This is a genomic window from Arthrobacter sp. Z1-15, assembly GCF_054792395.1.
Window position 1 is genome coordinate 2,982,343 of sequence record NZ_CP096454.1, and the last position, 112,790, is coordinate 3,095,132.

Annotated in this window: 116 protein-coding genes (2 of these 116 only partly in view); 26 read left to right on the forward strand and 90 right to left on the reverse strand. The window is 65.3% G+C overall.

What is annotated here, in order from left to right:
- The 4 genes from M1D40_RS13590 to M1D40_RS13605 all read left to right on the forward strand — a co-directional run.
- Positions 1-288 carry the final stretch of an amino acid ABC transporter ATP-binding protein gene (locus M1D40_RS13590; RefSeq protein ID WP_341393477.1) on the forward strand. The gene continues 504 nt to the left of window position 1, outside the view, so the window shows 288 of its 792 coding nt (coding positions 505-792); the start codon falls outside the window, past its left edge; its stop codon occupies positions 286-288.
- 102 nt (positions 289-390) lie between these two features.
- On the forward strand, positions 391-1,242 hold the full coding sequence (locus M1D40_RS13595) for a glutamate ABC transporter substrate-binding protein (RefSeq protein ID WP_461169165.1): 852 nt from the start codon (positions 391-393) through the stop codon (positions 1,240-1,242).
- Positions 1,243-1,346: 104 nt separating this feature from the next.
- Complete coding sequence (locus M1D40_RS13600) at positions 1,347-2,021, forward strand: amino acid ABC transporter permease (protein WP_461169166.1); 675 nt, start codon at positions 1,347-1,349, stop codon at positions 2,019-2,021.
- Positions 2,018-2,893 (forward strand): amino acid ABC transporter permease, encoded by an 876-nt coding sequence (locus tag M1D40_RS13605; protein WP_341393474.1) that lies wholly within the window; start codon positions 2,018-2,020, stop codon positions 2,891-2,893. The genes M1D40_RS13600 and M1D40_RS13605 overlap by 4 nt, the downstream gene beginning before the upstream one ends.
- 81 nt (positions 2,894-2,974) lie before the next feature.
- On the opposite strand, the gene dapE is transcribed toward M1D40_RS13605, so the two are convergent.
- Positions 2,975-4,066: a succinyl-diaminopimelate desuccinylase gene (gene dapE, locus M1D40_RS13610; protein WP_461169167.1), complete on the reverse strand. Its 1,092-nt coding sequence runs from the start codon at positions 4,064-4,066 to the stop codon at positions 2,975-2,977.
- 87 nt (positions 4,067-4,153) lie between these two features.
- On the opposite strand from dapE, the gene dapD reads away from it, so the two are divergent.
- From dapD to galE, 3 genes are read left to right on the forward strand one after another with little or no spacing between them, the layout of a single operon-like run.
- Positions 4,154-5,134, forward strand: coding sequence for a 2,3,4,5-tetrahydropyridine-2,6-dicarboxylate N-succinyltransferase (gene dapD / locus M1D40_RS13615; RefSeq protein WP_341393472.1), 981 nt, complete (start codon positions 4,154-4,156; stop codon positions 5,132-5,134).
- A gap of 18 nt (positions 5,135-5,152) precedes the next feature.
- Positions 5,153-6,028: a hypothetical protein gene (locus M1D40_RS13620; protein WP_461169168.1), complete on the forward strand. Its 876-nt coding sequence runs from the start codon at positions 5,153-5,155 to the stop codon at positions 6,026-6,028.
- Positions 6,029-6,063: 35 nt separating this feature from the next.
- On the forward strand, positions 6,064-7,080 hold the full coding sequence (gene galE, locus M1D40_RS13625; RefSeq protein ID WP_341393470.1) for a UDP-glucose 4-epimerase GalE: 1,017 nt from the start codon (positions 6,064-6,066) through the stop codon (positions 7,078-7,080).
- 91 nt (positions 7,081-7,171) lie between these two features.
- On the opposite strand, the gene M1D40_RS13630 is transcribed toward galE, so the two are convergent.
- From M1D40_RS13630 to fdxA, 3 genes are all read right to left on the reverse strand, one after another.
- Positions 7,172-8,464 (reverse strand): citrate synthase, encoded by a 1,293-nt coding sequence (locus tag M1D40_RS13630; protein WP_341393469.1) that lies wholly within the window; start codon positions 8,462-8,464, stop codon positions 7,172-7,174.
- A 218-nt stretch (positions 8,465-8,682) separates the two neighbouring features.
- On the reverse strand, positions 8,683-9,837 hold the full coding sequence (gene dapC, locus M1D40_RS13635; RefSeq protein WP_461169169.1) for a succinyldiaminopimelate transaminase: 1,155 nt from the start codon (positions 9,835-9,837) through the stop codon (positions 8,683-8,685).
- Entirely contained in the window at positions 9,834-10,160 is a 327-nt protein-coding gene (fdxA, locus tag M1D40_RS13640) for a ferredoxin (protein WP_229964965.1), read from the reverse strand. The genes dapC and fdxA overlap by 4 nt, the downstream gene beginning before the upstream one ends.
- Positions 10,161-10,282: 122 nt before the next feature.
- Between fdxA and M1D40_RS13645 the strand changes: the two genes are divergently transcribed.
- On the forward strand, positions 10,283-10,516 hold the full coding sequence (locus tag M1D40_RS13645; protein ID WP_461169170.1) for a putative acetyltransferase: 234 nt from the start codon (positions 10,283-10,285) through the stop codon (positions 10,514-10,516).
- Positions 10,517-10,735: 219 nt separating this feature from the next.
- Here M1D40_RS13645 and M1D40_RS13650 read toward each other — a convergent pair whose 3' ends face one another.
- From M1D40_RS13650 to M1D40_RS13680, 7 genes are all read right to left on the reverse strand, one after another.
- Complete coding sequence (locus tag M1D40_RS13650) at positions 10,736-11,161, reverse strand: hypothetical protein (protein WP_461169171.1); 426 nt, start codon at positions 11,159-11,161, stop codon at positions 10,736-10,738.
- A gap of 64 nt (positions 11,162-11,225) precedes the next feature.
- Positions 11,226-13,148, reverse strand: coding sequence for a translational GTPase TypA (gene typA / locus M1D40_RS13655; protein WP_341393465.1), 1,923 nt, complete (start codon positions 13,146-13,148; stop codon positions 11,226-11,228).
- Positions 13,149-13,473: 325 nt separating this feature from the next.
- Positions 13,474-15,192: an ABC transporter ATP-binding protein gene (locus M1D40_RS13660; protein WP_461169172.1), complete on the reverse strand. Its 1,719-nt coding sequence runs from the start codon at positions 15,190-15,192 to the stop codon at positions 13,474-13,476.
- A gap of 14 nt (positions 15,193-15,206) precedes the next feature.
- Positions 15,207-16,178: an ABC transporter permease gene (locus M1D40_RS13665; protein ID WP_461171064.1), complete on the reverse strand. Its 972-nt coding sequence runs from the start codon at positions 16,176-16,178 to the stop codon at positions 15,207-15,209.
- A gap of 13 nt (positions 16,179-16,191) precedes the next feature.
- Positions 16,192-17,118, reverse strand: coding sequence for an ABC transporter permease (locus M1D40_RS13670; protein ID WP_341393463.1), 927 nt, complete (start codon positions 17,116-17,118; stop codon positions 16,192-16,194).
- 131 nt (positions 17,119-17,249) lie between these two features.
- Positions 17,250-18,893, reverse strand: coding sequence for a peptide ABC transporter substrate-binding protein (locus M1D40_RS13675; protein WP_341393462.1), 1,644 nt, complete (start codon positions 18,891-18,893; stop codon positions 17,250-17,252).
- Between the two features lie 304 nt (positions 18,894-19,197).
- A complete protein-coding gene (locus tag M1D40_RS13680; protein ID WP_461169173.1) occupies positions 19,198-21,006 on the reverse strand; it encodes an ABC transporter family substrate-binding protein in 1,809 nt (602 codons plus the stop codon).
- A 183-nt stretch (positions 21,007-21,189) separates the two neighbouring features.
- Between M1D40_RS13680 and M1D40_RS13685 the strand changes: the two genes are divergently transcribed.
- Positions 21,190-21,801: an NAD(P)-dependent oxidoreductase gene (locus tag M1D40_RS13685; RefSeq protein ID WP_461169174.1), complete on the forward strand. Its 612-nt coding sequence runs from the start codon at positions 21,190-21,192 to the stop codon at positions 21,799-21,801.
- A gap of 81 nt (positions 21,802-21,882) precedes the next feature.
- Positions 21,883-22,047 carry a hypothetical protein gene (locus M1D40_RS13690; RefSeq protein ID WP_341393459.1) on the forward strand — a complete coding sequence of 55 codons (165 nt, stop codon included), beginning with the start codon at positions 21,883-21,885 and terminating at the stop codon, positions 22,045-22,047.
- A gap of 48 nt (positions 22,048-22,095) precedes the next feature.
- Here M1D40_RS13690 and M1D40_RS13695 read toward each other — a convergent pair whose 3' ends face one another.
- Positions 22,096-23,109 carry a hypothetical protein gene (locus M1D40_RS13695; RefSeq protein ID WP_461169175.1) on the reverse strand — a complete coding sequence of 338 codons (1,014 nt, stop codon included), beginning with the start codon at positions 23,107-23,109 and terminating at the stop codon, positions 22,096-22,098.
- Positions 23,110-23,201: 92 nt separating this feature from the next.
- On the opposite strand from M1D40_RS13695, the gene M1D40_RS13700 reads away from it, so the two are divergent.
- A complete protein-coding gene (locus M1D40_RS13700) occupies positions 23,202-23,768 on the forward strand; it encodes a TetR/AcrR family transcriptional regulator (RefSeq protein ID WP_461169176.1) in 567 nt (188 codons plus the stop codon).
- Positions 23,769-23,828: 60 nt separating this feature from the next.
- Here M1D40_RS13700 and M1D40_RS13705 read toward each other — a convergent pair whose 3' ends face one another.
- Positions 23,829-24,386, reverse strand: coding sequence for a dihydrofolate reductase family protein (locus tag M1D40_RS13705; protein WP_461169177.1), 558 nt, complete (start codon positions 24,384-24,386; stop codon positions 23,829-23,831).
- 701 nt (positions 24,387-25,087) lie between these two features.
- On the opposite strand from M1D40_RS13705, the gene M1D40_RS13710 reads away from it, so the two are divergent.
- The gene (locus tag M1D40_RS13710; protein WP_461169178.1) at positions 25,088-25,633 is read left to right on the forward strand and encodes a hypothetical protein; all 546 of its coding nucleotides are present in this window, start codon (positions 25,088-25,090) and stop codon (positions 25,631-25,633) included.
- Between the two features lie 177 nt (positions 25,634-25,810).
- Here M1D40_RS13710 and ychF read toward each other — a convergent pair whose 3' ends face one another.
- The 3 genes from ychF to M1D40_RS13725 form a co-directional block, all read right to left on the reverse strand.
- Positions 25,811-26,896, reverse strand: a complete 1,086-nt coding sequence (ychF, locus tag M1D40_RS13715; RefSeq protein ID WP_341393449.1) for a redox-regulated ATPase YchF — start codon at positions 26,894-26,896, stop codon at positions 25,811-25,813.
- A 26-nt stretch (positions 26,897-26,922) separates the two neighbouring features.
- Positions 26,923-28,002, reverse strand: coding sequence for a 4-hydroxy-3-methylbut-2-enyl diphosphate reductase (locus tag M1D40_RS13720; protein WP_341393448.1), 1,080 nt, complete (start codon positions 28,000-28,002; stop codon positions 26,923-26,925).
- Positions 28,003-28,114: 112 nt separating this feature from the next.
- A complete protein-coding gene (locus M1D40_RS13725) occupies positions 28,115-28,939 on the reverse strand; it encodes a hypothetical protein (RefSeq protein ID WP_461169179.1) in 825 nt (274 codons plus the stop codon).
- Positions 28,940-29,057: 118 nt separating this feature from the next.
- On the opposite strand from M1D40_RS13725, the gene xseA reads away from it, so the two are divergent.
- Together xseA and M1D40_RS13735 are read left to right on the forward strand one after the other, a co-directional pair.
- Positions 29,058-30,371, forward strand: coding sequence for an exodeoxyribonuclease VII large subunit (gene xseA, locus M1D40_RS13730; protein WP_461169180.1), 1,314 nt, complete (start codon positions 29,058-29,060; stop codon positions 30,369-30,371).
- A gap of 47 nt (positions 30,372-30,418) precedes the next feature.
- The gene (locus M1D40_RS13735) at positions 30,419-30,658 is read left to right on the forward strand and encodes an exodeoxyribonuclease VII small subunit (RefSeq protein ID WP_152219660.1); all 240 of its coding nucleotides are present in this window, start codon (positions 30,419-30,421) and stop codon (positions 30,656-30,658) included.
- A gap of 16 nt (positions 30,659-30,674) precedes the next feature.
- On the opposite strand, the gene M1D40_RS13740 is transcribed toward M1D40_RS13735, so the two are convergent.
- The 8 genes from M1D40_RS13740 to M1D40_RS13775 all read right to left on the reverse strand — a co-directional run bounded on the left by M1D40_RS13740 (position 30,675) and on the right by M1D40_RS13775 (position 38,440).
- Entirely contained in the window at positions 30,675-31,892 is a 1,218-nt protein-coding gene (locus M1D40_RS13740; RefSeq protein ID WP_341393445.1) for a pyridoxal phosphate-dependent aminotransferase, read from the reverse strand.
- A gap of 79 nt (positions 31,893-31,971) precedes the next feature.
- Complete coding sequence (locus M1D40_RS13745) at positions 31,972-32,946, reverse strand: ABC transporter substrate-binding protein (RefSeq protein ID WP_461169181.1); 975 nt, start codon at positions 32,944-32,946, stop codon at positions 31,972-31,974.
- On the reverse strand, positions 32,943-33,689 hold the full coding sequence (locus tag M1D40_RS13750; protein WP_341393740.1) for an ABC transporter permease: 747 nt from the start codon (positions 33,687-33,689) through the stop codon (positions 32,943-32,945). Before M1D40_RS13750 ends, M1D40_RS13745 begins: the two co-directional genes overlap by 4 nt.
- Before the next feature lie 48 nt (positions 33,690-33,737).
- Entirely contained in the window at positions 33,738-34,520 is a 783-nt protein-coding gene (locus M1D40_RS13755; RefSeq protein WP_461169182.1) for an ABC transporter permease, read from the reverse strand.
- A 1-nt stretch (position 34,521) separates the two neighbouring features.
- Positions 34,522-35,625, reverse strand: coding sequence for an ABC transporter ATP-binding protein (locus tag M1D40_RS13760; protein ID WP_461171065.1), 1,104 nt, complete (start codon positions 35,623-35,625; stop codon positions 34,522-34,524).
- Between the two features lie 138 nt (positions 35,626-35,763).
- Positions 35,764-36,213, reverse strand: a complete 450-nt coding sequence (locus M1D40_RS13765) for an NUDIX hydrolase (protein ID WP_461169183.1) — start codon at positions 36,211-36,213, stop codon at positions 35,764-35,766.
- Positions 36,206-37,132, reverse strand: coding sequence for an N-acetylglucosamine kinase (locus M1D40_RS13770; RefSeq protein WP_461169184.1), 927 nt, complete (start codon positions 37,130-37,132; stop codon positions 36,206-36,208). The genes M1D40_RS13765 and M1D40_RS13770 overlap by 8 nt, the downstream gene beginning before the upstream one ends.
- 63 nt (positions 37,133-37,195) lie before the next feature.
- Positions 37,196-38,440, reverse strand: a complete 1,245-nt coding sequence (locus M1D40_RS13775) for an MFS transporter (protein WP_461169185.1) — start codon at positions 38,438-38,440, stop codon at positions 37,196-37,198.
- A gap of 205 nt (positions 38,441-38,645) precedes the next feature.
- Between M1D40_RS13775 and M1D40_RS13780 the strand changes: the two genes are divergently transcribed.
- A complete protein-coding gene (locus M1D40_RS13780; RefSeq protein ID WP_341393440.1) occupies positions 38,646-39,119 on the forward strand; it encodes an Lrp/AsnC family transcriptional regulator in 474 nt (157 codons plus the stop codon).
- Positions 39,120-39,129: 10 nt separating this feature from the next.
- Here M1D40_RS13780 and M1D40_RS13785 read toward each other — a convergent pair whose 3' ends face one another.
- The 4 genes from M1D40_RS13785 to galU form a co-directional block, all read right to left on the reverse strand.
- Positions 39,130-40,389, reverse strand: a complete 1,260-nt coding sequence (locus tag M1D40_RS13785) for a phosphotransferase (RefSeq protein ID WP_461169186.1) — start codon at positions 40,387-40,389, stop codon at positions 39,130-39,132.
- Positions 40,390-40,401: 12 nt separating this feature from the next.
- Positions 40,402-41,445, reverse strand: coding sequence for a hypothetical protein (locus M1D40_RS13790; RefSeq protein ID WP_461169187.1), 1,044 nt, complete (start codon positions 41,443-41,445; stop codon positions 40,402-40,404).
- Positions 41,446-41,543: 98 nt separating this feature from the next.
- The gene (locus M1D40_RS13795) at positions 41,544-42,161 is read right to left on the reverse strand and encodes a GNAT family N-acetyltransferase (protein ID WP_461169188.1); all 618 of its coding nucleotides are present in this window, start codon (positions 42,159-42,161) and stop codon (positions 41,544-41,546) included.
- Between the two features lie 6 nt (positions 42,162-42,167).
- A complete protein-coding gene (gene galU, locus M1D40_RS13800; protein WP_341393436.1) occupies positions 42,168-43,073 on the reverse strand; it encodes a UTP--glucose-1-phosphate uridylyltransferase GalU in 906 nt (301 codons plus the stop codon).
- 102 nt (positions 43,074-43,175) lie between these two features.
- Between galU and M1D40_RS13805 the strand changes: the two genes are divergently transcribed.
- From M1D40_RS13805 to cpaB, 3 genes are all read left to right on the forward strand, one after another.
- A complete protein-coding gene (locus M1D40_RS13805) occupies positions 43,176-43,817 on the forward strand; it encodes a 5-formyltetrahydrofolate cyclo-ligase (RefSeq protein WP_461169189.1) in 642 nt (213 codons plus the stop codon).
- Positions 43,818-43,913: 96 nt separating this feature from the next.
- Positions 43,914-44,225, forward strand: a complete 312-nt coding sequence (locus M1D40_RS13810) for an FmdB family zinc ribbon protein (protein WP_461169190.1) — start codon at positions 43,914-43,916, stop codon at positions 44,223-44,225.
- Between the two features lie 100 nt (positions 44,226-44,325).
- On the forward strand, positions 44,326-45,003 hold the full coding sequence (gene cpaB, locus M1D40_RS13815; RefSeq protein ID WP_341393433.1) for a Flp pilus assembly protein CpaB: 678 nt from the start codon (positions 44,326-44,328) through the stop codon (positions 45,001-45,003).
- Between the two features lie 11 nt (positions 45,004-45,014).
- Here the strand turns inward: cpaB and M1D40_RS13820 are convergent, their stop codons facing one another.
- The 12 genes from M1D40_RS13820 to groES all read right to left on the reverse strand — a co-directional run bounded on the left by M1D40_RS13820 (position 45,015) and on the right by groES (position 61,768).
- Complete coding sequence (locus tag M1D40_RS13820; protein ID WP_461169191.1) at positions 45,015-45,251, reverse strand: hypothetical protein; 237 nt, start codon at positions 45,249-45,251, stop codon at positions 45,015-45,017.
- On the reverse strand, positions 45,248-49,186 hold the full coding sequence (locus tag M1D40_RS13825; protein WP_461169192.1) for a DUF4011 domain-containing protein: 3,939 nt from the start codon (positions 49,184-49,186) through the stop codon (positions 45,248-45,250). Before M1D40_RS13825 ends, M1D40_RS13820 begins: the two co-directional genes overlap by 4 nt.
- A gap of 135 nt (positions 49,187-49,321) precedes the next feature.
- Entirely contained in the window at positions 49,322-50,911 is a 1,590-nt protein-coding gene (guaA, locus tag M1D40_RS13830) for a glutamine-hydrolyzing GMP synthase (protein WP_341393430.1), read from the reverse strand.
- 71 nt (positions 50,912-50,982) lie between these two features.
- Complete coding sequence (locus M1D40_RS13835) at positions 50,983-51,420, reverse strand: DUF3817 domain-containing protein (RefSeq protein ID WP_341393738.1); 438 nt, start codon at positions 51,418-51,420, stop codon at positions 50,983-50,985.
- 86 nt (positions 51,421-51,506) lie between these two features.
- The gene (locus M1D40_RS13840) at positions 51,507-52,334 is read right to left on the reverse strand and encodes an SURF1 family protein (RefSeq protein WP_461169193.1); all 828 of its coding nucleotides are present in this window, start codon (positions 52,332-52,334) and stop codon (positions 51,507-51,509) included.
- 69 nt (positions 52,335-52,403) lie between these two features.
- Positions 52,404-52,844: a PTS sugar transporter subunit IIA gene (locus M1D40_RS13845; protein ID WP_341393737.1), complete on the reverse strand. Its 441-nt coding sequence runs from the start codon at positions 52,842-52,844 to the stop codon at positions 52,404-52,406.
- A 55-nt stretch (positions 52,845-52,899) separates the two neighbouring features.
- On the reverse strand, positions 52,900-54,624 hold the full coding sequence (locus tag M1D40_RS13850) for a glycerol-3-phosphate dehydrogenase/oxidase (RefSeq protein ID WP_461169194.1): 1,725 nt from the start codon (positions 54,622-54,624) through the stop codon (positions 52,900-52,902).
- 69 nt (positions 54,625-54,693) lie between these two features.
- Positions 54,694-55,833, reverse strand: coding sequence for a GuaB3 family IMP dehydrogenase-related protein (locus M1D40_RS13855; protein WP_341393427.1), 1,140 nt, complete (start codon positions 55,831-55,833; stop codon positions 54,694-54,696).
- A gap of 109 nt (positions 55,834-55,942) precedes the next feature.
- Positions 55,943-57,463 carry an IMP dehydrogenase gene (gene guaB / locus M1D40_RS13860; RefSeq protein WP_341393426.1) on the reverse strand — a complete coding sequence of 507 codons (1,521 nt, stop codon included), beginning with the start codon at positions 57,461-57,463 and terminating at the stop codon, positions 55,943-55,945.
- A 96-nt stretch (positions 57,464-57,559) separates the two neighbouring features.
- Positions 57,560-59,614, reverse strand: coding sequence for an acyltransferase family protein (locus M1D40_RS13865; protein WP_461169195.1), 2,055 nt, complete (start codon positions 59,612-59,614; stop codon positions 57,560-57,562).
- A 166-nt stretch (positions 59,615-59,780) separates the two neighbouring features.
- Positions 59,781-61,391, reverse strand: coding sequence for a chaperonin GroEL (gene groL / locus M1D40_RS13870; RefSeq protein WP_341393424.1), 1,611 nt, complete (start codon positions 61,389-61,391; stop codon positions 59,781-59,783).
- 80 nt (positions 61,392-61,471) lie between these two features.
- Entirely contained in the window at positions 61,472-61,768 is a 297-nt protein-coding gene (groES, locus tag M1D40_RS13875) for a co-chaperone GroES (RefSeq protein WP_152219702.1), read from the reverse strand.
- A gap of 356 nt (positions 61,769-62,124) precedes the next feature.
- Here groES and M1D40_RS13880 point away from each other — a divergent pair, with 356 nt between their 5' ends.
- The 4 genes from M1D40_RS13880 (at position 62,125) to M1D40_RS13895 (ending at position 66,041) form a co-directional block, all read left to right on the forward strand.
- On the forward strand, positions 62,125-63,075 hold the full coding sequence (locus M1D40_RS13880; protein ID WP_461169196.1) for a siderophore ABC transporter substrate-binding protein: 951 nt from the start codon (positions 62,125-62,127) through the stop codon (positions 63,073-63,075).
- Between the two features lie 65 nt (positions 63,076-63,140).
- Positions 63,141-64,205, forward strand: a complete 1,065-nt coding sequence (locus M1D40_RS13885) for an ABC transporter permease (protein ID WP_461169197.1) — start codon at positions 63,141-63,143, stop codon at positions 64,203-64,205.
- Entirely contained in the window at positions 64,198-65,286 is a 1,089-nt protein-coding gene (locus M1D40_RS13890; protein WP_341393421.1) for an iron chelate uptake ABC transporter family permease subunit, read from the forward strand. The genes M1D40_RS13885 and M1D40_RS13890 overlap by 8 nt, the downstream gene beginning before the upstream one ends.
- Positions 65,283-66,041: an iron ABC transporter ATP-binding protein gene (locus M1D40_RS13895; RefSeq protein ID WP_461169198.1), complete on the forward strand. Its 759-nt coding sequence runs from the start codon at positions 65,283-65,285 to the stop codon at positions 66,039-66,041. The genes M1D40_RS13890 and M1D40_RS13895 overlap by 4 nt, the downstream gene beginning before the upstream one ends.
- A 102-nt stretch (positions 66,042-66,143) precedes the next feature.
- Here the strand turns inward: M1D40_RS13895 and M1D40_RS13900 are convergent, their stop codons facing one another.
- Positions 66,144-66,743 carry a hypothetical protein gene (locus M1D40_RS13900; RefSeq protein WP_461169199.1) on the reverse strand — a complete coding sequence of 200 codons (600 nt, stop codon included), beginning with the start codon at positions 66,741-66,743 and terminating at the stop codon, positions 66,144-66,146.
- Positions 66,744-67,099: 356 nt separating this feature from the next.
- The gene (locus tag M1D40_RS13905; protein WP_461169200.1) at positions 67,100-68,248 is read right to left on the reverse strand and encodes a MalY/PatB family protein; all 1,149 of its coding nucleotides are present in this window, start codon (positions 68,246-68,248) and stop codon (positions 67,100-67,102) included.
- A 54-nt stretch (positions 68,249-68,302) separates the two neighbouring features.
- On the opposite strand from M1D40_RS13905, the gene M1D40_RS13910 reads away from it, so the two are divergent.
- Positions 68,303-69,523, forward strand: a complete 1,221-nt coding sequence (locus tag M1D40_RS13910; protein WP_461169201.1) for a THUMP-like domain-containing protein — start codon at positions 68,303-68,305, stop codon at positions 69,521-69,523.
- A 6-nt stretch (positions 69,524-69,529) separates the two neighbouring features.
- Here the strand turns inward: M1D40_RS13910 and M1D40_RS13915 are convergent, their stop codons facing one another.
- Positions 69,530-70,321, reverse strand: coding sequence for a shikimate 5-dehydrogenase (locus M1D40_RS13915; protein ID WP_461171066.1), 792 nt, complete (start codon positions 70,319-70,321; stop codon positions 69,530-69,532).
- Positions 70,322-70,494: 173 nt separating this feature from the next.
- Between M1D40_RS13915 and M1D40_RS13920 the strand changes: the two genes are divergently transcribed.
- The gene (locus M1D40_RS13920) at positions 70,495-71,643 is read left to right on the forward strand and encodes a glutamate--cysteine ligase (protein WP_341393415.1); all 1,149 of its coding nucleotides are present in this window, start codon (positions 70,495-70,497) and stop codon (positions 71,641-71,643) included.
- A 137-nt stretch (positions 71,644-71,780) separates the two neighbouring features.
- A complete protein-coding gene (locus M1D40_RS13925; RefSeq protein ID WP_461169202.1) occupies positions 71,781-73,229 on the forward strand; it encodes an HNH endonuclease in 1,449 nt (482 codons plus the stop codon).
- Here the strand turns inward: M1D40_RS13925 and tsaD are convergent.
- The 12 genes from tsaD to glmS all read right to left on the reverse strand — a co-directional run bounded on the left by tsaD (position 73,210) and on the right by glmS (position 88,580).
- A complete protein-coding gene (tsaD, locus tag M1D40_RS13930) occupies positions 73,210-74,277 on the reverse strand; it encodes a tRNA (adenosine(37)-N6)-threonylcarbamoyltransferase complex transferase subunit TsaD (RefSeq protein WP_341393414.1) in 1,068 nt (355 codons plus the stop codon). The genes M1D40_RS13925 and tsaD overlap by 20 nt on opposite strands.
- Positions 74,274-74,744 carry a ribosomal protein S18-alanine N-acetyltransferase gene (rimI, locus tag M1D40_RS13935; RefSeq protein WP_461169203.1) on the reverse strand — a complete coding sequence of 157 codons (471 nt, stop codon included), beginning with the start codon at positions 74,742-74,744 and terminating at the stop codon, positions 74,274-74,276. The genes tsaD and rimI overlap by 4 nt, the downstream gene beginning before the upstream one ends.
- Before the next feature lie 20 nt (positions 74,745-74,764).
- Complete coding sequence (tsaB, locus tag M1D40_RS13940) at positions 74,765-75,433, reverse strand: tRNA (adenosine(37)-N6)-threonylcarbamoyltransferase complex dimerization subunit type 1 TsaB (protein WP_461169204.1); 669 nt, start codon at positions 75,431-75,433, stop codon at positions 74,765-74,767.
- Positions 75,434-75,443: 10 nt separating this feature from the next.
- Entirely contained in the window at positions 75,444-76,040 is a 597-nt protein-coding gene (gene tsaE, locus M1D40_RS13945) for a tRNA (adenosine(37)-N6)-threonylcarbamoyltransferase complex ATPase subunit type 1 TsaE (protein ID WP_461169205.1), read from the reverse strand.
- Positions 76,037-77,212 (reverse strand): alanine racemase, encoded by a 1,176-nt coding sequence (alr, locus tag M1D40_RS13950; RefSeq protein ID WP_461169206.1) that lies wholly within the window; start codon positions 77,210-77,212, stop codon positions 76,037-76,039. Before alr ends, tsaE begins: the two co-directional genes overlap by 4 nt.
- A 90-nt stretch (positions 77,213-77,302) precedes the next feature.
- Positions 77,303-78,349 (reverse strand): L-glyceraldehyde 3-phosphate reductase, encoded by a 1,047-nt coding sequence (gene mgrA / locus M1D40_RS13955; RefSeq protein WP_341393409.1) that lies wholly within the window; start codon positions 78,347-78,349, stop codon positions 77,303-77,305.
- Between the two features lie 37 nt (positions 78,350-78,386).
- Positions 78,387-80,132: a malto-oligosyltrehalose trehalohydrolase gene (treZ, locus tag M1D40_RS13960; RefSeq protein WP_461169207.1), complete on the reverse strand. Its 1,746-nt coding sequence runs from the start codon at positions 80,130-80,132 to the stop codon at positions 78,387-78,389.
- A complete protein-coding gene (gene treY / locus M1D40_RS13965; protein WP_461169208.1) occupies positions 80,129-82,489 on the reverse strand; it encodes a malto-oligosyltrehalose synthase in 2,361 nt (786 codons plus the stop codon). The genes treZ and treY overlap by 4 nt, the downstream gene beginning before the upstream one ends.
- On the reverse strand, positions 82,486-84,675 hold the full coding sequence (gene glgX, locus M1D40_RS13970) for a glycogen debranching protein GlgX (RefSeq protein ID WP_341393406.1): 2,190 nt from the start codon (positions 84,673-84,675) through the stop codon (positions 82,486-82,488). Before glgX ends, treY begins: the two co-directional genes overlap by 4 nt.
- A 77-nt stretch (positions 84,676-84,752) precedes the next feature.
- Positions 84,753-86,321: an NAD(P)H-hydrate epimerase gene (locus tag M1D40_RS13975; RefSeq protein ID WP_461169209.1), complete on the reverse strand. Its 1,569-nt coding sequence runs from the start codon at positions 86,319-86,321 to the stop codon at positions 84,753-84,755.
- Between the two features lie 9 nt (positions 86,322-86,330).
- The gene (locus tag M1D40_RS13980) at positions 86,331-86,681 is read right to left on the reverse strand and encodes a holo-ACP synthase (protein ID WP_229964905.1); all 351 of its coding nucleotides are present in this window, start codon (positions 86,679-86,681) and stop codon (positions 86,331-86,333) included.
- A 3-nt stretch (positions 86,682-86,684) separates the two neighbouring features.
- The gene (glmS, locus tag M1D40_RS13985; protein ID WP_461169210.1) at positions 86,685-88,580 is read right to left on the reverse strand and encodes a glutamine--fructose-6-phosphate transaminase (isomerizing); all 1,896 of its coding nucleotides are present in this window, start codon (positions 88,578-88,580) and stop codon (positions 86,685-86,687) included.
- A 123-nt stretch (positions 88,581-88,703) separates the two neighbouring features.
- Between glmS and coaA the strand changes: the two genes are divergently transcribed.
- Positions 88,704-89,705: a type I pantothenate kinase gene (coaA, locus tag M1D40_RS13990; protein ID WP_341393402.1), complete on the forward strand. Its 1,002-nt coding sequence runs from the start codon at positions 88,704-88,706 to the stop codon at positions 89,703-89,705.
- 24 nt (positions 89,706-89,729) lie between these two features.
- On the opposite strand, the gene glmM is transcribed toward coaA, so the two are convergent.
- The 35 genes from glmM to M1D40_RS14165 all read right to left on the reverse strand — a co-directional run.
- A complete protein-coding gene (gene glmM, locus M1D40_RS13995; RefSeq protein ID WP_461169211.1) occupies positions 89,730-91,091 on the reverse strand; it encodes a phosphoglucosamine mutase in 1,362 nt (453 codons plus the stop codon).
- Between the two features lie 393 nt (positions 91,092-91,484).
- Entirely contained in the window at positions 91,485-91,982 is a 498-nt protein-coding gene (gene rpsI, locus M1D40_RS14000; protein WP_341393400.1) for a 30S ribosomal protein S9, read from the reverse strand.
- A 39-nt stretch (positions 91,983-92,021) separates the two neighbouring features.
- Entirely contained in the window at positions 92,022-92,465 is a 444-nt protein-coding gene (gene rplM / locus M1D40_RS14005; RefSeq protein ID WP_104052711.1) for a 50S ribosomal protein L13, read from the reverse strand.
- 242 nt (positions 92,466-92,707) lie between these two features.
- On the reverse strand, positions 92,708-93,649 hold the full coding sequence (locus M1D40_RS14010; RefSeq protein ID WP_461169212.1) for a tRNA pseudouridine synthase A: 942 nt from the start codon (positions 93,647-93,649) through the stop codon (positions 92,708-92,710).
- Positions 93,650-93,687: 38 nt separating this feature from the next.
- Positions 93,688-94,239: a 50S ribosomal protein L17 gene (gene rplQ / locus M1D40_RS14015; protein WP_461169213.1), complete on the reverse strand. Its 552-nt coding sequence runs from the start codon at positions 94,237-94,239 to the stop codon at positions 93,688-93,690.
- A gap of 65 nt (positions 94,240-94,304) precedes the next feature.
- Positions 94,305-95,315, reverse strand: coding sequence for a DNA-directed RNA polymerase subunit alpha (locus M1D40_RS14020; protein WP_104052714.1), 1,011 nt, complete (start codon positions 95,313-95,315; stop codon positions 94,305-94,307).
- A gap of 186 nt (positions 95,316-95,501) precedes the next feature.
- Complete coding sequence (gene rpsK, locus M1D40_RS14025) at positions 95,502-95,903, reverse strand: 30S ribosomal protein S11 (RefSeq protein WP_104052715.1); 402 nt, start codon at positions 95,901-95,903, stop codon at positions 95,502-95,504.
- Positions 95,904-95,969: 66 nt separating this feature from the next.
- Positions 95,970-96,347 carry a 30S ribosomal protein S13 gene (gene rpsM, locus M1D40_RS14030; RefSeq protein ID WP_104052716.1) on the reverse strand — a complete coding sequence of 126 codons (378 nt, stop codon included), beginning with the start codon at positions 96,345-96,347 and terminating at the stop codon, positions 95,970-95,972.
- Between the two features lie 157 nt (positions 96,348-96,504).
- The gene (gene rpmJ, locus M1D40_RS14035; RefSeq protein WP_012397712.1) at positions 96,505-96,618 is read right to left on the reverse strand and encodes a 50S ribosomal protein L36; all 114 of its coding nucleotides are present in this window, start codon (positions 96,616-96,618) and stop codon (positions 96,505-96,507) included.
- Between the two features lie 86 nt (positions 96,619-96,704).
- Complete coding sequence (infA, locus tag M1D40_RS14040; protein WP_055239372.1) at positions 96,705-96,926, reverse strand: translation initiation factor IF-1; 222 nt, start codon at positions 96,924-96,926, stop codon at positions 96,705-96,707.
- 221 nt (positions 96,927-97,147) lie between these two features.
- Positions 97,148-97,978 (reverse strand): type I methionyl aminopeptidase, encoded by an 831-nt coding sequence (gene map / locus M1D40_RS14045; RefSeq protein ID WP_341393397.1) that lies wholly within the window; start codon positions 97,976-97,978, stop codon positions 97,148-97,150.
- A 15-nt stretch (positions 97,979-97,993) separates the two neighbouring features.
- The gene (locus M1D40_RS14050) at positions 97,994-98,566 is read right to left on the reverse strand and encodes an adenylate kinase (RefSeq protein WP_341393396.1); all 573 of its coding nucleotides are present in this window, start codon (positions 98,564-98,566) and stop codon (positions 97,994-97,996) included.
- The gene (secY, locus tag M1D40_RS14055) at positions 98,563-99,873 is read right to left on the reverse strand and encodes a preprotein translocase subunit SecY (RefSeq protein WP_341393395.1); all 1,311 of its coding nucleotides are present in this window, start codon (positions 99,871-99,873) and stop codon (positions 98,563-98,565) included. Before secY ends, M1D40_RS14050 begins: the two co-directional genes overlap by 4 nt.
- Before the next feature lie 252 nt (positions 99,874-100,125).
- Complete coding sequence (gene rplO / locus M1D40_RS14060) at positions 100,126-100,590, reverse strand: 50S ribosomal protein L15 (protein ID WP_341393394.1); 465 nt, start codon at positions 100,588-100,590, stop codon at positions 100,126-100,128.
- 1 nt (position 100,591) lies between these two features.
- On the reverse strand, positions 100,592-100,804 hold the full coding sequence (gene rpmD / locus M1D40_RS14065; protein ID WP_104052721.1) for a 50S ribosomal protein L30: 213 nt from the start codon (positions 100,802-100,804) through the stop codon (positions 100,592-100,594).
- Positions 100,804-101,481, reverse strand: coding sequence for a 30S ribosomal protein S5 (gene rpsE, locus M1D40_RS14070; RefSeq protein ID WP_210228079.1), 678 nt, complete (start codon positions 101,479-101,481; stop codon positions 100,804-100,806). Before rpsE ends, rpmD begins: the two co-directional genes overlap by 1 nt.
- Positions 101,482-101,510: 29 nt before the next feature.
- Positions 101,511-101,894 (reverse strand): 50S ribosomal protein L18, encoded by a 384-nt coding sequence (gene rplR, locus M1D40_RS14075; RefSeq protein ID WP_104101589.1) that lies wholly within the window; start codon positions 101,892-101,894, stop codon positions 101,511-101,513.
- Positions 101,895-101,896: 2 nt separating this feature from the next.
- On the reverse strand, positions 101,897-102,433 hold the full coding sequence (gene rplF, locus M1D40_RS14080) for a 50S ribosomal protein L6 (RefSeq protein ID WP_341393393.1): 537 nt from the start codon (positions 102,431-102,433) through the stop codon (positions 101,897-101,899).
- A gap of 18 nt (positions 102,434-102,451) precedes the next feature.
- Positions 102,452-102,850 (reverse strand): 30S ribosomal protein S8, encoded by a 399-nt coding sequence (gene rpsH, locus M1D40_RS14085; protein ID WP_152219769.1) that lies wholly within the window; start codon positions 102,848-102,850, stop codon positions 102,452-102,454.
- Positions 102,851-102,940: 90 nt separating this feature from the next.
- Positions 102,941-103,510: a 50S ribosomal protein L5 gene (rplE, locus tag M1D40_RS14090; protein ID WP_152219770.1), complete on the reverse strand. Its 570-nt coding sequence runs from the start codon at positions 103,508-103,510 to the stop codon at positions 102,941-102,943.
- On the reverse strand, positions 103,510-103,869 hold the full coding sequence (rplX, locus tag M1D40_RS14095) for a 50S ribosomal protein L24 (RefSeq protein ID WP_210228071.1): 360 nt from the start codon (positions 103,867-103,869) through the stop codon (positions 103,510-103,512). Before rplX ends, rplE begins: the two co-directional genes overlap by 1 nt.
- Before the next feature lie 3 nt (positions 103,870-103,872).
- Complete coding sequence (gene rplN / locus M1D40_RS14100; protein ID WP_055239356.1) at positions 103,873-104,241, reverse strand: 50S ribosomal protein L14; 369 nt, start codon at positions 104,239-104,241, stop codon at positions 103,873-103,875.
- A gap of 356 nt (positions 104,242-104,597) precedes the next feature.
- Positions 104,598-104,903 carry a 30S ribosomal protein S17 gene (rpsQ, locus tag M1D40_RS14105; RefSeq protein WP_152219775.1) on the reverse strand — a complete coding sequence of 102 codons (306 nt, stop codon included), beginning with the start codon at positions 104,901-104,903 and terminating at the stop codon, positions 104,598-104,600.
- Positions 104,900-105,232, reverse strand: coding sequence for a 50S ribosomal protein L29 (gene rpmC / locus M1D40_RS14110; RefSeq protein ID WP_152219777.1), 333 nt, complete (start codon positions 105,230-105,232; stop codon positions 104,900-104,902). Before rpmC ends, rpsQ begins: the two co-directional genes overlap by 4 nt.
- A gap of 2 nt (positions 105,233-105,234) precedes the next feature.
- A complete protein-coding gene (rplP, locus tag M1D40_RS14115) occupies positions 105,235-105,651 on the reverse strand; it encodes a 50S ribosomal protein L16 (RefSeq protein ID WP_104052731.1) in 417 nt (138 codons plus the stop codon).
- Positions 105,652-106,494: a 30S ribosomal protein S3 gene (gene rpsC, locus M1D40_RS14120; protein ID WP_341393392.1), complete on the reverse strand. Its 843-nt coding sequence runs from the start codon at positions 106,492-106,494 to the stop codon at positions 105,652-105,654.
- Positions 106,495-106,860: a 50S ribosomal protein L22 gene (rplV, locus tag M1D40_RS14125; RefSeq protein WP_341393391.1), complete on the reverse strand. Its 366-nt coding sequence runs from the start codon at positions 106,858-106,860 to the stop codon at positions 106,495-106,497.
- Positions 106,861-106,898: 38 nt separating this feature from the next.
- Positions 106,899-107,180, reverse strand: a complete 282-nt coding sequence (rpsS, locus tag M1D40_RS14130) for a 30S ribosomal protein S19 (protein ID WP_104052734.1) — start codon at positions 107,178-107,180, stop codon at positions 106,899-106,901.
- 12 nt (positions 107,181-107,192) lie between these two features.
- Positions 107,193-108,032, reverse strand: a complete 840-nt coding sequence (gene rplB / locus M1D40_RS14135; protein WP_152219783.1) for a 50S ribosomal protein L2 — start codon at positions 108,030-108,032, stop codon at positions 107,193-107,195.
- Positions 108,033-108,063: 31 nt separating this feature from the next.
- On the reverse strand, positions 108,064-108,369 hold the full coding sequence (gene rplW, locus M1D40_RS14140) for a 50S ribosomal protein L23 (RefSeq protein ID WP_104052736.1): 306 nt from the start codon (positions 108,367-108,369) through the stop codon (positions 108,064-108,066).
- Positions 108,366-108,980, reverse strand: coding sequence for a 50S ribosomal protein L4 (gene rplD, locus M1D40_RS14145; RefSeq protein WP_210228061.1), 615 nt, complete (start codon positions 108,978-108,980; stop codon positions 108,366-108,368). Before rplD ends, rplW begins: the two co-directional genes overlap by 4 nt.
- A 4-nt stretch (positions 108,981-108,984) precedes the next feature.
- A complete protein-coding gene (rplC, locus tag M1D40_RS14150) occupies positions 108,985-109,641 on the reverse strand; it encodes a 50S ribosomal protein L3 (RefSeq protein WP_341393390.1) in 657 nt (218 codons plus the stop codon).
- A 17-nt stretch (positions 109,642-109,658) separates the two neighbouring features.
- Positions 109,659-109,967, reverse strand: a complete 309-nt coding sequence (gene rpsJ / locus M1D40_RS14155; RefSeq protein ID WP_003803825.1) for a 30S ribosomal protein S10 — start codon at positions 109,965-109,967, stop codon at positions 109,659-109,661.
- Positions 109,968-110,470: 503 nt separating this feature from the next.
- Positions 110,471-110,602, reverse strand: a complete 132-nt coding sequence (locus M1D40_RS14160) for a hypothetical protein (RefSeq protein ID WP_341393389.1) — start codon at positions 110,600-110,602, stop codon at positions 110,471-110,473.
- Between the two features lie 32 nt (positions 110,603-110,634).
- Positions 110,635-112,790 carry the 3' end of a hypothetical protein gene (locus M1D40_RS14165; RefSeq protein ID WP_461169214.1) on the reverse strand. 2,197 nt of this gene lie beyond the right edge of the window, so 2,156 of the gene's 4,353 nt are visible here — the last part of the coding sequence; the start codon falls outside the window, past its right edge; its stop codon occupies positions 110,635-110,637.

Genomic DNA, 112,790 nt, shown 5'->3' on the forward strand with positions numbered 1-112,790 from the left:
GCCCGGGCGCTGGCCATGAAACCCAAGGTCATGCTGTTCGACGAACCCACCTCGGCGCTGGACCCCGAGATGATCAACGAAGTCCTGGACACCATGGTCGGTCTGGCCAAGGAGGGCATGACCATGATCGTGGTAACCCACGAGATGGGATTTGCCCGCAAAGCCGCCGACCGCGTGGTGTTCATGGCCGACGGACAGATCGTCGAAGAGGCCACGCCGGAGGAATTCTTCACCAATCCCAAGAGCAGCCGGGCCAAGGACTTCCTGGGCAAGATCCTCGCCCACTAGCCGGGCCGGTCCGCACTTACCGATATACAGATTCACACGTTGGGGGCAACCCCTTGAAGCAAGGCCAACCCGTCCGGTTAGGCCGCTAAACAAGGAGAAATCATGCGCAAGACCCGCTACGCAGCAGTGGCATTCGCCGCTGCCGCAGCACTGACCATGTCCGCCTGCGGAGGCGACTCCGGCACCGAAGCCGGCAGCGGCGAGACCGGCTCCGGTTCCGGCGACACCATCAAAATCGGCATCAAGTTCGACCAGCCCGGCCTGGGCTTCATGGAAGGCAACGAGCCCACCGGCTTCGACGTCGACGTCGCCAAGTACGTGGCAGAGGACCTGGGCTACACCGGAGAGCAGATCGAGTGGGTGGAAACCCCCTCCGCACAGCGCGAAAACGTGCTGGAAAACGGCGAAGTGGACATGATCTTCGCTACCTACTCCATTACTGACGCCCGCAAGGAACGCGTGGGCTTCGCCGGACCGTACTTCATTGCCGGCCAGGACCTGCTGGTCAACGCCGACAACAGCGACATCAACGGCCCCGAGGACCTCAACGGCAAGACGCTGTGCTCGGTCACCGGTTCCACTTCCGCACAGAAGATCAAGGACACCCTCGCGTCCGACGTGAACCTGCTGGAGCAGGGCGGCTACGCCAACTGCGTCACCGCCATGCAGGGCGGCCAGGTTGACGCCGTCACCACCGACGACATCATCCTCGCCGGCCTCGCCTCCACCGATGCCAACTCCGGCAAGTTCAAGGTGGTCGGCAACCCGTTCACCGAAGAGCAGTACGGTGTGGGCATCTCCAAGGACAGCGACCAGTGTGAGGCCATCAACACGGCCATCCGCACCATGGTCGAAGACGGTTCCTGGGAAGAGGCCATCAAGGCCAACACCGAGGGTGCCGACTACACCTACAACGATGAGCTGAACCCGCCGGAGCCTGCAGCCTGCGCATAGGCACATCAACCGGCGGTGACCCGCCGGCGTAAACCTCGGTGCATGCGAAGGACATTGTTTCCTTCGCATGCACCGGTTTCTTTCTCTCACAGAAGAGGTACATCATGGGTGGTTTCTTCGCCCTCTTCGAGGATTACGACGTCGTCGCCGCGTTCTGGGTCAACATCCAGCTGGCGTTCTGGGCGGCCCTCGCATCGCTGGTGCTCGGCACCGTCCTCGCCGTCATGCGGATCTCGCCGATCGCCAGCCTGCGCTGGTTCGGCACTGCCTACGTCAATATCTTCCGCAACACCCCGCTGACCATCATCATGGTGTTCTCGGTGCTGGGCCTGTGGGGCCAGCTCCAGGTGAACTTGGTCAAGGACTTTGACCTCAACTTCTTCCTGCTGGCGGTCCTGTCCCTGAGCATCTATCACGCAGCCTTTGTCTGCGAGGCGATCAGGTCCGGCGTGAACACCGTTCCGCTCGGCCAGGCCGAGGCGGCCCGGTCCATCGGCCTGTCCTTCCTGCCCGCCGCCTGGCTGATCATTCTGCCGCAGGCCTTCCGGGGCGCCGTCGCACCGCTGGGCAACGTGCTGATCGCCCTGGTGAAAAACACCACCGTGGCTGCCGCTGCGAGTGTGGCCGAGGCCTCCGGCCTCATGAAAACCATGATTGAGTTCCGGCCGGACGTTATGACCCAGATCTTCCTGACCTTTGCCATTGGCTTTGTCGTCATCGTGATCCCCATCGGCCTGCTCACCACCTGGGCCTCGAAGAAACTGGCGGTGGCCCGATGAGCACCCAAGCTGTCCTGTTCGACGTTCCCGGGCCCCGGGCGAAGCGCCGGATCCTGGTCTTCAACATCCTCGGCGCACTCTTGGTCCTGGGCATCCTCGCGGTGGCCGTCAACGGGCTGGCCGAAAAGGACCAGTTCGAAGCCGCTAAGTGGACGCCGTTCCTGGAATGGAGCACCTGGCGCTTCACGCTGCTGCCCGGCCTGCTTGCAACCCTGAAGGCCGCCGGCGTCGCCGTCGTCACCTCCATCGCCTTTGGCCTGCTCTTCGGCTTCGGCCGGCTCTCCGGGCTGGCCCCGCTGCGCTGGGTATGCGACGTCGTGGTGGAGTTCTTCCGCGCCGTCCCGGTGCTGCTGATGATGATCTTCCTGTACCAGTTCTTCGCCAAGTCCACCCCGATGGAAGCATCCAGTGCTCCGTTCTGGGCGGTTGTGGTGGCGCTGACCCTCTACAACGGATCAGTGATCGCCGAACTGGTGCGCTCGGGCGTCTTCGGGCTGCCCAAGGGCCAGCGCGAAGCAGGGCTGGCCATCGGGCTGACTCCGGCCCAGTCGCTGCGCAGCATCGAGATTCCGCAGGCCCTCGTGGCTATGCTGCCGGCGCTGCTGGGCCAGTTTGTCGTGATCCTCAAGGACTCGGCACTGGGCTACATCATCGGCTACACCGACCTGCTGGCCAACGCCCAGCGCTTCGGTGCCGGAGCCGGCAACATGCTGCCGTCCCTGCTGGTGGCCGCAGCCATCTTCATTCTGATCAACATGCTGCTGACCTTCACCGCGCAGCGGCTCTCCCGCCTGCTCGGCGCACGCGCCGGCAAGCTGCTGCAGCGCGAGGATGCCATCGACCCTGAAGGCGTGGAAGCGCCGGTCAAGTAGCTTCTGCTCCAGCGGGCGAACCGTCCGCGGCAGCAAAAAGGGGAGGCCGGCCGGCCTCCCCTTTTTTGCTGCCGCCTTGAGCTAGCTGAGCCAGCTGCGCAGCGCCGCCAGGCAGGCCCGCACGGCGTCGGCGTGCACGTGCTCGTTGTCCGTGTGCGCCAGCAGGGCGTCCCCCGGCCCGAAGTTCACGGCGGGGATTCCCATCTCGCTGAAGCGGGCGACGTCGGTCCAGCCGTACTTGGGTTTGGGTTCGGCACCGACGGCGGCCACAAAGCTGGCTGCGGCCGGCCGGTCCAGGCCGGGCCGGGCGCCCGATGCCGCGTCAGTGCGGACCAGGTCGAACCCGGTGAGCAGGTTCCGCACATAGGCCTCTGCTTCTTCGATGCTCTTGTCCGGAGCAAACCGGTAGTTGATCTCCACGGTGGCTGCATCCGGGATGACGTTTCCCGCGGTTCCGCCCCAGATCTTGACCGCGTTCAGCGACTCCCGGTAGTCCAGGCCTTCCACCGCCACCGTGGCCGGCTCGTGGTCCCGCAGCCGGGTCAGGATCTCCGCCGCCGCATGGATGGCGTTCTCCCCCATCCAGGCCCGGGCGGAATGTGCGGCTTTGCCCGTGGTGGAGGCGTGGAAACGCATGGTGCCGTTGCAGCCGCCCTCCACGGTGCCGTTGGTCGGTTCCAGGAGGACAGCGAAGTCGGCGGCCAGCCAGTCCGGGTAGCTGCGCTGCAGCCGGCCCAGCCCGCTCAGCGAGGCTTCGACTTCCTCATGGTCGTAAAACACGTAGGTCACGTCCCGGTTCGGTGCCGTGAGTTCCGCGGCCAGTGCCAGCTGCACCGCCACGCCGCCCTTCATGTCGGTGGCTCCCCGCCCGTACAGCACGTCGCCGTCCCAGGACGACGGCACTGTTCCGCGGGAGCCTTCCACCGTCGGCAGCGGCACGGTGTCCAGATGTCCGGCCAGCAGGACCCGTTCCCCGCGCCCCAGGGACGTGCGCGCAATAATGGAGTCGCCGTCGCGCACCACCTCCAGGTGCGGAAGCTCACGAAGCACCGCCTCCACGGCGTCGGCCACGTTCTTTTCATTGCCGGAGACACTCTCAATGTCCATGAGGTCGGCGGTCAGCAGGGCAACGTCGCGGGTCAGGTCCAGGGTCCGGGATGGCGTGTCAGTCATGTCTCCACCCTACCGAGAGCGGCTGGACGGCCTTGCCGGGTTGTCCCGCACCGGCCGCCCGCATGAGCCGTCGGTAGACTGGAAGGCATGACTTCAAGCACCTCCTCCCCGACCGCCCGCATTGCCTCCGGCCTGGGCCTGGCCACCATCACCAGCGACGGCACCGTCCTGGATGTCTGGTACCCGCAGCCCGTGCTCGCAGCCCTTCCTTCCGCTGACGACGCCCCGGCCGATGCCCTCGAGGCCGAACTCTCAGCAGCAGCCGCCTCGATGACCGACGCCGAGCGCGGCACCCGCGGCGAAGTCCTGCGCACCGAGATCGATCTCGACGCGGCACCCGCCTCCACCGCCGACGCCTACCTGCGCCTGCACCTGCTCTCCGCCCGTCTGGCCGCCCCGAACACCCTGAACGTTGACGGAATCTTCGGGCAGCTGCCCAACGTGGTGTGGACCAACTTCGGCCCGTGCGCCGTCGAGGGCTTCGAGTCCGTCCGCCTGCGGCTGCGTGCCCGCGGCCCGGTGACCGTTTTCGGCGTGGACAAGTTCCCGCGCATGACGGATTATGTCGTCCCCTCCGGCGTCCGGATCGCCGACGCCGGCCGGGTCCGCCTGGGCGCACACCTGGCCGAGGGAACCACGGTCATGCATGAGGGCTTTGTGAACTTCAACGCCGGCACGCTGGGCGTTTCCATGGTGGAAGGCCGCATTTCCGCCGGCGTAGTGGTGGGCAACGGAACCGACGTGGGCGGCGGCGCCTCCATCATGGGCACCCTCTCCGGCGGCGGCCGCGAGAAGATCACCCTCGGCGAGCGTGTCCTTCTGGGCGCCAACTCCGGCGTGGGGATCAGCATCGGCAACGAATCAGTCGTGGAAGCCGGCCTCTACATCACCGCCGGCACCCGGGTTTCGGTGCTGGTTCCGGGCGAGGAACCGCAGATCGTCAAGGCGGTGGAACTCTCCGGAGTTCCCAACCTGCTGTTCCGCCGCAACTCGGTCACCGGCAGCGTGGAAGCTCTGGCCCGCAGCGGAGCATCCGTGGAGCTCAACGCCGCACTGCACGCCAACTAGGGCAGCAGCGCTCCGCCCATGCCTGCCACAGGTCCCGCCGCCCGGCGCAGCAGCGGATTCCTTCCGGTGCTGCTGCTGGTGGTGCTCTTCCTGGTCGCCGTCACCGTCTACGCCGTCTCGGCACTCCGTGAGCCGGGCAAAGAGACGGCCGCCCCGCCGTCGTGCACTGCGACGGCCGACGGCGCCGAGTATCACCTGACGCCGGCACGGGCGGAGACGGCAGCCCTCATCGCCGGTATTTCGGTGCGCCGGGGCATGCCGGCGCGGGCCGCTTCCATTGCGGTGGCGACCGCCATCCAGGAGTCCGGGCTGCGGAACCTCGATTACGGGGACGACGCCGGCCCGGACTCCCGCGGCTTATTCCAGCAGCGCCCGTCCCAGGGCTGGGGCAGCGAGGAACAGGTCATGGACCGGGTGTACGCGGCCAATGCCTTTTACGATGCTCTGGAAAAAGTCCCGAACTACGCGGACCTTCCCCTGACCGTGGCCGCCCAAACGGTCCAGCGCAGCGCCTTCCCCGATGCGTATGCGGACCACGAGGACGAGGCCAAGGCGTTTGCGTCCGCCCTGACCGGGCACTCCCCCGCCGCCATGACATGCACGCTCGATCCGCCGTCGGCCTCGGGCAGCCCGGAGGCTGTCCTGGCCGCGCTGACCGCGGTCTACGGCCCGGTGGAAGCCACGGTCGAGGGCTCGCGCATTACCGTGGCGGGGACCGGCAGCTACGGCTGGTCGGTGGCGGAGTGGGCCGTGGCCTCCGCCGACGCGCTTTCCCTTGATTCCGTGGCCTTTGACGAACGCCGGTGGACGCGGGCCACGGGGGCCTGGGACCCGGCGCCGGCGGCCGACGGCGCGGTGGTGCTGACAGTTTTCCGGGCAGCGGAGCAATCCTGATCCGGTGCCCGTGCCGCATCCACTAGTCTGAAGTCATGCGAATACTTGTTACCGGAGGCACGGGATACATCGGTTCCCACACCACGCTGGCCCTGCTGGAAGCAGGCCACGACGTCGTCGTGCTCGACAACCTGGCCAACTCAAGCGAAGAATCCCTGAACCGGGTCCAGGACCTGGCCGGGCGCCGCGCCGAATTCGTCCGCGCGGACCTGCTGGACGAGCCGGCCGTTGACGCTGTCTTCACCGACCATGCGATCGACGCCGTCATTCACTTTGCCGGTCTGAAGGCCGTCGGGGAATCCGTGGCCAAGCCGCTGTACTACTACCACAACAATGTGGGCGGCACCCTGAACCTGCTGCGCATGATGGACAAGCATGATGTCCGCACCCTCGTCTTCAGTTCCTCGGCCACCGTGTACGGAGCCTCCGAAGAGGTTCCCCTTACGGAAAAAACGCCGATGGACGCCGTGAACCCCTACGGCCGCACCAAGGAACAGATCGAAGACATCCTGGCCGATCTGGGCGCTGCCGACGAGCGCTGGAACATTGCGCTGCTGCGCTACTTCAACCCCGCCGGCGCCCACGAATCCGGCCGGATCGGCGAAGATCCCACCGGCGTGCCGAACAACCTGCTGCCGTTTGTGGCCCAGGTGGCCGTTGGCCGCCGCGAAAAGGTCATGGTCTTCGGCGACGACTACCCCACCCCCGACGGCACCGGCGTGCGCGACTACATCCATGTTGTGGACCTCGCTGCAGGGCACCTGGCCGCCCTGGAATACATCACCGCCAAGTCCGGCGTGCACCGCTGGAACCTCGGCACCGGCAACGGCTCCTCGGTGCTGCAGGTGCTGGCTGCCTTCTCCAGGGCCGCCGGCAAGGAGATCCCGTACGAAACCACCGACCGCCGGCCCGGCGACGCCGCCGTCAGCTACGCTGATCCGTCAGCAGCGCTGGCAGAGCTTGGCTGGTCCGCCACGCGGTCGCTGGACGCCATGTGTGAAGACCACTGGCGCTGGCAGAAGAACAACCCGCAGGGCTACGCCGGATCCTGACGCACCTGATCCTGACGGACGCGAAGAAGGCCCCCGGAATCCGATGGGATTCCGGGGGCCTTCCTTTTATGCCGTTGAGCTTGGCCTGGACCTAGCGGGCCGGGTAGTTCCGCTCCGGGGCGCCCGTGTAGAGCTGGCGCGGGCGGCCAATCTTCGTCTGCGGGTCCTGCATCATTTCGCGCCACTGGGCAATCCAGCCCGGCAGGCGTCCAATGGCGAAGAGGACGGTGAACATCTTTTCCGGGAAGCCCATGGCCTTGTAGATCAGGCCGGTGTAGAAGTCCACGTTCGGGTACAGCTTGCGCTCGATGAAGTAATCATCGGCGAGGGCCTTCTCTTCCAGGCGCATGGCGATGTCCAGCAGCTCGTCGTTGCCGCCGAGCTTTGCCAGGATGTCGTGGGCGGTGGCCTTGACGATCTTGGCGCGCGGATCGTAGTTCTTGTAGACGCGGTGCCCGAAGCCCATGAGCTTCACGCCGTCTTCCTTGTTCTTGACCTTCTCCATGAAGGTTTCCGGCGCCATGCCCGTGGACTTGATGTCCCGGAGCATGTTCAGCACGGCCTCGTTGGCCCCGCCGTGCAGCGGGCCGAAGAGGGCGCTGATGCCGGCGGACACGGAAGCGAACATGTTCGCGTTCGAGGAGCCGACCAGGCGCACCGTCGAGGTGGAGCAGTTCTGCTCGTGGTCTGCATGCAGGATCAGCAGCAGGTCCAGCGCCTTGACCAGGTCGGGATCAATTTCATACGGTTCCGCCGGGAAGCCGAAGCTCAGGCGCATGAAGTTCTCCACGAGGTTCATGGAGTTGTCCGGGTACAGCATGGGCTGGCCGATGGACTTCTTGTGCGCGTAAGCGGCGATCACCGGCAGCTTTGCCATCAGACGGACGGTGGAGAGCTCCACCTGCTCTTCATCAAACGGGTCCAGGGAATCCTGGTAGAACGTCGAGAGCGCGCTGACTGCGGAGGACAGCACCGGCATCGGGTGTGCGTCCCGGGGGAAACCGCCGAAGAAGCCCTTGAGGTCTTCATGCAGCAGCGTGTGGCGGCGGATCCGCTGGTCAAAGGCTTCCAGCTCCGTGGGGGTCGGGAGGTTTCCGTAGATCAGCAGATACGAAGTCTCCAGGAAGCTGGAGTGCTTGGCGAGCTGCTCAATCGGATAACCGCGGTACCGCAGGATGCCGGCGTCGCCGTCAATGTAAGTAATGGCGGACTTGGTAGCCGCGGTATTCATAAAGCCGGGGTCAAACGTGACGGTTCCGGTCTGCTTCAGCAGCTTGGAGACGTCAAAGCCGTCGTTGCCCTCCGCCGCTGCAACACGGGGGAGCTCGAGCCGGTCTTCGGTGTTTTCCCCATAGTGCAGCTGTGCACTGGGACGCTCAGTCATTAAGTCTCCTTCAGGAGTTTGAAGAAACCAGAGCTACGGGCGTCGCGTGGTGTGGGGGGCGCCCATAGTGTCAATTCCGCTAAATCTATTTACGCAAAACGCTACCCTTTGGGCGCCCTTTACGACTAATCGGCGGCCGGGTTGTTGTGGAAGCGAAACATGTCGCTCCTCCGCGTCCGGCGTTATAAGCACGGGCTCCCCCCGCAGGCCGTCCCCGCTTATCCGGCGGCGGCAGTCAGCCGCCGTGCCGCGGCCGCGACCCGTTCATCGGAGCCGGTGAGCGCAATTCGGACAAAGCCCGCACCTTCATTTCCGTAAATGACGCCGGGGCCGGAGACAATACCCAGCTTCGCCAGCCGTTCCACGGTCTGCCAGGTGTCCTCGCCGGCTGTGGCCCAGAGATAGAGCCCTGCCTCGGAGTGGTGGATGGTCAGCCCGAAGGCTTCCAGAGCGGGAACCAGCAGCTCCCGGCGCGCACGGTACTTCTCCTTCTGCGCCGCCACGTGGGCGTCGTCGGAGAGGGCGGCGATCATTGCGGCCTGCACCGGCGCCGGAACGATCATTCCGGCATGTTTGCGGCTGTTGACGAGGTTGGCGATGATCGCCCCGTCACCGGCGACAAACGCGGCACGGTAGCCGGCCATGTTGGACTGCTTGCTCAGCGAGTACACCGACAGCAGCAGGTCATTGCTGCCGCCGCTGACCACAGGGTCCAGGATGCTCGGCACGGGCCGGCCCCCGCGGTCGGGATCCCAGTCGCCCCATCCCAGTTCGGCATAGCATTCGTCCGAGGCGACCACGGCTCCGATTCTCCGCGCGGAGTCCACGAGGGAGCGCAGCGAGTCTGCGGAGCGCACAATGCCGGTCGGGTTTCCCGGGGAGTTGACCCAGACCAGCCGCACGCGGGCACGGACGTCGTCGTCAAGCTCTTCAAGACTGTCGGCGGCCACGGGGGTGGCGCCGGCCAGCAGGGCACCCATGTCATAGGTGGGGTAGGCAACGGTGGGGCGGACGACGACGTCGCCCTCCCCCAGCCCCAGCAGCAGCGGCAGCCACGCCACCAGTTCCTTGGAACCCACGCTGGGCATGATGTCCTCCGGATCCAGTCCCGGGACATTGCGGCGCCGGGCGTACCAGCCGCTGATGGCCTGCCGGAGAGCCGGAGTGCCGTGCGTGGTGGGATAGCCGGGCGCGTCAGCAGCCGCGCTCAGGGCCTCCCGGACAACGGCGGCCGTCGGGTCCACGGGAGTACCGATGGAGAGGTTGACGGCACCGTCCGGGTGCTCCGCAGCCAGCTTGGCGTAGGGAGCCATGGCTTCCCACGGATACTCCGGCAGGTCCAGCCCGAAGGTGCGCGAAGGGGCGGAACTCATGCCTCTTGGTTCTGCGGGGGAAGGACGGCGATGATCGGGTGGTCCTTGTGCGTATTGCCGATCTTTGCCGCACCGCCCGGTGAACCCAGGTCGTCAAAGAATTCAACGTTGGCCTTGTAGTACTCGGCCCATTCTTCGGGGGTGTCGTCCTCGTAGTAGATCGCTTCAACGGGGCAGACCGGTTCACAGGCACCGCAGTCGACGCACTCGTCGGGGTGAATGTAGAGGGAGCGTTCACCTTCATAGATGCAGTCCACCGGGCATTCCTCAATGCATGCCTTGTCTTTTACATCTACGCATGGCTGCGCAATTACGTACGTCACGATCCCTTGCCTTCCTGATCTGCGGACCGTCCCGGACGGGGAAAATCCACGAAGTGTTGGTTCCACGTTAGTAGCCTGATCCATTATCTCCCAGTCGGAGGTTGCCCGCGTACCATGTAACGGTGAACGTTCCCCCTCCAGCAGCCGTCCTCCGTGCCCTGCCCGCCGGTGCCCGCGTGGTGGTCCGCTACCGTCTCGGGGAGGGGTTCACCGACGTGCTGGGTTATCTGGTCGAGGCAGCGGACGAGGAGGTCACGGTTGCCGGCCGCCGCGGAAACGTCACGGTTCCCTACCACCTGGTGACGGCGGCCAAAGAAGTACCTCCGCCGCCGGCTCCGCGCGCGCCGCGGCGCTGAGGCCACCCGGCTCCGCTGACCGCGCCCCACGTCACCTGACTCCTGGAGTGCCGCCCGCTGCACTGGTTCCCACCCTTTGTGGCTGGTGGGGCTGGAGGGACACCTTCCGCCCCGGCAGTGCACAAAGGGTGGGAACGGGTGCGCAGCGGCTCTTTGGGGCCAAGAAAAAACCCCGCTGCCGGTAATCCGGAAGCGGGGTTTTGACCAGCGGTCGGCTTTTTAGGCCCGGCCCGCCAGGGGAGGCTCAGGCAACTGCCGGCCGGCAGCACGTTCTGCGTCTGTACGGCGGGCCTTGGCGAGCACCCACGAGGTCAGGAACAGCGCAATGATGGTCACCAGCGCCTGCCCGAACAGCCAGATGCGGCCGGCCAGGACGATGCCGGGCTGCACCTCGAGCACGGTTCCGGTGATGATCAGCGGGGTGTCCCAGAGATCGAGCGTGAACAGGCCCAGGATCACGTACGTGACAAGCCCGGCCGCCGCAGTCCACAGTGCCGAACGCGCCCATACTCCGGCGAACACGGCAACAGCGCAGCTGAGGACCAGCGCGCCGGCCGCACCCAGCGGTACGGCGGTGTCCCCCGCGTACAGAACCTGGGCATGAAGCCCGGTCCCCAGCACGGCGGCCAGCACTCCCCCCAGCACGGCCGCCGCCGGGCCCCGCCAAAGCGGGGCCCGGCGGACGGGGCTCAATGCTTCCGAAATGCTGTTAGCCCTTGGCGCGTGCGCGGGTTACCTTGGCACGCTCCGAAGCGTTCAGCACCAGCTTGCGGATGCGGATGGACTCCGGGGTTACTTCCACGCACTCGTCTTCGCGGGCGAATTCGAGGGACTCTTCCAGAGTCAGCTTGCGCGGCGGGGTCAGGTTCTCGAAGGTGTCCGAGGAAGCGGCACGCATGTTGGTGAGCTGCTTTTCCTTCGTGATGTTCACGTCCATGTCATCGGCGCGGGAGTTCTCGCCGACGATCATGCCCTCGTACACCTCGGAGGTGGGCTCCACGAAGAAGGAGCCGCGTTCCTGCAGCTTGATCATCGCGAACGGAGTGACGACGCCGGAGCGGTCAGCGATCAGCGAGCCGTTGGTGCGGTACTCGATCGGACCAACCCAGGGCTCGTAGCCCTCGGCGATGGAGGAGGAGATGCCGGCGCCGTGGGTTTCCGTGAGGAACTTGGTGCGGAAACCGATCAGGCCTCGGGCCGGAACGATGAATTCCATGCGGACCCAGCCGGTGCCGTGGTTGGCCATGTTGACCATGCGGCCCTTGCGGACAGCCATCAGCTGCGTCACGGCGCCGAGGTATTCCTCGGGTACGTCGATGGTCATGTGCTCCATCGGCTCGCACTTCTTGCCGTCGATCTGCTTGGTAACAACCTGAGGCTTGCCCACGGTCAGTTCGAAGCCTTCGCGGCGCATCTGCTCCACGAGGATGGCCAGCGCGAGCTCGCCGCGGCCCTGGACTTCCCAGGCATCCGGACGCTCGGTCGGCAGAACCTTCAGCGAAACGTTACCGATCAGTTCCTTGTCAAGGCGGTCCTTGACCTGGCGGGCGGTAACCTTCGCGCCCTTGACCCGGCCGGCCAGCGGCGAGGTGTTGATACCGATGGTCATGGAGATGGCCGGATCGTCGACCGTGATCAGCGGCAGCGGCATCGGGTTGTCGATGTCGGTGAGGGTTTCACCGATGGTGATGTCCTCGATACCGGCAACAGCAACGATTTCACCGGGGCCGGCGGAATCGGTCGGAACGCGATCCAGGGCCTTGGTGGCCAGCAGCTCGGTGATCTTGACGGACTTCAGGGTGCCGTCGGCACGTGCCCAGGCAACGGTCTGGCCCTTGTGCAGGGTGCCGTTGAAGATGCGCAGCAGGGCCAGGCGGCCCAGGAACGGCGAGGCGTCCAGGTTGGTCACGTGGGCCTGCAGGACGCCGTCCGGGTTGTAGGTCGGCGCCGGGATGTGCTCGATGATCGTCTGGAACAGCGGCTCCAGGTTGTCATTGGCCGGAGCGGAGCCGTCTGCCGGCTGCTCCAGTGAAGCTGCACCGACCCGAGCTGCTGCGTAAACGACCGGAACGTTCAGGACGAGGTCCAGATCGAGGTCCGGAACTTCGTCCGCGAGGTCGGAGGCCAGGCCCAGGAGCAGGTCCATGGCTTCGCTGACAACCTCGTCGATGCGGGAGTCGGGGCGGTCGGTCTTGTTGACCAGCAGGATGACGGGCAGCTTGGCGGCCAGCGCCTTGCGCAGCACGAAGCGGGTCTGCGGCAGCGGGCCCTCGGAAGCGTCAACGAGGAGGACAACGCCGTCAACCATGGACAGACCGCGCTCAACCTCGCCGCCGAAGTCGGCGTGGCCGGGGGTGTCGATGACGTTGATGGTGATCGTTTCGCCCTTGGCAGCCGGGCCGTTGTAGAACACCGTGGTGTTCTTGGCCAGGATGGTGATGCCCTTTTCGCGCTCCAGGTCACCGGAGTCCATCACGCGTTCTTCCACGTTTCCGTGGGCCGCAAACGAGTTCGTCTGCTTCAGCATGGCGTCGACGAGGGTCGTCTTACCGTGGTCAACGTGGGCCACAATCGCAACGTTGCGGAGATCGCTTCGTACTGCGGTATTTACAGCCGTGTTGGTTTCTGACATGCGTGAGGACTCAATTCATAGGAGATAAGTTCGAAGGTGGTGCACGGTAGCCCGGCTAGTATTCCCGGGTCAATCCGGCCGTTCTGTACGAATCCCGCTCTACACGTATGCTCCGTAAGAATGTACCGAAGGCGCCGCCGTCAGCGGGCACGCTACCATTCTAATCCGAAGATCATAAGTTCCCTAATGGACGAACTTGGGCCGCGGCAGGCAGGTGCTCCGGGACATCGCCGATGACCCGGCAAACCGGCGCCGGCACAGCGGAAGGCAGGCAGCCGCGCGGACTGCCTGCCTTCCGAAAGCACTGCTAACGGTAACCGGAACGCTACGCCACTTCCGGCGGAAGCATCAATCCGGCGCCGGGAATGGCTGCCAGCAGGGCCCGCGTGTAGTCCTGCTGCGGGTTCCCGAACACATCATCAGTGGTTCCGGTCTCCACGATCTTGCCCTTCTGCATCACGCAGACCCGGTCGGCGATCTGCCGCACCACCGCGAGGTCATGCGTAATGAAGAGGTAGCTCAGGCCCAGCTCAGACTGCAGGTCGGCCAGGAGGTTCAGGATCTGCGCCTGGACCAGGACATCCAGGGCCGAAACGGCCTCGTCGCAGATCACCACTTCCGGGTCCAGGGCAAGCGCCCGGGCAATGGCCACGCGCTGGCGCTGGCCGCCGGAGAGCTCGTTCGGGTAGCGCCGCATCATCGACGCCGGCAGGGAGACCTGCTCCAGCAGTGCGCGGACCTTTTTCTCCCGGCTCTTGGCATCGCCGATGCCGTGGACCCGCAGGGGCTCCTCGATCGTCCGGTAGATGTTGTACATCGGGTCCAGCGAGCCGTAGGGGTCCTGGAAGATGGGCTGGACACGGCGGCGGAAATCGAACATCTTCCGCCGGTTCAGCGTGGTGATGTCCACACCGTCGAACAGGATGTCGCCCTTGGTGGCTGTTTCCAGTCCCAGGACCATGCGGGCCACCGTGGACTTGCCGGAGCCCGATTCGCCCACGACGGCGGTGGTGGTGCCGCGCGGAATGGAGAAGGACACGTCGTCGACGGCGGTGAACTCCGTCGACTTGCCCAGGGCCCCGCGCAGGTTGAACACCTTGCTCAGGTGCTTGACCTCAATGACGTTGTCGGTGCGCGCGGTTTCGGGGCCGGAGGCGAGGACCTCGTCGTTTTCCACGCCGAGGGTCCTCGCTGTTTCGATCCGGCGCGAGGCCAGCGACGGCGCGGACTCCACGAGCTTGCGTGTATACGGATGCTGCGGGTTCCGCAGGATTTCCAGGGCAGGCCCGGACTCCACTACCTGGCCCTTGTACATCACCACTACCTTGTGCGCACGCTCGGCTGCGAGGCCGAGGTCGTGCGTAATCAGCAGGACGGCGGTGCCGAGTTCATCGGTCATCCGGTCCAGGTGGTCCAGGATCTGGCGCTGCACGGTCACGTCCAGGGCCGACGTCGGCTCGTCGGCGATGAGCAGGCGCGGCCGGCAGGACAGGCCGATGGCGATCAGGGCCCGCTGGCGCATCCCGCCGGAGAACTCGTGCGGGTACTGGTTGGCCCGCGCCGCGGCGTCCGGCAGTCCGGCCTCGGACAGGACCTGGGCAACGTCCTTGGCATCGTGCGGCAGGCCGTTCGCCCGCAGTGTTTCCTTGACCTGAAAACCGATCTTCCAGACCGGGTTCAGGTTGGACATCGGATCCTGGGGAACCATGCCGATGGAGGAGCCGCGCAGTTCAACAATGCGCTTTTCGCTGGCGTGGGTGATGTCTTCGCCGTCAAAGATGATGCTTCCGCCGGTGACTGCACCGTTTCCGGGCAGCAGGCCGATGGCGGCCAGGGCCGTCGTCGACTTGCCGGATCCGGACTCCCCCACGATCGCCACGGTTTCCCCGGGCATGATCGTCAGGTGTGCATTGCGCACCGCAGGGACGTCGCCGTTGTTGGTCTTGAAGGTAATGGCAAGGTCCCGGAGTTCGAGCAGCGGCTGCGGCTGTCCGTCCCGGGCCTGTGCCGAGGCAGCGGTGTCCGCCTTGGGGGTCGTGGACATGGTCACATCCTTAGTCATCGCTTGCGCGACTTCGGGTCGAGCGCATCCCGCAGGGCATCACCAAGCATGATGAAGGACAGCACGGTCAGCGACAGGGCAAGGCCGGGCCAGAAGATTGCCGTCGGATTGGTGCGCAGGGAAGGCTTCGCGGAGAAAATGTCGTTGCCCCAGGACATGACGTCCGGCGGCAGTCCAATGCCCAGGAAGGACAGCGTGGATTCCGCCACGATGAAGGTACCGAGCGAGATGGTGGCGATCACGATGACGGGTGCAACGGCATTGGGGATGACGTGCTTGATCAGTGCCGACATCCGGGAGACACCCAGGGAGCGTGCGGCCGTGACGAAATCCGCGTTTCGGACCTCAAGGACGGCGCCGCGGGTAATGCGGGCCACCTGCGGCCACCCAAACGCTACGAGGATCAGCACCATCGTCCAGACGTTGCGGTTCTCGCGGAAGAACGGAAGCTGGACGACGACGATCGCACCGAGGATCAGCGGCAGGGCAAAGAAGATGTCACCCAGGCGGGCCAGGATGGCATCGATCCAGCCGCCGAAGAAACCGGCCAGTGCGCCAATGATGCCGCCGATGAGGACGACGCCGAGGGTCGCCATCAGGCCGACCAGCAGTGAGGAGCGGGTGCCGTAGACCACGCGGGCCAGGATGTCGCATCCCTGCTGGGTGAAGCCAAGCGGGTGGCCCGGGGCGGGGCCGCCGTCGGAGTTGGCAAGCAGGCAGTTGTCGTTGGGCTGCTGGCTGGTGAACATGCCCGGGAACAGTGCCACCACAACCACGATCAGCAGAAGGAGGGCACTGATGATGAACAGCGGCTGCTTGCGCAGGCTGCGCCAGGCTTCGCTCCAGAGACTGCGGGGAGCACCGTCGCTGGTTGCACTGTCCACGGCGGCCACCGGCGTTTCGTCCAGATCCGCCACGAAGTGCTCAATGGGATAGGGGGAGACTTTTCCGCGGCTAGCGGGGGTCATGGTTTGGTCATTCTCAGGCATATCGAATCCTCGGGTCCAGCCACGCGTACAGCAGGTCTACCAACAGGTTGGCGAGGCAAAAAATCAGGATGAGCACGGTGACGATCGAGACGACAACCGGACCTTCACCGTTGAGCACGGCGCGGTACAGGGTGTTGCCGACGCCGTTGACGTTGAAGATTCCTTCGGTCACGATCGCGCCGCCCATCAGGGCGCCAAGATCCGCACCCAGGAAGGTGGCGACCGGAATCATGGAGTTCCGCAGAATGTGCACTGTCACGACGCGGGGGCGGCTGAGCCCCTTGGCCGTTGCAGTGCGCACATAGTCGGCGTTGGCGTTTTCAATAACGCTGGTGCGAGTCAGGCGCAGCACATAGGCGAAGGACACCAGGCCCAGCACAATCGCGGGCAGCAGCAGTTCGGTGAAGCCTGCGGCGCCGCTGACCGTTGGATTGGTCCAGGCGAGTTTGACGCCAAAGACGAACTGCATGAGGAAACCGAGCACGAAGATCGGGACGGAGATGACCACGAGGGAAACTACCAGGACCGTCGAGTCGAAGAACTTGCCCTTGCGCAGTCCGGCGAACAGGCCGAAGACAATGCCGAAGACGGCTTCGAAGACCAGGGCCATCACGGCCAGCTTGGCGGTGGTCGGGAAAACCTCACCAATGATGGTCGCGATTTCGCGGCCAGCGAAGTTGGTTCCGAGATCGAAGGTCAGCACACCCTTCAGATACAGCAGGTACTGCATAAAGAAGGGCTGGTCCAGGTTGTACTGGGCGCGCAGCGAGGCTTCGACGGCGGGCGTGCAGCCCTTTTCGCCGCAGATGGCGGCAGTGGCGTCGCCGGGAAGGCTGAAGACCAGGAAATACAGGAGCAGCGTTGCGCCGAGGAACACGGGGATTAACTGGAGGAAGCGCCTGAGGACATATCCGGTCATCAGATGTCTCCCTGCCGCGCGGGGCATGCCCGCTGAGGGGGGTTGGTGAAACTCATTCTAAAGAGCACCTTTACTTTGGAACGGCCCAAGGGCCCGGCTGCAACCGCAGCCGGGCCCTTGCGCTGTCGGAATTACTTGCCGGTGATGGCGTGGTACAGCGGCACGCCGTTCCAGCCGAATTCAACGTTGTCTACATTGGTGCTCCAGCCGCCCTGGGCGACCTGGTACCACAGCGGAATGGCGGGCAGGTCTTCCAGAAGCATTTCCTGTGCTTCGTTCATGACCTCGTTGCCTTCTTCGACGGAGGTTGCCGCGAGGCCCGTGCTGAGCAGTTCATCGAACTCGGGGTTCTCGTAACGTGCGTCGTTGGAGCCGGCTCCCGTGGCGTAGATCGGGCCGAGGAAGTTGTACAGCGACGGGTAATCCGCCTGCCAGCCCGAGCGGATGGCGCCGGTCAGGACGCCGTCGGTAGCCTCGGTGCGGGCTTCCTTGAAGGTGGCGTAGGGCTTGCCCGTGATCTCAATGCCGAGGTTGTTCTTGACATTGTTGACCACAGCTTCGACCCAGGTCTTGTGATCGCCCTTGTCCGCGTTGTACGCGATCGTCAGGGGTTCCGAAGCATCGTAGGGAGCAAGCTTCTCGGCTTCTTCCCACAGCTTCTTGGCCTCGTCCGGGTTGAACTCCAGGTTTTCGCTGCCCGGAAGATCGTCCTTGTATCCGTCCAGCACCGGAGCGGTGAAGTCCGCTGCCGGGGTCCGGCCGTTGTTGAAGATCACGCGGGTGATCTCTTCGCGGTCGATGGACATGGACAGGGCCTGGCGGCGGAGCTTGCCGGCTTCGCCGCTCCAGTTCTCGAGGTAATACGGGATGGCGAGGGTCTGGTTCCCGGCGTACGGGGACTCGATGGACCGCTCTTCGCCGAGGTCGTTCTTGAAGTTCTTCACGTCGGAGGTCGGGATGACCTTGAGGACGTCCAGGTTGTCTGAGATGAGGTCCTGGTAGGCCGTGGTGTCGTTCTGGTAGATCTTGAACGTCACGCCCGCGTTCTGGGCTTCCTGGGGGCCTTCGTAAGACTCGTTCGGAACCAGCTTGATCTGCTGGTTGTGCTCCCAGGCGCCTTCGCCGTCGAACTTGTACGGGCCGTTGCCCACGGGGTTTTCGCCGTAGGTAGCCGGATCTGCCAGTGCTTCCGCCAGCATCGGGTAGAAGGCGCTGTAACCCAGGCGCAGCTGCCAGTCGGACTCCGGCTGCTTCAGGGCGACAGTGAAGGTCGTGTCATCCACTACCTTCAGGCCGGACATGGTTTCCACGGTGGAGCCTTCGGCGCTGGCTTCGTCATAGCCCTGGATGCTTTCGAAGAAGTAGCTCGAGAGCTGCGCGTTCTTCGCAGCGGCACCGTAGTTCCAGGCATCCACGAAGGTCGCCGCGGTTACGGGCTCACCGTTGCTGAAGGTCTTTCCCTCCTTCAGGGTGATGGTGTAGTTCTGGGCGTCCTCGGTCTCAATCGACTCGGCCATTTCGTTCTGCGGCTTGCCGTCAGCGTCATAGCTGATCAGGCCGGCGAAGAGCAGATCCAGTACCGCGCCGCCGCCCACCTCGTTGGTGTTGGTGGGGATCAGCGGATTCTGGGGCTCTGCGTTGTCCGCAACAATGACACGACTCGTGTCGCCTTCGGCGCCCGCCTCGTTCGAGGTGTCGCCGCCGCCGCAGGCCGTCAGTGCCAGAAGGGCCACGGCTGCAACGCTGAGTAGTTTGGGAGTGCGTGTGAAACGCATTCCGCCTCCTTAGTTTCTGGATCCGAGCGCGTAGCGCCGGCAGTGAGGCTACCTAGTGAGCCCACTCACAAATTCAAAAGCAATTGCCTTTGGCCCATACCGTACTCACTCCGGGACGGCCCAAATGACAGACGCGCCCGTCCGGAGGCCCCCAAAGTGGACAAAACGGCTTATCAGAGGCGGAAATACATAGAAACACATGAAGATGTAACGATTCGATATACGCGCATCATATTACGACGCAATTATAGGTTTGCGGGGTGACTCATGTCATACTCGGCGCCCCCAGGCCCGCGGCTACCGGCTACCGCAGCACTCTCCATTCCCAGACGTTCCACCACAGGCCGGTGGAGTTCGGCATGTATTCCACGCCCTCAACGGTGTCCGCCGAGGCCTGCAGGCCGGGCAGCTGGTACAGCGGCAGCCCGTAGTGCGCTTCCCAGATCAGCCGGTCAATATCGGCCTGGAGTTCCTCCCGGCTCCGGGTGTCGGTTTCCGTCACCAGTTCAGCCATCAGCTCGTCCGCGTCCGGACTGGAAAAACCGTTGTAGTTGGAGGCGGCGCCGGTGGCAAAGATCTGCGGTACGCCTGCCACGCCCACGCCGCTGGCAGTCCAGCCGAAAATCACCGCGTCGTAGGTTCCGGTTCCCAGCCGGGCCGCCCACTCCCCCGCCGGCAGGCCGCCGTCGACCACGTCGAAGCCGGCCTCGGCTGCGGAGTCCCGGATCAGCCGGAAGGCTTCGGCACGGTAGGCGTTGTCACGGTCATACAGGACACGCACGGCCGGCGCCTCGCCGTCGAGCAGTGCCCGGGCGCCTTCCACGTCCACGGCGGCAAATTCTTCGGACCCGTTTTCGGCTGCGGATTCCTCGTACCCGGCCTGGTCGGTGAGGAAGATCTGGGAATCCAGGGGCTCCGCTCCCGGCTGCAGACGCTGCACGGTTGCGTCAACGATGGCCTGGCGCGGAACCGTCTTCAGGAAGGCTTCGCGTACGTCGTCGGACTCGAACACTCCGTCGAAGGTCAGGTCCAGGTGGTCATAGGCCAGTTGGTTGCCCCAGTGCAGGTTGACGTTGCCCAGGGCTTCCAAAGCCTCCAGGTCCGGAAGAGTGCCGCCGTCGGGCTGCGGGGAAACGATGTCCACCGTTCCGTCCTTCAGGGCTGCGGTCTGAGCTGCGGGGTCCTGCAGAAAGCGAACGCTAATTTCGTCCAGTTCCGGCTCAGCGCCCCAGGTGTAGTCCTCGTTCCGGACCAGGGTGAGGGAGACCCCGGGATCGATGGCGGAGACGATAAAGGGTCCGTTGGAGAGGTAGAGGGCGGGGTCCTCGGGAAGCGTCTGCGCGCTGAAGGCCGTGTTCCAGTAGTCGGCCACGGCCCGGAGTTCCGGGTTTACCGGTGCCGGGTTCAGGGGATCCCCGCCCGGAGTCTCCCGGATCAGCTCCGTCAGCTCCTTTTCGTCGGCCAGTCCGGCCCCCTGCGCCACGATGTGGGCCGGGACCGCTATTCCGCTGCTGTCGGACAGTGATCCGAAGGCTGTCTCCCAGTCGGCGTACGGCTGCGAATACGTGAAGGTGACGGACCGGTTGTCGTCGCCGATTTCGGGCAGCCCGGTCAGGCCCAGCGCTTCGGTGGAACCGGCGTAGTCGAAATAGCGGGTTCCGGAGATGGGGGTTCCGTCCGCGGCGAGGACTTCGTCGTCGAACCGTCCCGACGCCGCTGCCCAGGCCAGCATCATGTCATCGGCACTCACGGGTGCGCCGTCGGACCAGGCGACTCCCTCGTTGACCGTGTACTTGACTGTCAGCGGATCTTCGGAGACCTGCTCGTAGCTGCCGAACTGCTCCAGCGGGACAATCTCGAGGTTGTTGTCCACGTAGTTGAAGCCCGAGTGCGTGGCGTAGGCGAGCTTGCGGTTGATGTCGGTGTTCCCCGCTGCCGTCTGCGGATTGAAGGAATCAACGACGCCGGCCTCCGCGACGGAAATTTCGCCGCCCGGCACGGGCAGGGCGCCGGCCGACTCCTCGCTGCCCTCGTCGTTTGCGGTACAGGCACCCAGGGCCAGGACGGCTGCAGCGCAGGCAGCAGCCAGCTTGGTCAGGCGGTTCAAACGCATTTCTTGCTCCCCGGGACGATATGGCGTCGATCGCACACCTTGTGATAATTGCACACCGCGCGAATTTCGGGGCGCAACAGGTTTCGGTGCCATCCCGTGCCGGGGCGTCCGCGGACCGGCCCGGATCACCAGCCCGATAAGATGCTCGAAGGCAGGAACGCCCACAACGAAGCAGAGGATCACGTGAAGATCACCCTTATCGGCGGCTCGAGCGGCACCGGGGCCGAGCTGGCGTCCCTTGCCCTGGCAGCGGGGCATGACGTAACGGTTCTCTCGCGCAGCGGCCGCGCGCCCGCCGGTGCCCGCGCCGTCACCGGCAATGCGACTGATCCTGCAGCCGCCGCATCTGCAGTGGCCGGGGCGGACGCCGTCGTCGTTACCGTTGGCGGCGCCAAGGGGGTTGCCCGCCAGCGCACGGCAGTCACCCGGGCCGTCATGACCGCCATGCAGAAGGAAGGCGTGCGCCGGCTCGTGGTGCAGTCTTCCCTGGGGGCCGGAGACTCCGGCTCACAGCTGCCCGGCCCGCTGCGGGTGATCATGCGGGTGGTGCTTGCCAAGGCGCTGGCCGATCACAACGGCCAGGAGTCCGCCGTGAAAGCGTCCGGCTTGGACTGGACGATTGTCCGGCCGACCGGCCTCACGAACAAGGAACCGTCCGGCAACTGGAAGGCCCAGGAAACCGGGGACGATGGAACGCTGGGCGGATCAATTCCGCGCCGCGACCTTGCCTCCTGCCTGCTCGGGGTTCTCGCTGACGGTTCCACCATCGGCAAGGCGCTGGGGGTCAGCAGCTAGGCTGCGGGTACACGGCCGCCGTTCGTGGCAGACTCGTGGCTGACGAGTGCCGCACACCGCTAGCAGAGAAGAGTCGTTCCCTTGTCCCAGAAGCTCGTGAAGTTGATTCTGTTCCTCGTCTTTGCTGCTGGCCTGCTGGTGTCCGCGGGGCTTTATACGACGCTCATTTACACCAACTGCGAATCCGGCGGCGTCGCGGATTTGATCGGTGATTTTGGAGATTTCCACAGCCGCGAGGGATGCTGAGCCTCGCTGGGCCGGGTCAGCCCAACTGACGCACTCCAGGCCGTGTTCCTAGGCCGCAGCGAGTGCTGCCTCTTTCCTGGCCTTGGCGGCTGTGATGCGCGGGCCGCTAAACCACAGCACAGCCCCCGCCAGAACCCAGACTCCCAGCGTCAGAGCCGCAGCGCCTCCGCCGGCGCCGTCGAAATAGGCCACGGCGCGGACGAGGGTGCCGGCAGCGCCCGGCGGCAGGAGCTGGCCGATCATCGCAACGCCGCTTGGAAGCCACTGGGCGCTGGTGGCGATTCCGGCAAAGGGATTGCCTACAAACATCATGGACATAGCGGCGATAGTGAAGCCCTTCGCACCAAAACACTCATTGAGAGCGGCCAGCGGAAGCGCAAGCGCTGCAATGCCCAGGGCAACGCTGGCCGCAACCGGGACCAGCGGACCCTCAATGCTGCCGAACAGGTACTTCAGAACCACCGCGACGACGAACCCTCCTGCCACTGCAAAGCCGGTGAGCCCGGCAAAGATCCACCAGCGTTGTCCGGACAGCATGGAACGGAACGCCACGGCCGGCACAATGCCGCCGAACACCAGCGGAAAGGCCAGGCCTCCGATGCCGACACCCGTCGGGTCGTCATCAGGAAGCGGAACCACGTCCACGATCTCCGCCGTCTGCCCCTTACTGCCCGCCATTGTGGCGCCGACGTTGCTGACTGTTCCGGACACCGCCGTCGAGCCGGCACTTGCCACGTATACGTGCATGTCGTCCGGACCTGAGAAGTCGAAGCCGCCGACGATTTCCCGGTCCCGGATTCCCTGCTCCAAATCGTCGGGACCTTCATAGGCCCGGACGATGAAAGCCCCTGGTGACTGGGACTCCAGGGTTTCCGAGACCGATGCTGCATTCTCCTGTGTTCCGACTACGCCCAGGCCCAAGTCCCGCGGCCCGGAAAGGAGGGAGGGAGAGATGAAGAGCATGAGAAGTGCAAGCAGAATGACGGAGAGCCCGATGGTCAGGCCCGCCCAGATGGCTGCGTGCTTTCGATGGGAGCCGGATGCCGGCGCTTGAGTTGTCATGGATCCTTCAAACGTATGTGGAGGGATTTCCTCCGCTTCTACCGGATGATGTTCCTCCGGTTTAGACTGGGAGTCAACTTGAAGGAGCTGGGATGAGGGCTGACGCTGCACGGCGGAGAAAAACGATCATCGCCAATGCGAGGCACATATTTGCCCAGCGGGGCGGCGACGCTGCGCTCGAGACGGTGGCCGCAGCGAGCGGGGTGGGCATCGCAACCCTGTACCGCAATTTCCCCTCCCGCGATGATCTGGTCCGGGCCGTGGTCCAGGACACCGTCGAGGGCATCCAGGAGGCCGCACACGAGGCCCGTGCCGGGCTTGAAACGAACGCTGCGGCGTCGTGGGAGAAGCTTCTAGCGCAGCTGATGTCCATGGAACTGGGTGCGCTGACAGATGGCCTCGCGCTGCAGGCCGGTACCACCGGCGATTTGAGCGCCACTCCCCTGGCGGAGATTCAGCGCCCGGCCGTCGAAGCGCTGGATCAGGTGCTGGCTTCGCTGAGAACCAAGGGGGCGGTGCGGAGGACCCTCAGCGCGCTGGAGGTGATCGTTGCGGTTGCGACGATCACGCGGCCACAGATCCATGCCATTCGTGAAGCGGCGCCGGAGGTTCAGGCCCAGCTCGCGCAGGCCTACCTGCAGTGGAGCCGCTCTTCGTAGGGCTTCGAGGAACGAGGATTTTATCCCCCCGGCAGCTGCGCCGAACCTTCCCGGTGGGCCTCAGGCAGCCCGCCGGTAGTGCACAGAGATTGCACCGTTGCTGAGCGGAACCGCCGAGACCAGCTCGAGCCGGCGCGTGCTGTCGAGCAGCCCGTTGTAGAGGGTGGGACCGTGTCCCGTGATTCTGGGATGCACGAGGAACCTGTACTCGTCAATCAGGTCCATCCGGTCCAGCCCTGCCGCCAACTGACCGCTGCCGAGGAGCACGCCGTCCGGGGTTCGGTCCTTGAGATCCTGCACGGCAGTGCGCAGATCGCCTTCCATGCGGTGGCTGTTGTTCCACGGGAAGTCGCTGCGTGTCGCCGACACCACATACTTGGGTTTCGCTTCCAGCTGGAGCGCCCACTTGCGTATCGCCGCCGGCGCTTCAACGTCCCCGCGGGCAACCGCCGGCCAGGCGCTCTCCATCATCTCGTACGTGACGCGACCCCAAAGCATGGCACCGGCCTGGTCCAGGAGAGCGGTGAAGTATGCGTGCGTCTCGTCGTCGGCGATGCCCTCCCGGTGATCGATGCAACCGTCCAGGGTGACGTTGATGCTGAAAGTCAGGGAGCCCATGCGCTGATTCTCTGTGCGCCGGCCCCCATGCGCAATGGGCTGCGGCTGGGTCCCGGTCGTGCCTAGGCCAGCCGCTTAAGAAGCCCCTGACAGCTGCACATATGGAGCCGCTGACAAGGTCACGTGCATAGAGAGTGCTGCGCTCACGCTGTCGCGGTTTGGATCAGGACGAACTGGCTGCGGGTTGTCTTCGGGATTCTCGAGCGTCCCAACGGCGGATGGGAATAACTCCTCGTGGTGCACGCCTGTCCGGACTTTTTGCTACTGAGATTACTCCCCGGAATTTGGTCCCTCCAAGTCGTTTGATACGTGCAGCACAACGTGCTGTTGCGGAAGTCGTCTGACGGTGATCAGTGGTGGCGGCATCGAGGCACGCGACAAAGGGTGAGCTCAGGACATTAGAACGGCCCACCGGGGGGAATCTAAGATAGAGTCGGCGAATCATGAACCCGCGGTATGAACCATCAGCATCGCCAAATCATTCGCGCGTTTGGCTGACACATTGTTGGGACGAATGGAATAGGGATGGCTATTCGGCCAGCGATACCGACAGGAACGCAGCCGAACGTCCATACCTTCACTGGAATCTCGCCGTCGAACTTCTAACGCCCGGGGCCAGTGATATTCACCGGGGGACGGCCATTCAGAAGCTATGGAACGCCATAGAATCTCGGGTTCGAATGTTACACGGGGAGTATCACATGGCCGCCCTTAAGCAGGTTTTGGGATGGCCAAAAAATACTGACATGCTCGAAGTGCTGAATCGGCTTGGGCTGGCGCGACCACTCATTTTGCGCCAGTTGAAGGAAATTCGGAACTCTGTCGAGCATCAGGACCGCGGCGCTCCTTCGCAGGAGGACTCTCTCAGCTACATCGATAGTGTCTGGTACTTTTTGCGGTCGACCGATATCTTTGCGAGTCGGCGCATCCTTTCGTTCGAGAGATCCTCCGCTTCACTCGCTTCGAGCAACCCCGCTCGAACCCATTTCATCGAGTTCAATTTCGCGAAAGGCGACTGGACCCCGAGGGTTCGGGGTTGGTTTCCAAGTTCTGCTATTTCCACGCACCCTCAACGGGGTGCCCTCGAACTGGTACTTGATAAACCCGCGAAGCAGAGCGAGCTCGGTTCCGTGTACCTCACGGGGGTAACAGCTACGACCTCATCAGGCCTCACGGAGGTAATACGCGACTACTTCCTGATAGAACTGCCAGAAAATATGCATGGTCCGGCAGCGCGCTCTGAGTGATTAGCTGAGGCAGTTTCCAGCGCGCGTCGCTGTGTGTTATTCAGCGAGGCAGTCCACCTCAGCGCCTAGCCTGAAAGCTTCCGGCAACAGGTACAGCACGCCTTCCCACCGATAGGCAACGAAAAGGGCTGGTGCGGCAGTCATTCATCGCCGTACCAGCCCTTTATCGCAAAGCGTCTAGACGTTAAACCTAAACTCCACCACGTCGCCGTCGACCATGACGTAGTCCTTGCCTTCAATGCGGACCTTGCCGCGGGACTTGGCCTCAGCCATGGAACCGGCCTCGACCAGGTCGTCGAAAGACACAACCTCAGCCTTGATGAAGCCGCGCTGGAAGTCGGAGTGGATGACGCCGGCGGCCTGCGGGGCGGTGTCGCCCTTGCGGATGGTCCATGCACGGGTTTCCTTGGGACCGGCCGTCAGGTAGGTCTGCAGGCCCAGGGTGTGGAAGCCGACGCGGGCCAGCTTGTCCAGGCCGGACTCTTCCTGGCCGCTCATCTCGAGCATTTCGCGGGCTTCTTCTTCGTCCAGCTCCACCAGGTCGGCTTCAAGCTTGGCGTCGAGGAAGATGGCGTCGGCCGGCGCCACGAGTTCGCGCAGTTCCGCCTGGCGCTCCGGGTTGCCCAGCACGGCGTCGTCCACGTTGAACACGTAAATGAACGGCTTGGCGGTGAGCAGGCTCAGCTCCCGCAGGTGCTCCATGTCCAGCTTGTCCTTCTCCACGGAGGAGAAGATGGTGTCGCCGCGCTCCAGCACGGTCTGTGCCGCCTGCATGGCAGCCAGCTGCGCGGCGTCGCGCTTCTTGATCTTGACTTCCTTCTCCACCCGCGGAATCGCCTTTTCCAGCGTCTGCAGGTCGGCAAGGATCAGTTCGGTGTTGATGGTCTCCATGTCGGAGCGGGGATCCACCTTGCCGTCCACGTGGATGACATCGGGGTCATCGAACACGCGGATCACCTGGGCGATCGCCTCGGCTTCACGGATGTTCGCCAGGAACTGGTTGCCCAGGCCTTCGCCTTCGGACGCCCCCTTGACGATGCCGGCAATGTCCACGAAGGACACCGTGGCCGGCAGGATCCGCGCCGAGCCGTGGATTTCGGCCAGCTTGGCCAGCCGCGGATCGGGAAGCGAGACGACGCCGACGTTCGGTTCAATGGTGGCGAACGGATAGTTCGCCGCCAGAACGTTATTGCGGGTCAGCGCATTGAACAGGGTTGATTTGCCGACGTTGGGCAGGCCGACGATGCCAATAGTAAGAGCCACGGTAATCAATCATACCGGTGCCGGAGCTAGGCTCCGGCGCGCCGGCCTCCCAAACCGCGGGAGGTGTCCCCCATGGCCTTGAGCGTGGCGCGGATTTCCTTGGGCAGCGAGAACATGATGTCCTCCTGTGCCGTGACCACTTCCTCGACGTCGCCGTAGCCGTAATCGGCCAGCAGGTTCAGGACCTCCTGCACCAGGCTTTCCGGCACGGAAGCGCCGGAGGTCACGCCCACCGTGCTCACGCCCTCGAACCAGCGCTCGTCCACCTCGTTGGCGAAATCGACGCGGTAGGAGGCTTTGGCTCCGTATTCCAGGGCAACTTCCACCAGGCGGACGGAGTTCGAGGAGTTCGCCGAACCCACCACCAGGACCAGATCCGCTTCAGGCGCGATCTTCTTGATGGCCGTCTGGCGGTTGGAGGTGGCGTAGCAAATGTCATCGCTGGGCGGGTCCTGCAGGGTGGGGAAACGCTTGCGCAGCAGTTCCACGGTATGCATGGCCTCGTCAACGCTCAGCGTGGTCTGGGAGAGCCAGATGACCTTGTCCGGATCCCGGACGGTGACCTTGTCCACGTCTTCGGGACCGTTGACAATCTGGGTGTGCTCCGGCGCTTCGCCGTAGGTGCCTTCAACTTCCTCGTGCCCGGCGTGTCCGATCAGCAGGATGTCGAAGTCATCGCGGGCAAAGCGGACTGCTTCCTTATGGACCTTGGTGACCAGCGGGCAGGTGGCGTCGATGGTCTGCAGGTTCCGGTCCGCTGCTGACTGCACGACGGCGGGTGAAACACCGTGGGCGGAAAAGATCAGCAGCGATCCCTCGGGGACCTCGTCGGTTTCATCGACGAAGATGGCCCCTTTTTCCTCGAGTGTCTGGACGACGTGGAGGTTGTGCACAATCTGCTTGCGCACGTAGACGGGCGGCCCGTAGGCCTCCAGTGCCTTCTCCACGGCGATCACGGCACGGTCAACACCGGCGCAGTAACCGCGCGGTGCGGCTAGCAGGACGCGGCGGGGGCCGCTTACAGGGGCGGCTGCGGCCACTTCCTGGGGGCTGCGGCGCCGGCGGGGCACGGTGGGCATAGGCACGGATACGGCAGTGCTGGTCATGACTCCATGCTATCGGTTGCCCCGGCCTCCAATCGGCGGCAGGGTACGGCGTCCGCTATCGGCGCACTACGGCGTTGCCCTCCGCTTGCCCACCGCTGCAGTACCGCGCCGGCTATCGCCGTCGCCCGCGCAGTACTCCGCGCAGTGACCGTGCCAACAGTCCCAGGACCATGAGCACGGCTGCTCCCAGGAGGAAGGGAATTGTCCAGGCCTGCAGGCTGGCTGCGGCTTCGGTGGAAAAAGCCGCAGCGAACGTTTCGGAAACCGCGCTGCCGTAGGTCTGCCGTTCGGCGAGCGCCGGAAGACTGCCGGCACCGATCCACATCAGGCCTCCGGCGAGCAGGGCACCAAGGCCGAGCCAGGCCAGGGCCGCGGTCCGGCTCCGGGCAACCAGCAGGGACAGGACTGCGGCAGCTGCTGCGCCGAGCGCCAGGAACGGCCAGGCTTCGGCCGCAGACACCAGCAATTCCAGGTAGCGGCGCTGGTCCGCCCCGGCAAGCTGGACGGGTGAGGACTCGGGCGGCGCCACCTCTATTCCGGTTTCACTGCCCACACCGTTGATCACCAGCCCCACCAGGGGCGCCACGTCCAGCGTGACCCCGCCTTCGCCGTCGAACGTCTGGGCATGCGAGCGGCGGAGCGTCTCATCCCACGCCTGCGGGTATTCGGGCAGCGACTGCACCCCCTGCACTGCGCCGGTGATCAGCGGCGCCACGAACGGTTCGATGGCGGCGGGCACCTGAAGGCTGTCGGCAGCCTGCTGGCCGATTGCTTCGGAGAGGCTCTGCTGAAAAGCAGCGTCCGTTCCCAGCGGCTGCCCCAGTGAGGTAAAACCGTTGTCCGACACCACGTGTTCCGCCAACCAGGCCGAGCAGAAGGCGGCAACCGCCAGCAGGACGGCCGCCAGGCCCAGAATCGCCGATCCGAATGTTCGCATGGATATTTCCCCGTATCTCCGCCGAATGGTTCATCTGCCCTGACGCCCGGTGTTTCCTGAAGCGGACAGTCCGCGTTCAGGACACGCGTTGTGGGCGGCACCTGATAGACATTAACTTATGCAAGACCCCCTAGACCCAACCGGTCCCGATGAAACCGCTCCCACGAGCCTTCCGAAGACTGCTGCGGAAACAACTCCAGGGAATCCCTGGCCCCTGCAGCTGCTGTCAAAGAACCTCAAGACCTACATCGACCGTGCGCCGGCCACCTGGGTGGAGGGGCAGGTCATTGAGCTGAACAAGCGTGCCAACGCTTCCTACATCACGCTGCGCGACGTCGATGCGGAGATCTCCCTCTCCCTCACCGTCTGGAGCACGGTGATGAACCGCTTGGAGCTTCCTTTGGAGCGCGGTGCCCGGGTGGTGGCACAGGTCAAACCTGACTTTTGGGTCAAGACCGGGCGGCTGTCCATGCAGACCCGGGACATCCGCCCGGTCGGAATCGGTGACCTGCTGGCCCGGATCGAACGCCTGCGCCAGTCCCTGGCAGCCGAAGGGCTGTTCCGGGAGGACCGGAAACTCCCCCTGCCGCTGCTGCCCGGCCGCATCGGGCTGATCACCGGCCGCAATTCCGACGCCATGAAGGACGTGATGCGCAATGCCGCGCTGCGCTGGCCGGCAGTGGCTTTCGAAGTCCGGGAAGTGGCAGTGCAGGGCGTTAACGCCGTCGCCGAGGTCACCCGGGCGCTGGCGCAGCTGGACGCCATGCCCGAGGTGGACGTGATCGTGATCGCCCGCGGCGGCGGATCCCTGGAGGACCTGCTGCCGTTCAGCCATGAGGACCTGGTCCGGGCAGTCTCAGCGGCACAGACGCCCGTGGTCAGCGCCATCGGCCACGAAGCTGACCGGCCGCTGCTGGACGAGGTGGCGGACCTGCGCGCCTCCACCCCCACCGATGCCGCCAAGCGGATTGTGCCGGACGTGGGCGAGGAACTGCACCGGATAGCCGCCGCCCGGGCTCAGCTGAGGCGCATCGTGGAGTTGACCGTGGGCCGGGAAACGGAGCGGCTGAACCACATCCGGTCGCGCCCGGTGATGGCGGCGCCGCAGACCATGCTCGACGGGCGGGCCCAGGACGTCTCGCGCCTGCGCGAACGCGCCCTGTCCTGCATGGTCTCCGAAGTCCGGCGGGACACCGACCGCATTTCCCATCTCCGGGCCCAGGTTCGCGCGCTCTCGCCGCAAAACACGCTGGACCGCGGCTACGCCGTCGTTCAGCTTGCCGACGGAGCCGTGGTGCGGGAGGCGGCAGCGGTCCCGGAGGCGGCGCAGCTGCGCATCCGGGTGGCCGTCGGCGAACTCGCCGCCACTGCTAAAACCGCCGCTGAAGAAACCGCCACAGCAGAAACCGGCCCGGCAGAAGGCGCAGCATGACAGAAGCATCCCCCTCCCCCGAATCCGAACCGAAGGAAGTACCGGCAATGAACCCCGCAGCAAACGAAGCATCAGCAGTTCCGGCCGACATTGAGGCAATGAGCTATGAGCAGGCCCGCGACGAACTGGTCTCGGTGGTCGGCCGGCTGGAAACCGGCGGCGCCTCGCTGGAAGAATCCCTGGCTCTGTGGGAGCGCGGCGAGCAGCTGGCCACCCGCTGCGAATCATGGCTTGAGGGCGCGCGGCGGCGCCTCGACGCGGCCCGGGAACAGGCGCGCGCCGAGTAAGCCGTGACCGCGCCGGTTACTGCTTGTAGGTGCTGAGGAACTCCGCCAGCCGGATCATGGCGTCCTCAATGTCCTCCACGTTGGGCAGCGTGACCATCCGGAAGTGATCCGGGCGCACCCAGTTGAACGCCGTGCCGACGGAGATGAGGATCTTCTGCTGCTTGAGCAGGTCCAGGGCAAACAGCTCGTCGCTGGCAATCGGGTACACCTCCGGATCCAGCTTCGGGAACAGGTACAGCGCACCCATGGAGAGCTCGCAGCTCACCCCGGGAATGTCGTTGAGCATCTTGTGGGCCAGATCGCGCTGGGCCTTGAGCCGGCCGCCGGGCAGGATCAGGTCGTTGATGCTCTGGTAGCCGCCCAGCGCTGTCTGGATGGCGTGCTGCGCGGGAACATTGGCGCACAGGCGCATGTTGGCGAGCAGGTTGATGCCTTCGATGTAGTCGGCGGCCTCGTGCTTGGGCCCGGAAATGGCCATCCAGCCGCTGCGGTATCCGGCAATCCGGTAGGCCTTGGACAACCCGCTGAACGTCAGGCAGAGGACGTCCTCGCCGGTGATGGTGGCGGAGTTCACGTGGACGGCGTCGTCGTACAGGATCTTCTCGTAGATCTCGTCCGAGAAAATGATCAGGCCGTGTTTGCGGGCCAGGTCCACGATGGCCTTCACGATGTGTTCCGGATACACCGCCCCGGTGGGGTTGTTCGGGTTGATCAGCACAATGCCCTTGGTCCGGTCGGTGATCTTGGACTCGAGGTCCTCGACGTCCGGCCACCAGTGCTCGTCTTCGTCACACAGGTAATGCACCGCGGTGCCGCCCGCCAGTGAAACCGACGCTGTCCACAGCGGGTAATCCGGCGCAGGCACCAGGATTTCGTCGCCGTTGTTCAGCAGGGCCTGCAGCGAAAGCGTGATCAGCTCGCTGACCCCGTTGCCCAGGTACACGTCGTCGACGTCGATGTTCTGGATCCCGCGGCCCTGGTAGTACTGGACGACGGCGGTGCGGGCCGAGAAAATGCCGCGGGAGTCGCTGTACCCCTGGGCTTTGGGCAGATGGCGCATCATGTCCACAAGAATGGCTTCGGGCGCTTCGAATCCGAAGGGCGCGGGGTTGCCGATGTTCAGCTTCAGGATCCGTTGGCCGGCCGCTTCCATGCGCTGCGCGTGCTCCAGCAGCGGACCGCGGATGTCGTAGAGAACGTTGTGGAGCTTGTGCGACTGCTTGAATTCTGCCATTCAAACATGGTGCCACAGACGAAGGACCCCCTTCCTCATGTGAAGCGGAAAGGGGTCCTTCGTCACTTGGACGGCGGAGTTACTCGGCCTGGGCGAAGCCCTTTTCCTCCAGCCACATCCGGGCCGCTTCGCTGGGATCCAGTTTCTGGTCTCCGCTTACGGCCTGGTTCAGCTCGATCAGGTCCTCGGTGGTCAGCTGGGCCGAAACCCGGTTCAGCACCTCGGTGGCTTCGTCCGTCAGGGCCTCACCCGATGCCAGCGGGATGACCTGCTGGGCGGGCCAGTTCTGCTTGGGGTCTTCCAGGACCACCAGGTCGTTTTCCTCAATGGCGGGCGTGGTGGTGTAGATGTCGGCCACCTGCACCTCGTCCTTCAGCAGCGCGTCCACGGTGAGCGGACCTCCGCTGTCACCGATGGGGGTGAACTCTTTGAAAACGCAGCCGTACTTCTCCTCGAGGCCGGGCAGGCCCTGGGCGCGTTCGGCAAATTCAGCCGGTGCGGCGAGCGTGAGCTGGTCGCACACCTTGGCGAGGTCCTCGATGCTTTCCAGCTGGTACTTCTCGGCCGTGGCCTGGGTGACCACCATGGCGTCCTTGTTCTCGGCGTCGGAGGGTTCCAGGATGACCAGCCCCTCGGGCAGGGCCGCGGGCAGGGCGTCGTTGATCTCGCCGGCGTCCACCAGTTCGGTGTCCGGGTCCACTCCCACCAGCAGTGCCCCGGTGTATTCGGGAATGAGGTCGATGGAGCCGTCCTCCAGCGCCGGAAGGTAGATCTCCCGCGAGCCGATGTTGAGCTTGGTCTCGGCCTGGATTCCGGCGCCGTTGAGCGCTCCGGCATAGATCTCGGCCAGGGTGCTGGATTCGGGGAAGTCCGCCGAACCCACCACAATGGTCTCCGCGGCGCCGGCAGCGGCTGTTTCCGACGGTTCTTCCGAAGCCAGCGGATCGCCTCCTCCGCCGCCGCTGCAGCCGGCCAGCGCCAGGGCTAGGGTGAAGCCGCCGGCCAGAACCGTGAGGCCCTTCCGCCGGGAGTTCCGGCGCGTGTGCTGCATCATTGTTTTCCTCCTTGTGAGCCGGCGGCGGCAGATCCGCCGCCGGTCGGTATGGGTGCGTTGGGGGCGGCGGCAGCCGCCGGGGATGTTTGGCGGTCCTGAAGGCCGGGCGAAATCACCAGGCGTGCCGCCAGCGCCAGGACGCCGTCGACGGCGAGCGCCAGGACGGCGATGATGACCGCCCCGCCGAAGACCCGCCCGTAGTCCCCCAGGGCCAGCCCGTCGATGAGGTACCGTCCCAGACCGCCGAGGTTGATCACGGCAACCACGGCGGCCGTGGCGACGACCTGCAGGGTGGCGCCGCGCAGCCCGCCGAAGATGACCTTCATCCCGTTGGGGATTTCCACCCGCAGCAGGATCTGCAGCTCGGTCATGCCCATGCTGCGGGCGGAATCCACGATACTGCGGTCCACCGCGGCGATCCCGGAGTACGTGCCCGCCAGCAGCGGCGGGACGGCCAGCAGGACCAGCGACCAGATCGGCGGCATCAGCCCCAGTCCCGCGAGCAGGACAAAGAGGGTCAGCATGCCGAGGGTGGGCAGTGCGCGGAGCAAGCCCGAGACGGCGACGACGGCCACCTGGCCGCGGCCCGTGTGGCCGATGTACAGGCCCAGCGGGACGGCGATGGCCACCGCGATCAGCAGGGTCAGCCCGGTGTACTGCAGGTGTTCCAGGCTGCGCACCGGGATTCCGGCTGCTCCGGTCCAGTTCGCCGGGTCGGTGAGCCATTCCCAGCCCTGGCCCATGGCGTTGGTACTGGTGTAGTCCGTGCGGGGGATGGAGACGGGCATTGGTCAGGCCCCCTTCAGCGCGGCGTCGGGTGCCGCGGGCAGAGTGCTCCCGGCCGCCGGGCCGCCGGTGCCGGCACGGCCGCCGGTGCTTCCAATGCTTCCGCGGCCGGCCGGCTTTCCCTGCCCGGACCCGCCCGAATCAGCTCCGGAACGGCCCGCCCGCAGCCACGGCGTCAGGACCCGCTGCAGCAGCACAAACGCCAGGTCCATCAGGAAGGCCAGCACCAGGGTGGCGACGATGCCGACCACAATCTCGGTGACGAAATAGCGGCGCAGCCCGTCCCGGAAGAAGAAGCCCAGGTTCTCCACGCCGATCAGGGCGCCCACGCTGACCATGGAGATGTTGCTGACCGACACCACGCGCAGCCCGGCAATCAGCACCGGAACCGACAGCGGCAGGTCCACGGTGAGGAACCGGCGCAGCGGCTGGTAGCCCATGGCCACCGCGGCCTGCCGCACGCCGTCGTCAATGGAGTCGAAGGCGTCAACGGCCACGCGCAGCATCAGGGCGACGGCGTAGATGGTCAGCGCGATGATGATGTTGCTGATGTCCAGGATGCGGGTGCCCAGGATGGCCGGCAGCGTGACGAAGAGGGCCAGGGAGGGAATGGTGTACAGCAGCGAGCCGGTGGCCAGCACCGCACCGCGCAGCCGCCTGTTGCTCCGGATCAGGGCCGCGAGGGGCACGGCAATGACGACGCCGAGCACCAGCGGCACGATCGACTGGACCAGGTGGAGTCCGGTCAGCCGGAACACCTGGTCGGTGTGCGCAAGGAACCATTCCATGTCAGCTTCCGCTCCGCTGCAGCCTGGCCTGCTCAATCAGGGACAGCACCTCATCGGGCCGCACGGTGCCGATGACCCGCTGCTCGGCGTCGACTGCCACCCCGAGCCCGGCCGGCGAGGAGAGCGCGGCGTCGAGTGCCTTGCGCAGGTTTTCACCTTCGCGGTACAGCGACCCGCCGGGCACCAGCCGGTCCGCGGAAGTGACGGCAGCCCGGTCCAGTGCCGGAACCCAGCCCAGCGGCCGGCTCTCGTCATCCACTGCCAGCGCCCAGTTTCCGGTCACCGCCACTGAGGGATCCGCCAGCCGGTCCGGATCCAGCAGCTGGACCGGATGCAGCGGAACGTCCCCTCCGGCTTGGAAGGACAGGTGCCGGAAGCCGCGGTCCCGGCCCACGAATCCCGCCACGAAGTCATCCACCGGGGCCCGCAGGATCTCCTCGGGCGCCGCATACTGGGCCAGCCGCCCGCCCACCGCAAACACGGCCACCTTGTCGCCGAGGATGGTTGCTTCGTCAATATCGTGCGTAACGAAAACGATGGTCTTGGCCAGGTCCCGCTGCAGGCGCAGCAGTTCTTCCTGCAGCTCGGCGCGGACCACGGGGTCCACCGCGCTGAAGGGTTCATCCATGAGCAGCACCGGCGGGTCTGCCGCGAGCGCCCGCGCCACACCCACACGCTGCTGCTGGCCGCCGGAGAGCTGGGCCGGATAGCGTCCGCCCAGCGCCGAAGCGAGCCCGACGACGTCGAGCAGTTCCGCCGCGCGGAGCCGGGCGCTTGCCTTGGACTGCCCCAGGAGCCGGGGAACGGTGGCAACGTTGTCCAGCACCGTGCGGTGCGGCATGAGCCCGGCGGACTGCATGACGTACCCCATGGACCGCCTCAGCTCCGGTGCCTTGACGCCGCTGACGTCGGTGCCGTCAACGGTGATGGACCCGGAGGTGGGCTCGACCATGCGGTTGATCATCCGCAGCGACGTTGTTTTTCCGCAGCCGGACGGGCCGACAAAGACAGTGACTGAGCCGCGGCTGATATCCATGCTCAGGCCGTCCACGGCCGGGGCCGGGGAACCGGCGAAGGACTTGGTCACGCCGCGGAAACTGATCATCGGCTCGGCGGTCCGCTGGGCGGGGTCCGGCGGGGTCATGGGGGTGCCTTCCGTTGGAGTCATGGGGTGGGTCCTGCGGAGCTGGTGTCCTGCCGTGAGTTCAAACGGTAGGACACCAGCTGGTGTCAGTCCAGTTGTTCATTCGGTACGGGCGGCGTTCCGGATGGCCATCTTCAGCCCCACGTGCACCAGTGGTGCGGGGCCCAGGTCGGCCACCCTGTCCAGCGGCACCCAGGCCGCACGGTCCGTGCTGCCGCCGAGCTCGTGCGTCAGCACCCCCGAGGTGACCTTGGCGCGGTAGATAATCCGCAGAGCGTGCAGGAGCTTCGGGTTTTCGCCCGGGAAGCGGTGTTCAGGCGGAATGAAGATGCTGTCCACACCCAGAAGTTCCTCTGTTTCGACGGTGAAGCCGGTTTCCTCGCGGACTTCGCGCACGACGGCGGCCGGGGCGTCTTCATGCACTTCCAGCCCGCCTCCGGGCAGGGTCCAGCTGGAATAGCCGTGGTCGTTCCAGTGCGAGAGCAGGATGCTGCCGTCGCTGATGACCACGGCATACGCGCCGATCCGGACGTCAAACCCCTCAGCCACGGGGCACGTCCGTCGCCGCGAGGTAACCGGCACCGTACACCGGGTCCCGGCGCAGGAAGCGGATGTCTTCCAGGCCGGCGCGCTCCAGATCCTGTTTCAGCCGGTCCTGGAGCAGCGGCTGGTGCATGCCCAGGCCGCCGCCAACCACCACGGGACCCGGGATGCCGAGCCGGCGCGCGGTGTCCGAGGCAAGCCCGGCCAGGTGGCGGGAGGCTGCTGCGATGATTTCGCTGCCGGCGGTGCTGCCCTGCAGGGCGGCGTCAAACACGACGCCGGCTTTGGCCGCCCAGTAGCGGCGTCCGGCGGCGGGCGCATGAAACAGGGAGATCAGCTGGACGGGCTCCGTTACGGAGCATGCCCGCATCATGGCCAGGGCCAGCTCGTCCGGCTCCCTGCCGAGGTTGAAGTTGCGCAGGGTATGGCGCACCCCTTCCCGCGCCACCCAGTAACCGCTGCCCTCGTCACCCAGCAGATACCCCCAGCCCCCGCTGCGGGCTTCCCGGCCGTCGGGACCCAGCCCCCAGGCCACCGATCCGGTACCGGCGATCACGGCGATTCCGTGGGGGCTCTCGCCCGCGGCCAGGATCAGGCGCGTGTCATGGATGACGTCCACTGCCGCGCCCGGGACGAAGGGGGCGATCAGCGCGCGGAGGGCGGCGGCGTCGTCGTCGGTGTCAATGCCGCCGGAACCGGCGATCACCCGGGAAACCGGACCGGCGTCCAGCGCGGTGAAAATCTCGGCAAGGTTCGCCGCGGCCTCTTCGGCACTGACATTCTGCACGTTGGCGCTGCCGGCCACCGTTTCGGCAGCGGGAACACCGCCGCGCAGGAGCAGGCCGTGGGTCTTGGTGCCGCCGATATCGAGCCCGATGACGCTGCGGCCGGAGCCGGCGGTGGTCGTCTCGCGGGAAAGGTGCATTGAACCAGCCTACTTTCCGCGCGGGCCGCTGGGTACGTCAGGGGTCCCTCCGCGGAGCATCCGTCAGGCGCGCCGGCTCCGGAGGGAGCGGAACAGTGCATAAAGGCAGAGCGCGGCACAGCACAGCGCGATGGCGGCGGAGAACCAGGCAACAGCTGCAGGCAGGCCCCAGGCGGCACCTGCGGCGCCCAGCCCCAGTACCGGGATGGCGCTGCCCAGGTACGTGATCACGTACACCGTGCTGATGATCTGGGCGTGCTGCGCAGCTTCCACCTTTGCCGCGACGTCGTTGAAGACGGCGCGGAAGGCCATCCCCTGGCCGAAACCGGCGGCCAATGAAGCAGCGACCAGGAGAACAACGCTGCCCAGGGCACCCGCGGCCGGAATCAGGGCCACGCCGGTGCCCATCAGGGCAAGGCCGGCGGGAACCACCAGCCGGCCCCGGATCCCGGTGAGCTGGCTGACGGCAGAAGCCGCAAGTGCTAGCGCTGCCAGCAGGCCGACCACGGGGCGGGAAGACGTCCCGGCGATGCCGGCAAAGTAGGTCGGTGCCAGGGACAGGTAGAAGCCGAAGACGGCAAAGCTCAGGAAGCCGGTCACGGAGGCCATCCAGAACTGCGAGCGGGCCTGGTGCGAGACGGCGAGCCGGCGCGGCCGCAGCGCTGTCAGGGCCCGCCCAAGGGGCGGCGTGGCGATGGCGGGGCGCGCCTTGAGCAGGCACAGCGGCACCAGCAGCCCGGCGAGCACCACGGAGTGGATGAGGAACGGTGTCACGGTGGGCGCCGGCAGCAGGGACAGCAGGCCTCCGATAACGGGGCCGGCAGCCACACCGCCGGCGGAAACCATCAGAGTGAAGCGGGTGGCCCATTCGGGCCGGTGCGGCAGCAGCTCGCGCAGGGCAGCCGAACTGGCCCCGGTGGCCAGGGCCACGGATGCCCCCTGCAGCGCCCGCCCGGCTATGAGGGCCTCCATGCTGGTGGCGGTCCCGAACAGCACGCCGCCGAGGAGGCTGACGACGCCGGCCAGCACCAGGGCCGCCCGGCGGCCGATGAAGTCGGACCAGTGTCCCACCAGCAGCAGGCCCGCAACCAGGACCACGACGTACGCGGCGAAGGCCACGGTGACGCCGAAGTGGGTCAGCCCCAGGCGCACCCCGATCAGCGGATAAAGCGGAGTGGCGAGGTTTGCTCCCACCAGCAGGGTGGTCATGACCGCCAGGGTCAGCAGCAGGCGGGGCCGGCGGGCTGCGTCCCATTCGCGGCGTCCAACCGTGGCCGGCCGCATCCGCAGTTCGTTCAGGACTGTCACCGCGTGTGTATTACCCTTCTCAGTTCGCTGAGCCGCCGTTGCCGGACCCGCCGGAGCAGGGTCGCCGGCGCTGGGCGTCCTCATCGAGAATCTTGATTATTTCCCCTATAGGATGGGGCCTGCAGGGTCTTCTAGAGCACAAAACCTCCGAAAATTGACGGTTTCGTTCAATATTCTCCGTTTCCCCTGAGAGGAGATGCGCGCAATGGGCAATCTGGATGCCCTCGATCTGAGGCTGCTGCTGGAGCTGGTGCGGAATCCGCGGGCACAGATCGGTGATCTGAGCGAGACGCTGGGCATCGCCCGGAATACAACGCAGAGCCATCTGAAGCATCTGGACCGGGCCGGCCTCATCCGTCCCGGGGGGCGCGACGTTGATCTGGCGGGGCTGGGCTACGACGTCCTGGCCTTCGTCACCATCGAGGTGTCGCACCGGGAACTGGACACCGTGATTGCCGGGCTCCGCACCCTCCCCCAGATCCTGGAGGTCCATGAGATTTCCGGGCACGGCGATGTCTGGTGCCGGCTGGCCGCCACTGACACGCAGCACCTGCAGCAGGCCCTGCGCTCAGTACTCCGGATCAAGGGCGTGATCCGCACCGAAACGGTGCTGGCCCTGCACGAGCACATTCCGTACCGCAGCGAGCCGCTGCTTCAGAAGCTGGTGCCGCCCGCGTAGGGGCGCCTGTTCAGCTGGTGCTGCGGGAGAGTGCCAGCAGCTCTTCCGCGGCGGCCAGCGTGCGCTGCGCCGCGTCGGGGCCGCGGCCCGCGGCCCCGGCCACCAGGGTGAGCGCCACGCCGGCGGCACGGCTGTAGAGCGCCGCAGCGCCGGTGCTCCGGATGAAGACGCGCGCGCTGCGCTCGGCCGCGGCACCCAGCGCGGCGTTTTCCGGTGCCAGTGCCGCAAGAACGCGCAGGTGTCCCAGGAAACAGGCCAAATCATCCACCCGGTGTCCGGGCCCGAGCGCGTCAACGTCCAGCAGGCCGGTGATCTGCAGGCCGCCCCCGCCGGCGAGCAGATTACCGCCGTGGAAGTCACCGTGCGAGGGGACCAGCGGGCCCGGGTCGGTGGAGCGGACCATGCCTGCAACACCCTCCGCACAGCGGACGATCCGTTCCGCCCCCTCTGGCAGGGCTGTTGCGGCACCGGCGCCGTAGTCAAGAATGCGCTCCGACCAGGCCGCCCTGCGCGGCAGTGCCATGGCCGCGGCCGGCAGCTGGTCCAGGAGCCGGGTCAGGAGGGCCGGATCCCAGTCCGCGTTACCGGCCGTCCGCAGCTCCCGGTGCAGGGACTGTCCCGGCAGTGCTCCGAGCACCAGGACACCGGCCGCTGCCGGGCCGGCACCGGAGGCCGTTGCCAACAGCGGCGGAACCGGCAGCCCGGCATCAGCGGCCAGGCCCAGCCGCCGCCGCAGCCCGTCGGCCAGCCGGGGCTGGGGAACCTTCAGATAAGCGGAAGACCCTTCGTAGCCGGCGCGGACCACTGCGCGCCGCAGGGGCCGGTAGGCCACCAGTTTCAGCTCGGCGCGGGCTCCGGCGGTGTCTGCACCGAACACCCCGCGGGCCACGGCCCCGGCGTCCGTCGCCCAGGGCAGTCCGGTCAGGACCGGGTCGCGCGGATGCACCCAGAGCCGGACGGCGGTGCTCCCCGCTTCCGCGCGGACCACCGGACCGCCGGCCCCGCCAAGCTCTGCGGTGGTCGCTCCCACGTGAAGGCGCACCTGCTGCGCTTTCCCTGCCGAGCCGGAACGGGGAACGGCCTCAACCCGGTACAGGGCGCTGATACCGGCGCCGGGGCGGTGATGGGACCTCAGATGGACCCAGGAGACCGGCCTGAGACCCAGGGGCCGCACGGCAGCGGCAAGCGGCCCGGACATGCCGGGGCCTTCCAGCACTGCCTTGGAGGCGGCTTCGGCTGCGCCGCGCAGGCCGCCCGGACTGCGGTCCATCAAAAGGGGCTGCTAGGCGCGGCGGCGCTGCAGGACGTCGTCGAGGTTGATCTTGCCGGTGCTGGGAGTTGCAGTCCCGGTCGTGTCGGCGCTGTCGGCAGCCGGAGCACGCAGGGAGGTCCGGGCCGCCGGCTTGGGCGGCGCCGGCAGGACCAGGGGCTCCGGGGCGGGACGCTGGGCAACCGGGGCTTCAACGTAAACGGGTTTGGGAACCTCTACGGGCTCCCAGGGAGTAGTGGAGGTTTTCGGCGGCCCGGCCGGCGCCGTCTTGGCTGCTACTTCGAGGGCTGCAGTGCGCAGTTCCTCCGCTGTGGGCCTGCGGTCTGCCGCTCCGGGTGCGGTGGTGACGGAGGCCGCGGACGCGGTGTCAGGGGCGGCGGACGTTCCGGAACCGGCAGGGCTCTGGGCGTCAAAGAGCGCGGTCTCGCGGTAGTGCCGCACGGGCTCTCCGGCGCGGGCCTCAGGGGCACCGTCAACGGGGGCACCGTCGACGGGGGCGGCGGGGCGGGAGGCTGCGGGGCTGGAGGCTGCGAAAACGGGTGATGCCGGCCGGGCCGCGCTCATGGCTGCCCGGAAGGCTGCGTCAACTTTCCGCCTCCGGTCACGCACGGCCAGGGTGCGCAGCGACGCGGTTGCGGCGGCCGCTACTGCCAGGGCTGCCCCGGGGATCCACCAAGAGGCAGCGCCGAAGACTGCCAGCGGCAAGCCAATGACGACGGCGGCGAGGGCCAGCGCGCCCGCCAGCGCCAGGGCGGTGCGGCCGTAATGAATCCGGAACTCCGGGTGCCGGACGGGCTCCGGTGCGCCGGTTCGCGGCGCGGAGGTTCCGGTGGAGGCATCGGGCCGGGCGGTGGAGGCGTTGTACATAATGTTCCCCTGCTGGGACAGACCATCGGCGGAGATGGAAGAGCGGATGACTGTTGACGAGGAAGCTGGCGCACCGGCGGCCGGCACCGTGGCAAGACCCGGCCGGCGGAAAACGTAAGGAGCAACCCACAGCAGCCACAGACCGACAGTAACGGCCAGGATCAGGGAGCTGTTGAGAGGGAAGTCCACATCTACGACGTTATGAGCTAATGCACACGGGGGCGCGCATTACCGGCGGTGTGTCGGGGTTCAGCCCAAAAAAGGCACAAAAGTCGGCGCCTGCGCCCTCACCGTCGGGCCAGCCAGCGGTTCAGCAGCCCTTCGGGTACGTCCTCCGTGGTCAGCGCAAAGCTGCGGTGGTCCGTCCACCGGCCGCCGATATGCAGATAGCGCTCCCGCAGGCCCTCGTCCCTGAATCCCAGCTTCTCCACCACCCGCAGGCTGGCTGCGTTTTCCGGCCTGATGTTGATTTCCATGCGGTGCAGCCCCAGGACGCGGAAACAGTGGTCGGTGGCCATGGCCACCGCCGTCGGCGCTATTCCGCGGCCGGCCCGTGCTTCGTCCACCCAGTAGCCCAGCGTGGCCATGCGGGCCGATCCCCAGACGATGGTGGATACGGTGAGCTGTCCGGTAATCGCCGGCGGAGTGCGCAGCCCGCCGCGGCGTTCGGTAATGACAAACGGCAGTGCCGCGTCCTGGCGCGCCTGCTGGTTGAGGCTGCGCACCATGGCGGCGTAGGAGGGAAGCTCACCGCCGGGCAGCGGGTTGCTCGCCTCCCACGGGGCCATCCATGTGGCATTGCGCATGCGGAGGTCGGTCCATTCACGCCGGTCGCGGTAGCGGATGGGCCGCAGGCCCACATCACCGCATTCCAGCGTCACCGGCCAGATGTGTCCGACCCCCACACAGCATCAGCTTTCGAGCGTGCCGGTGAAGTCCTTGAGCCACTCGCGCAGGTCCGGGCCGAGGTCTTCGCGCTCGGAAGCCAGCGTCACGACGGCCTTCAGGTAGCTGAGCTTGTCACCGGTGTCATACCGGCGGCCGCGGAAGACGACGCCGTAGACTCCGGCGCCCTCCCCCTCTTCCTGTGCCGCCAGCGTCTGCAGCGCATCGGTCAGCTGAATTTCGCCGCCGCGGCCGGGGCCGGTTTCTTCCAGCACGCCGAACACGGCCGGGTGCAGCACATAGCGGCCGATCACGGCCAGGTTGGAGGGGGCCTCATCCACTGAGGGCTTTTCCACCAGCTTGTTGACGCGGACGTAGTCTTCGCCCTCGACCACGGAGATGTCGGCACAGCCGTAAGAACTGATCTGCTCGGGCTCCACCTCGATCAGGGCGATAACCGAGCCGCCGGTCTTCGCCTGGACCTCAACCATCTGCTTCAGCAGCTCATCCCGGGCATCAATGAGGTCATCACCGAGCAGTACGGCGAAGGGCTCGTTGCCCACGTGGAGCTTGGCACGCAGCACTGCGTGCCCCAGACCCTTGGGATCACCCTGGCGCAGGTAGTGGATTTCACCGAGTTCAGAGGCTGCGCGAACCATGGCCAGGCGCTCCAGGTCGCCCTTGTCTTCCAGCGTCTTTTCAATGAACGGAACGCGGTCGAAGTGGTCTTCCAGCGAACGCTTGTTGCGGCCGGTAATCATCAGGATGTCCGACATGCCCGAATTAACGGCTTCTTCCACCACATATTGGATGGCGGGCTTATCCACCACCGGCAGCATTTCCTTCGGCATGGCCTTGGTGGCAGGCAGGAAACGGGTACCGAGCCCGGCGGCGGGAATAACGGCTTTGGTTACGGTGGCGCGTGAAGTCATGTCCGTAAGAGTACATAAGCGCAGCCCGTTTGCACCAAATACCGCCCTTTTGCCGCTGCCCCTTAGAACAATTGCCGGCGGGCACTTTGCAACAATGGATGTATGACGGACTCAGCAGGCCCCGCAATGAAGGAACTGGTCCGGGAAGAATACCGCCGGCTGCGCCGCGAACTGTCCCCCGCCGCCGTGCTGGCAGCCGGCCCGTCCCTGGCACAGCACGCGCTGGCGGCTGTTCCTGCCCTGATTCCGCCCGGCAGCACAGTGGCAGCCTATTTGTCCGCGGGCCAAGAACCCGCCACCGCGCCTCTGCTGGAAGGCCTGCGGGAAAAGGGATACGACGTCGTTGTCCCCGTCTGTCAGCCGGACCGCCGGCTGCTGTGGTGCCGGTGGAGCCCGGGAGCACCGCTGGTGGCGGGTCTTTTCCCGTCCGTTCCGGAGCCCGCGGGTCCGCGGCTGTCCGCAGCGGATCTTCCCGGACTGAACCTCATCCTGGTGCCGGCGCTGGCCGTTGACCGGGCCGGGGTGCGGATGGGGAAGGGCGGCGGCTACTACGACCGGTTCCTGTCCGGGCTGCGGTTGTCCGGAAATCCCGCTCCGGCGGCGGGTGTCGTTTACGACCACGAATTTGCCCCGGCGGGCCGCTGGCAGGCCGATGTCTTCGACCAGCCGATGGACGCTGTCCTGACACCCTCGGGGTGGACGGACCTTCCCCGGCGCCCGGCGCATACGGCACCCGGTGTATAGTTAGCACTCAAGGCCACCGAGTGCCAGCTGCCGTTTTCCAACGGACCAGCGGGGCCAGGGACCTGACATCTTGGTTTTCAGGAGGAGTAAGTAACAGTGCCTACGTATGCCTATGCCTGCAAGGACTGCGGTTCCGCTTTCGACATCCAGCAGTCGTTCACCGACGACACGCTCACCGTGTGCCCGTCCTGCAGCGGATACCTGCGCAAGAAGTTCAACAGCGTAGGAGTGGTCTTTAAGGGATCAGGCTTCTACCGCACCGACTCCCGGGACGCTAAGAACAGCGTTCCGGCGGCGCCCGCCAAGTCCGAGGGCTCCTCCGGCAGCACCCCGGCAGCCAAGTCCGCTTCATCCTCGACATCGCAGTCCGCCGGTTCAGCGGCCGGCTCAGGGTCCTCCGCCGAATAGCTCCTCCCCACCGGCGGTGACAACCGCCCGGGACCGCTGGCTGTCCACCGGCTGCGCTGCGCTCCCTCCGCCGGGTGCTCCGGACGCCTAGCGTCGGACCGTGCTTCCTTTTTCAGCCCCGCATGCCGGCCCCGCCGCCGCTCTCTCCCTGCGGCTGCGGCGGTTTATCCTCCGCCGCCGGCGGCTAATCGCCGCCCTGTTGTGCTGCGCCGCCGCCGGAACAGCCGTCCAGGCGCTGCTGCCGCCGGACCCGGGAAAGGTCCTGCTGGTGGTTGCGGCAGCTGATCTCCCTGCCGGAGCACTGCTCACGAGCGGGGATCTGCGTACCGTCCCGCTGGCTGCCTCCGGCGTGCCGCCGGATTCCTTTTCGGATGCGGCCGAACTCGCCGGGCGGCGTCTGGCCACTCCCCTGCAGCAGGGCAGTCCGTTGATGCAGACGTCGCTGGTGGGCACCGGGCTGTTGACCGGAGCTCCGCCGGGCTCCGTTGCCGTTTCAGTCCGTCCCGCGGATCCTGCCCTGGTCCAGCTGATTTCGCCCGGCCAACTCGTGGACGTTGTTCTCGGGAGTTCCGAGAACGACGTTCAGGGAACAGGTGCCCCCGCCGTGCTCGCAGCCGACGCCCCGGTTCTGTGGACGGCGTCGGACGGCGCCGATTCCTGGCCCGGCTCCGGGGAAAGCGGTGCGGTTGTGGTGCTGGCAGCTGCTCCGGAGGAGGCGGCGGCGCTGGCTGCAGCCTCCGGGTCCGGCCGGATCCATCTGGTCCTCACCGGAGGCTGATGCCGCTTTTCTCAGTCCCAGTGCGGCGGGCGCTGTTCCAGCAGCCAGGAATCGCGGTCCTCAGGACCGTCACCCCAGACCCGCGGATCGTCGTCCGCGGCCCGCTCTTTCAGCACTGAGGGCTCCACCACCACGGAAGGCTCTGCCGCCGCTGAGCGCTCCCCCGCCGGCCCGGAGTCCGGTTTCTTGGCCGGATCCGGGGCCGTACTTCCGCTGCTGGCCCGCCGGTGCGGCTTCCGGGGGCTCACGGCCGCCGTGCCTCCGCACCGGGGGCCCCGGCGTCGGGAGCCTCCGTACCGGGAATCCGCGGATCCGTCTCTTTATCGCCGGAGACGGTTCCGCGTTCCCGGATGCGGCTGCTGCCGTGGGGAACCACGGGCTGGCTGCCGCGCCGCGCCATTGATCCCCGGACCGCCGCGGCGGAGCGGGCTGCCGTTTCCTCGCCGTCCTTAGGCGCCGGCAGATTCAGGTAACGTCCCACCAAATCGGCGCACGCGGACGGGTCGCTGAAGACTTCGATGGTCCACAGCGGCATGTACCGCCACCCCAGCCGTTCCAGAAGCTGCGGCCGCAGACGGCTGCGCTCCCGGACGCTCATGGTGCGGTACCGCTCGGTGCCGTCGGACTCGATGGCCATCGGCACAGTCGGATCGTTCTCGGCGCTGCTGCGGTCCACTGTGGCAACGATGTCGATCGCCCCCTGGTAGTGGTCCCAGACCTTCGCACCGCGGGCCCGCAGCCGGTTCACCAGGTCCGCCACCAGCGGGTCTTCGTCCATGATTCCGCCGGCAGTTCCGTCATGTCCTGCGGAACCGCCGAAGGTAATTCCCTCATCCATGCGCCGGACGGCACCGGAACCGGCGGCCGGGGACAGCTCGCGGCTGATCAGGTCGTAGAAGTCGAGGGCACCGTAGCCGAGCCTCGACTTGTCCAGGTCTTCCGGGCGGAAGCAGGTGAGGACATGAAGCTTGCTGCGTGCGCGGGTCATGGCGGTCAGGAACTTCCCCCGGCCGTCGGGGGCAGACAGGGAGCCGAAGGTGTGCAGTGCGCGCCCGTGCGGGGTGCGGCCGAAGCCGAGCGAGAAGATCACGCAGTCCCGGACCAGTCCGGCAGCGCGGTCCACGGGAACCACCCGGAAGGATTCCTTGCCCGGAGTGAAGAAGTCGGAGGCCCAGGGGAAGTTGGCCATCTGCACCCGAATGGCTTCAGCCACGCGCACGGCGTGCCGCGGGCTGGCCGTGACCACTGCGAGGGACTGGTGCGGCCGGCGGCGGATGTGCTCGAAGACCAGGTCGACTACCCGGTTGACCTCGGCGGCGACGCTTTCGACGCCCTCGTGGTCGGCACTGGGCATGCCCGTTCCGTCGGCAAGGTACTCCACAACCAGCGCCCGCTCGTCCGAGGACACATCGGTGCCGCGCGGCACCGTGGTGAGCCGGTCCTCGTAGAAGCTGCGGCTCAGCTGATGCAGCAGCTCGCGGTCGGTTCCGCGGTACACCGTGGACAGGGTCCGAGTCGGCAGGACCTGGGACAGGGCTTCGAAGGCGCTGACGAGGTCATGCTGCTCCCCCGCCGGCCGCACCGGCTCGACGCCGATGGTAAAGGGCCGGGGTCCGCCCAGCTGGCCGTCGCCGAAGGCAACAACCTGCGCGGCACGGGCCAGCGCCGGAACCGCGGACTGCAGGGAGGTGGACTCGGCGTCGAGCACAATGACGGTGTCGAAGCTGCGGTCACCGGGCAGGACCATGGGCAGAACCAGGGGGCTCGCAGCCCAGACCGGCAGCAGAGCGGAAACGAGTTCCTTCGGCTGGCTGCACAGTTCCTGCAGGTTCAGCGGTCCGTTCTTGATGGCGTCGCGCAGCGTCGCCGCGTCGGCGGCCGAAGCCTTGACTCCGCGCCGCCAGCGGTCTGCCAGGGCAAACCGCACCCGGGAACTGCCGGAGGCAATATGGGCGTTGTCGGCCAGCCGGTACTCGGCCTCCAGCCGGCGCAGGCTGTCGCCGTCACTCATCGCCAGGTAGTCGTCGCCGCTGATCATCGCTTCGAGGGCGGACTGCCACCAGGCCAGTTCCAGCTCGTAGCCCACCTGGCGGGGCTGGACTTCCCGGGCTTCCAAGTCATCCAGCAGCTCGCCCAGGCCCTGGCCGCGCATCTCGTCGAGGAGCAGGGTGCGCTCGGGCAGAGTCTCGAGGGTTTCCCGGTCTCCGGCCAGGGCATCGAGCTGTTTCTCCAGCTCATCCAGCGTCAGCTCGGCAAGGTTCGGCTTGGCCGGCGTGCCGTCGAGGATTGAGGTGAGGGTGTCCAGCTGTTCCTTGACCGTGATGTAGGACCGGTTGATGTCAGCCAGCCCCGTGGCCACCGAGGGGTGCCGCTGGGTGGTGGCGTAGCGTGCCCAGGTGGCGCGCTGCTGCTGAACCTCGACGAGCGAGGAGTGCAGATCCGAAATGTGCACGCCGGGCCGAATGTATTCCTTGGCCACCCGGCGGAGCCGGGAACGGGTCATGGAGCTCATATCCACGGCGCGCTCACGGCGCCAGGAGGAGGAAGCCGTGGCGGAAATCAGGTCGCTCACCGGGCGGTCGAAGATGTCCGGGGTGAACTTGTCGAGGCTCTCCCGCACGGCGACCAGCAGCTCCAGCTGCTCGCCCCACTGCGCAAAGGTCTCACCGAGGCGGATCTGGGAGTGCTCGGCAACGGCCTGGACCTTGGCCCGCAGCTCCGGCAGATCCCGGGCCAGGCTCTGGGTCAGTTCGTAGGCTTCTTCGGTTTCCTTGCGGTTGAGCAGTTTCGCGCCGAACCAGGGACTGGTGGTGGCGGCGCGGCTGAAACTGCCCAGTTCGGCTGCCCGGCGCAGCCGGCCGGTCAGCTCGGTGCGGTCGGTGATGCTGTCCAGGACGCTGCGCTTGAGCCGGACGGTGGTCGCCGGTGCGGGAGTCATGGAGGTCAGCTCGGCCAGGGACTGCATGGCCTGGTACGGCGAGCAGCCCCAGCGGCGGCGTACGTTGTGCAGCGACTTCACGTGGTCGCGCAGCTGGTGGCGGTTGGCCACGAGGACCTTGTGCAGGCTCTCGAGATCCGGGGCGGCTGCCTTCTCGTTCCGCACGATGGCGCGGACCAGCTGGTCCTTCAGCTGCTGTTCCGTGAGTCCGGCATTGAGCTGCAGCACGGCGGAGCCCAGGTGCAGGGCGTCCAGTTCGGAAACAAACTGGTTCAGGGTGCCGCGGCGCTCAGCTACCACCAGGACCGATTTGCCGGCGTGGACCAGTGCCGCGGCCGCATTGAGCGCGGTCTGCGTCTGCCCGGTGCCGGGCGGTGAAGAAACGACCAGGGACTGCCCGTCCAGGATCAGGTCCAGGACGTCCTGCTGCTCGCGGTCGGCGTCCAGCACCAGGAGCTCGTCGGCCGGCAGGCGGTCATCCAGCGAAGGAAGGCCCGGATCCTTGGCGGCGGGAGCAGCAGCGCTCTTGCCCCGGGCGGCGTCCATCAGGCCCCGAAGAATCGGATGGGCCGGGTCCAGCGCACTGTCTTCGGCAAGGTCGGACAGGTCGGCGAAGGTGGAGACAAGCAGCCGGTGTTCAATGTTGATGCCGCGGACGCCTTCAGTGACGGCCCGCAGTTTTTCCAGTACCGGGTGGGGATCAAAGCGTGCGGTCCCGTACGCCAGCCGGGCGAGGGACTCCACATCGATGTCCAGGCCCTGTTCATGCTGCAGGTGCCGGACGAAGGCGGGGTTCAGGGCGGCCTTGTCGGTCAGCTGAAGCTCGTAGTCGTCCTGTGAGGGATGCACGGTCAGCGACACCGGGGTCAGCAGGACCGGAGCGGTGAGCGATTCCGGGCGCACGGCGTCGTCGTCGGCGTAGCGCCAGGAGGCGGTCCCGGCAGCGAGGTAGCCGACGTCGATCCCGCGGTCGGTGCCCAGTTCATAGATCTTGGCGCGCAGGAGGCGCCCGGCCTTCATAGCTGCGCCGTACTGCTCCGAGTCACGCAGCAGCGTGGACAGCCGGGTCCGGCGTCCTGCGAGCAGCTGCGCGAGGCCGGAAGGATGCGCGTGGGTGAGGTCGATGCTGTTGGAGGCTGAAGGGGTGAAATGCAGCAGCGTGTCCGATCCGGCATGCTGTCCCAGTTGTCCCAGCCAGGGCAGCAGGAAGTCCGAGGCGTTGTCCCCGGGATTCTGCTCAGACACTGGTGCCCTCTTTTCTGCACTTCCGCGCGGCGTTCTTGACCAAATTGGCATACCTTCCAAACTATCGCTTCTTGCCCGGTTTGCCCGGCATAGCAACGCGGGGGACAGCCTGTTAGGCTGTCCCCCGCGATTAATCTACTCCCACTCGATGGTTCCCGGCGGCTTGGACGTGACGTCCAGGACCACTCGGTTGATTCCATCAACTTCGTTGGTGATGCGGTTGGAGATGCGTGCCAGCAGGTCATACGGCAGGCGCGACCAGTCAGCGGTCATTGCGTCCTCGCTGGAGACCGGGCGCAGCACAATCGGGTGCCCGTAGGTCCGCCCGTCACCCTGGACGCCGACACTGCGGACGTCGGCCAGCAGAACCACCGGCATCTGCCAGACGTCGTTGTCCAGGCCGGCTGCGGTGAGCTCGGCGCGGGCAATGGCGTCGGCGCGGCGCAGCAGGTCCAGGCGTTCCTGGTTGACTTCCCCGATGATGCGGATGCCCAGGCCGGGGCCGGGGAACGGCTGGCGTCCGACGATTTCCGCCGGCAGGCCAAGCTCGGCACCCACGGCACGGACTTCGTCCTTGAACAGGGCCCGCAGCGGCTCAACGAGCTCAAACTTCAGGTCCTCGGGAAGCCCGCCCACGTTGTGGTGGCTCTTGATGTTGGCTGCGCCTTCTCCGCCGCCGGACTCGACGACGTCCGGGTACAGGGTGCCCTGGACCAGGAAACGGATGGGTTCACCGGCGGCAGCCGCTTCGGCCATAATGGCGCGCTCGGCTTCTTCAAAGGCGCGGATGAACTCACGGCCAATGATCTTGCGCTTCGTTTCGGGATCGGTGACGCCGGCGAGGGCATCGAGGAAGCGCTTCTGCTCGTTGGCGACGTAGAGGTTGACGCCGGTGGAGGCCACGAAGTCGCGCTCCACCTGCTCTGCTTCGCCTTCACGCAGCAGTCCGTGGTCCACGAAGACGCAGGTCAGCTGGTCGCCGACGGCGCGCTGCACCAGGGCGGCTGCGACGGCGGAATCGACGCCGCCGGACAGCCCGCAAATGACGCGGGAGTTGCCCACCTGCTCGCGGATGCGCTCAACCTGTTCTTCCACGATGTTTCCGGTGGTCCAGCTGCGGTCCAGCCGCGCGCCCTTGAAGAGGAAGTTTTCCAGCACGGCCTGGCCGTGGGCGGAATGCTTGACCTCGGGGTGCCACTGAACGCCGTAGAGGCGCTTCTCTTCGTTGGCAATGGCGGCAACCGGAGCGCCGGCGGTGGTGGCCAGGACATCGAACCCGGGAGGGGCTTCCTGGACGCTGTCGCCGTGGCTCATCCAGGTGTTCTGGTGCTCGGGCGTGCCTTCGAGGATGGAGCGGGCGCCGCCCACCACGGTGGCGTCGGTGGAGCCGTACTCGCGCAGGCCGGTCTCGGCGACCTTGCCGCCGAGGGCGCTGGCCATCGCCTGGAAGCCGTAGCAAATGCCCAGGACCGGCACGCCGGCTTCAAACAGGCCTTCGCTGACGGCGGGCGCGCCTTCTGCGTAAACGCTGGAGGGGCCGCCGGAAAGAATGATGGCTGCCGGGTTCTTGGCCATGATCTGTTCGGTGGTCCAGGTGTGGGGAACCACTTCGGAATAAACATCTGCATCGCGCACCCGGCGGGCAATGAGCTGGGCGTATTGGGCGCCGAAGTCCACAACGAGGACAGGGCGCTCTTCAATGGGAGGGGTCGCGGAATTAGTCACGGTTCAAGGATAGTCGCCGGAACAACCGCGCCGCACATCGGTTCGCTGCATGAGCTGCCGCAGGCGATCCCTTAGTAGCGCTTTGCAGCTTCCGGATGGGCAGCCAGTTCCGCCAGGACCTGCTTGTGGGTGCGGCTTTCCACGATAAATGAGAGGAAGGGAACAACGCCGCCCAGGGCAATCAGGATGAACTTGGAGAAGGGCCAGCGCATCAGCTGCCACAGCCGGAAGTCAGCCAGCAGGTACACCACGTACAGCCAGCCGTGGGCGATGAGGACTCCGGTGAACAGGTTCAGCGGGCCAACGGTGATCTCTTCGATCTTCATGCCGTACTTCAGGATCATCTCGATGCACAGCAGCAGCAGGAACACACCGGTGACATAGGAGGACACCTTGTAGAACGTCAGGGCCGAGCGGATCTGGGCGTGGGTGCCGCCAAACCGGCGCTTCTTCCGGCGGGGCTTCTTCGTTGCCGCGGGTGCCGGGCCGTTCGCTGCTGAACCGTTCACCGCTGAATCGCTCACTGCCGGGTCGTTCACTGCCGGGTCGTTCACTGCTGGATCGTTCACTGCCGGGTCATTCACTGCCGGGTCATTCACTGCTGGACCTCACTGTTCGGGACCGGACGGCCGGACAGGCCGCCGTCGTCGTCATCGTCGTCGTCATCGTCGTCGTAGTACTCGTCGTCGTCGTCCTCAAGGGAACGGCGGTGGGCATCGGCGACCAGTCGCCACCACAGGAACACGGAGAACCCGGCGAAGACAACCCATTCGATGGCGTAGAAGATATTCATCCAGTTCACGGATGTTTCCTGCGGCTGGGCCTGCACGTCAACCACCTGCATGTTCCCGGCGTCGGCGGCTTCGCCGTTCACGGTGATCTCATCGGCGGTCACGAAGGCGGAATAGCCGGGGGTGTCCCAGACATTGATCAGCTCGGCACTGGCCAGGCTGGGCAGGATGCCGTCCTCTATGGGTTCCGGGATCGGCGCTTCCGGGGGCAGCAGGCGGCCCACGACGGAGGCTTCACCCTCGGGCGCGGGAACGGCATCGCCGGGCTCGGCCACCCACCCGCGGACCACGGGGATCACGGCGTCGTTGGGGGCTCCGTCAACGGTAAAGGCGGTGACGACCCAGTAGCCCTTGTCGCCGTCGTACAGCCGGTTGTCGATCAGCACGGTGTCGTCGGTGCGGAAGTATCCGGTCATCGACACCATCTGGTCGGCGGTTGTTCCGTAGAGTTCCACCCCGGGAGTGAAAATCTCGGTCAGCGGCCGCACCGTTTCGGTGCGGTCGGTCGACGGCGGAAGTTCGCTTTCCGCAGTGGAAAACTGCCACTGGCTCAGGAGAACAAAGACCGTGGAGATCGCAAGGGCAAGGAGCAGCGCGGCGATCCAGCGGAGTTGCAGGGCAGTTTTCAGCACGCCTTAACCGTACTTCGTACCCGTGTAGAAAACCCAATGCCTGCCTGTCCGGACGGGGCGGGGACGGAGTCAGTGGTCAAAGAAGACCAGCGAGGAATTAATCAGTTCGGCAATCACTTCTGCGTCGTTGGCGCGGCGGAGCGACTCCCGGAAGGCCGGCCGGAACAGCGAACGGGCCAGGGTGGCCAGGACCTCCAGGTGTTCCGAGAAGGCTCCGGCCGGCGTGGCAATGAGCAGGATCACTGTCGCCGGTCCGTCGGATGCTCCGAAGTCGATGCTGTATCCGTAGCGCGTAATGCCCACCGCGATCGAGGTTTGCGCAACGTACTCGCTGCGGGCATGGGGCATCCCGATTCCACCGGGCAGGCCGGTGGCCATCTGGTGTTCCCGGGCGTTGACCTGTTCCAGGAACGCTTCGAGGTTGCTGATCCGCCCGTGCCGGTACATCCGCTCCGCGAGCTGCGCGGCGGCGTCGCTGCGGTCGGCGGCTTCCATCTCGAGAATGACCATGCCGGGCTCCGTCAGCACGGCGCCCTTCTCGTTCAGGGAGAGTTCAGGTGCCACCTCAGGCGAGGGGCGCAATGTCGTGCGCCTTCAGCCGTGCGGCGTCCGCCGATACGTCGTCCGGCTGCTCCTGGCTGAGCCGTTCGGCCTCCACACGCGCCAGATAATGGGCTACTTCCTTTTCCACCCGGTCCAGGTCCCAGTTCAGGATCGGTGCCATCAGCTCGGCAGTCACGGGTGCGGCGGATACGCCGCGGTCCCAGGATTCGATGGAGATGCGGGTGCGCCGGGCCAGCACGTCCTCCACGTGGCGGGCGCCTTCCGCGGTGGTTGCGTAAACCACTTCCGCCTTCAGATAGTCGTCCGCTCCGGGCAGGGCCTCCCCCAGCTCCGGATCCCGGCGGATCAGCTCCAGCACTTCGGTGGCCAGTGAACCGTAGCGGTTCAGCAGGTGCTCCACCCGGGCAACGTGCACGCCGTACTCCTCGGCGGTGCGGTGCCTGCGGTTCCAGTCCGCCTTGTAACCCACCGCGCCCAGCAGCGGGATGGTGGAGGTGCAGCTTTCCGGCACCTTCTCGTCCAGGGCCCGGGCAGCCTCGTCCACGGCGTCCTTCGCCATCACGCGGTACGTGGTCCATTTGCCGCCGGCAACCACTACCAGTCCCGGCACCGGGTGGGCCACCACATGTTCGCGGGACAGCTTGGCCGTGGAGTCGTTTTCGCCGGCCAGCAGCGGACGCAGCCCGGCGTACACGCCTTCGACATCCTCGCGGGTCAGCGGGGTCTTGAGCACCTTGTTCACGTGGTCCAGGATGTAGTCGATGTCCGCCGACGTGGCGGCCGGATGTGCCTTGTCCAGGTTCCAGTCCGTGTCGGTGGTGCCGACGATCCAGTGCCGGCCCCAGGGAATGACGAACAGAACCGACTTTTCGGTGCGCAGGATCATGCCCACGGTGGACTGGATCCGGTCCCGGGGCACCACCAGGTGCACGCCCTTGGAGGCACGGACCTTCAACTGGCCGCGGTCGGTGACCATAGCCTGGGTCTCATCGGTCCAGACGCCGGTGGCGTTGACCACCTGGCGGGCAAAGACATCGAATTCCCGGCCGGATTCGGAATCCTTGACCCGGGCGCCAACCACGCGTTCGCCTTCGCGGAGGAAGTCCACCACCGCAACGCGGTTGGCAACGGCCGCACCGTAATGGGCGGCGGTGCGGGCCATGGTGGCCACGTACCGGGCGTCGTCCACCTGCGCGTCGTAATAGCGGATGGAGCCGATCATGGCGTCATCCTTGAGGCTGGGGGCTGCCCGCAGCGTCGCCTTCCGGCTGAGGTGCTTGTGCATGGGCACGCCGCGGGAGTTTCCGGAGGTCAGGCCCATGGTGTCGTAGAGCAGGATCCCGGCGCCCACGTAGGGGCGCTCGTAGAAGCGGTGCGTCAGCGGGTACAGGAACGGAACCGGCTTCACCAGGTGCGGGGCAATCCGCTGGATCAGCAGGCCGCGTTCCTTGAGGGCTTCGGCAACCAGTGCGAAGTCCAGCATTTCCAAGTAGCGCAGGCCGCCGTGGATCAGCTTGGAGGAACGGGAGGACGTGCCGGAGGCCCAGTCGCGGGCCTCCACCATGCCCACTTTCAACCCGCGGGTCACGGCATCCAGAGCAGCACCGGCACCCACTACCCCGCCGCCAACGATCAGGATGTCCAGTTCTTCGCCGGGTTCGGCCGTGGCCCGCAGGGCGGCCAGGGCTTCTTCACGGTACTGGGGACTGAGTGCGTCTTTGCTCATCGTCGACATTCCTCTCTGGATCCTGCCGGTGCTGCATTTCCTGCAGCCGCTCCCTGTAACTCTAAGTAACTACATGGAGGATAGGTAGGGCGATACCAGGACCTCAATGCGCTGGAATGCCTTCACATCCGAATAACCCGTAGTGGCCATGGCGCGGCGCAGGGCACCCATGAGGTTGGAGGTCCCGTTGGTGTGGTGCGAGGGGCCCCAGAGGACCTCCTGCAGCGGACCCACGGTGTCCAGCCGAACCCTGTCCCCGCGCGGCAGTTCGCTGTGGTGGGCTTCCTGGCCCCAGTGCCAGCCCTGGCCCGGGGCTTCCTCGGCGCGGGCGAGCGCGGAGCCGAGCATCACGGCGTCGGCTCCCATGGCAATGGCCTTGACGATGTCCCCGCTGGTGCCCATGCCGCCGTCGGCAATGACGTGCACGTAGCGGCCGCCCGATTCATCCATGTAGTCCCGGCGCGCTTCGGCAATGTCGGCGATGGCGGTGGCCATCGGTGCGTGGATGCCCAGTGCGCGGCGGGTGGTGGTGGTCGCTCCGCCGCCGAAACCAACCAGCACGCCGGCGGCGCCGGTGCGCATCAGGTGCAGCGCCGGGGTGTAGCCGGCTGCTCCGCCGACAATCACGGGCACGTCCAGTTCATAGATGAACTGCTTCAGGTTCAGCGGCTCGACCGTCTTGGAGACGTGCTCGGCCGAAACGGTGGTGCCGCGGATAACGAAGATGTCCACGCCGGCGGCCAGAACGGTCTTGTAGAACTCCTGGGTGCGCTGCGGGGTGAGGGAACCGGCCACGGTGACACCGGCTTCGCGGACCTCGGCCAGGCGGGAGGTGATGAGTTCGGCCTGAATCGGGGCCTCGTAGATTTCCTGCAGCCGGCGGGTGGCCGCAGGATTGAAGTTGTCTTCGCTCAGGACGGCAATTTCGTCCAGCAGCGGCTGCGGATCCTCGTAGCGGGTCCAGAGCCCCTCCAGGTTCAGCACGCCCAGGCCGCCCAGCCGGCCCATCGCGATGGCGGTGGCGGGAGACATGACCGAGTCCATCGGTGCGCCCATCACCGGCATTTCGAACTGGTAGGCATCTATCTGCCAGTTGATTGAAACGTCCTGCGGGTCCCGGGTACGCCGGGACGGCACAATCGCCACATCATCGAGGGAGTAGGCTCGGCGCCCACGCTTGCCACGGCCAATTTCAATCTCGTTACTCACACCCCTAGGTTATCCCAGCCACGCCCCGGTGCTTAAAGCGGCAGCGGCCGCCTCCCCTTCGGGCGGCGGCCGCTGCGCAGCGCGGTCTTGCGGGTCCGGTGCCGGAACCTTAGCGGCGGGTGCCGTAGTTCGGTGCTTCCGCCGTCATCATGATGTCGTGCGGGTGGGATTCCTTCAGCCCGGCCGGAGTAATCCGGACAAACTTGCCCTTGGCTTTCAGCTCGGGGATGGTGCGGGCTCCGGTGTAGAACATGGTCTGCCGCAGGCCGCCCACCAGCTGGTGCGCGACGGCGGACAGCGGGCCGCGGTACGGCACCTGGCCTTCGATGCCCTCGGGGATCAGTTTCTCGTCCGAGGGAACGTCGGCCTGGAAGTAGCGGTCCTTGGAGTAGGACGTGTTCTTGCCGCGGCTCTGCATGGCGCCCAGGGAGCCCATGCCCCGGTAGGACTTGAACTGCTTGCCGTTGACGAAGACCAGGTCCCCGGGGCTTTCGGCGGAACCGGCCAGGAGGCTGCCGAGCATCACGGTGTCGGCGCCGGCCACGATGGCCTTGCCGATATCGCCCGAGTACTGCAGTCCGCCGTCCGCGATCAGCGGGACGCCGGCCGGAATCGCAGCCTTGGAGGCCTCGTAAATAGCGGTAACCTGCGGAACGCCCACACCAGCCACTACGCGGGTGGTGCAGATGGAGCCGGGGCCCACGCCCACCTTGATGGCGTCGGCACCGGCGTCGATCAGTGCCTGCGCTCCCTCACGGGTTGCCGCCTGGCCGCCGATGATGTCCACGTGCGCGACGGCGGGGTCCTTCTTCAGGCGCGAGATCATGTCCAGCACTCCGGCGCTGTGGCCGTTGGCGGTGTCGACAACCAGAATGTCCACGCCGGCTTCGACAAGGGTCATGGCGCGCTCGTAGCCGTCGCCGAAGAAGCCGATGGCCGCACCGACGCGCAGCCGGCCCTCATCGTCCTTGGTGGCCAGCGGGTACTGCTCGGCCTTGTCGAAATCCTTGACCGTAATCAGGCCCTGCAGGCGGCCGTCAGCGTCAACCAGGGGAAGCTTTTCAATGCGGTGCTTGCCCAGGAGCTCCATGGTTTCCTCGGCGCTGATGCCCACGCGGCCGGTGATCAGCGGCATGCGGGTCATCACCTCGTTGACCAGCCGGCGGGGGTAGTCCGCACGCGGGATGAAGCGCGTGTCGCGGTTGGTGACGATGCCCAGCAGCTTGTTGTCCGCGTCGACGACCGGCAGGCCGGAGACACGGAAGTGGGCGCAGAGGTCGTCCAGTTCCTGGAGGGTGGCGTCCGGGGAGATAGTCACCGGGTTGGTGATCATGCCGGATTCGCTGCGCTTGACGCGGTCCACGTGCTCGGCCTGGTCGGGGATGGACAGGTTGCGGTGAATGACGCCAAGACCGCCCTGGCGGGCCATGGCGATGGCCATGCGGGATTCGGTGACCGTGTCCATGGCCGCGGAAAGCAGCGGGGTGTGCACGGTGATCCGCTTGGACAGGCGGGAAGACGTATCTGCCTCGGACGGGATGACGTCCGTCGGGCCGGGCAGCAGCAGGACGTCGTCGTAGGTCAGGCCGATGAAGCCGAACGGATCATGCTCTGGGGACTGCTGGCTCAAAACTACGCCTCTTTCGCGGGGGACCGGAGGGATGGAGGAGAACCGGGAAAGGACCGGTTGGCTTCCTTACATCCTAAAACGAAAGCCACCGCGTCCCTATTCCAAAAGCTGGCGCGTGGTATCGGTCACAGCGGTTCCCTCCCAACCCAGGGACAGCAGGATCCGCCGGGCAAGTTCGGGCGCGGTGGTCTCCAGGTACGTCCGCCCCAAGTGGTCATAGTCCATGTAGACAAACATGTTGCCGATAATCCCGGGGCACTCATCCGCAGTGCAGAGCTGGTCCGTCATGTCGACGGCATGGACTCCGGGCAGGCCGTCCAGTTCCGTCAGCGGTGACACGGGGGCCAGCAGCTGGCTGCGCGGCAGCGTGCACGCCTGCGTGGAGAGGTCATTGGCAGCCAGGCACTTCACCATGTCGAAGTCGAAACGGGGATTGTCGCGCATGGCCAGCACATGGGTTCCGGCAGCAGCGAAACCGGCGATGCCCGCTTCGTATCCGTCGGCGAGGACCTCGTCCGGGGAACTGGGCGCCGTCACTGAGGCGACGGTGAAGACGGCGTCAGGCCCGGTTTCCAGCACGTAGTTCCGGGACGCGGCGTTGAAGGCATTGCACTCGGGGGTGCGGCTTTCGGACTCGGCGCCGTAGCGGCAGCCCGGCTTCAGCAGTGCGATCAGGTGCCAGTTGTTGGCCCTGGCCACGGGGCCGAGGGCGGAAAGCCACTGCTGGGCGTGCGAGTCCCCCAGCACGACGACGGTCCGGGCCGCCCCCTCCCCCGTTCCGACGCGAAGGCAGCCGTCCAGCAGCGGATCCGCGGGCATGTACGTTTCTTCGCAGGCTCCGTCGGTGCGTGCCCATTCAGCACCCATCCCCGTGGAGGAAGGCTTGACCGCGGCCTCCCGGGAGCCGGCGAATTCGAAGCCCGGGCCCAGCGCCAGGGCACCGGGGTTGTCCACAACCGACTGCCGGTTGGCTGCCTGTTCCTGGCTGCGGACCGAGGCCTGCCAGCCGGTCAGCGGCGCCGCCACCAGCGCCAGGCTGGCGGCAACGACGACGGCGGTACGCCAGAGCCGGTTGTGGGGCCGGGCCCAGGCGGCCAAAGGTGTTTCCACCAGCCGGGTGGTCAACACCGCCAGGGCACATGACGCGGCAATGACCGCAGCCCCGTCCAGCAGCCCGGCGTTTTCCTTATCGGCGGCCACCAGCCAGAACACGAGGACCGGCCAGTGCCAGAGGTACAGCGCGTAGGAGGTGTTCCCCATGGCGACCAGCGGTTTGGCGGACAGGAAGCGGTCGGCTCCGGCGGCGCTGCCGGTGTCGCCGGCGATGATGATCAGGGCTGCAGCCAGGGTGGGCCACAGCGCCATGTACCCGGGGAACTGCTGTTGGACCTGCAGCACCAGGCCGCAGCTGAGCATCGCTGCCACACCGGCCCAGCCCATGACGATGCGCGGCACCCGGCCGAAGCGCAGGTACGGCAGAACCAGGGCAAGCAGTGAGCCCAGCGCGAATTCCCAGAGCCTGGTCCGGGTGTCGAAGTAGGCGTAGCCCTGGTTGGCGGCCGTCTGCCAGATGGAAAAAGCCAGCGAGCAGGCAAAGACAGTTCCGAAGACGCCCATCAGGACGTGCCGGTAGCGCAGCCCCAGCCGGCGGTCGGCGACTGCCGCTCCGGCGAAGATCAGCGGCCACAGGAGGAAAACCTGTCCCTGGACGGAAAGGGACCAGAAGTGCTGGAGGGCGCTGGCCGAGCTGTTGTCCCGTGCGTAGTAGTCCACGGAGCTGTTGGCCAGGGTCCAGTTCTGGACGTAAAAGAGCGATGACCAGGCCTGTGTGAAGACCGCGTTCCACTTGGGCAGGAGCCAGGCGGAGGCGGCGAGCACTGCGGCCAGCACGACGGCGGCCGCGGGCAGCAGTCCCTTGAACCGGCGCAGCCAGTAGCGGCCCAATTCCAGCGGCCGGCCGGACTCGACCGTGCGGACAAAAGAGCCGGTGAGGAGGAACGCCGAGATCAGGAGGAAAATGTCCACTCCCCCGGACACCCGGCCCAGCCACACGTGGTAAACCACCACGAGCACCACGGCCAGCGCGCGCAGGCCCTGCACTTCGGGCCGGTAGCGCCGGTCCTGTGCGGCCGGTGCCGCGTCTAGACTCACGATAAAAAACTTCCTCTGATCCGAAACAACCGGTGAAGTTTACCGTCCGGACCACCGCGTTCCCTGACCGTTTTGGGCGTAGTCCGGCTCTGCGCCCGGGCCGGAACAGACAAAAGCCCCGGTACGGCCGCGGAAATCCGCTGCTGTACCGGGGCTTTTACGGTGCCTAGTGCTGGTGACCGTGATCTTCGTCGTCGTCGGCCGGCTTCTCGACCACAAGAGCTTCTGTGGTGAGGACCAGCGCGGCGATGGACGCAGCGTTGCGCAGTGCTGAGCGCGTGACCTTGACGGGATCGATGATGCCCGCTTCGATCAGGTTTTCGTACTCGCCGGTTACGGCGTTGAAGCCGTTGTTGACCTCGAGGTCGGTGACCTTGGCGACAACAACCATGCCTTCGGCGCCGGCGTTCTCGGCGATCCAGCGAAGCGGCTGCGCCAGGGCTCGGCGGACCAGGCCCACGGCGGTGGCGGCGTCGCCTTCGAGCTTGGCAACCTCCGGGTCCGTGTCCAGGGCCTTGGCAGCGTGGACCAGTGCGGAACCGCCGCCGGCCACAATGCCCTCTTCCAGGGCTGCACGCGTCGAGGACACGGCGTCTTCGATGCGGTGCTTCTTTTCCTTCAGCTCCACCTCGGTGGCTGCGCCAACCTTGATGACGCCAATGCCGCCGGAAAGCTTGGCCAGGCGTTCCTGCAGCTTCTCGCGGTCCCAGTCGGAATCCGTGCGCTCAATCTCCGCGCGGATCTGGGCAACACGGTCTGCGACGTCGGCTTCGGAGCCCGACCCGTCAACAATGGTGGTGCTGTCCTTCGTCACGGTGATGCGGCGGGCGGAACCCAGCACCTCCAGTCCAACCTGGTCCAGCTTCAGGCCCAGGTCAGGCGAGACAACCTGCGCACCCGTGAGGGTGGCGATGTCCTGCATCATGGCCTTGCGGCGGTCGCCGAAGCCCGGAGCCTTGACGGCTACGACGTTCAGGGTGCCGCGGATCTTGTTGACCACCAGCGTGGACAGGGCTTCGCCCTCAATGTCCTCGGCGATGATGAACAGCGGCTTGGAGGCCTGCAGCGCCTTTTCCAGCAGCGGCAGGAACTCGGCAACCGAGGAAATCTTGCCGGAGTTGATCAGGATGAGCGCGTCTTCGAGGACGGCTTCCTGGCGCTCCGGATCAGTCACAAAGTACGGGGACAGGTAGCCCTTGTCGAACTGCATGCCTTCGGTGATGACCAGCTCGGTCTGCGTCGAGGAGGATTCCTCGATGGTGATGACGCCGTCCTTGCCGACGGTGTCAAAGGCCTTGGCCAGCAGTTCGCCGATCTCCATGCTCTGGGCGGAGATGGCAGCGACGTGCGCAACCTGGTTGCCTTCAACTTCCTTGGCGTTTTCCAGCAGCCGTGCGGCCACTGCCTCGACTGCGATCTCCATGCCGCGCTTGAGCTGGCCCGGAGCTGCGCCGGCAGCAACGTTGCGCAGGCCTTCCTTGACCAGTGCCTGCGCGAGGACTGTTGCGGTGGTGGTGCCGTCACCGGCAACATCGTTGGTCTTTGTGGCTACTTCCTTGGCCAGCTGTGCGCCAAGGTTCTCGTACGGGTCATCCAGCTCCACCTCGCGGGCGATGGTGACGCCGTCGTTGGTGATGGTGGGAGCGCCCCAGGTCTTGGCGAGCACTACGTTGCGGCCGCGCGGGCCGAGGGTCACCTTAACGGTGTTGGCCAGCTTGTCGACGCCGGCTTCCAGCGAGCGGCGGGCGGAGTCGTTGAACTCCAATTGCTTTGCCATGTGTGTGTCCTTTCCGACAGCTACATCTGCACCTGCATCAGAAAACCCCGGCCAGATTGGCCGGGGTTTTCCTTTTTCAACTACTTAACGACGATGGCCAGTACGTCGCGGGCGGACAGCACCAGGTATTCCTGGCCGCCGTGCTTGACTTCGGTTCCGCCGTACTTCGAGTAGATGACAACGTCACCCTCGGAAACGTCAACGGGAACGCGGTTGCCGTTGTCATCAACGCGGCCGGGGCCTACTGCGACAACTTCACCCTCCTGGGGCTTTTCCTTGGCGGTGTCCGGGATAACGAGGCCGGAAGCAGTGGTCTGCTCGGCTTCGAGGGGGCGGACAACAATACGATCCTCAAGGGGCTTAATCGAGACCGACACTCGGGCTCTCCTTTGCGTAGTTACTAACGGATGTGGACCGTCGGTGGGCGCTGGCCGTCGTCGCGGTGCCGGTTGGCGCTTCCCTCAGGAATTAGCACCCTCACTGGGAGAGTGCTAGCTCCGACTTTATGCAACGGTTAGCACTCGGTCAAGGCGAGTGCCAATACTGGCGTGCCGGGGGCCTCCGCCCGGAGCTTCATCTCGCGTCATCCGGTCCTTCAACTTGCCTTAGCCTTACCTAACCGATAGTTTTCAGGTGCGTTCTATTAGCAAACATTTCTGTGACCTATTGGTTTTTCTGCGTCCGCTTCAGGAGTATCCCGCCGGACCGGACCCAAGCAACTGGAGCTCCCCAAGTGAAAAGTATCGTGAAGTCCCGCCTTGTCGCCGGCACCGCCCTGGCTTCCCTCCTCGCGCTGAGCGCCTGCGGAGCGGAGACTGCCGCCACTGCGGATTCAGCCCCCGAACAGACCAACATCACGGTGGAGCATGCCCAGGGCAGCACCGAGGTCCCGGTTAACCCTGAAACCGTGTACACCTTCGACCTTGGCGCCCTCGACACCATGGACGCACTCGACATCGACGTCGACGGCGTACCTGCTGCCAATTTCCCCGAAAGCCTCTCCAAGTACGCCGGCGATGACTACGCCAAGATCGGCTCCATGAAGGAACCGGACTTCGAAGCCATCAGCGAGGGCGCCCCCGACCTGATCATCATCTCCGGCCGCGTAGCCGCCTCCTACGAGGAACTGAGCAAGATCGCCCCCACCATCGACCTGAGCGTTGACGCGGCCGATTCCATGGCGTCCTTCAAGGAAGTGACCGGCACCCTGGGCCGCATCTTCGACAAGGAAGACGCAGCCGACGAGAAGCTCGCCGCCATCGACAAGCGCATCGAAGAGACCAAGACCGCTGCCGCGGATGCCGGCACCGGGCTGATTGTCATGACGAGCGGCGGAGAAATGACCGCCTACGGCGCCGGCTCCCGCTTCGGCATCATCCACGACGTCCTCGGCGTCTCCCCGGTTGCGGAGATCAAAGCCGACGGCAAGCACGGCGAATCCATCACCGCCGAGTACATCGCGGACAAAAACCCCGACAACCTTTTCGTGATCGACCGCGACACCGCGGTTGGCGAGAGCGGCGAGGCAGCACTGGCCGTCATGGACAACGAGCTGGTCAACGGCACCAACGCCGCCAAGAATGACCGCATCACCGCCCTGGACGCTTCCAGCTGGTACCTCGTGGGCTACGGCCTGAGCAACGTGGACAGCATGGTGACCGAAGTCCAGAACGGCATTTCCTAACAACCCCTCGACGCCTTGGGTTCCGGCATCACCGCCGGAACCCAAGGCAAGACCGGATTTCTCCTATGAGCGCCACCGCCGCCCGTGTACCGGGCACCGCTTCCGCCCCCGATGCACCGCCGTCTCCCCGGGCCGCTGCCGTCGCTGCCCGACGACGGCGGTTTCCGCGTACCGCGGTCAGCCTGGTCCTGGGCGCAGCAGCGGTCCTGGCACTGGCCCTGGCTAGCATGTTCATCGGGGTCAGCGATGTTTCGCTGCCCCTGCTGCTGGCCGGAGATCCCGGGGCCTGGCAGGTCTTCTGGGTCAGCCGCGTTCCCCGCACCCTGAGCATCATCCTGGCCGGCATGGCCGTCAGCGTTGCCGGCCTGATCATGCAGCTGATGGCGCGCAACAAATTCGTGGAACCGGGCACCATCGGCACCGTGGAATCCGCCTCGCTGGGCATCCTGGTGGTCACCGTCCTGCTTCCGGGTGCCTCCATGATGATGAAGATGTCCACGGCCACGGTCTTCGCAGCCGCCGGAACAGCACTGTTCCTGCTGATCCTGCGCCGCCTGCCGCTGCGCAACACGCTCATTGTCCCCCTGGTGGGCATCATGCTCGGCGGCGTCATCTCCGCCGTCACCACCTTCTTTGCGTACCGCACCGATCTCCTGCAGACCCTGAACAGCTGGATGGTCGGAGATTTCTCCGGTGTCCTGCGGGGCCGCTATGAGCTCCTGTGGATTGTCGGCATCCTCACCGTCATCGGCTACCTCGCCGCAGACCGCTTCACGGTGGCCGGCATGGGATCAGACTTCACCACCAACCTGGGCCTGAACTACAACCGCGTGATGACCCTGGGGCTGGTCATCGTGTCCCTGATCAGCGCCGTCGTCGTGGTCAGCGTGGGATCCATTCCGTTCCTTGGACTGATCGTGCCGAATCTGGTGTCCCTGATGATCGGAGACAACGTCCGCAGGGCCGTGCCCTGGGTGGCCGTGTTCGGCGCCGGCTTTGTCCTGGCCTGCGACATCATCGGCCGCACCATCCGCTATCCGTACGAGATTCCGGTGGGCGTGATTGTCTCCGCCATCGGCAGCGTCCTCTTCCTCTACCTGCTCCTGCGAAAGCGTGCCTCCCGTGGCTAAGCCCGGCCCCATCCCTTCCGGCCCGGCCCCTTCCGGCTCCAGCCATTTCAACGCCGCCGAACCCGGCCTCGAAGCACCGGCCAGCCCGCTTCCGACGGCGCTCGTCTCGCACCGCCGGCGTCCGATCCGTTCGGTTCCGCCCAAGTTCTGGATCATCACGCTGGGAATTGCGGCTGCTGCCCTCGTGGCCGTCTTCATGACCATCGATCTGCGCGGGAACATCGAGTACATCCTGCCCCGCCGCGCCATCAAGGTGGCGTCAATGATCCTGGTGGCCTACGCCGTCGGCGTCTCCACGGTGCTGTTCCAGACCGTGACCTGCAACCGCATCCTCACCCCTTCGATCATGGGTTTTGACGCCCTGTACGTGCTCCTGCAGACCGTACTGGTCTTCGTGATCGGAGGGCAGGCCGTTCTCACCATGTCCGGACCGGCACTGTTCGTCATCGAACTCGTGCTGATGGTGGGCTTCTCGTTCCTGCTGTACCGGTGGCTGTTTACCGGCGGCGGCAAATCCCTGCACCTGATGCTGCTCGTGGGGATCATCTTCGGCACCATGTTCCGGGGATTCTCCTCCCTGCTTCAGCGCCTGATCGATCCCAGCGAGTTCATCATCCTGCAGGACCTCTTTTTTGCTTCCTTCAACAACGTTGACGGCGCCCTGCTGGGTTACTCCGCCGTCGCCGTTGCCGCCGTCAGCATCCTGGCCTGGCGGATGCGCAGCTCCTTCGACGTCCTGGCCCTGGGCCGGGACACCGCCGTCAACCTGGGCGTGGACCACAGGAAAGCCGTGACGGCCACGCTGATCATCTGCTCGGTCCTGGTTGCCGTATCCACCGCCCTTGTGGGGCCCGTGACGTTCTTTGGCCTGCTGGTGGCTTCGCTCGCCTACCAGCTGTGCTCGCATTTCCGGCACACCGCGGTGCTGCCCATCGCCGTCCTGCTCGGAATCATTGCCCTGGTGGGCGGCCAGCTGGTCCTGGAACGGATCTTCGCGTTCGACACCGCCCTGAGCATCGTCATTGAATTTGTCGGCGGCATCGTCTTCCTTATCCTGCTGCTGAGAGGCAACGTCAAATGATCTCCGTAACCGGCGTCTCCAAGTCCTATGCCCATCAACTCGTCGTCGACGGCGTCAGCGCCGACATCAAAGAGGGCGGCATCACCTCGATCATCGGGCCGAACGGGGCGGGGAAATCCACTCTGCTGTCGATCATTTCCCGGCTGCTGCGCATGGACGCCGGCACGGTCAGTGTGGACGGCCTGGACGTTAATGCCACGCCGGGCAAGGAGCTGGCCCGCAAAATGGCCATCCTGCGGCAGGACAACCAGCTGACGGTCCGCCTGACCGTGCGCGACCTGGTGGGCTTTGGCCGGTACCCCCACAACGGCGGCCGCCCCACCATCGAAGACAAGGCCTACATCGACGAGGCCATGGCCTACCTGGACCTCACCGCGCTGGCGGACCGCTTCGTGGACGAACTTTCGGGCGGCCAGCGCCAGCGGGCCTTCATCGCGATGGTGCTGGCCCAGGGCACCGATTACCTGCTGCTGGATGAGCCGCTGAACAACCTGGACATGAAGCACTCGGTGGAAATGATGCGGCTGCTGCGCCGGCTCACGGACGACTTCGGCAAGACCGTGGTGCTGGTCATCCACGACATCAACTTCGCCTCCTGCTACTCCGACGACATCATTGCCATGCGCGATGGACGGCTGATCCATCAGGGACCTCCGGTGCGGATCATGCAGCCTGAGGTACTCCGCGACATTTATGACATTGATATCCGCATCGAAGAGATCGACGGCAACCGGATCGGCGTCTATTTCGCCTGAGCAATAGGGCTGCCCCGGCACGTTCGCGTGCCGGGGCAGACCTATACCTCGTTGTTGCTGAGCTAGTTCGCGCTGCTGAGCTAGTTCGTGCTGCTGAACCGGCTACGGGGCCGGAGGAGGCGTTCCGGGGCCGTTGCCCTGTGGCGTCTGCTGCTGCATCTGCTGCTGCAGATTAATCTGAGCCTGCTGGTTGAGCAGGCTCTTCGTCTGCATGCCCATGGACTCCTCGTGGCGGACCCGTGCATGGTCGGCAAAAAGCCGCGCGTTGATCTCGTCCCGCATGTTTTCCAGCTTGGACTTTTCCAGGATCGAGACGCGGACCGTGCTGACTCCACCGCCGTGGTTCTTGATCTGCAGTGCGGCGCTCATGGCGTTGAGGATCATCGAAATTGCGATAATCAGCATAATGTAGCCGAGAATATTGTCGAGCAGATTCAGCCCTGCGATCAGGAAAATAAGCCCGAAAAGGGCACGGGCAACGGAGAATTTGACCTCCACTCCCACACTGGCCGTTCCGCTCAGCGGATATGCCTCATCTTTGTATCCCAGCGGGATTACCCCAAAGAGTGTATTCGGGCTTTTCGCCACCACTCTCGTATTCGTGACGGCGATTTCTGTTTTCAACCAAAACAGAATTACCGACGGACTGAACTTGGAGATGCTGACGCCCGTTTCTCCGGGCGCGAAGACAATTCCACTCATTTCGTTCCAACCTCTCTAACGGCAGGGAGGCAGGCAGGATCTTGCCGAAGCCCCCCAGCTTCGGATCATTCAAAGGATTCCAGGGCTGCCGTCAGCACAAGAGAGGTGCTGGCAGGAACACAGGCGGACTGCTAACTTTCGGCGTAATGATGAAGAATTTTCTGAAAATTGTGCTTTACAGGTGCAAAACCAATGAAATTCGTTGTCCACGACAGAACCAGTCGAGGGTAACGGTACACGATGTTTTCCCCCAAGCAACCGGTATTTTTCCGATTGTCCAGCAGCAATTATTAGTCAGTTCCCTGATTATTTTCCCGGGCGCTTGCCGGGATTGCCCGAATTGGACGCCCGCAAGGTCACAGGGCTGCTGCAGCTGCCAGCCGGTCCACAGCCTCAGCCAGGACGTCCGGGGAACAGGCGAAGTTCAACCGGGCAAAGCCGCTGCCCTGCCGGCCGAACCGCTGCCCCGGCTCCAGCGCCACCCGTGCCCGCTCCAGCGCCACCGCCGCAGGGTCCTCCCAGCCGAGTCCGCGGAAGTCGAGCCAGGCGAGGTACCCGGCCAGCGGCGGACGGTAAACAACAGCGGGCAGCCTGGCTGCGAGCAGCTCCCCCAGCAGGCTGCGGTTCGCTGCCAGTGACTCCAGGACGCCCCCGAGCCACGGTCCGCCGTCGTTATAGGCGGCCGCTGTTCCGTGCAGCCCCAGAATGGAGGTGCGGGCCGACACTTCCGCCGGCATGGAATCCAGCTGCAGTCTCGTGCGGTCGCTCTGGGCCACCATCACGGCGCACTTGGTGCCGGCAATATTCCAGGCTTTGCTGGCCGCGGTAACGCAGATGCCGTACTCCCGCGCGTTGTCGGAGACGGAAAGGTACGGCGTGAACGCAGCCGCTTCATAGGCCAGCGGGGCATGGATTTCGTCACTGATCACGGCCACGCCGTACTTCACGGACAGATCCGCGACTGCCCGCAGGGACTCAGCCGAATGGACCAGCCCCAGCGGGTTGTGCGGACTGCACAGCAGCAGGGCATCGGCGCCGCGGGCGAAGGCCCGTTCCAGTTGGGGCAGGTCCAGCTTCCACCCCGTCCCGGTGAGCAGCAGGGGCACTTCCACCACCGAGGCGTCGGCTTCAGGCGGCAGCTCAAAAAACGGCGGATAGACCGGCGGCGTGATCACCACGCTGCCGTCCACCGGGACGGTCTGCCGCAGGCATTCAACGATGCCCACGCTGACATCGGTGGTGGTCCGCACATCCGAGGCGGCCACGTCCCAGTCCCAGGTCCGGCCGGCGTATCCCGAAAATGCAGCCGCCACCGGTTCCGGGCCCGCGATGTAGCCCGTATCCGATGCCAGCACCCGGGCGATGATCGCCTGCTGGACCGGCTCGGCCAGCGGATAATCCATTTCGGCCACGAACAGCGGCAGGACATCCGCAGGATAGGTCTGCCATTTGTAGCTGGTCCGGGCGCGCAGTGCTGCCAGCGGCTCGGCGGCGATCTTCGTCATGCCGCCCAACCTACAGCTAACGTGCCCGGCGGCAGAAGAACTAGGCTGGTAGGCATGCCGGATACTTCCCTTGCCCATGTTCTGACGTCCGAAGGCTGGGAACTGCTGAACTCCCTCGGCCCGTATCTGGAGTCCGAGTCCTTCAAGCTCAACACCGACCTGCGCAAAGCCGGACACTCCCCCGAAGTTGTTGCTGCCGTCCTGACGCAGGCGAAGCTGCGCATGAAGGCCCGGGGAAAGTTCGGGCCCTTTGCCGATCACATGGTTTTCACCGCTCCGGGCCTGGAGCAGGCCACCCGCCTGAATGTTGCCGCGCTGCATGCCCGGCGGTTCGTCGAGGCAGGCCTGGAAAAGATCGCCGACCTTGGCTGCGGGATCGGAGCTGATTCCCTGGCGCTGGCCACGCTGGACCGGCAGGTCACCGCCGTCGAACTCGACGAAATCACCGCCGCGGCCGCCACCATCAATCTGATGCCCTGGCCCAATGCCAAGGTGGTTCAGGGAACCGCCGAAGACTTCGACCTCACCGGGTTCGACGGCGTGTGGCTGGATCCGGCGCGGCGGACAACCTCGACTTCCGGGGCGACCCGCATCTTTGATCCGGAGGCCTTCTCCCCGCCGCTGTCCTTCGTTGAGTCGCTTGCTGACGCGGGTCTGCCCGTGGGCGTGAAGATGGGTCCCGGAATACCGCACGAGGCGCTTCCGGAGAACTGCGAGGCGCAGTGGGTGTCAGTGGACGGCGACGTCACCGAGGCAACCCTGTGGTTCAACGCACTGCGCCGCGACGGCGTCCGCCGCGCCGCCCTGGTGATCGGCCCCAACGGCGCCGCCGAGCTGACCTCCGCCCTGGACTACGCCCCCGGCAGCGAGGACGTCGCCGTCGGCTCCGTGGACGCCTACCTGTATGAGCCCGACGGCGCGGTCATCCGCGCAGGTCTGGTGGCCGACGTCGCGCGTTCCCTCGGCGGCCACCTGCTGGATGAACACATTGCCTACATCGGCGCTCCCGAGCTGATGGAAACGCCGTTTGCGCGGGCCTACCGGGTACTGGAAGTCCGCCCGTACAACGTTAAGGCGCTCAAGGCCTGGGTGAAGGCCAATGGCATCGGGGTCCTGGACATCAAGAAGCGCGGTATGTCGGTGACTCCGGAGGAGCTGCGCAAGCAGCTGCTCACGGGCTCCGGAAAGGGCCCGAACAAGGCCACGCTCGTCCTGACCCGGCTCGGCGATGACCGGGTTGCCATTGTGGTGGAACCGGTGGCTCCGTCAGCGTAACCCCGCTCAGGCGCGGGAGAATTCGCTGGCGGCCCGGACCTGTTCCGGGGTCGGCCGGACCCCGGTGTACAGCACAAACTGCTCCTCCGCCTGGATGGCGATGACTTCGGCACCGGTGATCACGCTTTTGCCGGCGGCGCGGGCAGCGGTGACCAGCGGTGTTTCGGCGGGCAGGGCAACGACGTCGAACACCATGCGGGCTGCGGCCACGGCCGCATCATCGAAGGACCGGACCGCCTCATGTTCCCCGGCCATGCCCAGCGGCGTGACGTTGATGATGAGGTCCGCCCGGGCACCCGGGGCCGCTGCCAGCCAGTTGAAGTCGTATCGGTCCGCGAGGGCCCGGCCGGTTCCTTCATTGCGGGCAACGATGGTGACATCCGAGAATCCGGCGTCACTCAGGGCTGCGGCAACGGCCTTCGCCATGCCGCCGGAGCCCTGCAGCAGCACGGACCAGGTGGCCGGGACATGGTTATCGGCCAGGAGCCGGGCGATTGCGAGGTAGTCGGTGTTGTAGGCGGTGAGGACGCCGTCGTCGTTCACTATCGTGTTGACCGAGTCGATGGCCCGGGCCGAGGCATCCATCCGGTCCACCAGCGCTATGACGTCTTCCTTGTACGGCATGGACACGGCGCAGCCGCGGATCGGAAGCCCGCGCACGCCCGCTATTGCCTGGGCGAGGTCGGTCGGAGCAAAAGCCTTGTACACGTAGTTCAGGTCAAGCAGGTCATACAGATAGTTGTGGAAGCGCGTTCCGATATTGGACGGCCGCGCGGCAAGGGAGATGCACAGGGTCATGTCTTTATTCAGGATGGGCACGTTCCCATTATGTCGGTTGCCGGCCGGGGCGGCGAGGAAATGAAGGTGAACGGTTTGCCGCCCCTGCACAGCTAGGATTGAACCGGGTTCTCAAGCGCGATGATGCGGGTCGGGGTTCCTTTTGGACATTACGCATTTAAGCAGGAGACAGTTTGGAAATCGGTTTCGCCCAGTCAGCTCAGTCAACACTCGGCGTTGAATGGGAGCTGGCACTTGTCGATCGGACCACGGGAGAACTCGTGTCCGTGGCCGACGAAGTCCTGCGCGGCGTCAGCGCCGCCCACCCGGGCATCACCGAAGATGACGAGCACCCGCACATCAAGCAGGAGCTGCTCGAGAACACTGTCGAGCTGGTGACTGGCGTCTGCAATACCGTCGCCGAGGCCAAGGCGGATCTGACCCGCTCCCTGAACGCCTTGCGCAAGGTCACCGATCCCATGGGCGTAGAGCTGTTCTGCTCGGGTTCGCATCCGTTCAGCGCTCCGCGGTCCCAGCCGATCACCGACAAGGAACGCTATGCCAAGCTGATTGACCGCACGCAGTGGTGGGGCCAGCAGATGCTGATTTATGGAGTGCACGTCCACGTGGGCCTGGACTCCAGGGAAAAGGCGCTGCCGGTCCTGGACGGGCTGGTCAACTACTTCCCGCACTTCCAGGCACTGTCCGCCTCCTCCCCGTACTGGTCCGGCGAGGACACCGGCTATGCCTCTCAGCGGGCGCTGATGTTCCAGCAGCTGCCGACGGCGGGGCTGCCGTTCCAGTTCGGTTCCTGGGCGGAGTACGAGGCCTATGTCCAGGACATGTTCACGACCGGAGTGATCGATTCCATCAGCGAAATTCGCTGGGACATCCGGCCCGTTCCCAACCTGGGCACCGTGGAAATGCGCGTCTGCGACGGCATGGCCACCATTGAAGACGTCGGAGCCGTTGCAGCTTTGACCCAGTGCCTGGTGGAGGAGTTCTCCACCATCCTGGACAACGGCGGCACCATCCCCACCATGCCGCCGTGGCATGTGCAGGAGAATAAGTGGCGCGCTGCCCGCTACGGGCTGGATGCCATCATCATTCTGGACGCGGCCGGCAACGAGAAGCTGGTCACGGACCATCTCCTCGAGGATGTCCTGCCGCGGCTGGCACCGGTAGCGGAGAAACTGGGCTGCACTGCAGAGCTCGCCGACGTCCGCGCCATCATCGAGCGCGGAGCCGGATACCAGCGGCAGCGGCGCGTTGCAGCAGAAAACGGCGGCGACCTGCGGGCCGTCGTCCAGGACGGCATCCGCCAGCTTCGCGGCGAAGGGTAAGCAGCGGGCTCGAGTGAGCCTGGGGCTGGAGTGAGCCTGCGACTGCAAGCTGACCTGTTGCACCTGAGCCTAAACAGGTATTTCTCCGGTAACGCTTTTCGGTCTTTATGTGGTGTCTGTCACATAAAATAGAACACATGTACGAGCCCCGGAAGGACATTCAGGAGGATGCGAAGGCATCCGAACTTGTCCGCGCCGGCAGCCATGGGGAGCCCGCCGCAGCAGAAAGCGCGCTGCTTGCCGGGCTGATAGATCAGATCCGGGCGCTGGAGGAACTGAAAGCAGCAGCGTCCGCCGCCCAGGCCAGGGCAACGGCTCTCTTTGACGCAGTGACTCGGCAGGCGCAGGCAGCCGCGGGGCTCAAAGCAGACCAGCTCGGCAAGGGCGTCGGCGCCCAGATCGGGTTCGCCCGCCGCGAGTCACCCAACCGCGGGACCCGGATGCTGGGCCTGGCGCGAATCCTCACCGCGGAAATGCCCCATACGCTCCACGCCCTCACGATCGGGGTGATCAGTGAGTGGCGGGCCACGATCCTGGTCCGGGAAACCGCCTGCCTGTCCCTGGCCGACCGGCAGCGTGTTGATGAACTGATGGCCGGGAATCCGGGTGAGGTGGAGCAGCTCGGGGACCGGCAGCTGATCGCGAAGATCAAGACCCTCTCCTATTCAATGGACCCCCATGCAGTCGTGAAACGGGCTGCGCATGCGGTCTCGGAGCGGTTTGTGTCCTGCCGGCCGGCGCCGGACACCATGACGTGGGTGACGGCCCTGCTGCCGGTCGCCCAGGGAGTGGGCGTGTATGCGGCCCTGACGCGGGAAGCGGACAGGCTCCGGGCAACCGGGGATCCCCGGTCGAAGGGCCAGATCATGGCCGACACGTTCGTGGAACGCACCACCGGGCAGGCTCGGGCGGAGGATGTTCGGGTTGAGGTGCAGCTGATCATGACGGACCGGGCCCTGCTGTCCGGATCCGCGGAACCGGCTGTCCTGCCCGGCTACGGAGTGGTTCCGGCGCAGTTCGCCCGGGACCTGGTCCGGAACAGGGCCGGTGCGAATGACGCACCTCCGGACAAGACCGCCAGAACCTGGCTCCGGCGGCTCTACACCGCTCCCGGCAGCAACCAGCTGGTGGGCATGGACTCCAGGGCAAGACTGGTGCCCGAGGGCATGGCCCGGTTCATCGCCGCCCGGGACCAGACCTGCCGGATGCCGTGGTGCGGGGCACCGATCCGGCACTATGACCATGTCCGCCCCGTCCGTGACGGCGGGGCAACCAGTGCCGAGAACCTCCAGGGGCTCTGCGAGGCGTGCAACCAGGCCAAGGAAGCGCCCGGCTGGACCACGCGCACCGTCGACGCCCTCCCTGCCCGGACGGCCGAGACAGCCGTGACAGCCGTGACGTCCGCCGGCAGCGGCTCTAGAGAGAGGGCCGGCCACGGGAGGCACAACGTTGAAACGGTGACGCCCACCGGACACCGCTACACCTCGGCCGCTCCGGAGCCCCCGGGAGCCGGGACGCCGGGATTCCGGGATGCCGGGGCACCGCTAACAGATCCTCCGGGACGTGTTAGAGATGGATGCTGGTGACGGGCATGGACGGATCCGGAGCAAAATCGATGCCGGAAGGCTCGGCACCGGCCATCACCACCTGCGCACCAAGCGCTGCAACCATGGCCCCGTTGTCCGTGCAGAGAGATATGGGCGGCACCCGCAGTGAGATGCCTTTGGCCGCACAGCGCTGTGCTGTCAGCTCCCGGAGCCGGGAGTTGGCAGCCACTCCCCCGCCAAGCAGCAGGTTGGTGATGCCGTGTTCGGTGCAGGCCAGAACGGCCTTGGCTGTGATGACATCCACCACTGCTTCCTGGAAAGACGCAGCTATGTCGGCTACCGGGAGTTCTTCGCCTGCGGCCTCGTACTGCTCCACGCACCGGGCCACGGCAGTCTTGAGCCCGGAGAAGGACCAGTCGTAGCGGTGGGGCCCGGGTTCATCGGCACTGCCCATGTATTTGGACTGGGTCAGGCCGCGGGGAAACCGAATCGCCTTCGGGTTCCCTTCCCGGGCGAGCTTGTCGATGGCAGGACCTCCCGGGTAGCCCAGCCCGAGAATGCGGGCCACCTTGTCGTAGGCTTCACCGGCGGCGTCGTCAATGGTCGAACCCAGCAGCTGAACATCACCGGTCAGGGACTTCACCCGCAGGATCTCGGTGTGACCGCCGGACACAAGCAGCGCTCCCAGGTTCTCCGGCAGGTCGCCGCCGTCAAGCACGCCCACCCCCACATGCGCTACAAGGTGGTTGATTGCGTACAGCGGCTTGCCGGTGGCTACTGCGAGCGCCTTTGCAGCGCACACCCCAACCATCAGGGCGCCGGCCAGCCCCGGACCGGACGTCACGGCAATGGCGTCAACTTCGTCAAGCGTTACCCCGGCTTCATCCAGCGCCTGCCGCAGGGTGGGAACAAAGGCGTCCAGGTGCGCACGGGAGGCAATCTCGGGAATGACGCCGCCAAAGCGGACGTGTTCCTCCATGGAAGAAGACACGGTGTTGGTCAGCAGCTTGCCGCCGCGGACAATGCCGACGCCGGTTTCGTCACAGGAAGATTCGATGCCAAGCACCAGGGGGTCGGTGCGGTTCATTCAGTGTCCTTCGTTGTTGCTCGCGGAGACCCGTTCCAGGCGGAAAGGGGCAGCCGCATAATGAGTGCGTCGGCGCCGTCGCGGTAGTAGCGCCGCCGGACGTGGATCTGCTCGAACCCGAACCAGCGGTAGAGCCGCTGCGCGCGGGGGTTGTCGGCGCGCACTTCCAGCAGTACGTCGTCGGCGCCGCGCTGCTTGGCCTCGTCAATGAGGGTGGCCAGGAGTGCCGACCCGATGCCTGCACCTTCGGCCTCCGGCGCCACGGCGATGGTCTGCACATCGGCAATCGGCAGCACGCACATCAGCCCGGCATAGCCGAGGACACGTCCGCCGGAGCCCTCGGCAACGTAGTAGGAGCGGGTATCGGCCTGGTTCAGCTCGTCGTAGAACATTTGCAGCGGCCAGGCATCCACCGGGAACAGCGCCCGCTCGAGCTCGTCCACGGCGGCTATGTCGTCAAAGCTCATCGGCCGGATCACCGCGCCCGTCACAGTGCGCGCTTCCGGGGGCCGGGAACCTTGGCGTCGGATTCGCGCAGGTAGAGCGGAGTGGTATCCAGCAGCGGAAGCCCGCGGGTCAGGCGCACGACGGCGATGCGGCCCAGAGCGGACGCCGTAGGCTGTGTATCCGTAAACCCGGTGACGCCGTGCAGAACGTCGGGGTAGAGGCCTGCACCCGCACCGTAAACGGGCAGCGCCGGAACCTCTGCCGGGTGGCTGACAAACGGACCGGCCATGAGTTCCGCTGTTCCTCCGGTACTGCGGTAATGGGCCCAGTACACTTCCTTGCGCCGCGCGTCGGTGGCCACGGCAAACTCGTCAATACCCAGCCGCCACGCATCCAAAGCGGCATCCACGGCGATGGCGTCCAGGCTCATGACTCCGTGCACCGGCTTGTTCCAGGCGAACCCGAGGGTGCGGGCCGTGGCTATGCCGGAGCGCAGCCCGGTGAAGGGCCCCGGCCCCACACCCACCACAACGGCGTCCAGGTCGGCGGCGGCAACGCCGGCGGAGTCCATCAGGTTCTTGATGCCCGGAGCCAGCACTTCGGCGTGGGAACGGGTGTCTTCCGTGGCAAAGGCGGCCAGGATCTCCCCTTCCCCGGTCAACAGTGCCGCGCTGGCGATGGCGGAGGTGTCAATGGAGAGAATAAGCACGGTGCCTATTTTACGTCTCCTTTGGCCGGGCCCCATCCGCAGGCTCTTCGGGCCGCAGGTTCGTTCGTTCCCACCGCGGACCGTAGGCGGCCATCCGGATCACCCGCTCCTCATCCGGGTCATCGTCAAAATCGAAGGTGAGGTGGCCGGCATCACGGATTTGGGCGGCATCCGTCCCGGTCGGCCGGACCAGGGTGATCTCCAGCCGGCTTTCGGCGAGGTGCTCAACGAGCCCCCGGCCCCACTCCACCACGGTGACTGAGCTGTCCATCGTGTTTTCGAGGTCGATGTCGTCAATCTCGCCGCTGGAACCGAGCCGGTAGGCATCCACGTGCACCAGATCAGGCCCGTCCGAAAGGCTGGGATGGATGCGGACCAGCACGAAGGTGGGCGAAATGATGCCGGGACGGACTCCCAGCCCGCGCCCCAGGCCCTGGGTGAAGGTCGTTTTCCCGGCTCCCAGCTCGCCGGTCAGCAGGATCAGGTCACCGGCCGCCAGTTCACGGCCGATCCTTTCGGCCGCAGCCTGGGTATCTTCCGGGCCTGTCGTGCGGATCTCGTCCTCCCAGACCGGCAGGCTCGCGCCGTCGTTCTGCGGCGCGCTCATGATTCCGCTCCCTCGGCTGCCTCGGAGTCCGTGTATTTGCGCTCCACCCGCGAACTGATGCGGGTGATGACTTCATAGTTGATGCTGCCGCAGGCGTCCGCCCACTCATCCACGGAGGGCATTCCGATGCCGCCGAACAGCACCGCTTCCCGGCCCACCAGGTCCTTTCCGGTGCCCGCGATGCCGGTGGTTTTGAGATCAATGACCATCTGGTCCATCGCGATGCGGCCAACCACAGGGTAAACAGTTCCATCCACCCAGACGGGACCGCCGGTACCCACGCGGGGAACGCCGTCGGCGTAGCCCAGGGGTACCAGTGCCAGCGTGGTGGCCTCCGACGTGGAGTAGCGCAGCCCGTAGGACACACCCTGGCCGGCGGGGACCTCCTTGCAGTTGGCGACGGTGGTCTTGAGGGTCATGGCCGGGCGCAGGCCCAGTTCAGCCGGAGACTGCCCCGGGAACGGGGAAAGGCCGTAAAGTCCCAGTCCCACCCGCACCATGTCGAAGTGGGCGTCGGGGCGGGACAGCGCTGCCGGCGTATTGGCAATGTGCCTCACCTCGTGGTCCACTCCGGCGTCCTCGGCGACGGCGACGGCGGAGCGGAACCGTTCAAGCTGGTCATCGGTTTCGGTGCGGTCCGGTTCATCGGCTACGGAGAAGTGGGAGAAGATCCCGACGACGCGCAGGAGTCCTTCTTCCTGGTAGGCCAGGGCACGGCCGACGAAGGCTTCCCACTGGTCGGGCGGGCATCCGTTCCGGCCGAGGCCGGTGTCGATCTTCAGGTGCACGCGGGCCGGGATCTGGAGTTCCCGGGCGGCCGCCACGACGTTTTCCAGTTCCCAGCCTGACAGGCCAAGGTCGACGTTCGCTGCAACTGCCGCGCTGAAGGGGCTGTCCACGGTGTGCAGCCAGGCCAGGACCGGAGCGGAGATGCCGGCGCCGCGCAGGGCCAGTGCCTCGGAGATATGCGCGACGCCGAGCCAGGAGGCGCCGGCTTCCAAGGCAGTGCGTGCCACCTGCTCGGCACCGTGGCCGTAGGCATCGGCTTTGACGACTGCCATCACCCGGGCCGGGCTCACCAGCCGGACGAGGTGACGGACGTTGTGCCGCACGGCGGCCAAATCTATGAGTGCTTGGCGTTCGGCGGCGGGAGGAGCTTGTTGGTCATTCACACTGACCATTCTTTCACTCACGGGACTTGCCCGGTGATTCGCCCACCTGCTGCGGCCGCAACCGGAGGAAACCGGTTGCGGCCGGGTCCGTCAGGCCTTAAGCGCCGAAGCCCACAGGTTGATGTCGGAATCGACGGCAAAGGTGTCGATGGCTTCCAGTTCCTCGGAGCTGAACTCCAGGTTGGTTACCGCTGCCAGGCTGTCTTCGAGCTGCTTCACGCTCGACGCGCCCACCAGTGCCGACGTGATGGCTCCGCCCCCGGCCTGCGGGCGCAGCACCCAGGCGATGGCCATCTGCGCAAGGCTCTGGCCGCGGGACTGGGCCAGTTCGTTCAGTCCCCGCACCCGCCGGAGGTTGTCCTCGGACAGCTGGGACTGTTCCAGGGACTTTCCGGCTGCGGCCCGGGAGTCTTCCGGAATGCCGTTGAGATACTTGCTGGTGAGCAGGCCCTGGGCCAGCGGGGAGAAGGCAATCGAACCGGCTCCGGCCTCGTCCAGTGCAGCGAACAGGTTCGGATCCCCCTGCTCGACCCAGCGGTTCAGCATGGAATAGGAGGGCTGGTGGATCAGCAGCGGAGTGCCCATCTCACGCAGGATGCGGGCCGCCTCAAGCGTCTTTTCCGGCGAGTACGAGGAAATACCGGCGTAGAGGGCGCGGCCGGAACGTACGGCTGTGTCCAGGGCGCCCATGGTCTCTTCCAGCGGAGTCTCGGGATCGGGACGGTGGCTGTAGAAGATATCCACATAGTCCAGGCCCATGCGTTCCAGAGACTGGTCCAGGCTAGCCAGCAGGTACTTGCGGGATCCCCAGTTTCCGTAAGGACCGGGCCACATGTCGTAGCCGGCCTTGGAGGAGATGACGAGTTCGTCCCGGTAGGGCCGGAAATCGTCCTTGAAGTGGCGGCCAAAGTTGGTTTCCGCTGAGCCGTAGGGCGGGCCGTAGTTGTTCGCGAGGTCGAAGTGGGTGACGCCCAGGTCGAAGGCGCGGCGGAGGATGGCGCGCTGGGTCTCGAAATTCTTGTCGTCGCCGAAGTTGTGCCACAGGCCGAGCGACACGGCGGGCAGGTGCAGCCCGCTGCGGCCGACACGGCGGTAGGGCATGGAATCGTAGCGGTTGTCCGCGGCAATGTATGTCATGGGTTACATCTTGCCACTGCCGCGGACAACGCGCCGCCTATCCTGCTGCCAGGACGGCTGCCCCGTAAGCGGGCAGCTGGAGGGCATCGCCGTAGAGTTCGGCCGGGGCTGTTTCCAGCAGTACCTTGGAGCTGCCGTTGAAGGGAACCGGCACTTCCCGGGGCGCGTCGGCAAAGTTCAGTGCCACGGCGGTGTCCCCGCGGTGCAGGACAAGCCAGCGCCCCACCTCATCGAAGTCCACGTTCACGCTGCGCAGGTCCTGGTCGGTCAGATCGGGACGGTCCGCCCGCAGCTGCAGGAGCCTGCGGTACAGATCAAGCAGCTTGGCATGCCCGTCCTGATCCACCTCGGACCAGTCCAGCTTTGAGTTCGCGAACGTCGCGGGATCCTGCGGGTTGGGCACCGTCGCCGGATCCCAGCCCATCCGTTCAAACTCCCGCAGCCTGCCCTCCGCCGTCGCCTTGCCCAGCTCCGGTTCGGGGTGGGAAGTGAAGAACTGCCAAGGGGTGGAGGCCCCGAATTCCTCGCCCATGAAAATCATGGGCGTAAACGGCACGGTGAGGTTCAGTACGGCCCCCAGCGCCAAGCGGGGATAGTCCAGGGAAGCACTGAGCCGGTCCCCCGCCGCACGGTTCCCGATCTGGTCGTGGTTTTGGATGCAGGTCACCAGCTGGCGGGCTTCCACGACCTCCTTGTTGATCGGACGGCCGTGCGTGCGGCCCCGGAAGGAGGAGAAGGAACCGTCGTGGAAGAAACCGTCCTTCAGCACCTTGGCCAGGGCTGCCAGGGAATCGAAGTCCTCGTAGTAGCCGCCGTTTTCACCGGTGAGGTTCGTGTGTGCCGCGTGGTGGAAGTCATCGGACCACTGGCCGCTGAGACCGTAGCCGTTCAGCTCCCGAGGAGTTATCAGGCGCGGGTCATTGAGATCGGACTCCGCGACAAGGAACAGCGGCTTGCCCAGTTCCTGTGCGCAGTTCTCGGTTTCAACGGCCATTTCCTCCAGGATATGGACCGCCCGCTCGTCATGCAGCGCATGGACCGCGTCCAGCCGCAGTCCATCGACGTGGAAGTCGCGGAACCACATCAGGACGTTGTCCAGGATGTACCGGCGGACGACGTCGGACAGCGGGCCGTCCAGGTTCAGCGAGTCACCCCAGGTGTTGCCCTTTCCCTCGGAGAGGTAGGGACCAAACATGGGAAGGTAGTTTCCGCTGGGTCCGAGGTGGTTGTACACCACATCCTGGATGACTCCGAGCCCGGCCTGGTGCGCTGCGTCCACGAACCGCTGGTAGCCCTCCGGGCCCCCGTAGGTTTCCTGCACGGCGTACCACAGCACGCCGTCGTACCCCCAGTTGTGCGTTCCGTTGAACGCGTTCACCGGAAGCAGCTCCACGTAGCGGACGCCGAGGTCCACGAGGTAGTCCAGCTTGCCGATCGCGGCGTCAAACGTTCCCTCCGGCGTGAAGGTGCCGATGTGCAGCTCGTAGATCGCACCGCCGTCGAGGCCCGGGGACACCCAGTCCCCGTCGTGCCACTCATGGAGCCCTGGGTCGAAAGTGCGCGAGAGCGCATGGACGCCGTCGGGCTGCCGGCGGGAGCGGGGATCCGGTACCGGGGTATCGGCGTCGTCGATGAGGTAGCCGTAGTCGATGTCTCCGGGCAGCTCTGCGTGCTGGACGTGCCACCAGCCATTGTCCCCCCGGCTCATCGACAGCTTTCTGCCGTCGGCCAGGAGGGTCATGGTGTTGGCTTTGGGCGCCCACACATCGAAATCGGTCTTCATTCGCCGTCCTTCCGTACCAGCAGCACCGCCGGATAGATGCCAAACAGATCTGCAGCCGGCACGGTGCCGCTGCTTTCGTGGGTCCGCCCGGTCATCGCGTCCGAGTAGGTCCCCTGCGGCAGGACGACGGCGGTGTCCCGCCATCCGCCCGAGCGCTGGAGTCCCAGCGGCAGCCGCGTCACGAGAGTCACGGCGCCGCCGCGGTCAAAACCGAAAACGTGCTGCGCAGCGGGACCGGTTGCCGGGACCGGCAGGTAGTCCGTGAACAGCTCGGGACGGGACCGTTTGAGCCGCAGGGCGCGCGAAACCAGCAGCAGCTTGGCCGCCGCGTCCTCGTCAATCTTCGGAGCATCACCGGCGGGGGTGCTGCCGGTCTCCGTGAAGGACGCCAGCACCTCGCGGCGGCGGCTGAAATCCACGTCCCGGCGGTTGTCCGGGTCCACCAGGGAACGGTCCCAGAACTCGGTTCCCTGATAAACGTCCGGTACGCCGGGCATGGTCAGCTGCAGGAGCTTCGCCGAGAGGGAGTTCGAATATCCTGCGGCACGGATGCGCTCCACCAGGGAGGTCACCAGCGAGTTCACTGCCGGGTCATCGAAGGCCGCGTCAACCGCTGCATGCATCCGGGCCTCGAACTCGGCGTTCGGAGCGGTCCAGGTGGTGCTGGCAGATGCTTCCCGCGATGCTTTCTCCGCGTAGGCATGGGCCCGTTCCCGGCTCAGCGGCCAGGCTCCGACAATGGCCTGCCACAGCAGGTTCTCCATGGCCGGATCCCCCATCGGCGCCAGCGAGGAAAGCTGTGTGAAGGCCTCCCGCCACTCGTCCGGGATTTCCGAGAGGACGGAAATCCGGGCGCGGGTGTCTTCGCTGCGCTTGGTGTCGTGGGTGGTCAGGGCTGTCATGGCGGCAGGCTGCTCCTGCTGACGGCGGACAAGCCGGGTGTGAAGTTCAAACGGTTCCACGGCAAAGTGCGCCGGGTCCGCCCCAACTTCGTTCAGCGATGTCAGCCGGGAGTACCGGTAAAACGCGGTGTCTTCCACGCCCTTGGCCATCACCATGCCGGACGTCTGCTGGAACCTGGTGGCCAGCTCGCCCAGGCCGCCGCGGTCAACCCCGCCGGCGCTGCCGGCCTGCGCAGTGAGCAGAGGGTTCAGCAGCGGGTGCAGGGCATCAAGCGCGCCGGCCAGGTCCGGGCGCCGGACCTTCGCCGCGATCACGGCGTCGGCCAGGTATTCCGCTCCCTCCGGGAGGTAGCTGCGGTACACCGGGAAGCAGGCGAGCAGTTCGGCCAGGGCGTCCGCAGCGGTCTGCGCGTCCAGGCCGCTGTCGCCGGGAAGGAGCCGGACCAGCCGCTGCACTTCCGAATGGAGCAGCTGATCGGCGATGTTCCGCTTGGTGCCGTGGATCATGTGGCCAAACGGCTCCGTGGGCACCAGATCGGTGAGCGGCTTCATTCCGGCCGGATCGACGAAGAGCCGGTCGATGTCGGCGAGCGCGTCATACCCGGTGGTGCCTTCGGTTTCCCAGTCCGCGGGGAGCTTCTCCCCCGGTTCCAGGATTTTCTCCACCAGGATGTACGCGCCCCGGGTCAGTTCGCGCAGCCGGGCCAGGTACCCCTTGGGATCGGCCAGTCCGTCAGGATGGTCAATCCGCAGCCCGTCCACGAGCCCTTCATCGAACCAGCGCTTGATCTCAGCGTGTGATTCGTCGAAGACCCACGGCTCCTCAACGCGGAGGCCGGCGAGGGTATTGACGCCGAAAAAGCGCCGGTAGTTCAACTCGTTGTCAGCGCGCCGCCAGTTCACCAGCTCATAGTGCTGGCGGGCGTGGACGTCCTGCGCGGAGTCGCCGTCGCCGGCTGTGCCTTGGGCCACCGGGAAGCGGTGGTCGTAGTAGTGCAGCTCGCCCCCGGCCAGCTTCAGCTCGGCAAGCTCGTTGTCCCCGTCTCCCAGGACCGGCAGGCGGAGCTTGCCGTTGGCGGCGTCCCAGTCGATGTCGAACGCTTCGGCATACCGCGATTCCCGGCCCTGCGCCAGGACTGACCACCACCACGGATTGGAATGCGGCGTCGCGATGCCCATGTGGTTGGGCACAATGTCCACCAGCACTCCCATGCCGGCGGCGTGCGCGGCGTCGGAGAGGGCTTTGAGCCCCTCGGGGCCGCCGCGGGCCGGGTCCACGGTGGAGGGGTCGACGACGTCGTAGCCGTGGTCGGACCCCTCCTCCGCGGTGAGGATGGGTGAGAGATACACCCAGTCCACCCCCAGGTCCGCCAGGTACGGAACGAGGTCCGCGGCGTCAAAGAGGGTGAAGGACGGGCGGATCTGCAGCCGGTACGTGGAGCGGGGCGTCCTCATCCCCCAACCTCCGGGCTCTGGGCCTTGGACCCGGCCATAGCGGCGAGGGAAGCGGCCACTGAGTGGTCGTGCTCCTCTTCCTCCTCATGGGCGCGCAGCACCACCATGGACTTGGCAGCCACGGTGATCTGGCCGTCAGCGGGAATGGGCGCTGAGTCGGCGTACTCCCCGGCAGTATCGATGACCTCGTCCCACATCGGCGCGTATTCCTTCGACGGAATCGTCACCTTGACGGACTCGTCGTGGGCGTTGAAGTAGAGCAGGAAGTTCAGGTCGGTGATGCGCTGTCCGCGCGCGTCCTTGCCGGAAATGCCCTGGCCGTTCAGGAAAACGCCCAGCGAGCGGCTGACCGGTGTATCCCAGTCGTCCGGGGTCATCGGCGTGCCGTCCTCGGTCAGCCAGACGATGTCGGGCAGCGCCTCGCCCTCGCCCCGGCGCACCGGGCGGCCGTCAAAGAAACGGCGGCGGCGGAAGGTGGGGTGTTCGGCCCGCAGCGTGTTCACCGCTGCGGTGAATTCCATCAGCGGCGCATCCATGTGCTCCCAGTTGATCCAGCTGATTTCGGAGTCCTGGGCATAGGTGTTGTTGTTGCCCTGCTGGGTGCGGCCCAGTTCGTCGCCGTGGGCGATCATCGGCACGCCCTGCGAGAGCAGCAGGGTGGCCAGGAAGTTCCGCTGCTGCCGGGCGCGAAGCGAGAGCACCGTCGGGTCGTCCGTGGGGCCCTCCACTCCGCAGTTCCAGGAACGGTTGTGGGATTCGCCGTCGTTGTTGTCTTCGCCGTTGGCTTCGTTGTGCTTCTCGTTGTAGGACACCAGGTCATGCAGCGTGAAGCCGTCATGGGCGGTGACAAAGTTGATCGAGGCCACCGGCCGGCGGGCCGAGGACTCGTACAGGTCTGCCGATCCCGTGATGCGGGAGGCGAACTCGCCCAGGGTGGAGGGCTCTCCGCGCCAGAAGTCGCGCACCGTGTCGCGGTACTTGCCGTTCCATTCGGTCCACTGCGGCGGGAAATTGCCCACCTGGTAGCCGCCCGGGCCAATGTCCCAGGGCTCGGCGATCAGTTTGACCTGGGAGACTACGGGGTCCTGCTGCACCAGTTCGAAGAAGGTGGAGAGCCGGTCGACGTCGTAGAACTCGCGGGCCAGCGTGGAGGCGAGGTCAAACCGGAACCCGTCCACGTGCATTTCGGTGACCCAGTAGCGCAGCGAGTCCATCAGCAGCTGCAGCGAGTGCGGGTTTCCCACGTTCAGTGAGTTTCCGGTACCCGTGTAGTCCATGTAGTACCGCTTGTCGTCATCCATCAGCCGGTAGTAGGCCTGGTTGTCGATGCCGCGGAAGGAAAGCGTTGGGCCCAGGTGGTTGCCTTCGGCCGTGTGGTTGTAGACCACGTCGAGGATCACTTCGATCCCGGCCAGGTGCAGCGCGCGCACCATGGCTTTGAACTCCTGGACCTGCTGGCCCTCGTCACCGGTGGCGCTGTAGGTGTTCTGGGGCGCGAAGAAGCCAATGGTGTTGTAGCCCCAGTAGTTGGAAAGCCCCTTGTCCTGAAGCGTGGAGTCGTTGACGAACTGGTGCACCGGCATCAGCTCGATGGCGGTGATCCCCAGCTTTTGCAGGTGAGCAATCACGGCGGGGTGGGCAACGCCGGCGTAGGTGCCGCGCTGTTCCTCGGGGATTTCCGGGTGCAGCTGCGTCAGGCCCTTGACGTGGGCCTCGTAAATAACGGAGCGGTGGTAGGGAATCTTGGGCTTGCGGTCGCCGTCCCAGTCGAAGAAGGGGTTGATGACAACGCCCATCATCATGTGCGACGCGGAATCCTCGTCATTGCGCGAGTTCTCGTCGCCGAAGTTGTAGCCAAACAGCGACTGGTCCCAGTCGATTTCGCCGGCCACGGCCTTGGCATAGGGATCCAGCAGGAGCTTGTTCGGATTGCAGCGGTTGCCGTTCTCCGGATCGTACGGGCCGTCCACCCGGTACCCGTACTTCTGTCCGGGCTGGACGTGGGGCAGATAGCAGTGCCAGACGTAGCCGTCCACCTCGGTCAGGCGGACACACTCTTCGGCGCCGTCGTCGTCAAACAGGCACAGCGTGACCGAATCGGCCACCTCGCTGTACAGCGCAAAATTGGTGCCGTTTCCGTCGTAGGTCGCGCCCAGCGGATAGGCATCTCCCGGCCAAACTTCCATGTAGAGCTCCTGACTAGTCCAGATGACAACAAAGAATAGTATGTCTACTTACTTTCTACCGCAGACTGCGCCCAGCATTAAACGGCCCGTTTTACTACTTTTCCTTCCACACGCGCCCGCGGGCGTTCCGGCGCCGTTTCCGAGGGGGCATTAAGGCGTGCGACGACGGTGCGGACGGCGGCCGGCAGCGCGGAGGGTTCCACCGGCCCTGCAGCGGCGGCCAGGGTGCCGGCCCGGCCGTGAATGCTCGCGGCAGCGGCGGCCAGGGCCGCATAGTGTCCCGGCGGGGGCGCGGGATTCCCGTCCCTGCCGTACCGGTCCGTTGCGAGCAGCGACCCGAGGATGCCGGACAGCGTATCGCCGCTGCCGGCTGCGGCCAGCCACGGCGTTGCCTCCGCCTGGCTGAACGTTTCGCCGGTGGGCGCGGCGGTAATGGTCGCCCAGCCCTTGAGCAGGACGGTAGCTCCCGTCAATCCGGCGGCGCGGCGGGCATAGTGCAGCGGATCCGCCTCGACCTGCTCCCGGGTGGCGGTTTCGCCGAGCCGGTTCAGGAGGGCAGTCAGCTCGCCGGCGTGCGGAGTAAGGATTATCTGGGGCCCCAGGCCCGGCTGTGCGTAGCCCACGGCATCGGCGTCGACGACGGCGGGAAGCCCCGAAGCCATGGCGTCCAGGGCGCGCCGGCGCTGGTCTTCGTCCGGTCCGGCTCCCGGACCGGTGAGCCAGGCCTGCACGTGGGTGTCCGGAACGGCACCGGCCGCGCAGACCGCTTCGGGATGTGCGGCGTTGATCAGCCGGCAGACTGTCTCGGGGCCCAGATAGCGGACCATGCCGACGCCGGCGGCCAGCGCTGCCCCGGTGGCCAGGACGGCGGCACCGGGATAGGTGGCCGAACCGGCGGCGATGCCGAGCACGCCGCGGGTGTATTTGTGGTCCGTCTTCTCCGGAGCGGACAGCAGACCGGCTATATCTGCGGTTTCCAGCCGGCGCACGTCAGGAGGGGACGGAAACGGCAGGCCGATGTCCACGGATTCAATCCGCCCGGCGGACGCAGCCCCCGGACCGGCCAGCAGGCCGGTCTTGACGGCTCCGAAGGTGACGGTAAGGTCCGCCGCGAGATGGACGCCGCCTGCTTCCCCGGTGTCTGCGTCCACTCCGCTGGGCAGGTCGCAGGCAATGATCAGCGGTGAAGCCTCCGGCGGAAGCTGCTGCACCAGTGCTGCTGCGTCCCCCCGCAGCCCGCCCCTGCCGCCGGTTCCGAGAATGCCGTCAATCAGCAGGTCCGCTGCCGTGCAGGCAGCCGCGGCCGGGCCGAGCCCGGCGGACAGCTGCACCGTGCGGCCGCCCTGCCGCCGGAATTCGGCGAGGGCTTCGGGATGTGCCGCGGGCGCTGTCAGGACCGCTGTGATGCCCGCGCCGCGCCGTGCCAGCCGGGCGGCAGCGTACAGGGCGTCGCCGCCGTTGTTCCCGGCGCCGGCAAGTACCGTCACTCTGGACCCGTACAGGGAACCCCGGGCCGCCAGCAGTTCACGGACGCAGGCGGCGTACAGTCCGTACGCGGCCCGCTGCATCAGAGCAGGACCTTGGCCGGCGTCGAGCAACGGCTTTTCCGCGGCCCGCACAGCGGTGCCCGAGTACGCACTGATCATGTGTCCAGATTAGCCCTCGGCTACCACCATGGCAGTGGCGACATCGCCGTCATGGCTGAGTGAGAGGTGCCAGGTGCGGACGCCCTTGGCTTCGGCAGCCGCTGCCACCGTGCCCCGCACGCTGACGCTGGGAGCCCCCGCGGCGTCGAGATCCACCTGGCAGTCCTGCCAGTTCATGCCGGCCGGGGCGCCGAGCGCCTTGGCAACAGCTTCCTTGGCGGCAAACCGTGCCGCCAGGGAACGCAGGTTAAGCTCCCGTTCGGCCGGAACAAACAGCCGGGCCCGCAGGCCCGGCGTCCGTTCCAGCTGGCGTCCGAACCGCGGTACGTCCACCACGTCGACGCCGATGCCGATGATCACCGCTTATTCCACCGTGACTGACTTGGCCAGGTTGCGCGGCTGGTCGACGTCGAAACCCTTGGCGGTGGCCAGGGCGCAGGCGAAGATCTGCAGCGGAACCGTGGTCAGCAGCGGCGCCAGCAGGGTGGGGGTTTCCGGCACGTAGAAGACGTGCTCGGCGTAGGCCTTCACGGCGTCGTCGCCCTCTTCGGCAATAACGATGGTCTTGGCGCCGCGGGCACGGATCTCCTGGATGTTGGAGACCACCTTGGCGTGCAGCGAATCCCGGCCGCGCGGTGAGGGGACCACCACGAAGACGGGCTGGCCCTCTTCGATGAGCGCAATCGGTCCGTGCTTGAGCTCGCCGGCGGCGAAGCCTTCGGCGTGGATGTAGGCCAGTTCCTTCAGCTTCAGGGCACCTTCCATGGCCACCGGGAAGCCGACGTGGCGGCCGAGGAAGAGGACGGACTTGGCATCGGCCATCAGCTCGGCCAGTTCCTTGATCTGCCCGGAGTTATCCAGGACCTGCTGGATCTTGGCGGGAACCTTCGCGAGGTCCGTCAGCAGGTCCTTGATCTCGCCCTGGAACTTGTCGCCGCGCAGCTGGGCCAGGTAGAGGCCGAGCAGGTAGGCGGCGGTGATCTGTGCCAGGAAGGCCTTCGTGGAGGCCACGGCAATCTCAGGACCGGCATGCGTGTAAAGCACGGCGTCGGACTCGCGCGGGATGGTGGAGCCGTTGGTGTTGCAGATCGCCAGCACCTTGGCGCCCTGCTCCTTCGCGTAGCGGACGGCCATGAGCGTGTCCATGGTCTCGCCCGACTGGGAGATGGCGACGATCAGCGTGTTGCCGTCCACAATCGGGTCGCGGTAACGGAACTCGTGGCTGAGCTCCACCTCAACCGGGATCCGGCACCAGTGCTCAATGGCGTACTTGGCGACCTGGCCGGCGTAGGCGGAAGTGCCGCAGGCCAGGACCATGATCTTGTTGATCGACTTCAGGTCTTCCGGGTCGATGCGCAGCTCGTCCAGGGTCAGGCGGCCCTCAATGTCGGAGCGCCCCAGCAGGGTGTCGCCCACGGCCTGCGGCTGGTCGTTGATTTCCTTCTCCATGAAGGAGGGATAACCACCCTTTTCCGCGGCGGCAGCGTCCCAATCGACCTTGAACTCCGTACCCTCGGCAGGGTTGCCGTAGAAGTCGGTGATCTCGACGAGCTCCGGGGTGATCGTGACGATCTGGTCCTGGCCCAGTTCAACGGCCCGGCGGGTGAAGTCGATGAACCCGGAGACATCGGAGCCCAGGAAGTTCTCTCCGTCGCCCAGGCCAACCACGAGCGGGGAGTTGCGGCGTGCGGCCACAACGACGTCGGGTGAATCGGCGTGGATGGCCAGGAGGGTAAACGCACCTTCAAGCCGGCGGCAGGCCAGCTGCATGGACAGGGCCAGGTCTCCCCCGCCTTCGCCGCGGTAGACCGAAGCCAGCAGGGCGGCGGCAACCTCGGTGTCCGTTTCCGAGATGAACTCGGCGCCGGCGGCGAGCAGCTCGGCCTTAAGCTCTGCAAAGTTCTCGATGATCCCGTTGTGGATCAGGGCCAGGCGGCCCTCATCGGCCAGATGCGGGTGGGCGTTCTCGTCCGTGGGCCCGCCGTGGGTCGCCCAGCGGGTGTGGCCGATTCCGGTGGTTGCTTCCGGCAGCGGGGCTGCAGCCAGTTCGGCCGTCAGGTTGGCCAGCTTGCCCGACTTCTTGCGGGAGTCAATGCCGGCTTCGGTCAGCACGGCCACGCCGGCCGAGTCGTACCCGCGGTATTCCAGCCTGCGCAGGCCCTCCATGACGACGTCGAGCGCCCCATGGTCATGATTCTTGAGCTCCCCTGCGGCGGCGGCACTGGGGCGGCGACCGGCATATCCAACGATTCCACACATACGGCTAAGACTACCGGCAGGAGCACGTACATCGCCAAAGCACGCCGCGGCGCCCAACACCCCGGATTCAGGGCTGTGACACGGCCGTTTTGGATTGACTGCGCGGCAGGGCAGAATCGTAAAGTGACAGACCGTACATCAAAGGCAGCCCCTAATCCAGCCAAGGCCTCCTCCGGGAACGCAACGGACAGCGGGTTTTCGCCGTTTGTCGAGCTGGACCGGCAGACCTGGTCCCGGCTTTCCAACGAAATCCGGTCGCCCCTGAACCAGGACGACATCCTGCGGCTTCGGGGCCTGGGCGAGAAGCTGAACCTGGACGAGGTACGGGAGGTTTACCTTCCGCTGTCACGCCTGCTGAATCTCTACGTTGCCGCGGCCGGGCGGCTGCACAGTGCCACCACCACCTTCCTCGGCGAGAAAACCACCCGGACACCGTTCGTGATCGGGGTGGCCGGTTCGGTCGCCGTGGGGAAGTCGACGACGGCGCGCGTGCTGCGGGAGATGCTGCGCCGCTGGCCGGAAACGCCGAATGTGGAACTGATTACCACCGACGGTTTCCTCTACCCCAATGCCGAGCTCAAGAGGCGGGGACTGATGGACCGCAAGGGATTCCCCGAGTCCTATGACCGGCGTGCCCTGCTGCGCTTTGTCAGCGCCGTCAAGAGCGGAGCAGAGGAAGTGCGGGCCCCGCGCTACTCGCATCTCACCTACGACATCGTGCCCCATGAGGAGATTGTCGTCCGCCGCCCCGACGTGCTGATCGTCGAGGGACTCAATGTCCTCGCCCCTGCCCGCACCCGGGCCGACGGCCGGGCAGGCCTCGCACTGAGCGATTTCTTCGACTTCTCCATCTATGTGGATGCCCGGACCTCCTACATCGAGGAATGGTACGTCCAGCGGTTCATGTCACTGCGCGGCGGAGCCTTCGCTGATCCGGAATCCTATTTCCACCGCTACGCCGGGCTGACGGACGAAGAAGCCCGGGCAACGGCGCTGGACATCTGGAAGCGCATCAATGAACCAAACCTCGTCACCAACGTCCTGCCCACACGCGGCCGCGCCCAGCTGGTGCTGACCAAGGACGCGGACCATTCAGTGACCCGGATGCTGCTGCGCAAGACGTAGGACTGCGGCGCGGGCTCCGGCCGCTCAGGCTTCTGTGGGCTCCAGGGCCAGGTTGTCCTCCACGGTTTCGGCCAGCTTCGCAGCCACTGAGGCGGCTGTTTCCATGTCCGCCGCTTCGACCATGACCCGGACGAGGGCTTCGGTGCCCGAGGGGCGGAGCAGGACCCGGCCTGATTCGCCGAGGGTGCTTTGCGCGTTCAGCACGGCCCGGAGAACCGCTTCATTGGTGCTGACCGCAGCCTTGTCGACGCCCTTGACGTTGATGAGGACCTGCGGGAGCTTGTTCATGACCTGGGCAAGCTCCTTGAGCGTCCGTCCGGTGCGCTTCACCTGCGCGGCAAGCTGCAGGCCGGTCAGGACGCCGTCGCCGGTGGTTGCGTACTCGGAGAAAATGACGTGGCCGGACTGCTCGCCGCCGAGGCTGTAGCCGCCTTCACGCATACCTTCGAGCACGTACCGGTCCCCCACTCCGGTCTCCCGGAGGCTGATCCCTGCTTCGCGCAGTGCGAGCTTCAGGCCCAGGTTGCTCATGACCGTCGCCACGAGGGTGTCGTCCTTGAGCTTGCCGGCTGCCTTCAGCGCCACCGCCATGATGGCCATGATCTGGTCTCCGTCCACGACGGTTCCTTCATGGTCCACGGCGAGACAGCGGTCAGCATCGCCGTCGTGGGCCACGCCCATGTCGGCACCGTGCTCGAGCACAGCGGCCTGCAGCTTTTCCAGATGGGTGGAGCCGTAACCGTCGTTGATGTTCACGCCGTCGGGATCCGCGCCGATGACCACCACTTCGGCGCCTGCGTCAGCAAAGACCTGGGGCGAGCAGCCGCTGGCGGCACCGTGGGCGCAGTCCAGGACGACTTTCAGCCCCTCAAGCCGGTTGGGCAGTGTCTGGAGCAGGTGGATGACGTAGCGGTCTTCAGCGTCCGCAAACCGGTGGATGCGTCCCACGTCCGCACCGGTGGGGCGGGGGCTGGGCTTCGCCATTTCGAATTCAATGTCGTCTTCGGCGGTATCGTCGAGCTTCTGGCCGCCGCGGGCGAGGAACTTGATGCCGTTGTCCGGGGCGGCATTGTGGGAAGCGGAAATCATGACGCCGAAGTCCGCGTTCAGGTCCGCCACCAGGAAGGCCGCTGCGGGGGTCGGCAGGACGCCGGCGTCGAAGACGTCAACGCCGGAGCTCGCGAGCCCTGCTTCCACTGCCGCGGAGATGAAGTGCCCGCTGATTCGGGGATCGCGTGCAACGACTGCAACAGGCCGCCGGCCGCCTTCCACACGCCGGTGTCCCAGAACGACGGCGGCCGCCTGTGCCAGGCCCAAGGCCACTTCGGCGGTGATCAGGCCATTGGCCAATCCACGGACGCCATCGGTTCCAAACAGTCTAGTCATCGCACATTATCCTCAAACAGGGGGTAGGGCTGCAGGCGCCTCAGCGGGCAGCCCACTGGGCTATTGTGCCACTCCCTTGCCGCAGCCGACTAAGCGCCGGCGGGCAGGCAGGTGATTTCAGTGACCAAGAACACGTGCTGCGCCGGGGCAGGGACGGGATCACGGCCTTCTTCCACAACGCAGAAAGTGCGCCTCCCAATGCTGGAAGACGCACTTTCTGTGAACCCAGGACGCCGTAAGCGCATGAATCCAAGCGCCGCAAGAGCGCGTGAACCCAAGCGCCCGTAAGCGCATGAATCCAAGCGCCGCAAGAGCGCGTGGAGCCAAGCGCCAAAAAGCGCCGAGGGCCCCAAAGGCCATCCGCTTTGCGGATGGCCTTTGGGTAGGCGCTTTTTAGCGCTTGGAGTACTGAGGTGCCTTGCGTGCCTTCTTGAGACCGGCCTTCTTGCGCTCGATGACGCGGGCGTCACGAGTCAGGTAGCCGGCCTTCTTCAGGGTCGGGCGGTTGTTCTCGCGGTCGATCTCGTTCAGCGAGCGGGCAACGCCCAGACGCAGCGCACCGGCCTGGCCGGAGGGGCCACCGCCGTGGATGCGGGCAATGACGTCGTAGGCGCCGTCGAGGTCGAGGACCTTGAACGGCTCGTTGACGTCCTGCTGGTGCAGCTTGTTCGGGAAGTACGCAGCCAGGTCGCGGCCGTTTACCAGCCACTTGCCGGTGCCCGGGACAACGCGCACGCGGGCGATGGCCTGCTTGCGGCGGCCAACAGCCGAACCGGCAACGGTCAGTGCGGGGCGTTCCTTGACGGCAGCCTCGGCTGCATCAGGGGTTTCCGAGGTGTAGCTCGAAAGCTCCTCGGTTGTTTCATTGAGCTCTTCAGTGTTCTGAGCCACGATTCTCCTTGAATTAATTCTTTAGTTGGCGGGCCAGAACTACTGGGCGACCTGGGTGATTTCGAAGGTCTTGGGCTGCTGGGCTCCATGCGGGTGCTCTGCACCGCGGTAGACCTTGAGCTTGCTGATCTGCTGTGCAGCCAGGGAGTTCTTGGGCAGCATGCCGCGGATGGCCTTCTCAACTGCACGTACCGGATTGGACTCCAGCAGTTCTGCGTAGTTGACGGAGGACAGACCGCCCGGGTAACCCGAGTGGCGGTAGGCACGCTTCTGTTCGAGCTTGGCGCCGGTGAGGGCAACCTTCTCGGCGTTGATGATGATGACGAAATCGCCCATGTCCATGTGGGGAGCGAAGGTCGGCTTGTGCTTTCCGCGCAGCAGTGTTGCGGTCTGGCTGGCAAGACGGCCTAGGACAACGTCGGTGGCGTCAATGACGTGCCACTGGCGGTTGATGTCGCCGGGCTTCGGGGTGTACGTACGCACGGTTTTTGCCTTCGTTTCTTCTTCTTAGGTGGCGCGGCTCATATGGATGCCACATGGTCCGCAGCTTCTCTATGCGTTTACCGGATGGTCAGGTGAGGACTGATGTAACCAGTGGTCCTGATGTACTCGGCTATTTCCCCGGGGCCAGGTGGCTCTGCAACCGAGCCGCTCCCGTGGGCATAGACCTATCGAGGTAGGACACGCACAACGACTATAAACAATAGCCTGCTTGCGGGTCGAGGTCAAAAGCCGGACAGGGAGCGCCTGGCGCGCGTGCTCTCTGCCCTCTGCAGCATTTGGGCATCGGCCGGATACCTTACTTCTTCGAGGATCAGGGGGTGGGGGGCGGCCAGAAGCGACTTTGAATCCCGGATGCGTGCCTGCAGCCTCTGCCCCAGCCATTCAGGGGTCCGCTCCCCCGCCCCGACAAGCATGGCTCCGCCCACCAGGGACCGGACCATGTTGTGGCAGAAGGCATCAGCCTGCAGATGGGCCTCGATCACGCCGTCGGGCCGGCGCAGGAAGGAGAACTCCTGCAGTTCCCGCACCGTGGTGGCCCCGGTACGCGGCTTGCAGTAGGACAGGAAGTCCCGCACCCCCAGGACGGCTTCGGCCGCTGCATTCATCCGGTGCTCATCCAGTGCGAAGTCGTGCCAGAGGGTCACCGTACGGGTCAGGGGATCTCGGCTGGCTTCGCGGTCGGCGATCCGGTAGCTGTAGCGCCGCCAGAGGGCGGAGAACCGGGCATCGAAGCCCTCGGGAGCCAGGGAGGCCGAGTGGACCGTGATGGCCCCTTCCATGGCGTGGATGACCCGCTTGGGGGCCTTGGCCCTGCGCAGAGGCATGGTGAGATCCTTGTTCAGGATTCCCCGCATCCGGCGGATCAGCGCCTCCTCGGGAGTGAGGGCAGCACCGCGGGCAAGCCCCTCCCACTCGGGACCCGTGAGGTCGAAGTGAACCACCTGCCCGCGGGCGTGGACGCCTGAATCCGTCCGGCCGGCAACCGTCAGCCGGACCGGCCGGCGGACGAGCACTTCCAGGGCCGCCTCAAGGCTGCCCTGCACCGTGGGGAGATCGTCTTGGACAGCCCAGCCGTAAAAAGCGGCACCGTCGTAGGACAGGTCCATCCGGACACGAAAAAGCCCGCCGTCCGGTGAGGGTGCGGCGGGCCTTTCGATACTCATGCCCTCAATATTAAGGGACATTGTGCCGAAGCGAAAAATTACTTCTTCTCTTCGGTCTCCACTGCTTCGTCGGCGGAATCAGCGGACTCAGCCGAGTCGGCAGACTCAGCGGAATCGGCGGACTCTGCGGAATCGGCCGAGTCGGCAGACTCAGCGGATTCCTCGACCGGTGCCGGAGCAGCCACGGCTGCTGCGGTCTCGGCCTCGGCTACAACGGCCTGCTTGGCCGAAACCGGCTCGAGAACCAGTTCGATGACAGCCATGGGGGCGTTGTCGCCCTTGCGGTTGCCGATCTTGGTGATGCGGGTGTAGCCGCCGTCGCGCTTCTCGACTGCCGGAGCAATGTCGGTGAAGAGCTCGTGGACAATACCCTTGTCCGAGATCAGGCCCAGGACGCGGCGGCGGGAAGACAGGTCTCCGCGCTTTGCGAACGTGATCAGACGCTCGGCGTAGGGACGCAGGCGCTTGGCCTTCGTCACCGTGGTGGTGATCTGCTTGTGCTCGAACAGCTGGGCAGCCAGGTTCGCCAGCATCAGGCGCTGGTGGGCCGGGCTGCCTCCGAGGCGCTTACCCTTGGTGGGTGTAGGCATTACATTTTCTCCTCAAACGGTGCCGTGCGGAACCAACAGGCCCGGACGGCAAAATTTTGCGTGTGTTAGAGCTCGTCGTCCGAGTATTCGGACTCGTCCTCTTCAATAGCTGCGGCACGGGCGGCCAGGTCAAATCCGGGAGGGGAATCCTTCAGGGACAGACCGAGTTCGACCAGCTTTGCCTTTACCTCATCAATGGACTTTGCACCGAAGTTGCGAATGTCCATCAGGTCAGCCTCGGAGCGGGCAACGAGTTCACCCACAGTGTGGATGCCTTCACGCTTGAGGCAGTTGTAGGAACGCACAGTCAGCTCAAGGTCTTCGATCGGCAGGGCCATGTCGGCTGCCAGTGCGGCATCCGTGGGGCTCGGACCGATTTCGATACCTTCAGCAGCGCTGTTCAGTTCGCGGGCCAGGCCGAACAGTTCAACCAGGGTGGTGCCGGCAGACGCGACGGCGTCGCGCGGTGCAATGGCATCCTTGGTCTCAACGTCAACGATCAGGCGATCGAAGTCGGTGCGCTGTTCAACACGGGTAGCTTCCACGCGGAAGGTTACCTTCAGGACCGGCGAGTAGATGGAGTCGACCGGAATACGGCCAATCTCCTGGTCGCCGGACTTGTTCTGGCTTGCGGAAACGTAGCCGCGTCCGCGTTCGATGGTCAGTTCGAGCTCGAACTTGCCCTTCGAATTCAGAGTGGCAATGTGCAGATCCGGGTTGTGGAACTCCACGCCGGCCGGCGGAGCAATGTCCGCAGCCGTCACGACGCCGGGACCCTGCTTGCGCAGGTAGGCGACAACGGGTTCGTCGTGCTCGGAGGAGACCGACAGGTTCTTGACGTTCAGGATGATCTCGGTGACATCTTCCTTCACGCCCGGAACCGTGGTGAACTCGTGCAGCACGCCGTCGATCCGAATGCTGGTTACTGCAGCACCGGGGATCGAGGACAGGAGCGTACGGCGAAGGGAGTTGCCAAGGGTGTAGCCGAAACCGGGTTCCAGCGGTTCGATGATGAACCGCGAGCGGTTGTCGGCTACGACTTCTTCAGTGAGGGTAGGGCGCTGTGCAATGAGCACTTGCATTTCCTTTCAGCGAGCGTCCGCTATATGACGCAACACAAATGGTGGAAACGACGACGACGGGTCTTCCGCGGGCGTCTTGGACGGCTAGCAGCCACGTGCCCGGAGCCGGAGGCGTCCGATGGGCGGCCCGCCCCGAAGGATGGACCGCCCGCCGGATGAAACCGGTACCGCAAGTGCTGCTTATACGCGGCGGCGCTTCGGGGGACGGCAGCCGTTGTGCGCGCTCGGGGTGACATCCGAAATGGAGCCAACCTCCAGGCCGGTGGCCTGGAGCGAACGGATGGCGGTTTCGCGGCCGGAGCCCGGACCCTTTACGAAGACGTCGACCTTGCGGACGCCGTGCTCCTGGGCGCGCTTTGCAGCGGCTTCAGCAGCCATCTGCGCAGCGAACGGGGTGGACTTACGCGAGCCCTTGAAGCCAACCTCACCGGCGGAAGCCCATGAGATAACAGCACCGGACGGGTCCGTGATGGACACGATGGTGTTGTTAAAGGTGCTCTTGATATGCGCCTGGCCAAGCGCAATATTCTTCTTATCCTTGCGACGCGGTTTGCGGACCGCTCCACGAGTCTTGGGGGGCATTACTTCTCCTACAAAGAGTTTGGTTTAGGTGGCCCGGTTAAGGGCCGTGGCCTCACACCGCTAGGTTTAGCGGGCGGCCTTCTTCTTACCGGCAACCGTACGCTTCGGGCCCTTGCGGGTACGAGCGTTGGTCTTCGTGCGCTGGCCGTGTACGGGCATGCCACGACGGTGGCGGATACCCTGGTAGCTGCCGATTTCAACCTTGCGGCGAATGTCGGCGGCTACCTCGCGGCGGAGGTCACCCTCAACCTTGAAGTTGCCCTCGATGTAGTCACGCAGCTGAACGAGTTCAGCATCCGTGAGGTCCTTGACGCGAGTGTCCGGGCTGATGCCGGTCTCTGCCAGGGTCTGGTCTGCACGGGTCTTACCCACGCCGTAGATATAAGTAAGCGCAATCACAACCCGCTTTTCGCGGGGAATGTCAACGCCAGCGAGACGTGCCATATCGGCGGTTCTCCTTTTGTGTCACCGGAGGTCTGAAGCAGTGCATCCCTGTTGCCAGGTCCCCGGCCTCCGGGCCGGGGGTGTGCGTTACGCGTATCAACGCTGCACTGCCATATTCAATTACTACTACGCGTGGGCTGTCCCTGAGAGCAGGAAATTAGCCCTGGCGCTGCTTGTGGCGCGGGTTCTCGCAGATCACCATGACTCGACCGTTACGGCGAATCACCTTGCACTTATCGCAGATCTGCTTGACGCTCGGCTGGACCTTCATGGTTATCCTTTGCGTGGTTGCAGGGTTGGGCCGCACGCAGCCGGCGTCCCATTTGTCCGGGACACTGCCTGCCGATGCAGCGGTTCTTACTTGTAGCGGTAGACGATACGGCCCCGAGTGAGGTCGTACGGGCTAAGTTCCACCACAACGCGGTCTCCGGGGAGGATGCGAATGTAGTGTTGACGCATCTTTCCCGAGATGTGTGCGAGCACAATGTGGCCGTTGGCCAGCTCAACGCGGAACATCGCGTTGGGCAGGGCTTCGTTGACCGAGCCCTCAATCTCAATGACGCCGTCTTTCTTGGCCATATCCTCCGCTAACGTCTGTGTCCTCCGTATGCACGAAGGACGGTTTATGTCTTTGGTTCTCCCTGGTGCTTCCTGCGCATCTACCGCGCAGGAGCCGTTTTGACACGGCGCACATGCTTGGAAAAGGGCACGAATGTAGAGACAACCAACAGATAACTGTACTCGAAGGGTCCCGATAAGTTAAATCGGCCGGCCCGGAAGACCGGGCAGCCCCTCGGAAGTCAGTCCCCGGGAATCGGGACCGGAGTGACGCCCAGGGGCGCAAGCCGGGAGGCTCCGCCGTCGGGCGAGGTGAGGACCCAGATTCCCTTGTCGTGGATGGCCACCGAATGCTCCCACTGCGAGGCACGGGAACCGTCGGTGGTAATGACCGTCCAGTCGTCCTCAAGCGTGAGAGTTTCAATCCCGCCCCGCACCAGCATCGGCTCAATCGCCAGGCACAGCCCCGGCCGCAGCTTCGGGCCGTTGTGCGATGTCCGGTAATTGAGTACGTCCGGCGCCTGGTGCATCTGGGTTCCGATGCCGTGGCCGACATAGTCCTCCAGGATTCCGAGCGGCTTGCCCGGTACACCGGAGACGTAGTCATCGATGGCCGCGCCGATATCACCGACGAAGCGTCCCTTGGCGGCGGCAGCGATGCCGTGCCACATGGCCTGCTCGGTGACGTCGGAGAGCCGCTGGTCCTCGGGGTCCGCGGTGCCGACAATGACGGTGCGCGCGGAGTCGGAGTGCCATCCGTTCACCACGGCGCCGCCGTCGATGGAGAGGATGTCCCCGTCTTTGAGGATCCTCTCCCCCGGGATGCCGTGGACCACTTCTTCATTCACCGATACGCAGACCGTTGCAGGGTATCCGTGGTAGCCGAGGAAGTTGGAGGTTGCCCCCGCTTCCTTGAGCACCGCGGCGAAAGCTGCATCGATGTCCGCGGTGGTTGCCCCCTCCACCGCGGACTCCACTGCCGCATCGAGTGCCCGGATCAGCACGAGGCCGGCCTCGCGCATGGTGCGCATCTGCGCATTGGTTTTGTATTCAATCCTGGGCTGGCCGAACATATCTCTTCTAACTCTTTAGCTAATATCCTTGAGGACTTCCATGACGCGCTGGGTGACATCGTCGATGCCGCCCAGCCCGTCCACCCGCGCGACGATGCCGCGGTCGTCGTAGCTGGCCACGACGTCGGCGGTCTGGGCCTTGTACAGGTCCAGGCGGTGCCGGATGACGTCCTCGTTGTCATCGGCGCGGCCTTCGATCTCGGCCCGCTTCAGCAGGCGTGCCACCAGCTCTTCATCATCGGCGGTCAGCTGAAGGACGACGTCGAGCTTCTGGCCCTTGCTGGCCAGGATGTCGTCGAGTTCCTCAACCTGCGCGGCGGTGCGCGGGTAACCGTCCAGGAGGAAGCCGTCAGCGACGTCCTCCTCCGTCAGGCGGGCGCGCACCATGTCGTTGGTGACGCTGTCCGGGACGAAGTTCCCGGCGTCGATGTACTTCTTGGCCTCGAGGCCAAGCGGCGTCTCGTTCTTGACGTTGGCACGGAAGATGTCGCCTGTGGAGATTGCAGTGACCCCAAGCCGGTCCGAGATTCGGGCGGCCTGTGTACCTTTACCGGCGCCGGGAGGCCCGATAATGAGCATTCTTGTCATCGCAATAACCCTTCGTAGTGACGTTGCTGCAGTTGTGCATCAATCTGCTTGACTGTTTCGAGTCCCACACCAACCATGATGAGGATCGAGGTTCCGCCGAACGGGAAGTTCGCGTTCGCTCCGACCAGCACCAGAGCGATCAACGGAATCAGGGCTACAAACCCCAAGTAGAGGGCGCCGGGCAGGGTAATGCGGGAGAGCACGTACTGCAGGTATTCGGCGGTGGGACGGCCGGCCCGGATGCCGGGGATAAAGCCGCCGTACTTCTTCATGTTCTCGGAGACCTCCTCCGGGTTGAACGTGATCGACACGTAGAAGTACGTGAAGAACACGATCAGCAGGAAGTAGACCGCCATGTAGAAGGGGTGGTCTCCGCTGGTGAGGTAGTTGTTGATCCAGACCACCCATTCCGGCGGAGTGCCGGTGGAGGGCGTGTTGAACTGGGCGATCAGCGACGGCAGGTACAGCATCGACGAAGCGAAGATGACGGGGATAACCCCGGCCATGTTCACCTTGATCGGGATGTAGGTATTGGTCCCGCCGACTGTCCGCCGCCCGACCATGCGCTTGGCGTACTGCACCGGGATCCGGCGCTGTGACTGCTCCACGAAGATGACGAGGGCGACCACGAGGACGCCGATGCCGATCACGGCGAGGAAGACCGTCCAGCCCTGGGCGCTGAGGATTGCTCCGAGCGAGCTGGGGAATCCTGCTGCGATCGAGGTGAAGATCAGCAGGGACATGCCGTTGCCGACGCCCTTTTCGGTGACCAGTTCACCCATCCACATGATGAGGCCGGTACCGGCGGTCAGCGTGATGATGAGCAGCAGGATGGTGATGATGTTGTCGTCGGGGATGATCGGCACGGAGCAGGTGTTGTTGAACAGTGCTCCGGTGCGGGCCAGGGACACGACGGTGGTGGCGTTGAGCAGGCCGAGGGCGATCGTCAGGTAACGCGTGTACTGCGTCAGCTTCGACTGGCCCTGTGCGCCTTCCTCGTAGAGTGCCTGGAAGTGGGGAATCACGACGCGCAGCAGCTGAACGATGATGCTGGCGGTGATGTACGGCATGATGCCCAGGGCAAAGATGGAGACCTGCAGCAGGGCGCCGCCGCTAAATAGGTTAACGAATTCGTAGAGGCCACCCGAAGTGGCACCCAGAGCCAAGCACTGCTGCACATTGCCGTAGTCAACACCCGGGGCCGGGATAAAAGCACCCATGCGGAAGATAGTGATGATTCCCAGCGTAAACAACAGCTTGCGTCGCAGGTCTGGCGTCCGGAAAGCCCGGCCAATAGCGCTAAGCAAGCGTCCTCCTGAATGAGATCTGAAGTAGGTGGGTCCGATTGGACCGGTAACAAAAACAGAGTCTATCCGCTCAAGCCCCGTAGAACGTTAACGAAGCCCGCGGCGTGGTAGTGCCTTAAACAAAACTAAACTCCGGGCGGACCGCAATGCGGCCCGCCAAGAGTTTAGTGGCTGTCCTGCCAATCGCGCAGCGACCCGCCGGCGGCCGGTATTCCGGCCGCCGGGGCTCGCTGCACAGAACGGACACGGTGCTTAGAGTGCCGTGGTGGTTCCGCCTGCTGCGGCAATCTTCTCTGCCGCACTGGCGGAGAAAGCATCGGCCGTGACGTTCACCTTGACGGTGATGTCGCCGGTGCCCAGGACCTTGACGGGCTGGTTCTTGCGAACTGCACCCTTGGCAACCAGGTCAGCAACCGTGATGTCGCCGCCTTCGGGGAACAGCTCCGAGATCTTGTCCAGGTTTACAACCTGGAACTCGACCCGGAACGGGTTCTTGAAGCCGCGCAGCTTCGGAAGGCGCATGTGCAGCGGCAGCTGCCCGCCAGCGAAACCGGCCTTGACCTGGTAACGGGCCTTGGTGCCCTTCATACCGCGGCCTGCAGTCTTACCCTTGGAACCTTCACCGCGGCCAACACGGGTTTTGGCCGTCTTGGCACCGGGTGCCGGACGCAGGTGGTGAACCTTCAGCGCGTGTTCGTTGTTGTTATCTTCGGCCATGTTAATTCGCCTCCTCAACCTTCACGAGGTGCGGAACCGTGTTGATCATGCCAACGGTCACGGCGTCTGCGGTACGAACGGTGGTAGCACCGATGTGCCGCAGGCCCAATGAGCGCAGCGTGTCCTTCTGATTCTGCTTACCACCGATGGTGGACTTAATCTGAGTGATCTTCAGTGTTGCCGTGCTGACGGCAACGTTCTTCGGAGTAGTCATCAGGCACCTGCCTTCTGCATGTTGCGGAGCATCGCGGCAGGTACAACCTCGTCCAGCGGCAGGCCGCGGCGTGCAGCCACTGCCTGAGGCTCTTCGAGGCGCTTCAGCGCATCAACCGTGGCGTGCACGATGTTGATGGCGTTGGAGGACCCGAGCGACTTGGACAGTACGTCGTGGATACCGGCGCATTCGAGAATGGCGCGGACCGGACCACCGGCGATAACACCGGTACCCGGGGAAGCCGGACGCAGCAGGACGACGCCTGCAGCAGCTTCACCCTGGACCAGGTGGGGGATGGTTCCACCGATGCGCGGGACGCGGAAGAAAGTCTTCTTGGCTTCTTCAACGGCCTTCGCGATAGCGGAGGGAACTTCCTTGGCCTTGCCGTAACCGACACCGACCATGCCGTTGCCGTCGCCGACAACCACCAGGGCGGTGAAGCTGAAGCGACGACCACCCTTGACCACCTTGGCAACGCGGTTGATGGTCACGACGCGTTCAATGAACTTGTCCTTCTCATCGTTGCGTCCGCCGTCGCGGCCACCGCGGCCACCGCGTTCGCCGCGGCCTCCACGGTCGGAGCGCTGCTCGCCCTTGCGGCCGCCGCGGCGGTCGTCAGTGGCGGGAGCTGCGGCGTCCTTGGTCTCAGTTGCCTGCGCAGCTGTAGCTTCAGTCACCTGGTTTTCCTTTTCCTTGTTAACCTCGGTCACAGTGACAGCCCACCTTCACGTGCGCCGTCGGCAACGGCCGCGATGCGGCCGTGGTAACGGTTGCCACCGCGGTCAAAGACAACGGCTTCAACGCCGGCAGCCTTGGCACGTTCTGCAACGAGCTCGCCAACGCGCTTGGACTTGGCGGTTTTGTCGCCTTCCAGTGCGCGCAGGTCTGCTTCCATGGTGGAAGCCGAGGCAACGGTTACGCCGCGGGTGTCATCGACAACCTGGACGAATACGTGGCGGGCCGAGCGGTTGACCACCAGGCGCGGACGAGCCGCGGTACCGGAGATCCGCTTGCGGATGCGAAGCTGGCGGCGGCTGCGGGCAGCCGACTTGCTCTTGGAATTACGCTTCTTATTAATGCTGATGGCCATGGTTACTTACCAGCCTTTCCGACCTTGCGGCGGACAATCTCGCCGGCATAACGAATACCCTTGCCCTTGTAGGGATCGGGCTTGCGCAGCTTGCGGATGTTGGCCGAAACCTCGCCCACCTGCTGCTTGTCGATGCCGGACACTGTGACCTTCGTGGGACCCACGACGGTAAGCGTGATGCCCTCGGGTGCCGTGACCGGAACCGGGTGGCTGTAGCCCAGGGCGAACTCGAGGTCCGCTCCCTTGGCCTGCACGCGGTAACCGGTGCCGACGATTTCCAGGTCCTTCTTGTAGCCTTCGGTCACACCGGTGATCATGTTGCTGATCAGGGTGCGGGTCAGGCCGTGAAGGGCACGGGACTCGCGCTCGTCGTTCGGGCGGGCAACGGTGATGATGCTGTCGTCGAGCGTGACAGTGATCGGGCTGGGCACAGTGTGGCTCAGCTCGCCCTTGGCACCCTTGACGGATACGAGGTCACCGTTAACGGTGATTTCTACTCCGGCAGGAACCGGGATGGGCAGACGTCCAATACGTGACATTTTTCTTTCCCTTCCCTGCTACCAGACGTAGGCGAGGACTTCCCCACCTACACCCTTCTTGGCGGCCTGGCGGTCGGTCAGGAGACCTGACGACGTCGACAGGATTGCGATACCCAGACCACCGAGAACGCGCGGCAGGTTGGTGGACTTTGCGTAAACGCGCAGACCGGGCTTGGAGATACGACGCACGCCGGCGATGGAACGCTCGCGGTTCGGACCGAATTTGAGATCAAGGGTCAGCTTCTTGCCGACGACGGCCTCTTCTTCCTTCCAGCCGGCGATGTAGCCCTCGGCCTTCAGGATGTCAGCGACGCGCGCCTTGAGCTTGCTGTAAGGCATGGACACGGTGTCGTGATATGCCGAGTTTGCATTGCGCAGACGCGTAAGCATGTCTGCGACAGGATCTGTCATTGTCATTGGGCTCTTGCCCTCCCTCGTAACGGTTTCCTGCGGAGCTCTCGCTCAGGCGCACCTGTGCGGAGGTCCGTCGGACCTGTTACGTAGTAATTAATCTTCGGATGTAAACGGGAAGCCGAGCGCCTTCAGCAGCGCGCGTCCCTCGTCATCGGTCTTTGCGGTGGTAACCACGGTGATGTCCATGCCGCGAACGCGGTCGATCTTGTCCTGATCGATTTCGTGGAACATCGACTGTTCGGTCAGACCGAACGTGTAGTTGCCGTTGCCGTCGAACTGCTTGCCGTTCAGGCCGCGGAAGTCGCGGATACGCGGCAGCGCCAGGGTAACCAGGCGGTCGACGAATTCCCACATGCGGTCTCCGCGCAGAGTTGCGTGGCAGCCGATGGGCATGCCTTCACGCAGCTTGAACTGTGCGATGGACTTGCGGGCCTTCGTTACCTGCGGCTTCTGGCCCGTAATCTGGGTCAGATCCTTGACGGCACCGTCAATGAGCTTGGAGTCCTTAGCGGCATCTCCAACACCCATGTTCACAACCACCTTGACGAGGCGGGGAACCTGGTTGACGTTCGCGTAGTTGAATTCGTCCTGCAGGGTCTTCTTGATCTCCGCTGCGTAGCGGGTCTTCAGACGGGGGACGGTCTTGGTGACAGTCTCAGTCATTAGAGGTCCTTCCCAGAGCCCTTGGCGACGCGGATACGCACAGTGCGCTCACGGCCGTCTTTTTCGACGATTTCCTGGCGGTAGCCAACACGGGTCGGCTTCTTCGTTTCCGGGTCAACGATTGCGACGTTGGAAACGTGGAGGGGGGCTTCGACGATTTCGATGCCACCGGTCTTGGAGCCCTTGGAGGACTGGCCGACCTTGGTGTGCTTCTTGACCGTGTTGACGCCTTCAACCAGGACGCGGTTCGTGTCGGTGTAAACCTTCAGGACCTTGCCCTGCTTGCCGCGGTCTCCGCCGCGCGCAGCAGTTGCTCCGCTGATGACCTGAACCAGGTCACCCTTTTTGATTTTTGCCATGGACTACAGCACCTCCGGAGCCAGCGAAATGATCTTCATGAACTTCTTGTCGCGAAGCTCGCGGCCGACCGGGCCGAAGATGCGGGTACCGCGGGGGTCTCCGTCATTCTTCAAGATCACTGCAGCGTTCTCATCGAACTTGATGTAGGAACCGTCCTGGCGACGGCGTTCCTTCTTGGTGCGAACGATGACGGCCTTGACCACATCGCCCTTCTTGACGTTGCCGCCGGGGATTGCATCCTTGACGGTGGCAACGATGGTGTCGCCAATGCCTGCGTAGCGACGTCCGGATCCACCGAGAACACGGATGGTCAAGATTTCCTTGGCACCAGTGTTGTCGGCGACCTTAAGCCGCGACTCCTGCTGAATCACTTATAACTCCTGTCGTCGCGCCGGTTCTCAATATTGAGCCTTGCGGAACGGATATGGGTGGACCCCGTAATACTGGTACTCAGCACTCCCCCGCAGGGGCTGAGCCGCGGCGGACCGCGGCAAAGTGCCGAACAAGATTATCGGGCTTTTGTCTCATACGGCGGTGAGGACGCGGTGTCCAAAACTGGACACACTTCCGCACCGCACAGACAAGATTTCAAGTTTATCGCGAAAGGGCCCCGGATGCGAAATCGGATGATAACGCGGCCGGGGCCCAGTCGCCGGTGGGCGGTGCCGGCGGGCCTTTCCCCTGCGGGGAGAGGCTCACCGGCGGCCGGCCGGATGTACTGCTTTAGTTACTTGGCCTTCTCGAGGATCTCGACCAGGCGCCACCGCTTGGTAGCGGAGAGCGGCCGGGTTTCGGCGATCAGCACGAGGTCTCCAACGCCGGCAGCATTCTGCTCGTCGTGGGCCTTGAGCTTCGAGGTGCGGCGAAGCACCTTTCCGTACAGGGCGTGCTTGACGCGGTCTTCAACCTGAACAACGACGGTCTTATCCATCTTGTCAGAGACCACGTAGCCGCGTGCGGTCTTCCGGTACCCGCGGGCATCGGCTCCGTTTGCGTCAGTTGTCACTGCTGCCTCATTCTTGTTTTCACTCATTTGGCATCATCCTCAGCGACCTCGGCCGGAGCTTCAGACTCGGTAGCCTTCTTCTTGGACTTCTTTGCTGCCTTTTCGGGAGCTGCTTCCTCGACGGGAGCAACGACCTCGGGACGAATCCCCAGTTCGCGCTCACGCAGCACGGTGTAGATGCGTGCGATGTCGCGCTTCACTACGCGCAGACGGCCGTGGCTTTCCAGCTGACCGGTTGCGGACTGGAAGCGGAGGTTGAACAGCTCTTCCTTGGCCTTGCGAAGTTCCTCGACGAGACGGTCCTTATCGAAGCCGTCCAGCTGCTTCGGTGCCAGTTCCTTTGAACCAATTGCCATTTCTATTCACCACCCTCGCGACGCACAATGCGTGCCTTCAACGGCAGCTTATGGATCGCCAGGCGCAGGGCCTCACGAGCTACCTCTTCATTAACACCGGAGATCTCAAAGAGAACACGGCCCGGCTTGACGTTTGCAACCCACCACTCCGGAGAACCCTTACCGGAACCCATGCGGGTTTCGGCCGGCTTCTTCGTCAGCGGACGGTCCGGGTAAATGTTGATCCAGACCTTTCCGCCGCGCTTGATGTGGCGCGTCATGGCAATACGAGCAGCCTCGATCTGGCGGTTGGTGACATACGCAGGCGTCAAAGCCTGGATGCCCCACTCGCCGAAGCTGACTGCAGTGCCGCCGGTTGCAGCGCCGGAACGACCCGGGTGGTGCTGCTTACGGAACTTGACTCGACGTGGGATAAGCATTTAAGCCTGTCCTCCTTCTGCTGCGGGGGCAGCTGCCTCAGCGGCCGGGGCCTCTGCAGCAGCAGGCGCGGCGGCTTTGTCGCCGCGCTCGGGACGACGACGGCGGTCGCCGCCACGGTCTCCGCGGTCGGCCGGGCCGCGGCCCGGACGGTCGCTGGAGCGTCCGCGGGACGGTGCAGCAGCCTGCTGTGCAGCCAGTTCCTTAGCGGTAACGTCGCCCTTGTAGATCCAAACCTTCACGCCGATGCGGCCGAAGGTGGTCTTGGCTTCGAAGAAGCCGTAGTCGATCTGCGCGCGGAGGGTGTGCAGGGGCACACGGCCTTCGCGGTAGAACTCCGAACGGCTCATTTCAGCGCCGCCCAGACGGCCGGAGCACTGGATACGGATACCCTTGGCGCCGGCACGCTGTGCGGACTGGATGGCCTTCTTCATTGCACGGCGGAAAGCCACGCGGGAAGAGAGCTGCTCAGCAACGCCCTGGGCAACAAGCTGGGCTTCCATCTCGGGGTTCTTGACCTCGAGGATGTTCAGCTGAACCTGCTTGCCCGTGAGCTTCTCCAGCTCGCCGCGGATGCGGTCTGCCTCGGCGCCGCGGCGGCCGATAACGATACCCGGACGTGCCGTGTGGATATCCACGCGGACACGGTCGCGGGTGCGCTCGATCTCAACCTTGGCGATGCCGGCGCGGTCCATACCGGTGGACATCAGCTGACGGATCTTGATGTCCTCGCGGACGAAGTCCTTGTAGCGCTGGCCCGGCTTGTTGCTGTCAGCAAACCAGTGCGACACATGGTCAGTGGTGATGCCGAGTCGGAACCCGTGCGGGTTAACCTTCTGTCCCACTTAGCGTTCCTCCTCGATTTTGGGGGTTGCGACAACCACAGTGACGTGGCTGGTCCGCTTGTTGATGCGGTACGCGCGGCCCTGTGCACGGGGCTGGAACCGCTTCATGGTGGGCCCTTCGTCAACGAATGCTTCGCTGATGAAGAGGTCACCCTCGTCGAAGGCCAGGCCGTCACGGTCCGCGAGGACACGTGCGTTGGCCAGGGCCGACTGAACTACCTTAAGTACCGGCTCCGATGCTGCCTGGGGGGCAAACTTCAGAATTGCCATTGCCTCATTCGCTTGCTTGCCACGAACAAGGTTGACGACGCGCCGGGCCTTCATAGGCGTTACGCGGATATGACGCGCAATTGCCTTGGCTTCCATTGCTTTCCTTCTCTCGTCTTCTGCCGAAAGAGCAGCGCCTAGCGGCGCTTGCCCTTGCGGTCGTCCTTCACATGGCCGCGGAATGTCCGCGTCAGGGCGAATTCGCCGAGCTTGTGCCCGACCATCGACTCCGTGACAAACACCGGAATGTGCTTACGTCCATCGTGTACGGCGATCGTGTGCCCGAGCATGTCGGGGATGATCATCGAACGACGGGACCACGTCTTGATGACGTTCTTGGTGCCCTTTTCGTTTTCGGCCGCTACCTTAAGGAACAGGTGCTGGTCGACGAAGGGGCCTTTCTTCAGGCTGCGTGGCATGTTTCCAGGCTCCTATCGCTTGTTCTTGCCGGAACGACGGCGACGCACAATGAGGTTGTCGCTCTCTTTATTGGGGCGGCGTGTGCGGCCTTCGCGCTTACCGTTCGGGTTGACCGGGTGGCGTCCACCGGAGGTCTTACCTTCACCACCACCGTGCGGGTGGTCGACCGGGTTCATGGCGACACCGCGGACGGTCGGGCGTACGCCCTTCCAGCGCATACGGCCGGCCTTACCCCAGTTGATGTTCGACTGCTCGGCGTTGCCGACCTCGCCGATGGTGGCGCGGCAGCGTGCGTCGACGTTGCGGATTTCGCCGGAAGGCAGACGCAGCTGGGCGAAGCGGCCTTCCTTGGCAACAAGCTGAACAGATGCACCGGCGGAGCGGGCCATCTTGGCACCGCCGCCCGGACGCAGCTCAACTGCGTGGATGGTGGTACCCACGGGGATGTTGCGCAGGGGCAGGTTGTTGCCGGGCTTAATGTCAGCGCCGGCTCCGGCCTCTACGTGGTCGCCCTGCTTGAGCTTGTTCGGGGCGATGATGTAACGCTTGGTGCCATCAACGTAGTGCAGCAGCGCAATGCGGGCGGTACGGTTCGGATCGTATTCGATCTCGGCAACGCGAGCGTCGACGCCGTCCTTGTCGTGGCGGCGGAAGTCGATCAGACGGTACTGACGCTTGTGCCCACCACCCTTGTGCCTGGTCGTGATCTTACCGGTGTTGTTACGTCCACCCTTTTTGGGCAGCGGGCGTACCAACGACTTTTCCGGCGTCGACCGCGTGATTTCGGTGAAGTCGGCTACGCTCGAGCCGCGACGGCCCGGTGTAGTCGGCTTGTATTTACGGATTCCCATTATTTATTTCCTCGTTAAAGTGGTCTCCGCCCTAGCTGAGCGGACCGCCGAAGATGTCGATTGTGCCGTCCTTCAGGGTGACAATGGCGCGCTTGGTGTTCTTGCGCTGTCCCCATCCGAACTTGGTCCGCTTGCGCTTACCGGCACGGTTGATGGTGTTGATCGAGTCGACCTTGACGGAGAAGATTTTCTCCACGGCCAGCTTGATCTCGGTCTTGTTGGAGCGGGGGTCGACCAGGAAGGTGTACTTACCTTCGTCGATCAGGCCGTAGCTCTTTTCCGAGACGACGGGTGCCAGCACCACGTCGCGAGGGTCCTTTGCGGTGGTCGCGCTCACTTGGCGTCCTCCTTGACAGTGTTCTTGCCGACGAACTCGTCGTAGGCAGCCTTGGTGAAGACCACGTCATCGGCAACAAGCACGTCGTAGGTGTTCAGCTGATCTACATAGATCACGTGAACATCAGTGAGGTTGCGCACGGAAAGTGCGGCAACATCATTGGCGCGCTCGATGACAACGAGCATGTTCTTGCGGTCGGAAAGTGAACGCAGCGTGTCGCGTGCGGCCTTGGTCGACGGCGTTTCGCCGGCTACCAGGGTTTCCAGCACGTGGATGCGGCCGTTGCGTGCCCGGTCGGAGAGTGCTCCGCGCAGTGCGGCGGCAATCATCTTCTTGGGGGTGCGCTGGCTGTAGTCGCGGGGTGTCGGTCCGTGGACGACGCCACCACCGGTCATGTGAGGAGCACGGATGGAACCCTGACGGGCGCGGCCGGTACCCTTCTGCTTGAACGGCTTGCGGCCTGCACCGGAGACCTCTGCGCGGGTCTTCGTCTTGTGCGTACCCTGGCGGGCAGCTGCAAGCTGAGCAACTACTACCTGGTGCAGAAGCGGAACGTTCGTCTGAACGTCGAAGAGCGCTGCGGGGAATTCAACAGTGGTTTCGTTAGCCATGAGACTAAGCTCCCTTCACGGCGGTGCGTACGAGGACGACCTGGCCGCGGGCGCCGGGGACGGCACCCTTGATCAGCAGCAGCGACTTCTCGGCGTCCACACCGTGAACCGTGAGGTTCATCGTGGTGTGGCGGACGGCGCCCATGCGGCCAGCCATCCGAACGCCCTTGAAGACGCGGCCCGGGGTGGATGCGCCACCGATGGAACCGGGCTTACGGTGGTTCTTGTGTGCACCGTGGGAGGCACCGACGCCGTGGAAGCCGTGACGCTTCATGACACCGGCAAAGCCCTTGCCCTTGGAGGTTCCGGTGATGTCGACCTTCTGGCCGGCTTCGAAAATCTCAACGGAGAGTTCCTGGCCCAGCTCGTAAGTGTCGGCATCTGCGGTGCGCAGTTCAACAACGTGGCGGCGAGGCGTGACGCCTGCCTTTTCAAAGTGGCCGGCCAGCGGCTTGGTCACCTTGCGCGGGTCGATCTGGCCGTAGCCGATCTGAACGGCGGTGTAGCCGTCCTTCTCCGCGTTGCGCAGCTGCGTAACAACGTTTGAGTCAGCCTGAACGACGGTGACGGGGATGAGCTTGTTGTTCTCGTCCCAGACCTGGGTCATGCCCAGCTTGGTGCCCAGAAGGCCCTTGACCTGGCGTGTAAGTGAAGTAGACATAAGTATCCGCTCCCCCCCTACAGCTTGATTTCGATGTTCACGTCTGCAGGCAGGTCGAGACGCATCAGCGAGTCAACGGCCTTAGGCGTGGGGTCAATGATGTCGATGAGACGCTTGTGCGTGCGCATTTCAAAGTGCTCGCGGCTGTCCTTGTACTTGTGCGGCGAACGGATAACGCAGTACACGTTCTTTTCCGTGGGCAGCGGCACGGGGCCTACTACCGTTGCGCCTGCACGCGTGACCGTCTCAACGATCTTCCGTGCTGATACGTCGATGACCTCGTGGTCATACGACTTCAGCCGGATGCGGATTTTTTGTCCCGCCATGGCGTCGTGCCTCTTTCTTCGAGTATTGCTCTCTGTACAGTTTTTGTACCTAGCTGCCTTTACGGCCTGGCACTCCTCCAACAGACTGAATCCGGATAAATCCGGGTTCCTCACCCTGTCGAGGCTCCGACCCCCGCGCTCGGGCGTGTCGCGGATTCTTTGTCTGCGATACCCGGGCAAGATTGGGGGCGGGTTATATATGGGCTTTTACCCTGAAGGATCCGACCCTGCGTCAGGCATTATCCTGACCGGGACGACATCTCACCATGCACTGGCTGCCGGCCGAAACCGACCGAACGAGCACATGCGGGCACTAAAGCGCTTGAACAACTTCTCTAGTCTGCCAGAATTGCGGCTATTGCGCCAATCCGGCTGTTTCTTCTCCGACTGCTTCTTCTTCGGCCGCTTCTCGCAAAGCACCGTTCACCGGCAAGTCAACGTCTCCCAGTCTAGCGCAGTGGCCAACCCCGGGAAAACCGGCATCGGCGGCGTGCAGCCGGCTGCTAGGACCGGCCGTCCCGGTTAGCCCGCCGGATCCGTTTGGCACGGTCGATCTCGCGCCGAAAACTGCGCCTGCCCCACGCGACGCCGCCGGCCACGGCCGCCGCGACGCCGAGAATAATCACTAATTCCATTTGTCGATGATAGACCAGCCCGCCGCCGCCCCCTAGCTTCCGGTCTGGTCGGCGGCCTCAGCCCGTACGCGGGTGAGGCGCCAGACTGCCAGCGCGATCAACGCCGCCGCGAGCAGTGCCAGGAGCAGGAACGTATAGCCGCGCAGGTACCAGAGCACGGCCAGCGCCACGTCTGCTGCGCCCCACACGGTGAACAGACGCCTGTTGGTCAGGACGCCGAATCCCAAAAGCCCGGCATGGGCCAGAAGCGCCCACACCTGCTCGGTGGTATCTGCACTGAGAATACTGCTGATCCCCGTGCAGGAGAGCAGCCCTGCCGAGACCGCCAGGACAGCGGTGCCCCGCTGCGCGCGGCCCCGGCGGTACTCGTAGGCGGCAAGGGCGGCCAGGACCACCACCCAGTACTGCACGAACCAGAACCAGCCGGCGCCGTCGACGGCGTACCAGATGACCCGCTGCACCGAGAGCGCAGCCACCAGCGCTGCGGCTTCGCCGGCAGCTTCCCGCCGCGCCCGGGGAAACTCCCGGACCGCGGCTGCCAGGGCAGCGACGAGGATCACGGATCCGTACACGGCCGAAATATGGTCGTACGGCATCGCTGAGATGCCGGCTCCGGCAGCAATGACGGCGGCTCCCGAACTGAGGATGCCCCGGCGGAGCACCGTGTCTGCGGTCTGCGGCAGGACCGACAGGACATAGCCGGCTGCATAGAGAAGCAGGGCAGCCGCGAATCCGGTCCCCAGCCGGGCGGCTGCGTCGTGCGGCGCAGCGCTCAGGACATCCCGCACGAGCCAGGACTGGATGATGAAGGCTGCAACCGGCACCAGAGCCACCGCCGCTGCGGTCAGCCACGGAAGCCGCCGGGTGAAGGAAACGGTAAGGACGCCCGCGGCAGCCAGCAGCACGCTTATCCCCGTGAGCAGCCTGTTCCCGTCCAGCTCGGCCAGGATCAGGGCCAGGAGGCAGTACAGCGCCCCGCCGGCGAGCAGCGGATTGCGGACAGCGGTTCGGATGGCGCTGCGGCTTTCCGCAGCCAGGGCCGCCGCCCCAAAAACCAGTAAGAGAACACCGGCAGCGGCAAGGCTCATGGGCGCCGGCTCTTCAGACCTGTTGCCAAGAGTCCCGGAGGCGCCAAACCCGAACACGCGTGTCAGGGCCAGCGGCAGCATGCCGAGGGCATATACGGCGGGGTACAGGATCCCGGCGTTCCGGTCCGCCACGCTGACCGTCACGGACATGCCCAGCAGCAGGGACAGGGAAATCACGACCACGGAGCGCCGCGCATCGCCCTCCGCGGCAGCGGCGTACGCCAGGGGCAGCAGCGTCAGCACCCCGGCGCTCCCCCAGAGTGCGGTCTTTCCCAGCTGCCGCAGCCCCGTTCCGGTATGCAGGCCCTGCAGCAGCGTCCGCACCACCTGCTGCCCTGCGACGGAAACCGCCACGGCGATACAGGTCCCGTGGATGGTCAGGTCCAGATCTGCCGCCACCAGGGCCGCCAACACTGTCAGCAGGACCTGCCCCGCCAGCAAGTAGCTGCCCCGCATGCCGGCCCGCGCACCGCGAACCACCATGAACGCGCAGTATCCGAGTGCTGCCGCTGCGAGCACTTCATAGCCGCGGACGCCGAGCACACCGGCGCCGATAACGCCCGCAGCCGCAAAACCCGCCGGAGCGGCCCACTGCAGCCAGGACCCCTCCGAGATGCGCCGCAGCGCCAGCGTCGTCAGCACGTTCGTTCCCAGCGCAGCGAACAACACCCCTACGGTAAAAACGGTCGCCGGAGCCTCAGACAGCCGCAGCCAGACCGTCAGCACCGCTGCCAGCGCTGCGGCCGCAGCCACTGATCCGTCAGGGGACGGAACAGGTTTGCCGGCCGCCCTTCGTGCGGTCACCGACAGCTGGATGAACAGTGCACTGCCGGCTGCTATGACCAGGAGCAGCGGCTGCATCCAGGGAAGCTGACCGGCCGCCAGCACCTCATAGGCCAGCGGCAGGAGCACCAGCACTCCGGCACTTCCCCACTGGGCCGCAGGTACCAGCTGGCCCACGCCCGCACCGGCGAACCTGTCCTGCAGGAGTATGCGCAGCAGTTGCTGCACGGCAACGCACAGCGCCACGGCAATGAACATTTCATGCACCGTGAAGTCCAGGTCCGCCGCCGCCAGCGCCGTCAGAACCGTCAGCAGCA

Bases quoted from the DNA above. Each gene is read 5' to 3' on its own strand.
- M1D40_RS13595 (WP_461169165.1), top strand. From the start codon at position 391: ATGCGCAAGACCCGCTACGCAGCAGTGGCATTCGCCGCTGCCGCAGCA.
- M1D40_RS13600 (WP_461169166.1), top strand. From the start codon at position 1,347: ATGGGTGGTTTCTTCGCCCTCTTCGAGGATTACGACGTCGTCGCCGCG.
- M1D40_RS13605 (WP_341393474.1), top strand. From the start codon at position 2,018: ATGAGCACCCAAGCTGTCCTGTTCGACGTTCCCGGGCCCCGGGCGAAG.
- dapE (WP_461169167.1), bottom strand. From the start codon at position 4,066: ATGACTGACACGCCATCCCGGACCCTGGACCTGACCCGCGACGTTGCC.
- dapD (WP_341393472.1), top strand. From the start codon at position 4,154: ATGACTTCAAGCACCTCCTCCCCGACCGCCCGCATTGCCTCCGGCCTG.
- M1D40_RS13620 (WP_461169168.1), top strand. From the start codon at position 5,153: ATGCCTGCCACAGGTCCCGCCGCCCGGCGCAGCAGCGGATTCCTTCCG.
- galE (WP_341393470.1), top strand. From the start codon at position 6,064: ATGCGAATACTTGTTACCGGAGGCACGGGATACATCGGTTCCCACACC.
- M1D40_RS13630 (WP_341393469.1), bottom strand. From the start codon at position 8,464: ATGACTGAGCGTCCCAGTGCACAGCTGCACTATGGGGAAAACACCGAA.
- dapC (WP_461169169.1), bottom strand. From the start codon at position 9,837: ATGAGTTCCGCCCCTTCGCGCACCTTCGGGCTGGACCTGCCGGAGTAT.
- typA (WP_341393465.1), bottom strand. From the start codon at position 13,148: ATGTCAGAAACCAACACGGCTGTAAATACCGCAGTACGAAGCGATCTC.
- M1D40_RS13660 (WP_461169172.1), bottom strand. From the start codon at position 15,192: ATGTCCACGACCCCCAAGGCGGACACCGCTGCCTCGGCACAGGCCCGG.
- M1D40_RS13665 (WP_461171064.1), bottom strand. From the start codon at position 16,178: ATGACCCCCGCTAGCCGCGGAAAAGTCTCCCCCTATCCCATTGAGCAC.
- M1D40_RS13670 (WP_341393463.1), bottom strand. From the start codon at position 17,118: ATGACCGGATATGTCCTCAGGCGCTTCCTCCAGTTAATCCCCGTGTTC.
- M1D40_RS13675 (WP_341393462.1), bottom strand. From the start codon at position 18,893: ATGCGTTTCACACGCACTCCCAAACTACTCAGCGTTGCAGCCGTGGCC.
- M1D40_RS13680 (WP_461169173.1), bottom strand. From the start codon at position 21,006: ATGCGTTTGAACCGCCTGACCAAGCTGGCTGCTGCCTGCGCTGCAGCC.
- M1D40_RS13695 (WP_461169175.1), bottom strand. From the start codon at position 23,109: ATGACAACTCAAGCGCCGGCATCCGGCTCCCATCGAAAGCACGCAGCC.
- M1D40_RS13700 (WP_461169176.1), top strand. From the start codon at position 23,202: ATGAGGGCTGACGCTGCACGGCGGAGAAAAACGATCATCGCCAATGCG.
- M1D40_RS13705 (WP_461169177.1), bottom strand. From the start codon at position 24,386: ATGGGCTCCCTGACTTTCAGCATCAACGTCACCCTGGACGGTTGCATC.
- M1D40_RS13710 (WP_461169178.1), top strand. From the start codon at position 25,088: ATGGCCGCCCTTAAGCAGGTTTTGGGATGGCCAAAAAATACTGACATG.
- M1D40_RS13720 (WP_341393448.1), bottom strand. From the start codon at position 28,002: ATGACCAGCACTGCCGTATCCGTGCCTATGCCCACCGTGCCCCGCCGG.
- M1D40_RS13725 (WP_461169179.1), bottom strand. From the start codon at position 28,939: ATGCGAACATTCGGATCGGCGATTCTGGGCCTGGCGGCCGTCCTGCTG.
- xseA (WP_461169180.1), top strand. From the start codon at position 29,058: ATGCAAGACCCCCTAGACCCAACCGGTCCCGATGAAACCGCTCCCACG.
- M1D40_RS13735 (WP_152219660.1), top strand. From the start codon at position 30,419: ATGAACCCCGCAGCAAACGAAGCATCAGCAGTTCCGGCCGACATTGAG.
- M1D40_RS13740 (WP_341393445.1), bottom strand. From the start codon at position 31,892: ATGGCAGAATTCAAGCAGTCGCACAAGCTCCACAACGTTCTCTACGAC.
- M1D40_RS13745 (WP_461169181.1), bottom strand. From the start codon at position 32,946: ATGATGCAGCACACGCGCCGGAACTCCCGGCGGAAGGGCCTCACGGTT.
- M1D40_RS13750 (WP_341393740.1), bottom strand. From the start codon at position 33,689: ATGGGCCAGGGCTGGGAATGGCTCACCGACCCGGCGAACTGGACCGGA.
- M1D40_RS13755 (WP_461169182.1), bottom strand. From the start codon at position 34,520: ATGGAATGGTTCCTTGCGCACACCGACCAGGTGTTCCGGCTGACCGGA.
- M1D40_RS13760 (WP_461171065.1), bottom strand. From the start codon at position 35,625: ATGATCAGTTTCCGCGGCGTGACCAAGTCCTTCGCCGGTTCCCCGGCC.
- M1D40_RS13770 (WP_461169184.1), bottom strand. From the start codon at position 37,132: ATGCACCTTTCCCGCGAGACGACCACCGCCGGCTCCGGCCGCAGCGTC.
- M1D40_RS13780 (WP_341393440.1), top strand. From the start codon at position 38,646: ATGGGCAATCTGGATGCCCTCGATCTGAGGCTGCTGCTGGAGCTGGTG.
- M1D40_RS13785 (WP_461169186.1), bottom strand. From the start codon at position 40,389: ATGGACCGCAGTCCGGGCGGCCTGCGCGGCGCAGCCGAAGCCGCCTCC.
- galU (WP_341393436.1), bottom strand. From the start codon at position 43,073: ATGACTTCACGCGCCACCGTAACCAAAGCCGTTATTCCCGCCGCCGGG.
- M1D40_RS13805 (WP_461169189.1), top strand. From the start codon at position 43,176: ATGACGGACTCAGCAGGCCCCGCAATGAAGGAACTGGTCCGGGAAGAA.
- M1D40_RS13845 (WP_341393737.1), bottom strand. From the start codon at position 52,844: ATGGTCATTCTCGAGATGGAAGCCGCCGACCGCAGCGACGCCGCCGCG.
- M1D40_RS13850 (WP_461169194.1), bottom strand. From the start codon at position 54,624: ATGAGCAAAGACGCACTCAGTCCCCAGTACCGTGAAGAAGCCCTGGCC.
- groL (WP_341393424.1), bottom strand. From the start codon at position 61,391: ATGGCAAAGCAATTGGAGTTCAACGACTCCGCCCGCCGCTCGCTGGAA.
- M1D40_RS13885 (WP_461169197.1), top strand. From the start codon at position 63,141: ATGAGCGCCACCGCCGCCCGTGTACCGGGCACCGCTTCCGCCCCCGAT.
- M1D40_RS13895 (WP_461169198.1), top strand. From the start codon at position 65,283: ATGATCTCCGTAACCGGCGTCTCCAAGTCCTATGCCCATCAACTCGTC.
- M1D40_RS13900 (WP_461169199.1), bottom strand. From the start codon at position 66,743: ATGAGTGGAATTGTCTTCGCGCCCGGAGAAACGGGCGTCAGCATCTCC.
- M1D40_RS13905 (WP_461169200.1), bottom strand. From the start codon at position 68,248: ATGACGAAGATCGCCGCCGAGCCGCTGGCAGCACTGCGCGCCCGGACC.
- M1D40_RS13910 (WP_461169201.1), top strand. From the start codon at position 68,303: ATGCCGGATACTTCCCTTGCCCATGTTCTGACGTCCGAAGGCTGGGAA.
- M1D40_RS13915 (WP_461171066.1), bottom strand. From the start codon at position 70,321: ATGACCCTGTGCATCTCCCTTGCCGCGCGGCCGTCCAATATCGGAACG.
- M1D40_RS13925 (WP_461169202.1), top strand. From the start codon at position 71,781: ATGTACGAGCCCCGGAAGGACATTCAGGAGGATGCGAAGGCATCCGAA.
- tsaD (WP_341393414.1), bottom strand. From the start codon at position 74,277: ATGAACCGCACCGACCCCCTGGTGCTTGGCATCGAATCTTCCTGTGAC.
- rimI (WP_461169203.1), bottom strand. From the start codon at position 74,744: ATGAGCTTTGACGACATAGCCGCCGTGGACGAGCTCGAGCGGGCGCTG.
- tsaE (WP_461169205.1), bottom strand. From the start codon at position 76,040: ATGAGCGCGCCGCAGAACGACGGCGCGAGCCTGCCGGTCTGGGAGGAC.
- mgrA (WP_341393409.1), bottom strand. From the start codon at position 78,349: ATGACATACATTGCCGCGGACAACCGCTACGATTCCATGCCCTACCGC.
- treZ (WP_461169207.1), bottom strand. From the start codon at position 80,132: ATGAAGACCGATTTCGATGTGTGGGCGCCCAAAGCCAACACCATGACC.
- treY (WP_461169208.1), bottom strand. From the start codon at position 82,489: ATGAGGACGCCCCGCTCCACGTACCGGCTGCAGATCCGCCCGTCCTTC.
- glgX (WP_341393406.1), bottom strand. From the start codon at position 84,675: ATGGAAGTTTGGCCGGGAGATGCCTATCCGCTGGGCGCGACCTACGAC.
- M1D40_RS13975 (WP_461169209.1), bottom strand. From the start codon at position 86,321: ATGATCAGTGCGTACTCGGGCACCGCTGTGCGGGCCGCGGAAAAGCCG.
- glmS (WP_461169210.1), bottom strand. From the start codon at position 88,580: ATGTGTGGAATCGTTGGATATGCCGGTCGCCGCCCCAGTGCCGCCGCC.
- glmM (WP_461169211.1), bottom strand. From the start codon at position 91,091: ATGACTAGACTGTTTGGAACCGATGGCGTCCGTGGATTGGCCAATGGC.
- M1D40_RS14010 (WP_461169212.1), bottom strand. From the start codon at position 93,649: ATGAGTATCGAAAGGCCCGCCGCACCCTCACCGGACGGCGGGCTTTTT.
- rplQ (WP_461169213.1), bottom strand. From the start codon at position 94,239: ATGCCTACACCCACCAAGGGTAAGCGCCTCGGAGGCAGCCCGGCCCAC.
- rpsK (WP_104052715.1), bottom strand. From the start codon at position 95,903: ATGCCCCCCAAGACTCGTGGAGCGGTCCGCAAACCGCGTCGCAAGGAT.
- rpsM (WP_104052716.1), bottom strand. From the start codon at position 96,347: ATGGCACGTCTCGCTGGCGTTGACATTCCCCGCGAAAAGCGGGTTGTG.
- rpmJ (WP_012397712.1), bottom strand. From the start codon at position 96,618: ATGAAGGTCCAGCCGAGCGTCAAGCAGATCTGCGATAAGTGCAAGGTG.
- infA (WP_055239372.1), bottom strand. From the start codon at position 96,926: ATGGCCAAGAAAGACGGCGTCATTGAGATTGAGGGCTCGGTCAACGAA.
- map (WP_341393397.1), bottom strand. From the start codon at position 97,978: ATGTTCGGCCAGCCCAGGATTGAATACAAAACCAATGCGCAGATGCGC.
- M1D40_RS14050 (WP_341393396.1), bottom strand. From the start codon at position 98,566: ATGACAAGAATGCTCATTATCGGGCCTCCCGGCGCCGGTAAAGGTACA.
- rplO (WP_341393394.1), bottom strand. From the start codon at position 100,590: ATGGCCGAAGATAACAACAACGAACACGCGCTGAAGGTTCACCACCTG.
- rpmD (WP_104052721.1), bottom strand. From the start codon at position 100,804: ATGACTACTCCGAAGAACGTTGCCGTCAGCACGGCAACACTGAAGATC.
- rplR (WP_104101589.1), bottom strand. From the start codon at position 101,894: ATGGCCATCAGCATTAATAAGAAGCGTAATTCCAAGAGCAAGTCGGCT.
- rplF (WP_341393393.1), bottom strand. From the start codon at position 102,433: ATGTCACGTATTGGACGTCTGCCCATCCCGGTTCCTGCCGGAGTAGAA.
- rpsH (WP_152219769.1), bottom strand. From the start codon at position 102,850: ATGACAATGACAGATCCTGTCGCAGACATGCTTACGCGTCTGCGCAAT.
- rplE (WP_152219770.1), bottom strand. From the start codon at position 103,510: ATGACTGAGACTGTCACCAAGACCGTCCCCCGTCTGAAGACCCGCTAC.
- rplX (WP_210228071.1), bottom strand. From the start codon at position 103,869: ATGGCAAAAATCAAAAAGGGTGACCTGGTTCAGGTCATCAGCGGAGCA.
- rpsQ (WP_152219775.1), bottom strand. From the start codon at position 104,903: ATGAGTGAAAACAAGAATGAGGCAGCAGTGACAACTGACGCAAACGGA.
- rpmC (WP_152219777.1), bottom strand. From the start codon at position 105,232: ATGGCAATTGGTTCAAAGGAACTGGCACCGAAGCAGCTGGACGGCTTC.
- rplP (WP_104052731.1), bottom strand. From the start codon at position 105,651: ATGCTTATCCCACGTCGAGTCAAGTTCCGTAAGCAGCACCACCCGGGT.
- rplV (WP_341393391.1), bottom strand. From the start codon at position 106,860: ATGGAAGCCAAGGCAATTGCGCGTCATATCCGCGTAACGCCTATGAAG.
- rpsS (WP_104052734.1), bottom strand. From the start codon at position 107,180: ATGCCACGCAGCCTGAAGAAAGGCCCCTTCGTCGACCAGCACCTGTTC.
- rplB (WP_152219783.1), bottom strand. From the start codon at position 108,032: ATGGGAATCCGTAAATACAAGCCGACTACACCGGGCCGTCGCGGCTCG.
- rplD (WP_210228061.1), bottom strand. From the start codon at position 108,980: ATGGCTAACGAAACCACTGTTGAATTCCCCGCAGCGCTCTTCGACGTT.
- rplC (WP_341393390.1), bottom strand. From the start codon at position 109,641: ATGTCTACTTCACTTACACGCCAGGTCAAGGGCCTTCTGGGCACCAAG.
- rpsJ (WP_003803825.1), bottom strand. From the start codon at position 109,967: ATGGCGGGACAAAAAATCCGCATCCGGCTGAAGTCGTATGACCACGAG.
- M1D40_RS14160 (WP_341393389.1), bottom strand. From the start codon at position 110,602: ATGGAATTAGTGATTATTCTCGGCGTCGCGGCGGCCGTGGCCGGCGGC.